The organism is Paraburkholderia sp. UCT31, from assembly GCF_014397655.1.
Lineage (GTDB): Bacteria > Pseudomonadota > Gammaproteobacteria > Burkholderiales > Burkholderiaceae > Paraburkholderia > Paraburkholderia tuberum.
The window spans coordinates 1-83,188 of the sequence record NZ_VZQP01000037.1 but is presented as its reverse complement, the minus strand read 5'-3'; the positions used below and the strand labels follow the sequence as shown (position 1 = coordinate 83,188).

The following is an 83,188-nucleotide window of genomic DNA, read 5'->3' as shown; positions in this document are numbered from 1 at the left end:
GCCCCCTCCCGCGCCCCCGCCAATGCAGTTCAGCCCATGCGCACCAGCACCGCCGCCAAATCCGCCATATCGGTTAGGGGTTGCGTTCGTCGAGGTTCCCCCGACGGAGCCGGCGTTAAAGCCCAAGGCGACGGTGAAGTTACTCGAGGGAACCGGAAGTCCGCCATTGGACAAGAAGCCCGCGCCGGGCTCGCCGTAGCCTGTAGTCGCGCCGTTTCCGTTTATCCCGCCCGTACCCGCCTGGGTGTTTTCACTCTTCCCCGGAGGAGATACCCCTCCCGTTGTTGTCGTAACGCCGGCCCCGCCGTTTCCGTAGGCTAGGGACGCGCCGACGTAGTTGGACCCGCCACCGCCTCCCGCGACGACCAGCGGTACGCTGCCGGCTTTCAACACCACGAATGAGCCACCTCCGCCGCCGCCGTCCGTCTGGTACACCCCGTAGAGGGCTTGAGCAGCGATACCGGGCTGCCCGACCACGATTTGCAGGACATCGCCCTGCTGCAGGCCAACTGTGCCGCGCATGATAGCGCCGCCACCGCCGCTGTAGCCGTAGATTGACGCGGACCCACCGCCAGCGCCTGCGGCTGTGATGGTGTAACTTCCTGTCGCTGGTACCGTCCACTCCTGGTAGCCCTGATAGCCACGCATGGCCAGAGACGCCATGATGTTGGGCTGTGAGATGTAGGCGGCCTGACAGGCGGCCAACGTAGGTCCAGTTCTTCCGGTGGTGCCGCAAGTTGTAAAGTTCAGCGTACCGATAGGCGTCACGACCGAGGCTGTCGTAGAAGTGAGTCCGGAGACGGGCACGCGGAAGGTGTACGAAAAAGCCAACAAGGGCAGCCCGAGAAGGGCGACGGCGAGGGCTAATTTTCTGGCCCGGAGCAGGGCAATCGGTTTTTGCATTGAAGAGTCGGCGTATCGTGTTGCCACGTGTAGCGAATAGCGCGACCATCCCGGGAGTTATGGCGGGGAGAGGGCTGACAGTGAAGGCGTCAAGAAACTTCAGGCACGGACTGGCCCACCATCGCCAGTCCGAAGGCCGTGAACCCGTAGATGTTGCGCGTCGTACGGCGAACAAGTCCAAGTTCAGTGAGGCGCCGCATCATCGGTTTCGCGACGTCGTAAGCCTCCCCGTCCTTGGAGGTCTCCCAGAAGCGCTGCAAGGCCGCCATCTCATCGTCCGCGACATGTACGAGTAAGAGCGCCCGTTCCGGCGCTGCCGGAACCGGAGTCGCTTCTGCCTCGGCTAAGGCTGCTTTGGCGATGCGGACCGCGCCCTTGCAACCAGCGGCCAGCAGCTGAGCCGTCGGGATTGCCGGTTCAGCGGCAAACCCTTTTATGTGGTCCTCAATGGCAGCAATTTTTCGCAGAGCGATGACGCTGGACGGGGCGGCCTTGCCACAGGCCGGCGGCGACCCTTCCGTACGCGCGGCGCATACCGGTTCATCGGGGATTCCCAAGTCGCGCGCTAGAGCCTGCGTCGCGAGACCTTCGATAAGCCGAGCGAGCTCGGCACAGTCGCGGCCAGAGAAAAAGGGCTGGCCTTTGTCCAGATACTCGTGCGCGCGCCGCAGTTCGCCTAGCCATTCAGCGACCAGCCCCGGAATGTCGTCGTCCGACCCGACGCTTAATTCGCCGTAGTTCAACGTGCCGGTAGGAACAACGCTAAGCTGGGACAGCACACGAGCTGCGGCACTGAACCCTTCGTAGCCGTAAGCCTTGCGTATCTGCAGGAGGTCGTAGACCGATATTGCAGTCGAGCCTTCCACTTCGGCAACGGTAGCACCGCGTCGAATGAGAAGTTCTTCGGCCTGAGCGTCAATGATGTCGCACATTTCGCCCAACGTCCGGACGTTGAAAGTAGCGCGAAAGTCGCTGTCGGCGGAAGACGATTCGGGATGGCTGGACCGAAATTCCTGAAGGGCGGCGCGCAGTTTGGTCGTGTTAATCATTTACGCCCGCCTGTGGCGTCGGTTTGCATGACTGTCTCAACGCGCGGCCTGGTCTCCTGCCCGTGTTTGGCTCCTTCACGTCCGTGCGATGCGGACAAATGTCGCAGTAGCCGCCGGCACCGCATTTGCCCCCGTCGTCCGCGCACACGCTGCTCGTCAGTGCGAGTTCATTCGAGTCCGGGGACGAGGCGGCGGGCGCTGCTGACCGTAGCGCGGCGTTCCCCGCATTGGCGGACGGGTCTGATAGGCCAGTGGAACCGGTCGCACTGCCAGCCTCAGCCATGCGGGTGTAGATGGCACCCAACGCTGCGACGTACGGCTCGCCCCGGCCAAAGAGCAGGCTCTGAAGGGCCGCGAAGAACCCGAGAATCTCGTGGTGCGTGGTGAATACCTTCGTCGGCAGATGATAGGTGTACTTCTGCGTGTAATCGAAGGAGACTTCTGCACCAGTGTTAAAGAACCTCAGCAGCTTGGCGAGAATGGTCCGCGACTTGTCCGCGCAGCAGGCGGACCCTTCGAACTTCTCGATGAGCCGTCTGAAATGGCTCTCGACGAAAGTAGAGTGCTTGAACAGGAACTGCGCTTCACGGGACAGAGGCAGTTCCCGCTCGAGCAGACCGTCAACCATGTTGGACAACGGATAAAGGAGCGCGAAGTAGAATCCGTCGAGGTCACCTTCTGACACCTTGCCGACGGCGTCCTTAACGACGGGCGTCGCCGCCACAGTATCGAACAGCTGCTCGTTGTCTGCGTGAATCCCGGCCAGCAGGCCTTCCAGCACGTTCTTGATGCCATCTTGCGAGGCCATATCAAATCCCATTACTAAATCGTTGTGTGGTCACTGGGCACAACCAGTACGCAGTGCGGGCCCCCGCCGACGAGCTGGACCGGCTGAGCTTCGTAGCCGAGTATTGCAGCGAGCGCCCGACAAGGGAGTTTCGGTTCGTAGGCCGGCTCGGCTTCGGAGGAAAGTTTCGGTTCCCGGCATTCCGCGTCGACTACTACCCGGAAGACAAGACCCCGGAGCGGGACGCGGCAACCTTGCTCGCCAATACCGCGTTGGAGCCTCTTCGTCGCGAGTACGAGGCACCTACAGCGTAGACCGAGCGAGAGCGAGGGAGAGCACACGGCTGAAAATTCCTTTCTGTCCCGGCGCTTCAAAGGAGGAAGGTTCCTCGCTGCGCGGCGGAATCAAGCTTTGCGGCGTCGAAACGAATACCGGGATAGCCTGGCGGGGATTCGGCTTGCCGGCGAGCGACACTTCCGCGCTCGCGAAGTTATCCTGCAGCCCCTTGAGTGCGTCTGGGTCAATCCATCCCAGCGGCCGGCCCCGGTTCGACTGCCCCTCCAGGTAGGCCGCTGCCCACGTGCGCTGTGCGGTGCGCCTGTCCGACTCGAGGAGGGTGCTCATCCGCACCTGGCGTTCGAACCACACTTCGAAGAGGTGCACGGAGAGCGAGTTATCAGGGCCGTTGTTCATCGAGCCCTTCCTTGGTTGTCGTGGAGGCCGCCGACGGGCGGTCGGCGAGCAGCACCCCGTAGTAGAGCAGCGCGTGGATTTGCTCAATCGGCACGCAGGTCTGCGCGCCTTCTTCCTCGATAAAATCGATTGACCGCGAGTGGCGCTGTGCCACCCGCGCCGCTTCGACCACCTTGGGCCAACTGGCACCGCGAACGAAATCGAGGGCATCTTCCAGGCTCAGAATGTACCGTGACGCCTGGGCCATCTCGTCGTAAGGCGTGCCCTCGCAGTACTCTTGAGCGACCAGGTCGTTCAGTACCACGGCTATCGGCAGTCTGACGCCCGGATGAAGCGGGCTGTTGATGTACTCGAGGGTCTGCGGCCCGGACGGCGTGCGCCGTTGCAGCTGCTCGGAGTAGAGCGCACGCCACCGGTGTGGAGCGTTCTCGGGGTGGGCCTTGTCTGCAACGCGCAGGTCATTGGCCAAACCGCCGTAATCGGGCGGAGCGAGGCGCGAAACGTTCAGCCACGTGACGGGCTCCCCTGTGCGCGACACGACCTCCCACGCGCACGCGCGCGACCCATATCCGGGCAGGGGCATGGCTTGCGCCAGCAGCAAATAGACACGCTCTACCGGCTCCAGTACCTCGAGCTTTCTCAAGCTAATCAGTGCGATATCGCGCGAGTGTGCTTTCGCGATACGCGTGGCTTCGGCAATCGCGTGCCAATCAGCGCCGACCGGGGGCGGAACCGCGTCGGCCGGGCGCTGGACGCAAATACATGCCTTAGCGGCACTGAGGACAAAATTGAGTTCTCCGGGCGGTATGTCGTCCTGCGAGGCCTTTGCCGGGAGGGCACCGACCGCCGCCATTGCCGCATCGATTGCCTCGCGGAACGTCGAACCCGAGTAACCATCACCGTAACGGTCGGTCGACAGCCATACCGTGTACTCGCCGCCAGTCGCGCGGTCAGAGTCGCATTGATGTTCCTCGTAGAAGGACATGCGCAAGGCGTCCTGGCACTTCTCAGAAGCCACGCTGCTGTCACACGGCGCCTCGCTTCGTGTGCCTTTACAAACGTCAATTTCGCTATTCATTTTTGGTTCGCCTTTTCGCATTTCTTGCACGTGACTTTGCTCTGCGGCGTCGCCGCAAGGCGTTCCCAGCCCGCGCGACCCATCTCCGTTCTCGCCTTGGGTTCGTGTCCGCATAGGGAACGACCGTTTTTGACGAGGTGAATCAGGAAGCCTCCGCGCGCACGCGCCAGATACGGCTCAGCCGACGCGCCACTCTGGCTGCGTCGGACGGCCGCGTCGAACAGCCGGGAATCGCCCGCGTAACAGGCGGCGTGCCAAAACTCTCCGCGACCTTCGGCGCCGGTATAGCGCAAGTCGCCCGGAAAGATTGTGTTCTTACACTCGGTACAGGTGAGCATCGCGAAGAACCAAAGAAGTTGTCCGGCAGCCACCAAGGGCCGGTCCGAAATATTATACGGCAATCGTTTACAAAAAGAACGCTCGCTATGCCCGTAAAGTTGTAAAGCCTGACAACATCGTCTTTCCGCTTTGTTCGCATCGACCGTGGTCGTGCATCGCATGCGATGCATCGGGCGTGGGAATGTCGACCGGGCCCGGCGCCGTCAAAACGGGGGCGCGTCTAATTGTTGCGTTATTGTGCCAGGTGTGTTGCGCATGGCATTTGGGCATTGACAGGGGAATTGAGATAAGATGGCCTATCGCTGCAGCCTCACGAAATCTGGCGCGGACGGTTGCAAATCGTTACTGTGTCGTCATGTTCGCCCTGATACCTTTACAAACCGGCTACGCTGCCGCTACTGGAGAGTTGTTTGAAAATCGAACAAATCCGCAAAGATGCCTTTGCGATGCCTGTCCACAATCCTTCCTATCCCCGCCCGCCGTTCCGCTTCCTCAACCGCGAATACCTCATCATCTCCTACGAGACGGAAATCGACGCGCTTCGCGCTGTCGTCCCGGAGCCGCTGACGGTTGCAAGCCCGCTGGTCCATTACGAATTCATCCGCATGCCGGACAGCTCTGGCTTCGGCGATTACACCGAAAGCGGCCAGGTTATTTCGGTGAAGGACGCCGAAGGCAAGGCGGGCAGCTATACGCACGCAATGTACCTCGACGACGAGGGTCCCATTGCTGGCGGCCGCGAGATTTGGGGCTTCCCAAAGAAGCGCGCGAGTCCGAAGCTGCGCATCGACGGCAACGACACGCTGCTCGGAACGCTCGACTACGGCACGCAGCGAATTGCCACCGGCACGATGGGCTATAAGTATCAGCCGCTTGACCTCGAGGTCGAGCGCAAGAAGCTGACGGATACGCCGAACTACCTGTTGAAGGTCATTCCGCACGTCGACGGCTCGGCTCGTGTCTGTGAGCTGGTGCGCTTCTTCCTCCGTGACGTCACCGTGCTCGGCGCATGGGGCGGCCCGGCGGCACTCGAACTGCATCCCCACGCGCTGGCTCCCGTCGCTGACTTGCCTATCCGGAAAATCGTCGGCGCGCGACACGTCATTGCGAACCTGACGCTGGATATCGGCGAGGTTGCATTCGACTATCTGGCGCCGGCGCAGAGTTTGAAGCTCGCTTCGAATCAGTAACATCCTCTAACAGAACAAGGAGAACGCATGTCAGTAAAAGGTAAAGTCGCACTCATCACGGGCGCAGCAAGCGGTATCGGCGAACAGTGCGCGCGCAAGCTCGCGGCGTTGGGCGCGGCGGTGGTCATCGCCGACCTGAACCCCAAGGCCGCTGAGGCCGTGGCCGAAAGCATTCGCAAGGACGGCGGCAAGGCGCTGGCGGTGTCGATGGACGTGACGAGCGAGGACGCGGTCAACGCCGGTATCCAACAGGCCGTCGACCAGCTCGGCAGCATCGACGTGCTGGTGTCGAACGCGGGCATCCAGATTGTCAGCCCGATTGAAGACTATGCGTTCTCGGACTGGAAGAAGATGCTGGCCATCCACCTGGACGGCGCTTTCCTGACGACGAAGGCGGCGGTCAAGCACATGTACGCGGCAGGCAAGGGCGGCTCCATCATCTACATGGGTTCGGTCCACTCGCACGAAGCGTCGAAGCTGAAGTCCGCCTACGTGACGGCCAAGCACGGCCTGTTGGGCCTCGCGCGCGTAGTCGCCAAGGAAGGCGGCCCGCGCGGTGTTCGCGCTAACGTCGTGTGCCCGGGCTTCGTGCGCACGCCGCTCGTCGACAAGCAGATTCCGGAACAGGCGAAAGCGCTTGGCATCTCGGAAGCGGACGTCATCAAGAACGTGATGCTGAAGGAAACGGTCGACGGCGAATTTACGACGGTTGAAGACGTCGCGAACACAGTCGCTTTCCTCGCCGGCTTCGAATCGTCCGCCCTGACGGGTCAGTCCATCATCGTCAGCCACGGCTGGTCGATGCAATAAGGAGCGACCCAGTGCGTCAACATCAAGAAAAACCGAGCACCGAACGCAAGCCTTTCAAGCTTCCCGCCTACGACGAAGTGGCTCTTGTGCTGCAGGGTGGCGGCGCGCTGGGTTCCTATCAGGCTGGCGTCTACGAAGGTCTCGAGGAAGCAGGCATCCATCCGAACTGGATTTCCGGCATTTCCATCGGCGCCCTCAACACGGCCATCATTGCGGGCAACCCGCCCGAGAAGCGCGCCGAGGCCTTGCGCGGTTTCTGGAAGACTATCTGCCAGCCTGCCGACATGCTCGGGTCTCTCGGGGCATGGGCACCTCTAGCGATGGGGCTTACCGACCTGTCGCGGAAATGGTCGAGTCTCTGGGCCGCTGGCCGCGCGCTGACCGAGGGTCAGCAAGGCTTTTTCACGCCGCGCTTCCCGGTGCCGGTTCCCGGCATGGGCAAGCGGTTGCCGCAGGAGGTGAGCTTTTACGACACCCGCGCTCTTCGCGCAACGCTCCTGCAGTTTGCGGATTTCGACCGCATCAACGACGGAGACATCCGGGTCTCGGTTGGCGCAGTCAACGTGCGCACCGGCAACCTCGTGTACTTCGATAACACGAAGATGCGTCTCGAGCCGGAGCACTTCATGGCCTCGGGCGCGCTGCCCCCGGGCTTCCCTGCTGTCGAGATTGACGGCGAATTCTACTGGGACGGCGGGCTGGTCTCGAACACGCCGCTGACGGAAGTTGTCAGTGACCCACAGCACAAAGACACGCTGGTGTTCCAGGTGGACCTATGGAGTTCGAGCGGCGTGTTGCCTGGCGACCTGCTTGACGTTTCTGAGCGGGCAAAAGACATCCAGTACTCGAGCCGCACACGCGCCATCACTGCGATGCTTGGCTCGAACCAGCGTCACGCGCAGCTCATCAAGGAGCTACTGAAGCATCTGCCGGAGGGGTTGCACAATCCCCTTATCCAGGAGGCTCGGGAAGTGGCGGATGGCAGTGCGGTCAATGTCGTGCACCTCATTTACAAAAACAAGGCGTACGAGGGGCATTACAAGGACTACGAGTTCAGCATCGACACGATGGAAGAACACTGGCAGACCGGACTCGACGACATCCGCGCCTCGTTCGGGCACCCGGACTGGTTCGAAATTCCGAGTCACGAGTCGGGCTTTGTAACGCACGACGTACACCGCGCGGGCGACGGGGCCGAGAAGACCCGGCTCACGCCGGCGCTCAAGCCTTTGCATCACCCCCGCAAGCGGACCAAAGTGGCGACAAAGCCAGCACATCTCCCGGCGGTAGCTTCGCAAGACGCGCCGCCTAAGGGGACCGTGCAGGAGACAAAGCGGGAAACGACGGCCAGCTAGCCGTCACGAAACCGGCTAGGGCTACAAAGCATAAAACCTCGTTTGGTCAGGAGACCAAACGAGGTTTTTGTTAAATCAGATTGCTGTGTCCCCCGGGTGTGATGCTCACGTCGGCAGGAATGCTTCACCGCTTGCGGCTAGCTGCAGGCCTCTTTTGAGATTTTCGCACAAACCTTCGAAGCCGTAAGCGACGTGGGTGGCCTTCCTGTGGTGGTACGGGTTGACCTCACCGAAGGTCTTGCCATCGAGCTTTGCCTCCGACTCATAATGCATGTGCCACGGCATCACGTGGACGTCAGGCTGCACGGAGCCGCCATCGAGTTCGACGGTAATTTGCAATCCTCGAGCCGCTGCAACCCTCAGGTGGATTGCTCTTGGACCGGGGTAGTCGCCGCCTTCCTCACGGGTGAAAGTCGCGCCGCACTCTACGATGAGTTGCTCGAGACGTTTCGCCATTTGCTTTCGGTCGGCAGCCGACCGCTCAGACAGTTCCTTTTTGCTCACTTGTGTTTCGCTCCACGTTGGGTTCTGGACAATAAATTTTGCCTACCCGACATATAGCGAAAGCAGGACAGCAGGACAGCAGGACAGCAGGGAAGCGAGGGGCGACTAGAATTCGTCTCGCGGGAACGGTGCGCCGCCTTGGTGGGTCTCGAACCAGGCAAAGGCGTCTTCAGCGCTCAAAAACGTGACCATTTCGCGGACTGCCTTAAGCGTGCGGACCTGTTCTTTGATGTCATCAGGGAGCGTCCCGTACGCATTGAGGACAGCTTTTCCCGCATAGACGTGCTCGTAGGGCTCGCCTTCACGGAACAACGTAACCTTGAAGAATCCTCGCGGAACCGGCTCGTTAATTAGGCTGTCGTCTGCGACCAGCACCTCGACCGAGGTGTCCGGGTCGGAGGCGACGACCCATAAAGTTGAACCGTCGACAAGGTCCGTTCCGATGAGCTCCGCCGCCCGTGCGTAGCCGTCCTGCACGCTGGACACGGTCTTCTTCAGCGGGTCAATCAGAAACGAGACGTCCATGTCACCTCCATTTGCCGGGCGAGTGAGGATGCGAGATGGCCGCCGGGACTTGTGTTTACGCTAGCACATCCTCGGATGCCGCATCTGCCGCCACCGGCGCCGGCCGGCCAGCTCGCTGCAAAAGCAGACGCGCCGCGCGCCGCCAGTACGTGGGGTCTCCGATTATCTCGGCGATAGGCCGGCCATGCGCTTCGACCCGCCGAAAAATCTCGTCAATCTGGGAGTTGGTCAGCGTCCCCCACAGATTCCCATCGGCAGCCAGCCTGTCGGCGACCTCGCGTATGCCCGCGAGACATTTGTGGACCGCGCCATAGGCCGTGAGTCCAGAATATCCGCTGGCGCCGTTACCGTAACCGCGCCCGCCACCGCCAGCACCGCCAGCACCGCCAGCACCGCCAGCGTTACCAATTCCGCCTGAGGCACCCCTTCCGCCGGCGGCACCCCCGCTACCATTGCCGCCATGGCCGCCAGCGCCGCCAGCGCCGCCAGCGATACTCCTGACGCCACCGCCTCCTTGATTGAAACCCGGGCCGGCCGCTCCTCCGCCATCGCACAACTCATCGCGAACGACAGCCCGGCATGCCTCTTCGCATAGCGCTAACAGGGCTTCGGGTTGATACCGTATGGAAGGAGCTGAAAACAACGGCACTCCCAGGCATCTCTGTTCCAGGGTCGCGTCCGCTGCCTCGATGAAGTCGATGTCCTCGTCGTGTTCGTCGGGGTAGCCGGGCAACTGCGTCACGTATGGCGTGACGACAACGAAGTAGTCCGGTGCGGCCGGCGCGCCAACACTTTCCCGCGCCGCCGCCCACACGCGGCGGTATTCCGCGAGGGTCAGAGGGTCCGAGATGCCTTCGCGGTGTGCCCACGCGTCGAAATCGGCGATGACGGTGTTTTGCGCGCTCATACGCGTTTTCCTTTGTTCAGAGACATACGCCGCTCAGGGGCGGGGGTGCCAGACCGGTCGAGGGGCGGACGAACACCGAGCAGACGACGAAAGTCAGCGGCCAGGGTTTGAAGTGTCGTGAGCGTGGCAATCGCGGTGCCGTGGGCCAGCGCACGTTCGCAACGTTGGCGCATCTGCTCCGCCTCGTTACGCCACTCAGCATTGGAACGAATCCCCATCGACCCGGCCAATTGCCGTCCCCGCGCCAAAGCCTGCCCGGCAGTTGAGGGCGCTTCGCTGTCGTCGGCATCGTCACCGCCGGCGGCATGGCGTTCGGCAGCGGGATGCTGCGCGACTTCAGGCTGGGCGGCGCGAAATGAATCGGACGCTGCCAGCGCCCGCGTCAGCTTCTGCCGGGCGCTCGATGGAAAAGGTGTTTCGTCGAGCTGTGTCGATAGCAGGTCTTGCAGCACTGTCCGGAGAAAATCCGCCTCAGCTTGAGGTGAGCACCCCGGAATCTTGGGGATTGTCTGCGCAGCTGCGACAGCGCTTTGGAACTCGCGGCGAAACGCCTCTGTGCCTTCTTCGGTTGCGGGCGCGACTTTCGGGATGAAATAGGGCGTAGGGCGCTTCACTTGGCGGCCTTGGCGGTTGTTTCACTCTTCCGAGCCGCCGTATCCAGCGCGGCAGTAATCGCTTCAGCAATGACCGCACGCAATACCACTTCCTGGTTCATGCGCAGGCCTTGGCTTGCAGCATAGCGTGAAGCAGCCGGATAGCCGATGCTATCGATTTCCGTCGCGCTTAACGTCGGAGAGGCGCTGACCGATGCCGTATCGGCGCGCTCAACGGCGGTAAGGGCAGTAAGGGCGTCGTCTAGCGCTCGTGCTGCCTGCCCGGCGACTGTCGAATCTTCGGCGCCGGCGGAAGACGCGTTGCAGAGGGCGTGCGCGGCTTCAACGACGCGAAGCAACGCGGGCAGAGCGTTGACTGCCGCAATGGCCAACCAGCTGTCGCGCTTGTAGCTGAAACTTGCCCACGTTTTCTCCGGGGCGAGCGGCGGCTCAAATGGCGCGGACTCGCTGGCCGTCGTAATCTGGCCCATCGCGGTGAGCGCTCTGGCCCACTCACCGGGCTTGTGTTCAGCATCTTCAATGGCACGTCGGAGATTTTCGAGCATGAAAAAATGGTCTCTAGAGAAAGGTTGAATCTGACGGTCGTTATCTCGCTAGTCCAGGTTGCCGTCGTCAAATGTTTCGCGCTCGAGCTTCTCCAGCGCGGCATCCATGTCCGCGCCAGTCGGGGTGAATCGCTCGAGCACTTGCCGCTCGACCACTCGATACTCGACGGTTCCGTGGTTTACGAATGACGGGTCGAACGGGTGGCCGAGGCCGAGCTGGGCTGCGAGAAAGCCGTATCCGCCAGATAGCTGCTCGTCCGCCGCCTTCACGCGAGCGTAAAACGCCACCAGGAAGTCACAGTGTTTCTGAGCTTCGTGCGCGTCGCCATATGCGGCGACCTCCCAGCGCTCGGTGCACGCGCGGTTGTCGAACGAGCTTTCAGACGAGCCTTCGACGACAAAGACCGTCGTGCTTTCGGGTCGGCGCTCGTTCCAGGCTTCGATGGCACCGTCGGCCCAATCCTTCACATCTCGGTAGCCCGTCCGCACCTCGGGACCTCGACCGCAACAGACGAGAGCGCCCCATTTGTGCCCATCCACCAACTGGAAGGACTCTCGCTTTGTGACGTCCGGCACAACGTGGCACCACGGGCATTTCCGCGCAGCGACCTTCGGAGCGAGTGGGGTGACAGGATTCTCAGCCATTTGCGGACGGCTCCTCGACACAGCGAACCACGTTCTTGCCGTTCTCCGGTTGGTCCCGCGCCACGCGCGCCGCGCGCACAAGCCCTTTGCCAATTTCACGCCCGAGCTCGTTGAGTCCGGCGAAGAGTGCCGCTCCGATTACCACAGCAGACCAAAATCCCATCTCGATACCCTGTATAAAACGCAACTAACCGTCGGCCCGCCCAGCGTCCACGTTCGGACGCCGGTGCCCGATTTACGCCAAACTCAAGTACGGCAGGACCTGCCCTAGGGCCGGATACTGATGAAGATGAAGCTCCGACAGGTCGCCACCGTGAGCCTCGTGCAGGTCCCGAAAATCCGCGTCAACGGCAAACGTGTCACGCAGCCGCCGCGCGAACCAACCGTGCCGGCGGTCGTCTACTGGGAAAGGATTCTCGTGCTGCCCGCTCGCGAATGCGTAAGAGACCCGCTTTTCCACATCCGCTTTTGCGGCACGATAGCGATGAGTCGAGGGAGACATAAAAGATTGTTCCTTTATCGGCGAGCGGCACTGCCTGATACAGCTGCTTCACCGACCGATTTGTAAATTTAAAGACTGTCAGTTCGCCGGCGGTATGCGCTTGGTAATCGTTTGCACGCAATTTTCATATGCCTCATACGCCGCATCGCTCAGCCCGCCGATTCCCGCGATAACTGGTTTCGGCCCTGATGGAGTATCGATAATACCCATGCCGCATACCGCCATGGCGCGGCGCTCGGGCGAATCGAGCGTCGCGTGCGACTGAACGTTGATGGTGCACGCAGCCGTGAGTAATGCGAGAAGGGTGACGAACAGGTAGCGCAGGGGAGTACCTCAACAATAGGGTTTCGCTGATAGCGGACACTTGTTTATTTGGCCGGCCCCCGCGTTTTTCCGAGGAGCAGCGGGGTTCAGGTGGCCGCTGTTGCGACCTCTCGCTGTCGTTGAATCTCGCGCTCCAATCGGGCTACCTTGCGTTTGTAGCCCTTTTGCATCTGCGCGCACTGCATCTCGAGGCCTCTGATTCGCTCCCGCTGCAACTCGATGACCGCATCAGCATTGCCGAGCGCGGAGGAATGGACCGAATGCAGGCCCGTTTTCACGGAGAAGAACGTGTTGCGAAGGCACGTCTGCTCGGCCGAGGCCGTCTGGCTCCGGTGCATCCAGTCCCACAACTCTTCCTTTGACATCTTCTCGACGCCCGAAGGCATCGGCGCCAGCACGCGCTTTTCCTCGCTCACGACGGCACCTTTTCGGCGGGGTGAGCGGGCAACAGGTGTTCCCTGATTACGCGCGCGGCCCAGCGGGCACCTTGTTCCCATGCCTCGCCCACGGGAGCGCCCGGTTGGGGCCGCGTGCTGCAGAAGCTGATGCGCGACTCAATGAAGTCGGAGGCGAGCACCGTAATCATGCGTTGGACGACCGGCGGCACTCCCGGTTCGCCGTCGACGTTCTCAGTCCCGTCGTCCACCTCCTCGCAAACCTGGTCGAGCATCCGGAGCGCATCGAGCAGTTCGTCGCGGGAAGCGGTAATGCCTGGATTGCCGCCAGCGGCCTCCCACGCGTGTTGGACCGCGACCACCTCCGGCTTTGCGTCGACATAGGCATAGACGCCGGCGTCCCGCAGCGCCTGGATTTCCTGAATCGCGGCACCGATTGCTTCGAGCGCAGGACCCGGTCGCTCGCGGTGAAAAGCAAAGTACAGCTTGTCGAGCACGACAGCTGCGGGGTCGGCGGCGCGCTCGGCGTCCGCCGGCTCGATGATATGGTCAACTCCGAGCACTTCTGTGCTTGGCGCCTGCTCGACGAAAGCCGTATCTAACAGGTGCATAGCTACTTCCGGTATCCGCGTACCGGCGTGCATGCGCTGGGCTGCCTCGTGAAGGTTTTCGTCGGCCATGAATTTAATTTGAAAAGTAGGGTGGAGCGAAAAGGTCGATTCGCGATTTTACATGCGCAGCCACGCCTTTACAATAAAGAAAAAGCAGGTAGTCGCCGTCCGCCCGGTCGTTTACAATTGAAACCGACTGAGACGCCGCCTGGCGTCACTGTTGGACCCCCGGCCATAACTCAATCTTCTTAAGGTGCCTCGCATGCCAAAAAACCAATCTGTCGGCATCCCGCTTACCCCGCGCCAGCTGAACATGGTGGACGAGTTGCTGACGGCCGGGCTTACGAGCATGGCTGCAAATCTGCGCGGCGCGACGGACGAGCGAGAAATCGCTTTTTACGAGAAGCAGTCGGCGGCCTATACGGAATTCCGTGAAATGCTCCGTAGCGTGGCAGAGAAGGGGAGTGCTGGGCCAGCTCAAAAAGTCCGGGTTTCGGTCGAGCAGTACCTTACCGTCAGCGCGGCAGTGGGAGCGCGCAACCGGGCCCAGGTGCTTGCAATTCACGAACTGCCTACGGGCATGGAGCGCGCCCGACGTCTCGTTGCCTTCGACGAATGGGCGCAGCTAGCGGAGGCCGTTGCCAGAGTCGACCCGCGCAGACTGGATACCTCCCAGGACGCTGCACCGGAGGACGAAGAAGAGGACGAGGACGCGGACGAGGACCAGCAAGGGTGAGGTCGACCGGTTGCACGTCGCCCGCGAGTGGCCTCCCGGGTCTCTCGCCGCGAAGGTCGCTCAGGGGCGCGGGTTACCGGCGCGCGAGGTGACCTCAGTCAGGCGCTCAAAGGCCGGAAGGCCGTTGTTAGTCCTTCGAAGCGGGGAGGAAGCCTGGACTCCGACAGAATTGTTTTTGGCCGGAGCTTTCCCGCGTGACAGTTATCGAAAAAAACACTTTAGAGGGATATGCATGTCTGAAATCAAACCGTCGCTCGCCGCTACCGCAGAGCTGTCAGACGAGCAGGTGGGTCTGGTCAGCAGTATGTTTGGGCCACAGCAGTTCGTCGACTACGACAAGTTCGCGCAGTTGTGCTTCGCCGACCGGTTGCCGAGGATTAAGGCTGAGCTGCTCGAGTGCAATGAGACGCTCGCCGAAGAAATCGACGCGTTGCAGACACAAGACGACGTGCGGGCATTCGCCAATCGGAAAGACGTGGAACTGACTCAGAATGCGGTAACCGCTGCGGTTCAGGGCGGCCGGCCATATCGAATCGACCGCGTGCAGGCGTTGTCGGGGAGCCTGACGCTGAACTGGTCAGCCATTGGTCATGGTTTTGGCCAGCTCGTATTCTATGTGGGCGAGGACGGAAAACTGCATGCCGATTCAGAGTGCATGGGCCGGCATTACTTGCGGTCTGTTCTGTTGCGCATGGCGGATGAGCTGGTTATCGACTAAGTTGTGGCGCCTCCGGGTGCGACTGAGCGCACGCTTTGCGGCTGCACCCAGAGGAATTCCCACCCGGTCGGCCTCAAGCGGGTATTGCGGCCTATTAGCTGTTCTCGCGCCGTGACCTGCGGGCGAAGACAATCCTCCGGCAACGGTCGCGCGGAGGATTGAAAAATCATCGGTAGGGTACTCGATGCTGCGTGACCTGCGCTACGACGCCCAACTTCTTTTCTGCCCATTCCCGTTTATCGCGTTGAGGAATCTGCAGCCGGACCGAAGCACCGGTTGCTAATACGAACTCACGCAACGTCTCGAGCGCCCCTGTGAAGATAAGCAGGCCAAGTCCGTTCAACGCCCCGTGAATCCCTACGCGGGTGTTGGCATTCGCGGTCTCCGCCAGTTTCGCCAGGAAGAGTGCAAAGGCAAACACCTTCTGTTCGCTGGAACTCGCCGCATAGAGAGGAACACCCCGCCGGTCATAGATTCGTCCGATATTGATGCCATCAGCGTCCCAGAAGATACGGTGCTCAGGACCCAGCACGCGAAGCACAATCGAATCGACGCGTCTACGCAGCGCCGCGCACGACGTGCTTGTGAGCAAAGCCGCGTCAGGCTCCGCCTCTGAGCTGCGTAACGTTAACAGGTCGGTCACCGGCGGCGCGTCTTCGGCGAGGTCCACCAGTTCTGCCACTGTATCGAAGGTCGGCCGGCCCAACTCGGCTTGCTCCTCGGCACAAATCGGGAACGGATTTGCAAGCATGCCCAATGCCTGGTCGAGCGTAAGCACCATCTTGCGCGCACAACGCTCATCCTGCTCCACGAAGCTCCTGCGCCCGATTTCGAGTTCGTGCTTCAGATACGATTCGGACCCAATCACAAAGAGGGAGAGTTCTTTGCGTGGTTGCTGGCCCTCATGCTCCGAAAAGAGCTCGTACTCGTACTCGCGGAATTCCCTCTTGAAGTCTCGTTTTGTCGAACGCAATCTTTCCAGCTCGTATTCATCCAGTCCGTCTTCGTTTTTCGGGTGCTGTTCCAACGAGAACAGGAAGGTAGCCGACGCGAAGTACGCGAAGCCATAAGACTTATCGCCAACCGACAGCTCGAGACGCAGGCAATCCTTGACTCGGGTTGTCGGGTGCCCCTGTTTTTGAAGAGCGGTTTGTATCTCGGCGAGCGCCGCATCGTTTGCGCTCTGATAGTCCGTAACGGATATTTCCATGTTTTGTTCGTCCATATTGTGGGCCTATCCCGGTATAGCCCCGGCCGGCTCGATGTGCCCGCGCATTTGCCCTTAATATTCGATTGAGCGAGCGAGGCGAACCGGAAGCGTAAGAAAGCGTGCTCAAAAGAAAAGGCCCGCGCAGTTGCGCAGGCCTCTTGAATTACTTCGGTGTTTTCAGAACTCGCTCAAGCTCCTCGGGTGTGACGCCGACGAGTGCCATCCGGCGGCACACCTCTATGTAGCGCGGATGCACGCCCATGGACTCGTACCCTCTATTCTGGATGGCGTGAAACGCGGTGTAAGCCCAGTCGAAGAATTCGACGTCCAGCTTTCCTTCCACTTTGCGAATACAGGCAGCACGCGGTTCTTCGTTCTTCGTGTCGGTCAGGCAGTAGAAAATGCCCACCACTTCACCGGCAGCGTTCTGGAAGAATGCGTAGTACCGTTGCAACGCGAGAAGCCACGGAGTGTCCGCCGGTGCCTCAAGCATGCATTCGGACAACACACTGCGGCCCGTCACGGGAAAACCCTTCGCTTCAAGAGCGCGGCACTTATCCGCCAGCGCCAACGCATCACGCCTGCTCTCTTCGACGCTGTCGTGGGAGTAGTGCTCGATGGAAACGCCTTTCCAGTACACGTAGCCCTCGTGGTCCTTCGTCATGTGCTCGATGCCGTGAAACCAGCGCACACGTGTGAAGTACTCGCCGGACACAACGTCAGCGTACAGCTTTTCGAACGCGGCGACGCCGGCTTCGTTGAGCTGTTCATTCACCGCGAGCTGGACCAGAGACAGGTCGTTCGGGGTGAGGTTGTCGCCGTCATCGCTCAGTTCAAGGATTTCGATGGACTTGTCTGCAAAATCGGTCATGTTGTTTTCCTCAAAAAATGGTTGGTCCTCCTTGGTCTAGCTACCGCCGGTGCCTACACGTTTCAAGGTCTAGCAGAGAACCTGCCGCTCACCGCCATTCTGGCGACGGTGAAGTCCTGCTTGTAGTGCACCTAGGCTAACGCCATTCATGCCAACCCCTGTAATTCGGGCAAGGCCGGCAATGTGAGCACCGGGGAATCTTGCCCGGAAACAGAGGAAACCATGCAACAAGATATCGAAAACGCCAAGACTCAAGCCCGCAAGCTTCGTGAGTATCTCATCTCGAAGGGAGTGGAACTGGGTCACAGCGAAGCACTCGAGGCTGTCTCCGCGATGGACGGCGCAGCTGACTGGAATACACGCGCCGCCGCGCTCGTTGCAGCACCGCAGAAGGACGAGCTGTTTTGTCCTTACTGTGGCGTACGTGGAAAGGTCCGCGACGTCGGCTGCGCGTTCGTCGAGCAAGGCTCCTCGATTGGTGACGGGTACCTGTTCGAGGGAAACGCTGACCACTTCCGCTGTACTGGCTGTGGCGGGCAGTTCTTGCGATGGCAACCGGACGAGCTGGCCACCAAGTGCAGCGACCTCCTGGTCTTCGTCTACGAAGAGCCGGAGCACGAAGGGGTGTGGCACGCGTTCAGTGTCGAGTTCGGGGAAGTCGCCGCTGCACTGGGCGCACGAACGCTGAAGCAACTCGAGGTGGCGCTGCGCCAGGTCAGCGATTTGGAGCTGTTCCGTCTTCGGGATGTCGTCGACTCTGACTACATCAACGACTTGGGATTTGAGGCTGCGAGCTCCGACGAAGCACAGCGCAAAGTCGAAGCTGCCGGTGTAAAAGGCATCACGCGACTTCTAAAGCTGTAACTGCGTTGACATAATTTGATTTGCCGGCTCCCCTTGATTCAAGTGGGAGCCGTCTTTTTACAAAAACGTGGCTGCCATCTGACAAGAGCATCCCCGCGAATAACTGGAAAGTAAGGCCCATGGCAAAGAACTTGATAACAACCGGGTCGGCATGCACCCTCGAGCACCGCAGCATCGAAGGGTCGGGCGCGCCGGCCGACAAGCTCACCCGCGAGGACGCGAAGCGCTTGCCGCTGTCGATTCTTTACGGCAGCACCGGCGTTGACCGTTTTGGTCGATTCGCTGACACGGCTCAGTCTTCGACGTCGCGTTCGATGAATTGCCTTCGCGCATCTCTCGCCGCGTGCGCGGCGCTGTTCATGCTGTCCGCCAACGCGTTCGGGCAGGTCCCTGATTTCAAGGGCGCTCCATGCCTGAACGGGGTTTGCCTCGGTGCCACTCTCGCGGACACGTCGACAAAGACTGCATGGACCTTTCCTCCCCACGAGTCGCTGACGCAGGGGCCAGACGCTTACCGCATGCTGCCTGCGGTTCTAGAGCCCCAGAAAAGTGAGATTGCGGCGGCAGGAGTCGCGCAGCCAACGGACGGCGACGGACTTTTGGTCGATAAAGGCGCTTTTCCTTCGCTGCGTCGCGCGCGCTTTTGTGGCTTGCAGCGCTTTACCCTTGGGTTTGCCTTAGGCGCCGGAGGGCAGGGTGCGGCGACGTTTGCTCCGATGGCGGACGCGTCGGGTTATGTGACGCTGCGCGTTGAGGCAGTCACTGCCCGTTGGCCGAGGAACCTGCCGGCCCCTGAACGAACCAGCAGACAGCAAGGGTTCGCCAGCCAGTTTGGCCGCTATGCCGACGGGCGGGACGCAGGCTACCTGGCGACGCTCGATAACGGTTACGCGTTGGGGATATCGCTGCAACTACGGAGCCGCGCCGCCGCCGAGCAATCCGCGAATGCCGTCTTCGCGAGGTCGAAAGAATGTGGGGCGGCGCGCGACAAAGTCTTCGTCGAGCTCCGATAGCCTCCGCTGGCCGGCTCCGCACCTGTCAAAGGTGCGGAAAATGCCTAAAACACCCGCGCTATATGGAGGTAATCCTTGGAGTTAAATTATAATCTGCGACTTAATAAGCGACGGGGGATAGAATGAACTTGAAAGACTTCAAAGACCAAATTCAACCGGCAACCGATTGGTTCTTCGACCCAACCAACGAGGAGACCGAAACCGGCGTTGACGGGCAAGACATTCGTGTCACGACGGGCTACCAGACGGGGGATAATACGCCCTCGAAGGTGCACAGCGACTGGTTCAAGACGCTGAAAGCTGACCTGGAAGCGGGCAAGATTAGCCTCGGAACGGTGTGTACAGACTCTAAGGGGTTTGCCAAGTTGCGCGCTGCCGCAGAGAAGGGACTTGTTGAACAATTTCAACAGCGCAAAAAGCCGACGGCTAAGCTGATTTCGCTCCATTCCACACGTCGGCTTGTAAATCTTTCGCTTAAATCCCTGCGCACGTGGGATGTCGGAGGCCGTCCGCTCGCCGACGCCATTTATAAGTTCGGGCACTCTGCGCTTAATGAGCCGGTCGTCGACCTCGCTGAGAAATTGATTCCCGCAAATGGTGATAACGGATTTGTGTACAACATCAGCGGTAATGACACTGATGCGCAAGCCGCCCAGAAATATGACGCCGCCCAGCAAACAATCCGAACGTTTTGCGAAGCACACGGGACGACGCCGGTTATTTTTGACATCATCGCGCGGTCCGAGCATCTCAAGAAAGCCTAAGCGGCTGGCGCTTCGCCGGGTGCGCCCCGCCGGCGAGCGCCCCTTGTCACCCGCCTAGTGTTCGTCACGCGTCGAGTCCTGCGGACAGCGGCGGTCTCCCAGAGCGGCGGCCGCATCGAGCATTGTTTGCCACTGGTCTTGCGTCACGGCGTCAAACCACGTGTTGTGCTCTGCTCCTTGCAGCGCCACGAAGTGCGGATGCTGCAGGGTTGCCGCCAGTGCCTTAGCGTGATGTATGGGTATCAGCTGGTCGCGCTCCGCGCCAACGACGAATACCGGACCTGGATAGCTGCGCAGTGCCTCGGCTGAGTCGTAGTCGCGGTGGAGCAATAGCGAAACAGGTACGGCTGACAACTTCTCCTGAGCAACTGAACTCAGCGAGTCCCACGGCGTGAACAAGAGCAACCCAGACACGGCGGCTCCTTGCTGCCGCGTTACTTGAGCCGCGACGCCTGCACCGAGCGATTCGCCCGCGAGCACGAAAGGCCCTGTCCACTGCCGGCGAGCCGCGCCGAAAGCGTCTTGAGACGCTGCCATCAGGCTGGCCATCGATACCGGCCCGGCCCGCATCCCGAACCCCGGATATTCCACCAACACGGCTCGATAACCGTGATGGACAATCTCCGCTCCTACAGCAATGCGGCCTTCCGCGTCTCCGGCGTTCCCGTGGAAAAACAGTACCGTCCCGCGCACTGGACCGGCTTTCGGCTCCAGCACGTAGCCGACGGTATCGGACCCGGTTGGCCGCCACTCGGAAATCTGAAACCGGGGGTCGTTGTCGGCCGGTCGTGACGGGGCGTGAGACGGATGCAACAGCAGGCGTTCCTGTGCGAGATACAGGCCCGCGAGTGAGACGCAATATATGAGGAGAATGCCTCGCCCGAAGCGGACGAGCGACTGGCGAAGGCTAGCGGAAGGGTTGGTCATGGTGAGAAGGAGGCGTGAGCCTAAGTATAGGGCTGGGCGTGGCGACCGACCGCCAGCGTTCAATGTCCCCAGCCATGGCGGGGAGCAAAAGAGAAGGGCGGAAGCCTTTCGGTATCCCGCCCTGTTGCCCCGAGCCGCGATTGTCTTCTTAAAGGCACCCGCCGAGTCGTCACGTTAGTGGAGGACGGCTCCCAGTAGCGCCGCCGGCACCGCGCCGAGAATCACGAACAGAACCGTCGTCGTGAGAATCTTTGCCCAATAGTGCGCAATTGGCTCGCCAATCGCTTCCTCGACGAGCAATGCACCGCGCAGGAAAAGGCGGGTATTGTGGAAGGCGAGTCGGCATACAACAGGCATAAGTGCGAGCACCGCGATAACTGCGATAGTCCATGACTTCAGGGCGAATGCCATGACGATGGAAACGGCCATCCAGAGCCCGAACACCACGAGGAGACCCAGGACGGCACTCATGTCTTTTGTCTGCGCGACAAGCCTCACGTCGGCAGACTTTCGGTAGCTGAAATAGAACCAGACGTAGGGCACGAGGCTGGCAAGCGCATACGCGAAGAACAGGGAGTGATTACCAGACATCGCGTTAAGGCTGACTTTACTACGCAAAAGGCCCCCCGCCAAAAGCGTGAAACATACTGAGGACAACGCAAGGTCCGTCAAAGCGACCCCTGCCTCACCCGTGCGTACGGCTTTCCTGCGAACGAGCGAATAGACGAAGAGGCCCGAGTTTAGAAAGCCGATAACGCCAAGCACCGCCATCACACCCAGCGATTTGAGGGAGGGAGAAGGGTATTCCGGCGTGCGCAAGGAGACCCAGGCCTTACGGGAGCCGTACATCGCAGCACAGAAAACAGGAATAGAGGAGAGGGCGACGAACGCCGCGATTTTCAGGATTTCGACAAGAGCTGACATCAGATAGTCCGAAGGGGTGGGGAGGCAGCGACGCGACAGCGGGTCGCCCACCTCGTACCTTCGGTGTAGCCACAACAGGGGAACGCGCCGCCGGCGCACCGCCTGTGACAACCGGTCTCAGCGTGCTTTGTTCAAGGCGGTGGAAAGGCAGGACTGGTACAATTGCTGTTCACAGTGATTTTGTTGTTCCATCTTTGCCGCATGCCTTCAAAGAACGTTGTCGACATGTATTTCCGGTTCCTGAATCTGGCGCAGGCCGTTCAGGGGTTGCCCTCGATTCCAAAACTGGACGCGGCCGAGACGCGCCTGCTAGAGGCGCTCACTGCAGCGTGGCATGCAGGCTCCGCGTTCACGGTGACCGAAGCGATGGGACTGTCTGCCGCCGGGGCACCGGCGACAATCCACAGAAAGCTTACGCGGCTGAAACAGCAGGGACTCGTCACGCTTCAGGAAGCGAGCAGTGACCAGCGCATCAAAACTGTGGTCCCGACGCCGAAGGCTGTCGACTATTTTGAAAAAATGGCCGACTGCCTCGCAAGCGCTACGAAGAGGTGACCGCTTCGCCGGCCCCGCTCAGGCTTATGGACGCGCGAAGGCTGACGAGAGGCCACGCGCGTCAAGTGCCCGAGTAATCATGCCGATGGTCGAGAAATCGACGGGATAACCTATCAGTGCCCGGCGCACCGTCGTCACACTCACGGGGTGCGCTCCGTACTGTCAGGCTTCCCAAAGGTGTCTCGATGAGCCTGAGTCGGCTCTAAGTAACCGGTATCTTCAGCGAGTTCTTCGCGGGCGTTGTCAAGACATGGAATGTCAGTGCGTACAGCACTTGCGCCCGGCAACTCAACGACCATCCCCTCCTCATTGGCCACCAGGGCTATTCCGAAAATCGCGTGGCATTTGGATACCGCGCCGCGTCATTTCGCTTTCTCGATGGTCGGATACGTCGCTTCTAGCTTCGCTTGGTCAGCCACGTAACCAGCCAGCTGACTCCGAATCTCCGCAAGTTCTCTTTCAGCCTTTGCGAGATAGTCGCTGGTGTGTTCGATGGCGCGTGCAGCGCTGCGTTTGGCCCATGCAACAACCTTATCTTTGTCGGCAGAGAAGCTGTACCGGTACATCATGCAGCCATCGTGAGTGACATTTGGCCAGCCAGGCTCCTCGCATTGCTTTTCGATGATGTCACCGTTTTCGTAGGTGTAAACAGCAAGCGAGGTCGTAAACGTATCCGGCGTTTCGATGAGCTTTACGATATCGTCCGGCTTGGCTTCCAGCAGACCCGGGTAGTTGTCCCGTAAGAAATTGCGGAAAGTCGGGTTTTCGTGTACCTCGCCCGTCCTTGGGTTGATGGTCACAATATTGTGGACATACGAAGAGCCAATACAGATTCCATCGCTTGTAACCTGAACATAGTGTTTGATGCCAAACATCTCTTTCAAGACTTTCCAGCCCATTCCAATCTCCTTGCGGCAGTACAGCATTGCTGCGGTTATCAGTTCATTTCCCACGACAACCGGATGGCCCGTTTTTTTGAACCAGCGGTTTTCGCGGCGGCCCTGTAGACCCCAACGGACCCTATGCCCGATTTGGATACGGCAGTCCCAGCCGCCGCGTCGCTCCTTTCGCGGCAAACCAGCGTGCCTCTTTTACATGTTCCGGCCGTAGCTCCCAAAACGTCGCCTGAATGCAGCTGTGGTCGGGCCGAAACTCAAGCATTGCCGGCATGAGCGCCGGATTGAAAATCGCGTCCCAGCTTTGGGTCAACTCACGATGGAGGTCCGCGTCAGGCAGCGGGTGATGCCTGATAGACGAGAGTCCTCTAGCCGCACATTTGACATCAAACGCGTCCTGGTCTGGCTCTCGCCCCAGGTAAGAATAGTTGAGCGGGAAGTGCCACGCGTCGAAGCAAGAGAGCAGAACCTCGGAGTCCGGGACCTCGAGTGTCAGGAGAACCTGCGGCCTGCCCGCTGCCCACTCGCGCATCGACGCAAACCGAAGGTCCGGTTTTCTTTTCTGCGGCCCCCACCACGTATGCCACGCCCAGACCGGGTAGGTGACGCCCTTCGGCCGGGGCGAGCAGCGCCCGTCCATCTGCTCCACTAGCCAGTCGTAGGCGAACCGCTCCCGACCGATATAATCGGCCTCAAAAGGGAGGGCGCGATAGGACTTGCCCGCACAGAGCAGGTCATAGACGGGCTCAGGCTGGATTGAGTGAAGCAACATTGCATTCCTTGATGGTTACAGCGCAGCCACGCATTTTACAATAAACACACTGCGGCAAAAGAATGAAAATTTATTGTAAAATGTAAAGCCATCGAACGAGCCCGAACATGACACTGAACACGCCGCGACCGCTGCTGGACAAATCAAAACTGCAAGTTAGCGCGCGGCTTTGCCATGCGCGGCTGGGTCGCGTCTTTTTCACGGACGAGTGCCTGATGCTCGAAAAGCTGCGGGGACGGCGGGATACCCTTTTTGTGGAATTCGACGGGGACGTTCGGGAAGTCACTCTCGAACTCGTCCACGAAGCCCCCTCGAGTCAGTAATAGCAGAGCAAGAAATGATGCTTACCCCTTTCGGCGCTGCCTCGCGGGCGGCGCGTATCCATAAAAACCTGCTCCTCGGCCAGATGGCGACCGCGCTTGGCCTGACGGCCGCGCAACTGACCGCCGGCGCGCAAGCCTGACCGAATCCCTCTCAAACCGCTGCGTCCAACACAGGTTCTCAACCGCTCGACATGCCCCAACACACCGCTGACTCCGACATTCGTTCTGTCCTCGAAGATACTTACGCACTGCTGCGCCGCGTCGGCGACCTGTACACGCTTGGATACAACGTCGCCTTGTCCGACAAGGACAAACCGGATGCCTCTGACATGACCCGCGAGGAATATCAGGCAGCTGCCACGCATCTGTCGGCCCGCGTAGCCTTGATTCAAGGGCGTTGCCTTGCGCTACTTCGTCCTGACGACGTCGGCGCCAGCGCAGTGCCCATTTTCGTCCCGGTCGACGAACGGCTGCCGACCGAGCCGATGGATGTTCGGGTCAAACGGCATGCCACGAACGTGCTCAACCCCATGCACCCGGGGTTCGGTATGGACGTGTGGGAGGAAGACACGCGCTACGAGGTCACCGAGAGCGGGCACAGCTTCTTTACGTGCGACGTGATGTCCACGGGTCTGGTCACCCACTGGGCGGCCGTACCGACCACGCCGGCTGCATGTGATGCTGGCGCCCCGGTCACGCCGCCCGACGACACCTATGACGCACTTCGGACTTCTTTGCGCTACGCGATTGGCGGCACATGGGGACACGACGAGAATACAGTCGTAGGAGGCAAGGGGCTTCTTGTCTCGGTGTCGGGCGGCATGAGCTACGACGACGTGGTGAATACCGCGCAATACATCGCCCAAGCCTGTCCAGAAGTCATCTCGGGGCTGCTAAACGACCGCGATGCACTGGCGGAGGACCTTCAGGCGGCGAACCTTCGAGCCAACGCCTGCAGCCACATGCACCGGGCGGCCGAAGAGGATGCTCGCCAATTGCGGGAACAACTCGGAGCGGTGCATAAAGTTCACCCGCGCCCTTTACAAAAAGACGAACGGAACTCGGTATGAGCCAGTCGATGTCCCCGGAGCCGGGCTTCGCGCCTGTCACACTTCCACTGCTGGATACCTGTCCTTACTGCGCGGCGAAAGCGTGCTTCGGTGTCCGCGAGCACAACATGCACGACGTGAAAGTGGTTTGCACGGGTTGCGGGGCAGAAGGACCGCTTTGCGACGTGGACGACGGCCGCCCTGACGAATATGGTCGTAATTTTGTCGCGGCTGCTGCGGCCTGGAACCGGCGCGCGCCTCTATCAGCGGCCGCGCTGTCCAAACTCGGCGACGCGCTGATGCTCGCGGCTGTCGACTGCGAACACGTCATTGAAGACCACGCGGTTCAGCTCTTTCGTACAGGCAAGAGCCGCAACGCTCTCGCCGAGCTGAGGCTTCGCCTTGTAGCCAAGATTGAGGAATTCACCGGTGCTCAGACCGGGCCGGCGAAAGAGGGCGCAGGTGACGGGTCACACCAGACTGCGAATTGCGGCAATTCGTCGGAGCAGAATCGTCAGGCCGACGCCCCCGAAGCACCTCAGCATGCAGCGTCAGGCTTGTCCTCCGATGACGTCCGCGCACTCACGCACGGTCTCATGCAAGGACTTCGCGAGCTCGAGGCTGCCGCGCTTGCCGGCGGTGGCGCGCCGGGAGACCTCTCACTCATTGGATATCGCCTGCGACGGGAAAATTTCGCGGACACCGTTCTGTTTCTGGGCCATGCGGGCATTGACCATTACCGCGCCGCCGGGCACTCCCTCTCCCCGGTGTTCTCGAATAACCCCTAACCCCTAACCCCTCCCGAAAGTCCGTGACCAACCTTGACCTGTTTGACGCTGGCGGCGCGCCGCCGGCGACTTCCCCCGCCCAGCGCGCCTGGGCGTGCGCAACCATCGACGCGATGGCCGCATCTGGCGACCGCATCACAGTCGTGAAGAACCTGAAAAAACGGCCAGACGATTTCGAGAAACTCGTGGACGCGGTCGTCCTCGTGGCGCAGCGCAAAGCGCTGGCGTATGGCCAACAGATGACCGCAGTGCAGGCGTGCGAAGCCTTGTCCGGATGGCTTACGCGCGACGCGGATTTGGCACTTGCAACGGGCGTCGTGACCGCGTGCCGCCTGCCGGTATCCGAGCTTCCCCCGCTGCCGGCCGGGTTGTGACATATAAACCCGTGTTGCCTGGTCGCTGTACTAAGGGTAATCACCTATCTCGGAGTAGTGCATGTATTTTCTCGCCGCCTTCCTCGTCAACCTTGCGCAGGGCAAGGCATATCATCGCGAAGACGCCTCGCGCCCACCCTCGACCAGAAAACGGTCACGGTTTCCTTGGCTCTAGTCGGACTGGCACGGGCTAAGCTTCACACGTCACACACGCGTTTTCGTTCTAAGTGTGGCCTGACGCACAGACTGAATGATTTTCGGCTTTTGTAAAGGCCAGCGGCGCTCTCGTCAATTTCGTGATTGCGTTCGCCCCGCAGAGGTTGCAAACTGATTGGCAGATGCAAGCATCACCGAAAAGATGATTCGACGCGGAGCGCCAAAGAGTGAGCCGGCTTCAGGACTTTGGTAAGACAACAGCGGAATGGCGTGCGCGGGTGAACTGGATGTTCTGCGTGTCGCCAGTCGCGTGGGTCGCAGCTCCAGTACTTTCAGCTTCCGACGTCCGTCAAGGAGCAGTGACGACGCTCTGCCCCGCGCTAGTTGCAGTCACGCTGGGAGCGTGGCCGGAGGGCTTACCTGAAGTGGAACATCCCGCGATAGAAAGACAGATGGAGGTTGGCATTCTCGCAGGCTGTGACGAGCTCACCCAGAAGGTGAGAGAAGCGTCCGTGAAGGACGTGTTCGCGTCCATGCTCAGCCTGCCGTGCTGCTGGGAGCCGCCCAAAGCTGATAAAGAGCCAGCGTGGTCGCCGCACCAGTTGCGGGCATACCGTTGGACGGCCGCGCTGTTGGTGCGTTCAGTGCGAGACGCATTGAAGTCTTCGCGCGAGTCGTATTCCCCTGCGGATTCAATGCCACTTAACCGCGCTCTCCAGAACACGACCTACGCGGGATTGCTAAACGCGCCCAGCATAGGCTGGTCCTTGAGCGAGTTGCCGCGCGCATACATCGAACAGTCGGTGCGCGACGGCAACCTGCTGCCGTTGCCTTCGGTCACGGGCTGAGTAGCGGGAGACGGTCAGCGGGAGGCTAGTCGTTTTTTTGGTCGTCCGTCGAGAGTAGCCGGCTCAAGAGTTCCGCCGCCAAATCCGGCGTCAGTTTGCCGTCGTCGTCGAGTTGCTCGATGCGAGTCATGAGCGCACGCACATGCGCATGCGGGCTGCGGTGGGGATTTTCCAGCAGGCTGAGCCGCTTCTCAACAGCCTGTACCACTAGTTCCACGAGTCGGCCGGCGGAGGCGAGCTCCACTTCTGTTGGCGGCATCTCGCGGTCGAACCAACCTGAGGACAGGCCCAGTTCGTCTTCTATCTGGCGCGCTGTGTGGTCCGAGAGCCGGTGTGACGCCTGGCCGATTTCGAACCCGCTCAAACCAAACGCCGCTCCAAGGAGATTGCTGCGCGGGAGCCGCTCGGGAAACAGCGCCCGGAAACGCTCACAGCGCCGATGCTGTCTTGCCGCGTGAAGTCCCACAAAGTCATACTTGCCTTTGCCTTCTAACGGAACGAGCCTCTCTGGAACGGGGTCGAGGTCCGCTCGTACCCGGTCCATCCACCCCTCTTCAACGTCGAGGCTCACTTCGATTTTGCGAGCATCAGTCGTGCGGAACGGCCGGTGGCGCTCCCGATAGGCGTGCATGTTCGCGGTCGACACACCCAAGGTCTTGCAGGTGAGTCCAACTCCCCCGCCGAGGAAAGCCAGGATGAGATTGTAGTTGGCGAGTCGCACGGGGTGCAGCAGGCATTCTTCTTCAGTCGGCGGGATGTGCATACTTCTACGCGGCTCCGGTACAAAGTCGGATTATGCCGTACCGCCACTCGCGCTGCTGTTCCTGCCTGGCTAGAGGGACGGCTTTGGCCGCTCGGCCTCGATGACCTTGCTGACATACTTGTCCAGCAGCTCGGCCGAATAATCCGCGTCCGACAGAATGACATACTTGCCGTTGGTGCCCGTGCCTAATTCGATGCGCAACGCGCCGTCCCGCTCACAGACGTCGTCTGTGGAAAGGAAACGGTCTCCATAGCGGTCCACCCAGGCGAGTCCCACCTTGTACTTTGGATTACCGTCGACCGAGCACGAGATATTCAGTCGCGTTATCTGATGGCTGGTAAAGAACGAGGGACCGCTGGACTCCGCGAAGTGCTGCGTCAGAGTCGCGTTCGTCGGCAGAGGGGAGCCAGTGCAAGCCGTCAGCGCAATGGAGGAAATAATAAAGGCTGCGATTTTGAGCGGATTCTTCATGACGAAAACGTGGACGCGCGCACCGAGTTTGTGATGTTAGGGATTATAATGTAAAGCCGTCCGCGCTTTACAACTATCACCGGCCCGAAACGATGACAAGAAAGTCTGTGGACACTTCTCAGCGTAAGAACTCGGCACTGCTGAGGCGCGGAACCGGTTCATGCTCCCGCTGAGCAGCCGGCAGAAAGGCGTCCGATGACTTGACAATAAAAAGCGTGTGCTATACATTCATGTTCGCTGTTATCGCAACCCCTATTTCCTTGGTGAGAAAAGTGCCTGTAGCTTCCCGTCAAATCGCCTGACGCCGACGACTACCTTCCTGGTATCGCGGTAGCCTGCTCGTCTGAAACATCCGACTCCTTTGAGTTCGCGGATGTAGACATACTTTGCAGGCGCGGTTCCGGGGAGCGCGCTTTACACCAAATCCTACGCCTCCTCCCTCCGTAATCCCGCGTCGTCGGCCTTTCCCAATTTCGTTGGAGAAGAACCATGACGCTGGATTTTCGCGCGCTTGCGCAATCGTTCGACCTTTTCAAGTATCCTCGCACGCCGCACCTCGAAGGCTCTCGCCTGCAGGACGGCGACGAGGGATATGAGCATGTTCCGTACAGCACTCTGGCCGGCCGCTACATCGTCGTCGAGGAAAAGCTCGACGGGGCCAACAGTGGGCTGAGCTTCAGTTCGGGTGCCGAGTTGCTTCTGCAGTCGCGTGGCCACTATCTGGTGGGCGGCGGCCGTGAACGGCAATTCAACATCCTTAAAGCATGGGCGCGAGCTCATGAGGACTGGTTGCTCGCCCGACTCGAAGACCGGTATGTCATGTACGCCGAGAACATGCAAAAGAAGCATTCGGTCTTCTATGACAACCTGCCGCACTTCATAGCCGAGTTCGATGTGCTTGACAAGGCAACGGGCGACTTCCTGTCGACGGCGGCGCGGGCGCAATTGCTGGCCGGCGGTCCCGTCCTCTCGGTTCCCGTGTTGTACGCCGGTATTGCGCCGGCGAAGCTCAGCCAGTTGGTCGCGTTGCTGAAGCGGTCGCTCGCCAAGACGGAGCAATGGCGGAAGCGATTCGAGCAGACGGTTGCGCGAGAGCAACTGAACCTCGAGACAGCCTGGAAGCAGTGCGATGAGTCCGACCGGGCAGAGGGCCTGTACATCAAGGTGGAAGAGGGCGGCAAAACGGTAGGACGGTACAAGTGGGTGCGCTCGGACTTCGTGCAGGCAATCATCGATTCCGAAAAGCACCACTCAGAGCAGCCGTACATCCCGAATCTGTTGGCCCCGGGCGTGGACATCTACGCGCCCCAGCTGACGCACACGTGGGAGACCGGCAATGCGGAATAGCGCCTCGAAGCTTCCTCCCGGGGATGTATTACTCGGCCGTGAGGAGTTCAAGGCAGTGGTGTTCAAGCGCGCCGCCGGCACCTGCGTATTTTGTTCGCAGCGAGCCGTCGACGCGCACCACATCATCGAGCGAAAGCTCTTCCCGGACGGCGGCCACTACAGCGGCAACGGTGCCGCTGTTTGTGAGCGCGACCACTGGAAGTGCGAAACAACCGAGCTGAGCGTCGAAGAAGTTCGCCGCGCGGCTTGCATTCAAACCATCGTTTTACCGCCGGCCTTCGATAGCGCACGCCGCTACGACAAGTGGGGAAACGAGATGCGGCAGGACGGCATGCTTATAGCGGGCCCGCTCGTAGACGACGTCGGGATGCGACGCGCTCTGGAGCAGGGTGGGAAGCTCGGCCGGCTGCTGCGCAAGGAGTGGCTATGAACTGGATTGACATAGAGAAATTGGTGCCGACCGACGGGCAGGCGCCCGACTTTCAGACTTGTCTGGAAGCCTTTCCTCAACTCGAGTTCGCAAAAACGACGCCCCAAGAATTTTCGCATCATCAGGAAGGGGATGTCTGGACCCACACCAAAATGGTCGTGGAGGCGCTCTTGGCCCTTCAGGCCTATCAGGTCTTGGAGAGGGAAGAACAGGTCACGGTTTTCCTCGCCGCGCTGTTGCATGACATCGCGAAGTGCAGTACGACCGTTGTTGACCCCGTCACGGGGCGCATCGGGCAGCCTGGCCATTCACGCAAGGGTGCTGTCGACGCGCGCATCGCGCTGTGGGATGCCGGCGCGCCGTTCGACGTGCGGGAAGCCATCTGCAGGCTGGTGTCCGTACATCAGGTGCCATTCCACGCATTCGAGCAGCGCGCAAATCGCGGCCCGGACGACCAGCACAAGACGAAGACGCCGGAGTTCCGCGTGCGCCAGTTGTCGTGGCAGGTCGACCTGCGACTGCTCGCGACGCTGGCGGAAGCTGACATGCGCGGCCGGATATGCGATGACAAGCAGAAGGTGCTCGACAACATTGAGCTGTTCCGCGAACTGGCGCGGGAGGAAGGCTGCTATGGCCAGCCCCGCTCCTTTGCGGACGCACACACGCGCGTGAGCTACTTCCGGGGCGCTGACGTACACCCCGACTACCCGTTGTTCCAGGAAACGGGGTCGAAGGTCATCCTCATGTCCGGGTTGCCTGCGTCGGGCAAGAACACGTGGGTCGCGAAGCATCATCCGGGGCTGCCCGTCGTGTCGTTCGACGACGCCCGCGAAGAACTCGGCCTGCGTCACGGCAAGAATGAGGGGATGGTAGCGCATCACGCGGTCGACAAGGCGAAGGACCTGCTTCGCGCGGACGCGCCGTTCGTCTGGAATGCGACGAACACTGGTTCGCAGCTGAGGGAAAAGGCACTGAGCCTGCTTTATGCCTATCACGCCGAGGTCGAGGTGGTGTATCTCGAGCGGCCACGGACGGAGCTTTTCTCGCGCAACACGCGGCGCGACACATCGCTCACGAACAAGGGCATCGAGTCGATGCTGCTGAAGTGGGAGCCGCCGCTGCCGACTGAAGCCCATGCCATCACTTATCTCGCGTGAAACGCATGCGGCGAACAAAATGAACCGGGCTCTATACGCTACAAGCGGCCAAACACCCGCGTAAGGAAAGCACTATTCGAGACTTGCTGGACTTCGGTCCGGCAAATTAATCAATTCCCGAGGAGATTTCACAGTCCCCTACGGGACTGCTCTGACGGTAACAATCGAGGAAAAAAGATGCCATTTGTCCCGAACGTACTTCAGGAAGGCCCGCGCCCAGTCCATGCGTGGCTTTTGAAGCCCGAGAACCAGACCAGATACGGCGAGTTCTGCGGCCCGTGCCCCTGCCCAAACGTCCATCTCCAGGTCCATGACGACAGTTCTGTCACGTGCTCTGGCAAGTGTGTGGACCTGGAAGGCAATTCCCTGGGGTTGTTGAGCCTTGCAAACATTCGCCAGCTTCTCAGCGAACGCGTTGTCCAGAAGTTCAACTACTCGATGTACCCGACCGTGGCAATGGACCCGTATGAGGAGGGGCTGATTTACGTCCGCCGCGAGGGATGTCCGGAGTACACGTTCAACGAGGATGGCGCGGCCGAGGCGGTCCTGGTCGGCAACACCCTGACCATGCCCGATGCGCAAGGATTCAAATGCACTTTTTATCTCGAGCCATCGACCCAAGGGTAAAGGGTTAACCACCTGAAGTCTTGTGATGTGATTTTAGAAAGCCCCGCGCGTTCCATCCTGGAAGCCGGGGCTTTTTCACGCCCATCTGCGCAACCAAGCGGTTTTATCTGAGGCGCGAGGTCGAGGGGGTGTATCTCGAGCGACCACGCGCGGAGCTTTTCTCGCGAAACACGCGGCGCGACACGTCGCTCACGAACAAGGGTATCGAATCGATGCTGCTGAAGTGGGAGCCGCCGCTGCCGACTGAATCCCTTCCCCTCACGTATCTCGCGTGAACCGCAATTCGCCGCCGTGGCGTGGCAGGCGAGATGCGGCGCTTAACTTTCATCGAACCCGGCTAAAAAACCGTGGCTATTATAAGAATAGGAAAATGCTGCCAAATTCAGGAGTAACACGATGACCGCGAATGCTGAAGACTTCGACCACAACGCAATCGACATCCCGGGCGTTACCGGTCCGAGCGACCCGGCCGAGTACGACAAGTGGTTCCGCGCGAAGGTACAGGAATCTCTCGACGACCCGCGCCCTCCGATTCCTCATGCGCAAGTGATGGCGGACATGGATGCCATCATCGAAGACGCTGTCGCTCGCCGACAGGCACGTACTGGGGAGGCCGGTGCCGCCTCGGAGTAGAGTTTGGCCGTTGCAGCCAGTGGAAACCGGCTCGGTTGTGCTATAGAAGATTGTTCCCGTTTTAGGGATTTTTTAGTCTCGTTCCGCTTTGGCGTCGAACGAGCCAGACGACAAGGGTGATGACAAACCTGTCGACTTGCATACAAGGGCACCCCTCGGGGTGCCCTTTGTCTTGTAGGTCGACGTTCCCACATACATTCGCGGGACATTCAGTCTCTACGTATGCCTCCTTTAGTCGTGCTGACCAGTGGAAACGATACTGTCACCCGGCGGCGCAATAAACTCCAAATTGACTGACTCGCACCGCTTGATGAAGTCCTCTTTGCTCGACGCGCAAACGTACCCGATGCCACGGGCACCGACTTGCCAGCTTTCATCAATCTCCCAGAGGGAATAGATGGTTTTGGCCACATCCCGGAACCCCTGGTAGTCAACGATGCAGAGCACACTATGAGTCTTGGCTAGCTCAGCCAGCCTCGCGTAATCTCGAGAACTGTTGTAGTTCGCGATTTCATGGACATTCACGATTGCTCAAACTCCGATAGACGGCCGGCGGTGAATCGCGCCCCGCCGAGCGATGCTCTGGCGAGTGGCGGCACACGGCCGCCCGGCTCACCAGACTTCAGCTTAGAGGGCGCGGTGCGCGAGCGGAGACTGATTCGGCTTCGACAGCGCAGCCACGAGGGCGTGCTCAGCAGCGGTCCCCATGAGACCGTTGTAGTAGAGCGTTTCGCCAATCGCTAGCGAATCGCGCTGAATTTCGCGGTAAATCGTCAGAGCATCGTTCAACTTCCCGAAGACGAGGTAGTGAGCCTCATCGTCAACGAGCTGTGCGGTGTCGTGATGCCCGTGAGCATGGAGCAGCGCCACGAGGGCTTGCTGCGACTTGTGGTTGCGCCCGTCGACCTTCGGATAGAGCACGTGGATAAGCGCCTTGCCTTGGGAAGCGAGGGTCTTCGAATGTTCCGCGACGATATCGCCGTGAGTGAGTCCGTTCACGTGCACAGCATCTGCGGGGGTACGTGCGGGAGAAAGCAGCAGATTCATGAAAATTTTTCCTTCGTGGAATGGGATGACAGCCTTTACAACAACCATTCTACCTGTGTTTGTAAAGGGTACGCAACGCACGCGTTGCTTCGAGGAAGCTGTCGACGCGCCAGAGGACGACGGCCGTTTGTTGTGCTCCCCTGCAGGGACCCTGCGGACGACATGTTCGACCTGGCGCGCACTCCTTCAATACTTTACAATTATAGCCAGTGTCCGCACGACCGGATGGCCCGTCTGGGCAGCATCCCGAACCATACAACTTCTCATGCAAAAACTTCTCGCACCCGGCTCTACTCGCCAAATGGTCGCTGCCCGCGTCAAAAGCCTGAGGCTTTTACGTGGCATGGTATCTCAACGCATCCTGGCCGAGGTCGTCGGCTGTGCCAAAAGCTACATCAGCGAAATCGAAACCGCGCGCGCGAATGTCGGACTCGATACTCTCGACGACCTGAGCGCCGCCCTCAGAGTCGATGTCGTTTCGTTCTTCTCGGAAACCATTATTGAGTACAACGGCCTCGGGCTACTTGCACGCCAGCGCGTGACGAGGAATCTGGAGAGGCTCAGGGTGGCGGCGAACCTTGAATACACGGATGTCGCCGCCCAAGGCGGACTTCGCGTGGAGTACGTGGAGAAAATCGAAAACGAGGGAAGAAACCTGTCCCTGGACCGGCTGGAAGCGCTCGCGGTCGGCCTCGGCGAAACGCCCGACGCACTGCTGAAAAAGGCGCGGGTGCAAGAGCCGTTCGCAGTGCGGGCGGCTCGCGCAAAGCAGAACCGCTTGACCATCACGCCCCCTGTTTGGCGCCTCGCTTGATAACGCGGGCGCCTAGTGCGGGGACGCGAATCGCGACGCTGGAGCACAGCGCTATACATCCTGTAAGAGATTTTCATATCAGGGCAAATTAGCCAAACAGGAGCAACAAAATGCCACAACTGTCCAGTGCAACGGCGTACAAACTTCGCTGCTACGAGAACGCAACCGAACGGCAGCGGCGCACGCACATGCCCGCTTACGAATGCTCCAGCGGAGACCTCAACAATCTCAAGAAGACGGCGACAGAAGTTATCCGCGAACTCGGCGACGGTGCAGAGGCAGTCATCCGCCACATCGAGACCGGTCCGGTGCTGAGCGTGCGCTGGGATGAGGCCAGCCAAAACGCGGTGCCCCTGGCACTCTGACTTGCCTTGCCGTAACACCGGGCAGGGCCGTGAGCTCAAGCGTTGCGTCGTTTTACCCAACTGGGTAAAAGGATTTGACCCAATGCGTCTTTGATTCGTCCCGCCCAACGCCTGCTGGTGTTGGGCGCTTTCTTTTCGATGACGAAAAAGAAAACCCACGGACTGGAAGGTCCGTGGGTCGCTGAATCAGTCGGAGGTCAGTCCGACTCTTTGGGGGTTATGCCTTGTACGTTACCGGAATGTCCTGCAACCGCAAGCGCGGTTTTTCCGCGTTCAGAGCAATCTCAACGTCAACAAAGTGCTCGCGGCGCGTTGGCTTCTCCTGGCCGTCATACAGTCGAACTTCAACATGAGTCCTGTAGCAGCGGCTAAAACCTATCACCACATCCAACGCCGTGTCACGCCGCAGGCAAGCCTGCACTCGCGCCATAATCGGACCGCCGAAAGTCTGCTCATCAAACCCGCCGTAATCCACGAAGAACGCAGTCAGCCACCGCTGTGCTTCGATGAAGTCCGCTTTGCCGTTGACAACCTCCAACGGCGACACCGGAAAGTCAGTTTTCAGCCGACGTACTCGATGGTTCGTGTAAGTCTTGGTGCCTCCATGGCTCTGCGTATCCGGCGACCACAGCTCGTCGGTTTTCGCGAAGAATGCGCTGGCATCAGCCGCGTCCTTCAGATACACCCCGACTTCAACATCACGGTCAGCAAGCTGGGTCCACCAACGTGCCACCGGTGTCCGGCCATCCTTCATCTCCAGCAGTACCGGATATACCGACAGGATATGCGCGTACTGCGCTTCCTGGTCCCGAACACACTTAGCGGGCTTGATGGTGTACTCGAACCCCTGAAGCCTCACAAGCTCGAGCGGCGGCAGCTTTTCCACCAGCAGCTCCAGATGCTCGGGCGTGTCAAAGCGCAACGTGCCGTGCGCACAGTACCCGAACGTCGAGATGTCCGCCGGCGCCGGGATGTCATCCGGCAGCGCAGCGAGCATCGAGCTGATATTGGCAGCACGGTCGGTCGCGACGGTGACTTCTTTCTGCGCTTTTTCCAGCAACTGATTGATTGCGATTTTGGAATCGAACATGTTCTCTGTGTCCTTCCTGATTAAGTTGGCCTGACCCCTTCCGATAGGGAGGGGTTTGAACGCACCGACAAGATTGTCGCGCGTCTCTCCGTATAGCGACCCGGAACGGAACCGCCAGCAGAGACGACGGGCCAAAGAAAGGCCGCTGGCGTTTCTGTCCTGAAGCGGACGTTTTCAGCCTTGTTCATCCGCAGCGCCGGCAGCCCGTCCGGGGCGAAATAGCGTTCGGCCGGCGAGGACTTCAGTTTGTAAAACCACTTAAATGCTTTACAATAACAATGAACCGTCACGTTATCCTGTTTTGTAAAACGCGGAGAAATTGCATGTCGAGCTCGATGGATGCAGGTTACTACGCCGACGAATACAGGAAAGCCCGGGACGAGGTTTGCCCGAAAGCGCCCGAAGCCGACGGGAAGCACGACTTCAAGCCTGTGCAGAGGCATTGGTTTCAGTGCGTCCATTGCAAGCAGGACCAGTACACCAAGTAGAACGTCAGGTCGAGGGGCCGTGGGTTAGCGCGGTCGCCCGCCATATCTCGCGCAGGAGAATTTGCATTGTTTGAGGATTTTGAAGAAGGAGTTCCGAGCTTCCGCAGGGAAAGGCCCAGCGTCGCCCGGTTTGCGGCAGGCGCACTTATCTGCACGCTTGTGCTCGCAGCCATCGTATCGGGCTGTCACTACCTGTTTGCCCCCTACGTCGCGCCCGGCATACAGGCCGGCGCGTCGCGCGTCCTCACCGAGGTGCTGCCAGCCGACGTCGATTCGCTTCGTGTGGAACGCATGCTGTCAGGCTACTCGCTCTGCGTCGCGCACCTCGCAGACGAACCGGACGGAGCCGACCTCCGGATACCGCTAGGTAGCGACGAGGGCAACGAACCCCGCTTCACAGCGCGGCGTACTGACAACAAATGGACACTTGTCGACGCGGACTTTGACAGCGTCGGCATCTCCGCAGACACCTTCCGTGAGCGGGTGCAGCGGTGTGCCAATGGCATCATTATCGAAAAGCTAGCGCGGAAGGCCGCCCAACGGGTGCCTGCGGACAACGCGGCATCATGGAAGGTGCAGTAGCGGCCCTCGCTCCAGTGGCAAGAATATCAACCGACAAAGGCTGTCATGGAACGTCACGAATTCGAAGCTCTTCAGCAGCGAAACGCCCCGCTGCGGGGCGCGATGCTCGCGAACAAGACGCCTCGTACCCTAATGTACGGTGCGCAGCTCAATGGTGCAGGCACGTTGCACGTCTATCTGGACGACGACGCCGTTATCCATCGTGCCGTATTCGACCACGATGGATTTCTCTTTGAGCATCAGCTCGAAGACGAGCTGGAGCCGTGTCAGTATGTCCCGACCAAGCGCGCCTACCCGGAGAAGAGCGACTGGGAGTTTTGCGCAAAGCTCAAATCGTTGAATGTCGAGGTGTGCTACACCTCGTTCGCCGACGGCGCGCAGCCCGGGCACCGGTATTTTGAGCGCGGCCACGCGGGAGCCGATGCTTCCCCAGCCACTTTCTATGGCCCCGTGGTCGAGGCGCTGCTCGTGGAGGACTCGGCAGAGGCTATGACGACCGTCGACTGGGACGTCGAGTTGTTGGAGATGCCGCTGGAACATCGAGGCGACGCGGCTGTCTTGCGGGCGCTCGAGGGATTCAAGAACGACACCTTGCAACCGCACCTGCGTCGTATGTATCGACTTCGCAAGTACAAAGGCGAGCACGAGAAGTGTGAGCGGTTTCTCGCTAACCTGCCCGAGGAAATCGAAAGAGTCGTCAATACCGCCGCCGGCATGGAGCGCGCCGACGGTGAACCGCACCCCTATCATATGCCGGACTCCGCGCGGGCGGCGCTTCTGAATACCTTTAGACAGTCCGTCTTCGAGGGGCGAGAGACCGCTGCCTGATTAGAGCGGCTCCATCGAAGCTTGAGAGCGAGGGTGGCGACGCCGGGACTTGGGCATGTCCGGCAGATACCTGTCCCTACACTTGCCAGTAGCCAGCGTCAGCTGGTCGACAACTCAAGAGGAACTCCTAATATGCTCGACGCAAAAACTGTTCTGGCCAAACTCGCGGCTGTTCAAGGCCACCTATCCATCGACGCAGGGATTGCAAGCCTGCCCGACGGCACAACCCTCGACCTGCGGCCGGCAAAGCCGCGCTTCACCGCCGAGGAAGGCCCGCGTGTCGTCAAACCGATGAACGCCGAACAAGGTTTGTACATCAATGTGTTGTCACACGACGGTCACGTTTCCAACCAGGAAATTCTCGAGTTCTGCCGACCGCTTGCGATGCAACACGGCTACAACCCAGATGGCCGAGGAATGGTCGGCATCGCAACCATCTATGGTCCCGTTGCTCGAACGTATGCCATCTGGTTCTATGACTTGATAAAAGCGAAGGCTTGATTGAAGACCCTCGTGGCTCGCGCCTCCGAGGGTCTTTTTCTGCCATCCTGGCAAGTTGCGGCCGCGCGGTATTTCCCCGTTCTCCCCGGCGAAATACGCGCTACGCGAAAACCCCTACACAAAGTAGGGGTGATGTTTAAAATATTGTGCTATACGATTTCACAACGTCATCCACTCTTTTGAAAAGAGTTGTTGACAAGCCGGAAAGCGCTGCTAGAATGAGTGCTCATCTGGACCTTTTAACAGACTTACCGACTACTTAAAGCAAACGGCAATCATCATGAAAACGCTGAACCACCACCTTAACGTCTCGCTGCGCAATTTGCGCAGTGCAGGCGGTTGCGCGTTTGCGCAACAGGGCGGTTATCAGCCGTCGCCGTTTAGCGCCTCCTGCTCGAAAAATCCTGGTTATCCGCTTACCGGTAGCCAAGGATGGATTAAGAGCACGCTCTCCTGACGAAAAGACTCGCGAAGTCCCGTCAGGTTAGCACCGGCGGGACAGCTTAAGAGTCGATTCCTTCAAAAATCTGCGGCCCAAGTGGCAGCGGAATCAGACAAAAAGCCCCCCACCGGTTGAACTAACCCAGTTCCGACCTGAGGCAGCGTTATGCCTCGCGGCCAAAGGCCCGTCGCAGTGGCGACACCGGTGCAAGCCGGAATCTTTAACAATTCGGTTGCAGGAAACCTGTGAAGAGGCTTGGTGCGTCTTTTGTAAAGTCGCAACTGCGGAACCACGTCGTGCCTAGAGGGTGCGGCGCCGTGGTGTGCCCCTCCTTGCCGCGCCGGCTTTTATGCCGGAAGCGGCGGGATGAACCACCAGATAAGACGAATCGCGGGTTTTCATTGGTTTCGGTCTGGCATTTCTAATGTCAAGCCTGTATGATGCAGGAGACCGGAACCCGAAGGGGTTTGCAAAAGCCCTTTCGCAGTAGCGTATCGACATTAACGTGTTTTCGCCCGAGGGCGTGGGCAGGTTGTCGGCGTTGGCGCGCTACTGCGAAACCAGGGGCGTCCCTAGAAAGGGCGCCTGGTGGCGATGCGGGGGTAGCTCAGCACGGTGGAGCGCGACCTTCCCAAGGTCGATGTCGCGAGTTCGAATCTCGTCCCCCGCTCCAGGTCAAAATCGGCTGCAAGATAGGGCAGAATACCGGAACCCGTACCCGGGACCATCTTTTTGAAATGAATGCCACGCGCGCCATTCATTTTGCACTTCTAGCGCGGGTGTAGCTCAATGGTAGAGCAGAAGCCTTCCAAGCTTATGACGAGGGTTCGATTCCCTTCACCCGCTCCAAATCAAACGGCCTAGACGGCCCTTGACCCGAAACCTGTGCAGGGCGGCTTCATGCCGTGTTATCAGGTCGCATGGCCAGCGTCACGGCTGCCTTGGAAGGTTGGGTGAGCGGCTGAAACCGTCTGCCTCGAAAGCAGAAAGGTCCTCTGGGCCTCCCGAGTTCGAATCTCGGACCTTCCTCCAAATTTTAACAAGAGTGTTCTGTGGGTCGGTGCCCGAGAGGCTGAAGGGGGCAGACTGTAAATCTGTTGTCACAACGTGGCCGCGTTAGTTCGAATCTAACCCGACCCACCAAACGCTTTTGTAGATAAGTAGTCCTACGTTTCTAATGGGGGAGTAGCCAAGCTGGTTAAGGCACTGGATTTTGATTCCAGCATTTCGAAGGTTCGAGTCCTTCCTCCTCTGCCATTTTTTGTTCGGTCGACGCGTCGCGGACGGCTCTTTCCTAAACCGAAGGTTCTTGCTTGGAGGTTCCTGTGACGCAGAGAAATCAACAAGGCGTACTGCTGCATCTGAAGACGCAGCGCAGTGCGCGGTCCTTGACGATGACAGAGACTCGTGTTCGCCAAGTCGAACAGTCGCTTAGGGCAAGGGGCGTGCGCGATGTGCGCCTGTGCTTTGACCCGACGGCGCAGGGACTGCCCGCTAGTGAGGTGCTTCCTAGCGTTTGTACAGTCCTCGAGCAGTACCTGGCAGGCAATTTTGTTCGGATGGGCAAGCTTGGCGATTCACCGAGCTTAGCCCCGGTTTAATCCTGATAGTCGGATAGCTCAGCTGGTCAGAGCACCCGCTTGATAAGCGGGAGGTCCTCGGTTCGACCCCGAGTCCGACTACCATACAACGGCTGGGACGATGCGCGGCTCTTGCAGGACTGCGCAACGGACCTTGGCGTGCGGAAGCAACGGCGTAAGGTCCATCGGCACGGGCTGCAATCCGTGATTCGGTCGCCCCGGGAAGGGGCAATCGACGCGATGACAGCCGCCAAGTTCCGACGAGGCGACGGCCCTCGTTAAAACCGTCGGCCCACGCGGGAATAGCTCAGTTGGTAGAGCGCAACCTTGCCAAGGTTGAGGTCGCGAGTTCGAGACTCGTTTCCCGCTCCATATTTTCCCGGGCTGCACGCAGCGTTTTCCCGCCGTGCTTCCTGTCAAGACGCACGATGCCGAAGTGGCGAAATTTGGGAGACGCGCCTTCAGAGTCAGGTGGACGCATGTCCTTGCGGATTCGAGGCCCGCCTTCGGCACCAACCGACGGAGATTCCGCCGTTCGAAGCAAGCAGCAGCAAAGTAGTATGCAGCACGTTTAGGTGTGGCCTTAGCTCAGCTGGTAGAGCCCGGGATTGTGATTCCCGTGGTCATGGGTTCAAATCCCATAGGCCACCCCTAAACGTAGCTGGGTAACATTGCGCTCGTGGTGGAATTGGTAGACACGCATGGTTGAGGTCCATGTGCTGATTAAAAAGCGTGACGGTTCGAGTCCGTCCGAGCGCACCAGTCCAGAACAGGTTCATTGCCTCGGTAGCTCAGTTTGGTAGAGCAGCGGATTGAAAATCCGTGTGTCACTGGTTCGATTCCAGTCCTTGGCACCAAGTTTTACGAAGCACTGCTTCGATTCCGGGCGAGCACGCAAGGTGTGAGCGGCGCACTGTTAATGCGCATAGAGCGGGGTTCGATTCCCTGGCCCGGAGCCATAACTTCTCCAGTAATCCTAATTTCGTAAACCACAAGCAAGGCGATATTCATGAAGAGCAAACGAAAACGCGGCGCGGCGCGAAAACCCAGCAAAGCACGAAAACACATCGGGGCGTAACTCAATCGGATAGCCGCAAGGCGAGAGTACCGGGCTTTTACCCCGGGAGTTATGGGTTCGAGTCCCATCGCCCCGACCAGTGTGTTCTACAAAGCGGCTGCGAGGTGGCTCCTTCGTACAACGCATTTTCGTAAAGTTTTTCTGGCCGACTACCAATTGGCCGGGTAGGAGCGTCGGGGACTCGCTTCCCCAACGCCAAGCCACCTTTTTCGCGTGGCCATCTGAAGGCAGTCCCGCAACATCCTTTCCGTGCAAGGCCCTTGAGGTCTACTCCGAGAGAGCGACACTTACGCGCTTACCGGCGCGTGCCGAGTGCAAAACGCGAGTACGTGGGAACGGGAGACTGCCCCCATATGGCAAATGCCCATCACCTTTGCGACAGTCCGAGCAGTCGCGGGTCCAACGGCCTGAGGAAAGTCGGGACTGCACAGAGCACGAGTCCGGGCAATGCGGGAGGCGAAAGCCGTCGAACCGCAACCCGGCCGGCAGCAACTCAAACAGGACGCGATGACGCTGCTCGCCGAGCGTCCGGGTTGAGGCATAGTCGAATGACCGCATAAAACAGAATCCCGCTTACGGGGCGGTCGCAATTACGCATCACGGTGTGTGGGGAAGCCCGGGAACCCGCCTGCTTCGGGAGCAGGAGAACGTCAGTTCAAATCTGACCACGCCGACCATAATTTGCATAAACCCTCAACTAACGCCGCATGGCGACAGTTGAGGTCACGCGGGGTAGTAACTTGTTTTGCCGGGAGAGTCCGTATGGCTGACGGTACGAATCAATAAGAGTTACGTTTGGCGCAGCCAGGCGTAGCCCGTGCAGTTCGAAGCTGCATCCCGGCTCCAGTCTTTTGAGAGTCCTCCGTGGGTAGTGGGCAGAGGCAGGCAGAGTAGCTAATTGCACCTGACCGTGATGTCAGGTATCTAAAAGGCTCAGTGGTTACCACCACTGCCCACAGAGCGCTTTCTTTAGGGGTTTCGCCAAGCGGTAAGGCACTGGACTTTGATTCCAGCATGCCCAGGTTCGAATTCTGGAACCCCTGCCATTTTTGCCTTTGTAGCTCAGCGGTAGAGCACTCCCATGGTAAGGGAGAGGTCACGAGTTCGAATCTCGTCTGAGGCTCCATTTCATACGGGTCAGGCGCTGAGCTCCACCGACAGACGGCCGCCGGAACCGGGGAAGATGCATGGAATAGCAGCAGCACATGAGACAGCGGGGAGGGACCACGCGCCCCACGCGGTAAAGGGCAGCATGAGAGATAATTTCGCAGGGGACTAGCTCAATTGGCAGAGCGTGGGTCTCCAAAACCCAAGGTTGGGGGTTCGATGCCCTCGTCCCTTGCCAAATTATTTCGCGGTTTCGCCAGATGCATATCTTGGTTTCAAAGGGTGCTGGAATCCTCTCGCACTCGCCGTTCTCCCGGGGCCGAGGCTGTGACTGGAAGCAGCGCTCGTAAAGCGAAACGAGTACCGGTAACACGGTACGTGGCTGGTAAGGTAGGCGGCGGCATGGTCGCGGATGCACCGGGCCGGCTCTAAGGGGTCGGCAGGGAAGCGCGCTTTCCAACAAAGCCTGCGCCGGAAGTAATGCTCCGGTAGCCGCGTAGGGCGGGTTCGAATCCCGTCGGCCCCTCCAGCATCAAGCAGTACTGAAACAACGCAAGACAACACAACACGGGCGCGTAACTCAGTTGGTAGAGTAGCCGGCTCTTAACCGGTAAGTCGTCAGTTCGAGCCTGACCGCGCCCACCACGCCTCCCAGCCTGCCCGACATGACCGACGGCGCTTGCTTTCCGGCCGCGTGGCCAGTAGTTCCTCGCGCTGCCATGCGCGCCGGCGTTTTTCGGCCGCCACGCCGAGTGGTTGCTGAATCCCATCAAGCAGAGCGTGCAGTAGGGAGGGAGTTTTTCAATCGGGGTGTAGCTCAGCCTGGTAGAGCGCTGCGTTCGGGACGCAGAGGCCGGCAGTTCGAATCTGCCCACCCCGACCATTACCTTAAGGAGCAAACGATGGAACAGTTCATCGCGGATGTGCTGCGCAAAAGCGCCGAGCATCTCGGATTGACCACTGGCTAAGATTGTCGGTGCGCAGCTAAGCGCATCCTTTGCCCAGATGGCTTATGCAAATTGGTACAGCTACGGGACTCAAAATCCCGGCTCTTGTCGGTTCGAGTCCGACTCTGGGTACCACCAAAGCGGTGCAGATTATGTCTTGCACTTTCCTGAGTAGCCGTATCGCACGGCAGCTTGAACCCCGATGGAGCAGTAAATGAACATCAAAGATATGGTCGCGAACGGCCGCAAGGTTCAGTTCGTGCGATTCGCGGACGCTGAACTCTGGTACGTCACAGAGGACGGTTTTGAATTTCCGGTTCCGATTGCGGACACTGGTGAGGCCGCCTTCCTCGCGCAGGACAAAGCGATGCTGTTTATGCGGTACATCCGCAAGCATCTCGCTCTGCTCAGCGAAGCGGGCACGGCGCAGTTTGTGCGGTACAAGGAAGGCGAGCTGTGGTATGTCATCGACGACGGCTTCGAATTTCCTGTCCCGGCCACGGCAGTCAAAGGAACAGTGCTCGCACGAGACAAAGCGCCGTTGTTCGCGCCGTACATCTCTGAGCATCGCAAAATGCTTGACGATGCCCGCGCGACTGCGTCTGCAGAACCGCCAAAGCTCAAAGGTGCTCAGTAGTTTCGATGGACGCGTGCCCGAGAGGCCTAAGGGGCGGGACTGCAAATCCCGTAAAAGCGCAAGCTGTCGTCGGTTCGAATCCGACCGCGTCCTCCATTTACCTGAACAGCTACTTAGCGGGCTAGCAGCGCCCGGTCAGCGGGACGAATATGGAAGAGTGCCAGAGAGGCCTAATGGAGCCGGTTGCTAACCGGATGGGTGTTGAAAGACGCTCCGGGGGTTCGAATCCCTCCTCTTCCGCCAATTTTTGCGAAGGCGCTGTACAATGGGTACTCTCGAAAAATACCTTTACAAATAAGCCGTGGGTATAACACATCAAAAAGGCGCGATAGGTGTCGCCAAGGTTGTCGAGGATTTGACGACTCGAAACGTACAGGCGTTCTTTCCCTTTTCTGGCGACCACCTTCCATACGACATGGTCGCTCTGCACGAGGGCCGCTTCTACAAGGTACAGATTAAGTACCGTGAGTCGCAGTCCGGTCGTTCGGCGATTCGAGTTCCGGCCGGAACCTACTGCATGCCACGCAGCAACGGGCTTCGTGGGCGAAAGTACATGGAAGGCGACTTCGACGTTGCTGCCATTTTCGCTCCCGAGCTGAATGCGGTCCTATATGTCCCGGCCGACATGATTGGCATCAACATCGCGCTCGAACGCCGGACTAGGAGCCCGCATTTCTGGTGGGAAGACTTCCGCACTTTTCCGCCCGTAGCGGTGTCGAAGCGGCCCAGCGGCGACCCGAGTAGGCCCAAGCCGATGCCGATGCCGAGGCTCAGACGAGCTCCCCGCCCCGCCAAAGTGCCGTACGCGCAGCCTACGAAAATCCAATGGCCCGGCAAAGACGAACTAGCAGGAATGCTCAAGCGTGATACGTTGCGAGACATAGCGAAACGCCTCGGGGTATCTGACAATTCAGTACGAAAACGCTGCCTCAACTATGGAATTCCCCTTTTGGGTCGAGGCTACTGGGCAAAAATTTCGGTCCAAACCAACTGAATTTTTCGCAAGGGAACGACGGTCCGCAACGCTTTGGGGACCGGTGTTGAAGGGCGGAACAACCGAAGGGTAAAACGAGCACCAACACCGTTGCAAATAATCTAGGCGTGCCCGGCGCAACCGGATTCGATTGATAAAGCGGCCACGGGTCCGACTCCGGTGCCGCCGGCAAATCGTCATTTAGGATACCTGCGCTACCAACTCCGCAGCGCTGTTTTCGGCGCCGCCGTCACACGTTGCTTCTTGTGAAGAGACTTTCTCAACCATTTCCTTATTGGAGACCAGAATGGAAAACCTCATTCTGGCCGTCGACCGCGCCTTCCAAGCCGACAAATGGATTGACGCGCAGGCGGCCATGAACCTCATCAGCCGGGGCGTCGTGCAGACCAGCTTCGGCGACACCGCGCTAGTGCTTCGCGGCGGCACCAACGCCATCACCGGCAAGCAGTCCGTGATGGAAGTCGGTTCCATCCTCGTCGTCGACACCAAGCAGTATCTGGTGAGCGACTTCGCATACGCCCCGTACGAGCGCGAACTGCTCTTCAAACGCGACCGGTGCATCTGCGCGTACTGCGTGCAGGAGTTCAAGCCGACGCAGCTGACGGTGGAGCACGTACGACCGCAGTGCCAAGGCGGTGAGACGGTCTGGACGAACCTGGTCTCGGCGTGCAAGGCTTGCAACCAGAAGAAGGGCGGGCGCACCCCTGAGCAGGCCCGTATGGAGCTTGCCTACCTGCCGTACAGCCCCGGCCGCTACGAATGGCTCATCATGAAGAACCGACGCATACTGGGCGACCAGATGGACTTCCTGATGCAGCGCGTGCCGAAGCATAGCCGCCTGCGCAGTTAGGTTCGCATGGTTCGGCGGGACACCGCTTGTCATGAAACCCCGGCAGCTCACGCTGACCGGGGTTTTGTCGTTTGTATCGGGCTACCGTGACGCTACTGTGTCAGCACAATCAGTCGCGATTCGAAGCTGTGGATAGCCGTTCGCCTGCGAGCAAACAGCCAACCAGCGGCAGCGCCTTCTCGCGAAGGTATCGCAATTCCGTTTCGGAGGCGAACTCCTCGGCTTCGCCGGCGTCAACCACGCCGGACGCCTCGCCTAACGCGCGGCACCGTCACCGTCTTTTGAGAACCCGGACTGGCAGCGCTTTGCGCACAACGAATTCCAGACCTTCTAACCGAAGCACCGCCGTGCGATAATCGTAAGTGCATTGCCGAGCGGCAGGTCTTGAATGGTAAAGCTTTTGTAAATGGCCTCGTTACTGGAACGCGTCCGTTGAGCATCAAGGCTCGTAAAGGGCTTTGAGAGAGGTTTTCCTGCAACTGAATTCACCATACCGAAGCGGGAACGCGGCCGGCTTCAGCGAGCCTTGGACTGTGTAGCCGTGGGCGCTGGCTATACTCGCTTTACCGTGAAGAATGAGGACATAACATGAAGCAAAAGAAACCCGTAGAAGGCCAGCAAACGCTCGGACAGGCGTTGAAAGCTATCGAGGCACTCCCCCGGACAATGCAGCCGCAATGCAAGGCCGACGCAAGCGTCCCGGACACGAACGCTGACCTGCTCATGACGGTGGAAGTAAAGCTTTCCTACATCGTGACCATTGCGCAGTCCATGAACGGCCGCAGGCCGATGCCGCTGCAGGGAGAATGGCTCAAGAAGGTCGCGGCCGGTCTGGTCGAAAACTGCATCGATGCAAATGACGGCAAGCTCGCCGTCGAGAATGTCGATGAGGTCACCATTCTCGAACTACGAGACGGGAGCGACAACCTGCTGTTCAGGCCGGTCACCCCAAACGCCGACTAAACCCGCGAAGAAGACGACGTACGCACCGCGCGTTCTGCGTCTTCGCAGCCAAAAAAACAGGAAACCCCTATGGTGGACAAACAGAAGTCGCAGGCAGCACTTAACGGATGGCGTGACGCTATCGCGGTGACACACCAGATGGCGGCGAGCGCAGCTCCGGTTCAAGTCTCCGACGAACCGAAGCGCTATCGCCTCGAGCTGAACGAGCAGCAACTGGAAGACGCCAAAAAAGCGTTCGAACTGTACGCGCGCGTTGGCCTCGGTCAACTCGACATGCTCGTCGACCTTGTCCGCATGGACGTGGTTGTGCGAGCGGGCATCCCGGAGAGCAACGACGAGCGGTATGAGCGCGTCGAAGTCCTTCAGGCGAAGGTTGATGACATGAAGCGACTGTTCACCGGCCATAGCCCGAACGCGTCATATGGCATTCACTCCGAGCACGTGCACGGGAGCGTCAAGCGGGTGTGGGACCTTTACAAGGTCGTCGCGCACACGCGTGCGTGGGAGCACCAGCCCGAGGGCGGCGATGGCGTGCATTTCCGCGCCGTGACGCCGACGGGTGATGCGCCGCCGGCGTCTTTGAGTCGTACATCGGAAGGCAGTGCGGCGTACGTCATCAGCATGAACGACAGCGTTGAACTGGTGCTGACAGCGGCAGAGGGACCCAGCGAGGAGGCGGAGAAGGCCGTTCACCAAAAGATGGCCCAGATGTCCGAGGCCTATTTCGAGAAGAACGGACAGGCGTTTGCCGACCGAGCGGAGTACGAAAGCCGATGCCAGTGGCACGTTCGAACAGTCGGCACCGCGACCCTTAGCTTGTAGGTCCATACGTTTGCTTGATTCCCAAATCCCGTCAAGGTCTGCCTTGGCGGGATTTTTTTTTCGACCGCCCTCCCGCAATAAGCCGGACGGCTCTAGCACCCGCGCCTAACCTGCATTCGTTTCCCGCAAGGGCAAGGTGGCACGCCAGAGCGTCTCGCCGGTTTCGTATAAAATCCAATTGCGGCTGCACAAAACAGCAAAACACAGCACAAGCAAAGGGAAGGAAGGGGCACAAGCTTATGGCGACGGACTCAGCGCTTCGCGCTACTCGCAGCACAAATCTGGCGTTACTCACGGACACGCCAGGAAACAAGGCAAAACTCGCCCGAATGGCGGGCCTTTCCGCGAGTCACATTACACTGATTCTGGCGCTTGAACGGCCGTTTAGCGACGAGCTGGCTTTCGGTCTCGAAACGAACCTTGGTCTGCGTCGTGGTTGGTTCAGTCGACCGCAAAGCGCTGCGACGCTGCCAAGCGCGGTTCTAAAGCGGATAACCGACGAAAAGCCGGCCGCGCCTTTCCCCAAGGAATGTCGGCTCCAACCGGGCAGACGTCCAAATTCGGGGCTGACTGACGCACGAACTCGCGAAGCGCAACGGTTGCAAGCTAACCTGACGCAGGCGAGCGCCCTCAGCGAGCGACTACAACGTCACATCAGAGCGGTGTCGGTGCAGGTCGGGGGCCTTGTAGTCGCGGCGCAATTGCCGCGCGCCTCAAGGACAGATTTTTCGAAGCTGGTCATAGCGCTCGAGAAATTTGAACACCACCTCAACAAGGCAAGGCTTCGGATAAACCACTCGCCGGCATAGGCGCCGTCTGGGCCGACCTTCCGGTCGGCTTGTGGCCTTCAGGGGATTCGGGCATAGGTTGAATTAGGAACCCGGTTTTGCGGGCCTCCGACGGATACCCGGTTTTACCGCTTCGCGCTCGGCGGGATGCCCTGGGCATGACCCGGCTGGACTGACACCCAGCGCACTGCCGGAAACTGCGCACGCAATCGACGCTCAAGCGCGTCAACGGCTGCGATAAGCAGGCTCGCGGAAGACCTCTCATGCATCTCGGCTTTTACAGTCACGGCGATTTCGCGGCCCCACTGCAGCGTTGTGACACGCACGACCTCCTTCACTTCGTCCTGGTGGGCGAGAAAGTCCGCGAGCGCCTTGCGCGTTTCCGCAGAAGCCGACTCGCCGATAATCAGGTCGCGTATCTCTCTAAGCAGAAGGCTCGAAATTCCCATCAGCAGGAGGCCAACGCATAGTGCACCGGCGGCATCGAACAGTGGATTGCCCGTAACGATTGTCAGCAACAGGGCAACCACGGCGATACCAAGCCCCACCAGAGCACCGATGTCCTCTCCTGTGACAATGAGGAGTTCGCTCGAGCGACTTTCCCTGAACCACTGGTACAGGGTCCGTTTGCCGCGCTCTTTCTTCAGTCCGCGCAGAGCACTCGATAGGGAATAGCCTTCCAGAAGAGCCGCGACCACAAGCACCGCGAGGGACAGACCGCCGTGTTCGAGCGCTGTTGGATTCAGGAAGTGTTGATAGGCGGTAAAGACGCTGAAAAGGCCGCCGCCAAAGAACAGGAAGATGGCTACCAGCGCGGCGTAGAAATAAATCGCCTTACCAGCGCCCATTGGATGTTTATCGGTGGCCGGCGCCTGCGAATGACGCATTCCCGTGAGCAGGAGCAGCTGGTTGGCGCAGTCGCAGAAACTGTGCAAGCTTTCGGCTAAGAGTGTGCCGCTCATGGTGAAGGCAGCAGCAGTGCATTTGGCGAGCGCTATGCCGAGATTTGCTGCGAGGGCGGTCTGTACCGCCCGTCTAGGGCCACCATCAAGTGATTGCGACATCGTGCGAGGAGGAGTGGAAGGACATAGTCTAGCGAATGGCGGTTCTGCACGCAAAACACGAAAGTGCATGCCCAGCCATCCCGTCAGCCAAATTCCACCTCGTCAGGTCGCCGCTTATCCTCGAACCACTCCGTCCCCTGAGGTAGGTAGGCGCGAACCCGCGCTTCAAGCGTTCCGACGCTGTCCTCAAGAGAGACGGGAACCTGCTCACCTTGATAGCTCAACTGAAAGGTCCGCTTCATCCACGGCGAACCACCTGCGAGGGCCGCTACGATGTTGTCGTTTTGAAAATGTTTCAACGCCCTGCGTACTGCTTCCTGCAAAGGCACGTCCGCCGGCACGAAGCAGGTGCCGGTCAACGAATCAGCCATTAATGTACCGTCCGAATTCTAAATCCATGCAGCTGCCGACGACTGGCGGGCCGGTTGGTGCAGATACCGGTGCTGAAACACGCCAGCGACCTTCATGCTTTGATTGCCGCCAGCGCCGCGCGTATCGCCGCTACTACCCGCACGCCACGAACGGGACGGCGCTTTACGGCCGTTTCCACAAAGACGAGGTCGCTGGCCGGGTAGGTAGTCGCATGGTAGGTGCCGCCCTGCGTGCGTAGGGTGGAGGGAAACTGCACCGTCCACTTTGTGCAGGCTTTCGACTCGGACACCTTCGTCATAGTCGGGAGCTTCAAGGCTGTCCTCGTTGACGGTTAATTTCGCAGACGCATTGTAACAACAAGTCCAACGAATTTCAGCGAGCTGCACAGAAACCGCGATTCTTCCGTTCTGGTTCACGCGGTCGAACTTGAACAGCTCGACGACCGCGTGCGCATAGCGTCTGGCACGCCTTTCCGGCATTAGACGGACTGTCGAACGCACAGTCTCATTGTGCAATGTACAAGTTTCGACGCGATGACGAAGGACGAACCCGAACGCGGAGTGTCACTGTTCGTGACAGCGGTTCTGGCTTCGGGATGTGCGTGGACAGTTCCACGCCAACCGGCTTAAACAGGCGTGCATCGGGGGCGCTGCCCTCCACGACAACGAGCGCTTGTGCTGCGCGCGGCCGCCGCCGCGCGTTTCGGCAGCGTCGCCGCACCGCTTCTCCCTTCCGAGCTCAAGGAGATTCTGATTGACGCCGACTGCGGACAGAGGGTCGGGAACTTCTCACCCTTTACAAAGCACTTCCGTTCGTTAGCGCTTGGCTACCTTGCGCGGGTACTTTACAATACCGCGCTTTACAGCCTAATTTGCAAAACCTCCGTGGCCGAGGCCGTCTCCCTTGGCGTTGTTACGTCCGGCGGGATGAAAGATTGGGAAGGAACCAGAGGACGACAAAGATGCTCATTGAACCGCGTGAAATCGCCCCCGACTTCAAGAAGAGGTGGGGAAAAGAGACGCTGGAAATCCTACGACGCGCGTCGGACCTCTGGCTGGGGCTTGCCATTGCGTTTGCCGGCCTCGACTTCGTGCTCTTCCCGATTTTCGGCTTCGGGATGGCGATTGTCGGTATGTTTCAGGCCTTTGTTGTGTTCCACCTTGCACAGGTGGTGGCTGACCGGCGAGCTGGCCTTGCCGACCTGCGGGCGGCTTGGCGCCATGCGGGGCCGCGTACCCTGGCTTGCGCAAAGGGAGTAAGCCGGATTGCCTGCGGCATTTCACTCGTCTCGGTAGCGATTCACCTCATCCAATTGCACGCAGCCGGTCGAACAATGCTGGGTGAGCTGGAACAATTCGATTTCGCAAGTTGGTCGTCCTGGCTTGTAGCAAGCCAGTCTCCGCTCGGCTGTGAAGGCTACGCAGCTGCGTGGTTGTATGCCTGCGGCGGCACTTTCTTTCTAGGCTTGGCCACTAATCACGGGCTGAGCGAGCGTCGCCTGATTCATAGCCTGTCCTTTCGGGCTTACCGCAAGAACCCGGCAGCAACTTCCTTCCTCGTCCAGGGGTCTCTGGTCGTTCTCATCATAGGCTATTTCGTCCCTCCGCTCGGACCCGTGGTGATGCTTGTGTACCCAATTTTCTGCTTCGTCGTTTATCGAGACTTTTTCGAGCACGGCAATGGCAACAAGCGCCTTGCAACGGTCGCCCGCGAAATCGCGGTAGCGCTGCCGCAAGCCACCTGAGGATAAATCGCCATATGTGGGCACGATACAAATCCCATTCCCGTGTGCGCGCCGCTTCAGGGGGGCCGCCCCCTCCGCATTCGCGCCCTGGCGCCGAGTGACATCAGACAGTCTTTGAATCGAGGAATCAACGAAATGACAGAAGCGCTCGTCGAATATATCAAGGAAGAGCACACGGAAGTCCGTCGACAACGGGTGGAAGCCGCTCCCCACGCCCGAACCGTATGGCTGCGCGTGGGTGTTCAACAGTTTTGCGTCACACCGCAATACGTCGAGACAGCCGACGAGGCTGAATTCATGCGGGATATGCTCGCAAGCGCACTCGGCCACCTTGTGCAGGATGGGCTGCCTTATGTGCTACCCGCCGGCGAGCTGCGGCCAGAAGACGTCAGCCGCGCCGCCGAACTCGCGTCATTCTTTGAAAACTCCGAGCGTGTCGTCGTCAGTCGCAGCGACGGCGCACTGCTACGCAAGCTCATCCGACTGGCGAGCGCCGCCAGCGCGACCTAACAACACCGAACCCCAACCTAGCGGAGCTTGATGATGAAAATCACTGACATAAACGAACCGACGCCGCTTACGCTCGGTGAGATACAGGCGCTTGTCCGCAAGCAAAAACGCAAGCTTTGCATTGGGGCTGCCACGGGATTCTTTATCCCGGCCAGCGGCATCTGGGCAGCGCTTTGGAGGCTCGCTGTTTTGGGCGAAGTGCAGGGCTGGATAGCGCTGACAGCGGTGCTTATAGGCCTTTTGCTGACCGTGCTCTTCATGGCCACACTCGTCGAATACCGCGATACCAGCCGACATCTTCAAGGCTCCCATTGTGATGCAATGCTTGAACTCCTTAAAGTGACGACAGGGGGCGCAGCCTATCGAGACGCGGTGCTTGCGCAAGGTCGCCAGTTCCTCATCCACGACCTCGACCTATTCCGGAGATTGCACGACGAAGGCCGGCAACATGCTTATGCGAATGCCTGCCGTGCCCTGCACGGTCTGGATGCGGTTGCCAACTGACCGCCGAGAAGGGGCTTCGCTGCCGATTTGTAAAATGCAATTGTTGCTTTTGTAAAGCGGCCCTGTATAATTATTCGGCAGCCCCTTCGCTTATCGCGCAGCATGCTGGGCCGGGGGGTTGCGGCGCCATGGGGCGCTCATCACGTTAAGAAAAGTTGTCAAACATAATCGCATACCGCGAAAGAGGCCAATCCGTCATGATGAAGAAAGCACTGCTTGCTGCCGTTGCCTTGTCAACGCTCGCCCTCACTGGTTGTGGCGGCATGAACAGCTATCTCGCCGAACGCCGCGAGACGACCGAGATGTATCATATTTTCGACGCGCGCGGCGCTGCAAGTGTCGACACCGTCATCAAGGCGGCGACCGACGGCCTCACGCGCAACACCAATGCGGTGTCCACGGACCGCCCGCTGAACCTGCACGCATCGAAGACCTTGCCGAAAACGCCGGGCCGCTTCGACGTGGTCGACGTCGCTGACGCGTTCAAGGGCACCGGCATGGGCGCCATGCTCGCACTTTCACAGAATAACGCGGGCATGCGCGGCCTGAAGCAGGCGAAGTGCGACGGCGCGGTCTGGACAGCCAAGGCGGTTCGCGACATCACCGGCTCCAACCGCCTCGACCTGTATGTCTGCCTCTACCAGTATGCCGGCGGCTATCAGCTGGACATGTACGCCGACTTCATCAAGGCGGAAGGTGGCGTGATGGGCTTTACCCGCGATATCGCCTATGGCATTGCAGGTACGCCGGAGCAGTGGGTCAACAAGACCATTGTGGATACCGTTCGCTCCGTCGAGCAAGCCACTCATGCGAAGGTCACTCATGTGGAAGGTCAGCCGGCAATCGGCGACCTCCCGTGGACCGACAAGTACGAGTCCGCCTCCAAGTAACCTTGCATCGCGGGCCGGCTAGTCCGGCCCAGCCCGCATGCCGGGCGCTGACCTTTCCGCCGTCAAGACCCGCCTATACCGTATGCGAGAGGCAGTCGAAGGGCATCGGCCAGAAAACGTCGAGCAGCTGGGTATGCAGGCTTGCCGCGACCTCCACGGTATTCCATCGGTCGGCCTGCCCACATAGGATTTCCCTCGATGCTTCCAAACCCTAAAGCTCCGACTCCGCTTAGCGCGGAAGCTGTCCGCCGCAAGCGGAAGCTGGCATGGCTGGGGCGGGCCTCTCTCGCCGCAGCCTTTCTGGCCGCTGTGGCAGCTGCTGTCCTATTGCTCCGTTCAACTACCCCAGCAGGTGAGCTCGACAGCGCGGACGTCGCCCGAGTGCTCGGCGGCGCTCTGCTGCTCGGAATACTGCTGTTTTTTGTTGATGACGAGTTCATTGCCGAGAAGCTCTGGCAGTTCGACCCACTCGACGACATCGAGGCGAAGCAGATGCTAAAGCTTTGCACCGGCTCCTCTGCGGGCCGCGCCTTTCGCTTGACCGTCGTGGCCGAAGGGCGGGAGTTCGTGCGGCACGACCTGATTGCGCTTTCCAATTGGGACAAGGAAGGGCCGAGTCGCGAGTTGCATGGAGTCGCCGCCTGACGGTCGCTACTTTCTCTCTGCCCTTACGAATGGAGTCTATGTGAAGCTTGTTATTCTTGAAAGCCCGTTTGCTGGCGACGTGGAGCGCAATATCAAGTACGCTCGCGCAGCGGTGCGAGATTCCCTGCTCCGAGGAGAGGCGCCTATCGCGTCGCACTTACTGTACACACAGGATGGTGTGCTGAACGACGACATTCCCGAAGAACGTCAGCACGGCATCGATGCGGGCCTGGCCTGGCGGGAAGTCTCGCACGGTACCGTGGTCTACACCGATTTCGGATTTTCGCGCGGCATGGAATATGGCATGGCGCGCGCACGGGAGTCGGGTAAGACAGTGGAGCTGCGAACGCTGCCTCCGGAGGTGCTTGCCGAACTCTTCCCGGAAGTCATGGCGAACCTGGCCAGAATATCCCTTGAAAGAAAGGCTCAGCCACTCTTTCCTTCCTCGCAGGAGTTATCGAATGACCCATCATCGTGAACCCGCGACTAGCTGGACTCGACTGGCGCGCGCTGCTGATTCCCTCCCGGGACCAAACGCCGCTCTATAACGCGGTGACCGTTGTCACCTTTGGCGGGTGGGCTATTTTCATGTCGGCTATCCTGTGTGGCCTCGCGCTTCTGCTGCTCACCGGCGTCCAAACCAAGCCTCTCTGGCTTCGATATGCAGGCGGGATAGGCGCGGTCTCCTTCGCCGTTGGCGTGCTCGCCAATGTCGTTTGCTCATTCTGGTTCTACCGCACGTACTTTCCCGCGACGGATTGCCGTCACGCCGGCTAAAGACTCTGCGGCTAGCGCCCCGAGAAGACGCGCTGGCATAAAGAAAAACGCGAGGCAACATCGCCTCGCGTTCAAATCAAACTTCGTACACCCATATGCGCTGGCCGTGACCGGTCCAGCCAAACGACATCGTTGAACATCCGTCCTTCGGTTGCTCCACGCGGCCGGGGTACGGGGTCTCATTAAACTCACTCGCGAATTTTTGTGCAGCACCCATGTGCGACGCTGCCTGGATGGCCCGTTCTTCGCGCACTGTGTGATTTTCGCCCGTGTGTGCGACAACACGGAAATTTCGGATAAGCGAAAGCATAGATTCCTCAAGTTGGTGGCCTCAAGACCGTGTAGCCAACATACCGTCTTTTGCGGTCGACCGCACTGTGTGTGCGCGAACACTTCGAACAAAGTTACTAGTCCTCTCGCGGGATGACGAGGGAACGCCTCGTCAACAATCACGAGTAACGTCGGAGTGGCCCATGCCTCATCCCGTTTTGAAAGAGCTTCTCTCACACTCGGTCACGGACCCGGGTGCCGACGCCGAGCATCTCGTCGCCCATGTTCTCTCGCACCGGCGGTTCGAGCTCATTGCCGAAGTCGACGAACCGCGCCGCCGCTTCGACGCGACCTCGGTGTCCGAACTCATGAACGACCGGTTCCGGGCTACCGACGAATCCAGCGGACGGCAGATTCTATCGTCCGGCTACCGCCTGGCCGGCGCGCTCGTCGCGCAACGCACGCTCAGGGCGTGGCAAGCATGGGTCGCGGCGCCAGAAAGACTAGCTGAAACCAACAGGGACGACTACCTGTGGGCAGCGGCCAGCCCTGCGGATATGCACCAGCTCTCCGACTGGGGCGAGTGGGTAGCCCGCAAGACGCTCGATGCGGTGCGCGACCGGTCGGTGCTGTCACTCTTCGAGCGCGACTACGAGGAGGGCGTCGACTTTCTGGTCTTGAACTGGCGCGCCACACCGGAAGGCATGGTTCCACCGGGCCAGCGACGCACGGCGCCGAGTCCTTTCTGGTACGGCGGCGCTCCAGCAAGGCCGGCCGGCGGTGCGCGTGTCGAAATCGATGCGCTCGACGCAGAGCTGAGCCGCTACGACCGCGACAAGCCGCTTGCGTTCAGAGAAAAGGTCGGGCCGTATCTGTTGACAATGACGAGCCGGGATAAGCATCCGCAAGTGGGCGAGGAGTCACTCACGGAGGTCCTTGCAGTCTTCAACGACGCAAGCACCGACGAGTTGGTCGCAGGGCTACGCCTGACCCTGCTGCAGGTGCCCGACGTTGGTAGTCTCGCGGACCTGGCGTACGTGCTGGATGCTCACTCAAGCGAAATGCTCTCGCTTGCGCTCGCTTCGGGCGAAGCGCTGGGCGCAGACGAGGCCGTCGTCATGTTCTCGCAGTATCGAGTCGCGTACGTCAGTCTCTGGGAAGTCAGGAAACAGTTGCGCGGTAAAGGCGTCGGTGCCGCGCTACTTCGTGCTGCGCTTGTACGTCTTCCCTCGTCGAAGCACCAGACCGCTCTTTGCATCGCTCCCGAGCCGTATCAGGCACGCTCGGTCTGCTACGACAAGCTGCCTTGCTCGCTAAAGCGGCACCTGGATGCGCCGGCGGCGCGCCTGGCGAACTACCTCTATCGGATTGTCTCGAATCCGACGTTCCCCGCCGAGCAGGTCTTCATGGTGCCGATGGCAAAGCATTCTGGAGGAGGTCCGTTGGACGACGCGATACGGCTCGCGACGTGCACTGCCGCCCATTTTTCTTTTGGGTAGCGTAGGATTCCACGTTCGGCGGGGGAGGTCCGGCGGACAGGGCTCACAACCCCGTCATTTCGAATTCAGCCCGTCGGGCGAGTGTCCTACTTGAGGCAAACTTTCTGAAAGGCCACACGCCGTTGAGCACGGCGGCGCGGGCCGACGTGGTCGATATCAAGGAAACCTAAAGCAGACTATCTGCGCTACGCCTTTCTCATTTAATGAACTTTCCGGCGATTTCAAGGATGTGTGCCCAAGCATCACCAGAAATTCCCGCGAACGTCAGGAATATGCTACTAAGCGTCAACAGTGCCCGCTTGCTTTCTATTATTTTGTGTCTAGGTAAATTGTAAAGCAGCCGTTCCATAATTGGCCAAATAATTCTATGAAGCGTCAGTATTCCAGCAATTATTGCTATTAGAAACGTCCATGTGCCTGTTAAAAGGGCGGCGCCTATTGTTATCGCCAGAAGCAGAAACCTTGAAATAGCGTCGTGAAAACCAAAGCGGCCGGCCGCTGAAACTTCCAAATACAATGTCAAAATAGTAATAAACCATGCGCCTGTAAGGCCGATTGCAAGCGGCCATTCCGATTCCATTTCAATTGTCAAAGTAGCCATGCGACGCAATAGATATGCGGAGGCGAGGATAAACAGCACTACGGTTACGAGCCCAAGAATCAACGTTATCGATTGTGCGACTGGATGTGGCTGGTTGACACCTAGGGTATGCCTGGGCGAGCGAGGCGAAAAAACTATACTTCCTGCGAAATAGAAGACGCTAATAAGTGCAAGGTAGTAGATAATCGTTGTCAAAGACAAACGCGAAGTATATTCGCGAGCGTGAAGGGTGACGGTTGTGAAAATTGAGTATAGTCTGTACGTGAAATAGGTGCAGCATGCACCGAAAAGCAAAAACAGTAAAATTAAACTCGTCGGCAGATGTAAATATGCAATCAACGCTGGCGTCGAAGTTGATTCGGCAGCGGCTAAAACCGCGTTACCGAAGCCTAATGTTAAAAGTAAAACCTGGGCCAACCCAAATACATATACAAATAATTCGAATGCAACGCATATTGCATGGCGCGACCAGACATTTGAGCTGAACAATCTATCAAATACATCTCTGACTTTGGTCACTGCAAAGGTGGAAATTTCCGTCTGCTTGGAGATGACCGTGCCGTGCAACTTAGTAAAGTCCAGCCACCAGTTTTCGAGCTTATTTTGGATGGCCTTCTCTTCATCCTCATAGATGAACAACCCTGCATAAAGAAGCAGGGCACCGGTGGCACCGGATAAGATGCGAAGTGTGAGGTCTCCCCAGTTCACCGTGCCTCCGGTTGAGCCAGTAGGGTCAACATTTTTCGAAACTCATGATACGGCCTTCGTTCGCAAATTGCGCGTCCACTTCGCCTGACCAGCCACATCGCACCAGCGGGTCTAACCCGCCTGACGCGCCCGCAGCGCCGCGACTAGCAGAAATCCCGGCTGCTCGTGCGCAACGTGCCGAGCAGAGCGGAAAAGTCCACCAGGCGTTGAGCCACCAGGTGCCGCACGTCGCCCTCGCATTGCCAAACGCCATAGACCGCAAGAAGCGAGGCGCCAAGGGCTTCCTTGCGGAACCGCTCGAGTACAGACTCCCAGACAATTACATTGACCGAACCCGTCTCGTCCTCGAGCGTCATGAACATCACGCCGTTCGCCGTCCCCGGGCGCTGTCGTACCGTGACAAGTCCGCATCCGCGCGCAAGCCGTCCGTTAGGGAATTTGAAAAGGGTCTCGGCCGGCAGCAGCCGTTCCTTGAGAAGCTTCGGACGCAGAAGCGCGAGCGGGTGCCGGTGCAGCGTCAATCCCATCGACCGGTAATCGGCGACGATTTCCTCGGCTTCGCTCGGCGCGGCCAGAACGGGGCGCTCCTCCTCAGGCTGTGTCACGCGCAGTAGGTCCTTGTCAGGCACAGCTGCAGCGGCGGCCCACAATGCGTCGCGCCGATGACCAGAAAGCGAATTCAGCGCGTCGGCGCCGGCGAGAACCTGAAGGTCGTGTTTATCGAGCTGGGCACGCCGGGCGAGGTCGGCCACATCCACGAAAGTCCGAACGGCACGCGCGGTCTCAATGCGCTCGGCGCTGGCGGCGCGCATCCCGCTGATAACCGACAGGCCCAATCGGACGGCCGGCGACTGCGCGCCGCCCTCGAGCACTGAGTCCCAACCGCTCACTGTCACGTCGACAGGGAGCACGTCGACGCGATGGCGCTTCGCGTCCTGGATAAGCTGGGAGGGCGAATAGAAGCCCATCGGCTGACTGTTGAGCATCGCGCACAGGAAAGCCTGCGGCTCGTGGCACTTGAGCCAGCTGCTTGCATAGACGAGGAGGGCGAAGCTCGCCGCATGACTCTCCGGGAAGCCGTACTCGCCAAACCCCTGTATCTGGCTGAATATGGACTCGGCAAACTCACGGTCGTAGCCGCGCTCGAGCATGCCATCGACGATGCGCGAGTAGTAGTGCTCAAGGCCTCCCTTACGTTTCCACGCCGCCATTGCTCGGCGCAGCTGGTCGGCTTCACCGGCTGAAAACCCGGCAGCGAGCATCGCGACCTGCATCACCTGCTCCTGGAAAATCGGTACGCCGAGCGTGCGGGCGAGGGCCTTTTCCATGTCCGGGCTCGGGTAGCTGACAGGTTCCTTGCCCTGGCGCCGGCGCAGGTACGGATGCACCATCCCGCCCTGCACCGGGCCGGGTCGCACGATGGCTACCTCGATGACGAGGTCGTAGAACACCCGGGGCTGCAGGCGCGGCAGCATGCTCATCTGTGCGCGCGACTCAATTTGGAACACCCCGACTGTGTCCGCCTTACAAATCATCTCGTAAGTCTCGTCGTCCTCCGCCGGAATGTCCTGCAGCTCAAACAGCTGACCGCGCCGTTGTGAGACGAGTGCGAGCGCCCGGCGGATGGCCGACAGCATGCCGAGTGCAAGGATGTCGATTTTGAGGAGCCCAAGCGCCTCGAGGTCGTCCTTGTCCCACTGGATGACGCTTCGGTCCGGCATCGCCGCATTCTCGATGGGCACCATGCGCGACAGCTTTCCCCGGCTGATGACGAAACCGCCCGAGTGCTGGGACAGGTGGCGCGGAAAGCCCAGAAGCTGCGCGGCGAGTGCGGCCCATTGCTTGATGAGCGGAGCCTCCGGGTCCAGACCGGACTCCTTGAAGCGCTCGAGCAAGTCACTGCTGGAATCAAACCAGTGATGGGCTTTGGCGACCCGGTCGACGATATCGAGGTCGACGTTCAGTGCCTTGCCGGCCTCGCGTAAAGCGCTCTTCGGTCGATAGGTGGCCACCGCCGCAGCGAGGGCGGCGCGGTGCCGGCCGTACTTGCCATAGATGTACTGGATGACCTCTTCGCGACGCTGATGCTCAAAGTCGATATCAATATCCGGGGGCTCGCCGCGTTCCTTCGAAATGAAGCGCTCGAACAGCATGTTGCCGCGCGCGGGGTCCACCTCAGTGACTCCGAGGCAGAAACAAACAGCGGAATTCGCCGCCGACCCGCGTCCCTGACAGAGAATGTTCTGGCTTCGCGCGAAACGGACGATGTCGTAGACCGTCAGAAAGTACGGCTCATACTTCAATTCGCCAATAAGCTGCAGCTCGTGCTCCAGTTGCACCTGGACCGAGTGAGGGATGCCTTGTGCGAACCGGCGGCGCGCGCCGGCATAGGTCTCTTCCCGGAGATAGGCAGCGGCGGTGTAGCCGACGGGCACGAGTTCATCCGGGTACTCGTAGCGCAACTCGTCGAGCGAGAAGGTGCATTGCTCGGCGATTCTCACGGTCTCCTCGAGCGCGCGGCGCGGATAGATGTTCGCGAGGCGCAAGCGGGAGCGCAGATGTCCCTCCGCGTTTGGCGCGAGGTCGTACCCGCACTTCTCAATCGGCCGGCCAACTCGAATTGAGGTCAGGGTGTCCTGCAGCGGCTTGCGCGAGCGCACATGCATGCAAACCTGACCGGTCGCGACCACCGCAAGTCCCGCGCGCGCCGCCGAGCGCTCGACCGCGCCTCGGTGCAGGTCGTCCATCGCGCGTTGCAGAAGCGTGAGCTCGACCCAGCTTCGCCCCGGGAAGCTCCGCGCAACCCATGCCGCGTCTTTCGTGAGCTGTTCTTCGCGCGCGGGAAAATCCGGCACAAGGATGATGAGGCAGTCGGGCAGCCCTTTGAGGTGCTCATAGGGCGGCGCCGGCGCCTCGAGGTCGGCCGCCTTGAGCAGGTAGGCACCCTTGGCCGTTCTGGTGCGGGCAAGCGTGATGAGTTCGGACAGATTGCCGTAACCCTCGCGGTTTTGCGCGAGCGCAACGAAGGCAGGCCCGGGCCGACCATCATCGTCCGCTAGCCGGAAGAAGGAACCGATGATTAGAGGCAGGGCCGCCGCCTTCGCCGGCGCATGTGCGCGCACCACGCCAGCGAGCGAGCACTCGTCCGTGATGGCGAGTGCGCTGTACCCAAGTTGTACGGCGCGCTCTACCAGCTCCTCAGCGTGAGAAGCCCCATGCAGGAACGAGAAATTCGTTGCGCAGTGGAGTTCGGCGTAGGGCGGAAGAACCGAGCCGTACACCGGGTCGGCTTGCGTGTCGCGCGGCATCATCGAGATTTTGAACGTTGTTCGCCGACGGGGAGATGGAGCAAAATAGCCACTATGGACGTCCTGTTAGATGTGGTGATTGCATCACTTCGCGGCCTACGGCTAGCCAAACAGTCCATGCAGGAACCAGCGGGGGTCATCCTCATCCCGGCTTGAAACTCGTTCCCGGAAAATCCAGTAGTACGCGAAGTCCTCCCCCTGCGCGACAAAGTAATCGCGCGTCACCATCTCCCCGTCGTGCCAGCCGGCTTCAATGCGCTCGGGAGGCGAGACCGTCCGCAGCGGCGACCCGTAAAACGGTCGGTGCTGGCGCGTCAGAAGTTGGACCGGGTTCTCCAGCAGCCACGCGGGGCGAGGAAGGTCGCCGGGCGGCGGGATAAGCTTCTCGGCGTCGGCGAGCGGCACCCATCGGTTCGCAGTCTCCGGCCGATGGTCCGCCACAGGCGCAGGCCGGAGCACCTTGTCCGCGCCCAGTCTCGCAACCAGCAGTTCGAGAAGGCGGTTGTGGTCTTCCTTCGACCCTCCGGGCTGAGGAAAGAGTTCTTCGCTCGGCGGCGCGGCAGCCTGCACGTCTTTGGCCTCGAGTCGGATGGCGATGACAGGCGCTACCAGCGTGATACGGCCCAGTCGCTCCTTCAGGAGGCGCACCAGATGGCGGTCTTCCCACGTCGGCTCCGCCAACGCAACGTCCACGGCAGTCGGCGGCGCGGCTTCGCGTCCGCGTTCGTGCTCCAGATACAGGATGAAACGCGTCATGACCAACTGGCGCGCCACCAGCCACCCGGACAACTGTGAGATAAGCCGCTGGCCGGCGAACAGCACGGCTTCCGCGTGTTCCACGCGGTCGGGCAGCTCCAGCCGGGCATCGAAGACCGGGGGCGTTTGCAGCCATTCGAACAATTCGGGCGCTTCCCCCAAGGCGGCGTCCAGCGCGTCGAGTAGGCCGTCGCCGCAGCGGCGCTTGAGACCCGCTCGCGGCAGTTTCCGCAATTCTCCGATGCTGTTGCAGCCAATGCCCTCGAACCAGTCAGCGTACTTGCGCGCCGCCGGTAGCAGCGTCACCGGGAGTCGGTCCAGTGCCCGCTCCAGACTCCTCTGAGATATCACGCGGCCGCCGCCTATGCGCGCGAGCAGCCACGCGCCTTGACCGGTGGGTGCCGTGCTGAAAGAAAACGTAAAACCGAAACGAAGCAGCACCGTCTTCACGAGCTGACACACCCTCAGCGCGCCGCCAAAGAGACGCAGGCTGGCGGACACGTCCATCAGGATTGTCGTTTCATCGCTGATGACAACGAGAGGCGTGAACTGCATCAGTGCTAGGGCGACGTCCCTGGCTGCTTCTTCTTCTCTCGCCTCCGAGCGCTCGAACAGCAGCGTGTCAGGGGCGAGCGTCAGCACGCCACCACGCTTCATGCCGGGGCGTAAGCCCGTGTCGCGCGCGGAGGTGTCGCAGAGAATGACGCGGTCGCGCTCGAGCACGGCCGCACCAGCTTCAGTCGTGCGTGACCAGCTCGGCCGGAATACCTCAAGAGGCAGGCGCGGCAGGTGCACGCCAATCCATAGGCGCATGGCAGACCGTTCAGAAATTCGCAGCCAAAAAAACTGGCCGACACGCGCGCGAGGCTCCGCCGCAGACGTCCCGGGTCTTCATGCGGAACGACTGCCGGGAAGGAAGATGCGCTGATTCAGAATGCATGAAAGTCAAAAACTGTATGGATAAACAGTATCATAAGCCCAAAGACAAACGACTGCGCCCTGCGACTGCATCGACCGCCTTTGCCCGCGCGGCGAGGCCGCACTAGGCAAACTCTGGAGGGTGACCCAGCACGCTTCGCTAGGGCCAGCATCGGGGATTAACGGCTTGCCACCTTGAGGCCATTGGGCTCTCAAGCGCGAGCGGGGCGACCGTTCCAGCCAGGCGCTCAGCAGCGAGGGCGTCAACTGTACGCATGAGGGCGCTCAGGTCAGCCGGCTTTCGAAAAAACGCAGACCAGCAAGGGGGCCCGTGCCCGGGTTCGGGCATGGCGGACAACAGAATAATCGGCAGGTGCGCCAGCGCGGGGTTACATCTGACGTGCCTGCATAGCTCTGCACCGTCCATTTCGGGCATTTGCCAGTCGGTGATAATCAACCGGGGAATCCCACGTAGAAGTTTGTTCAACGCGTCCGCACCGTTTCTTGCCAGCACGACGTGGTGGCCCCTTCCTTCAAGAGACAACTGCAGAGACCAGAGACTTTCGGAGTCGTCATCGACGAGAAGAACGGTATGCATGACAGGAACACTGGTGAGCGGCCTTGGCGGTGTCGCAACAGCCATGCCCCGAACGTCCGACGGCCGCCGGTTACGGCGTCACCATGCGTCCGTCGCCGCAAGCCAATTGCCAGGGAACTCAGAAAGACTCCGCTGTCCCGTGGTGATGCCGTCGGGGCTTGTGATTCGAAGCAGAAGCGGCGTTAAGCGCAGCTTTTTATTGGCGGCCGGCGCGTTTCGCTCTATTCGTGGGTGGCAAACTCCAGCGGGGCAACAGGCGTAGATGTCCCGGGAGCACGCCAATCCATAGGCGCATTCTTGTCCAGCAAAGAAGGCGAGGGGAGGACGGACAGAACAAGCGGCTCGTGCCGCAGCGGCCCGCGTCGTTTCACAAAGTCAATGGACAGGCCGTCCGCTACAGGGCGCAGAGCTAACCGCAAGGGCGACGGAGACGCGTCCTGAGCGGCTGGAAGCGGTCGAATCATGAAAAAAAGCGTTTCCGAGGACTGGGCCGCCAGATGCAACCGCCGCAGCGACTCGGCCCGCATGTGGTTTTGCCAGAAAACCAGCGTGCTGCACGTGCCAGCGCGCAGGATTTGCTCGGCAGCCCACAGCGCGTCGGCGGTCCGCTCAGGCCGCATGACGAGGCAACGCTCGAGAGGAATGCCCCAGTTCGCCAGTGCCAGTGAATTGGGCAGGTGCGGCGGCTGAACCAGGGCAACCGGGCCTTTGCCGGACGCGCGGAGGACTGGTTCAAGCAGCCGCAACTCGCCGATGCCTTGCTGCTGTACCAGCAGGTCAACAAGAGCGCCCACCGGCCACCCACCACCCGGGAGTTCGCCCGAGAGCGCTGGATACCCCGTTTCGACGCACCGGCCGTCGCCGCGCGCGAGCTGCGACGCCCGCCAAAGCGACGGGTGTATCGATTCGGGATTGGCGACAGCAGCTAGCATTGGAAGGAAAAAGCTGTATGTATAAACAGTATTCTAATCCCTTTTCGAGGCGCGGTCTTGGTCGAGAACGACTTCGTCGGGACCTCAACGCTGCAGCACATACTGAACCCGGAACTCCTAAGCGCCACATCGCCTTTTCTGCTTGCTAGAATCGCCGAACCGCGACTCCCCGATGGCCCGCCAATGCTAGTCGACTTGCGAAGATGCTGGAATATAGGGGTCACATTCTTGCTCTTCGCGCTACCTTTCCTGCTTGGCTTGTATGAATCTGCGTTTCGCGGCGTGGCGGGCGAAGAATCCCAGAGGTTTCTAGCGCCGTCGCTAGTATCGGCGGGGCTGGGATTGCTGCTGCCGTGCCTGTCAATTGGCCCAAAGCCGCCGCCCGGCCGGACAACTGGAAGCTCCCCTGACGCACGGGCGCGCCGGGACTACAATTGGAACGCGGCGGTTCTCATCATCGCTGTGATGCTGGGCTTGGTTGGGTCGCTGCTGTGGACTGCTTCGCTGGAATACTCAATGAAGGGAACTTTCCCGCTTTGGTGGCCCGAGTGGGGATTCGGTGGCTGGCTTGGGAGCCGGCTCGGCGTCGCGGGAACCGAAGTCGTGGCCTACTATCTCTTGACCATAGTGGCGGCACTTGCCAAGCTAGCGAGACCCGCATGAGCCTATTTTCCTTCGCCGGGGATAATCCGGCGCTCGTCATACTACCGGCCATAGGCCTGGTGCTCGCTGCGGCCGTTGTTCGGCTGAAGAGCCGCTACGTTAACGAAGGCATACTGTTTCGGTCACGGCGAGAGGGCGCAAGGGATGAGGTCGGATTAAACGAAGGCCCTGACAATCGCGTTTTCCTCCACCGCTACGCTGACCCCGACTTGACTGCTGCAGGCCCACGCGCAGGAAAAGCCGCACTAGAAGCGCTGTTTTTGCAGTGTTTTGCAGTAGACCGTGAATTCGCTGAATGGGACCGCATTGCTACGCAGAGCTCTGAGCCGAAGGACTTGGCGGCGGAAGAACTAAGCAAAGGGCTGTCGACGCTAATGGCTCAGTACGACGCGGTGAAAGGGTTTATGGACGAGGCCTTGATGACTCAACGCATTGTGGCCACGGGGCTGTGGCGAAATCATCCTGACGCGTCAACGGCGGAGTGGGTCCGAGCCTTCTACCAGAAGCAGGCCGACGTGGAAGCCCTCACCCGGGCACTGCGTCAACATGCGCGAACAGTGCCACAAGCGCAAGACCCTGGCGAGACTCGCAAAGCCCGGGATGTTTTGCGCTCTCTAAGGGACTTGCTCCAGGACATTGTGCGGGGCGATATGGCGTCGGCACAGCCCTCTCGCTAGGGGGCTTTCTCGACGTCAACCGAGCTGGAGACAGGGTTCCTGTCTCGCTCCATCCAAACGTAGCGCTTGCGCGAGGCTTGGGTGGGAGTAGTTCATAAGACAACGGTTAAATACCCTTCGGCAGGAAATTGGTCATACGTCCGTCGGCCGCGCCGCCACGGGAAAACTCCACCTGCGCGCTGAACGTGCGCTTCTTCTTCGACAGGCCTTTCGCCGTAATGGGCACCTGTGCGAACCAGAAACCTGAGTGCGTCTCCAGTATAAACGCCGCGACGTCGAGCCGGTGCGGGGATGCACTCACCGACCCGTAACGTTCGACGATTTCCCGATATTGAGACATTTTCGACGGCGGAAGTCCCCATGCATCCTGGACGAGGAGAACGAAATCTGCGTTGCTCATCTCCGCCACCTGTCGCACATGGGCAGCGGCCGCGTCCTTCGCTTGCTCAGAACGCGTGTCAAACTGGATGGGGATAACCTCAGGAATCGACGAGTTACCGACGAATGCGAAGCTAACAAGATGCCCGTCCTCCTCGAGATTGGCGCGTGCCTGCCGTACGATGTTGACGACGAAGGGTTGCAGGTGCGCAGGAATCGGCTCGTAGGCCATAGACGAAAGGACGAAGACTTAAACCGCCTATGGTACCAAGGCGATGAGGCTGTGAGCAGCCTGTCACCCTAACTCACGGATTGCAGGAATCCAACTTTGCGCAATACCGTTCCAGCGCAGACGCCGGCAATCAACGAGCTCGGGCAGCGGGATTTCATCGAGCAGATTAATACCCGGGCCATCCCCATCCTCGTCGCCATCGCCAAACGCATACGCCCACGGGGCTTTTGCTTCAAGTGTTGTTGGACGCCCGGCCCGAGGTCAGTATGGCGCGCGTTGGTCCTGGTGGCACCTCGACATCCAGCCACGGCTCGGAAAGCTTCTTTGAGCCCCGATAGACCGAAATCTTGCCGGTCGATGCGCCGCGATAACTTATTTCTTCCATGTTGTCCTCGTCCTTTGCATGAAAAGCTACGGGAGACCCCCAAATTATTCCTCCCCAGCGCATGCTTTTTTGTAAAGTCATATGCGCGTTTACAGTCGGACGCCGGGCGGAGAACGAATACCCCGCTTAGCTACACGCCTTTAGGCCTAGACTTTACGGGAAACTCGGGCATGAAGAAGCTTTTCGCTGTCGCACTGGTGGTGCTTAGGAATTTTTTAGACGGTGGACACCGGCGATTCGTTTTTCCAGTCCGCTCTCAGATGAAATCTGGGCAGAGGCACTTTGGGATGCATCCTTTGGCCGATAGTGAGCCGCGTTTTCCTTTGCAGAAAGTAATGCAAAGGGGCCGTTGACCAGATAAAATAGCGGACGTGTGCGGCGACGGGCATCGTCCTCCACAGTATGGCGGCGACATCCTTTACGCGGCGAACGTCAAATAAGGTGAACATGCAATTACAAATGTCACAGCAGGAACGCGAAGACCTGATAATCGGGCTGCAGATGCGTATCGCCGTCATCGAGACGGGCGACCCTGTCCTGCGCGCAAACGACGCCATCAACAGCGGCAAACACAAGATGGTCAAGGCCCTATCTCAGGAACAACGTACGCTCATTGCACGGCACGAGACACTGGTGACCAAGCTGCTCCAGTGCCGCTAGGCCATAGGCTGCCGCGCGTGGATGACTCGAAGAATAAGGAAAGACCGATGAATGTCGTTATGGACAACCGCCCGTCTGCGGAACTCTCTGACTCCGAGGTCCAGGCATTCCTGTTGCGCCTGCTGCGGGCGGGATTCACTGGGACCGGCCGGGCATTCATGGCTGAGGCGGCGCGCATGTTTCCCGATATGCCGCAGGACCGGCTTAAGGCATGCACAGTGCAGTTAACGCGAAAACTTCTCCAGAACACATAGCTTCGGTCCCGGCCTTATACACCCGTTTATCTGTACGCAAGGACACGTTGACCCGTCGGGATGAGGCAACGATAAATTTTGCGCACCCCTTCTTTAAGGACATCACAGTGGCTCGTAAGTCAGAGGCAGCGCGCGCTGTCGCAAAAATCAACGCACTCCGCAGTGACGAGAACATTCTGGCTATGTTTGTCGTCCGCGAGCGAATCGATGCGCTCACCGCAGGTTTATTGGTCGGCGGATTGCTTGTCGCTGCTGCAGCCTTCCTAGCCGCCGCAGTAAGCGGGAACACAATCTGCTCAAATCCTGCGGCCAGGGTTGGTATCGCGGCGAGTGTCGCATTGTTAGCGACCTATTTCCTGCGTCGCTGCATCCTTCTCGACTCAGGCCTGTTCGCGCCGCTTTCCGGCCGCGACGAGTGCTCAGAAGCGCTGGAGTTTGTACGCAACTACGAGGTGGCGCGCGCAATTCGCAATGACGTGCTGGTTCGCGGTCGCCAACTGTATGTCGCCGACTTCGAAGTGATGAAGGAGGCGCGTGCCAAACAGATTGCCGTCGAGTTTCAAGCCGCCGCAGCGGCGCGCCTCCGGGCCGACTGTGCCAAGCTTCATGAGGTGAGTTGAGCGCTAAGCTCATCGCCTGCCGAACGCAACACACTTCCTCCGAATGGCGCCCGGTAAAGCTCCTTCACTTTTGCGTAAAGGCGGGCTAATATAGGGGTTCAAACCCACTTTGACTCATGGCCGCCCGTAAAAAGCCCGACCCCACCCTTTCGACACGCACGCTCCGCATGCGTATGAAGGACCGGCACGCACCAGAGCTGCGGGAGTCGGCTTTTCACGTCAACCAGGTCTGGAACTTTTCAAACGAACTCAGTTTCAAGGTGTGGGAGCGCGAGCGCCGGTTTATAAGCTCCAATGAAATCGACGGGTACACGAAGGGCGCGACCAAAGAAGGACTGCCGCTGCACTCGCAGACCGTGCAGGCCGTCAGCCAGGAGCTGGTCGCGCGCCGCATCCAGCACAAGAAAGTGAAGCTGCGCTGGCGAGTGTCGAAAGGCTCGCGTCGCTCGCTCGGCTGGATTCCGTTCAAGGCGAGCGCCCTCCGCTATCGGAACGGCCAGGTGTTCCTGTCGGGTTTCGACAAGCCGCTTTCGCTGTGGGACAGCTACAACCTCTCCAAGTACGAACTCGGCTCGGGCAACATCAGCGAAGACGCGCGCGGGCGCTGGTACCTGAACGTCACGGTCAAGCTCAAAAAGACACCAAAGGCGTCTCTCGGTGCGGTCGAGAAGTCGGTCGGCATCGACCTGAACCTCAAGGAATTCGCCGCGCTCAGCGATGGTTACGTCGTCGAGCTCGAGAAGAACTATCGCAAGCTCGAGTCCGAGCTTGCGAAGGCGCAGCGCGCCCGCAAGAAAGCGCGCGTAAAGGCAATTCACGCGAAAATCAGGAATCGTCGGAAAGACCAGCTGCACAAGCTTTCCACTGCGCTCGTAGAAGAGTACGGCGCAATTTTCATCGGCAACGTGAACGCTTCAGCCCTTGCGAAGACGCGCATGGCGAAGTCCGTGCTGGACGCGGGCTGGAGCACGTTCCGAACCATGCTGCAATACAAAAGCGATGACGCGGGCGTGTGGTTCGATGAGGTCGATGAAGCGTTTTCAACCCAGACCTGTAGCTGCTGTAACACGCGCACAGGCCCGAAGGGCCTGGAAGGTCTGCGAATAAGGGAATGGGCGTGTTCGCACTGTGGCGCGTATCACCATCGCGACATCAATGCGGCAACAAACATTCTCGCGGCGGGACGTCGCCGTCTAGCAGTAGGAATCCCCGTCCTTTAGGGCGGGGAGGACGTCAACTCAAGCCTGCCGAGGCGCTGCTTTCGGTGCGTTGCACCGAGACTGCCTACGAAGGAGCGGGAGACTTCCAGGACCCCGATACGCCAATCGGCAATGACTTCGCATCGGGCACGCGGTTGCTGTTCCCGCTGCAGTCCGTCGGGGCAATAGCTATGTGATTCACTGACCGGCGCTCGCGCCGGTCTTGTTCTGGACGGAGGCGGCCTAACCCGCTCCCGAAGGCCCGTCGTCCATCCTGCATTCAGACGCGTGGTAAGCAAACTCGCCTGCCGGATTACCGGCATCATCGACCCGTTCAAGGGTCGGCCACTCCTGGCAGCCGGGCACCTCGCAGAGAATGCAAGGGTCCGGCTCGTTGCGGCCGGCGATTCGGTACACGGCGTCTTGTTCCGCGCCAAAACCACTCGTCCCATCAAGTTTAACGAGGTCGCCACGCTGGCGGCGCGGCTTCTTTTCGGCCGCTGCGTAGCGTTCGATGACCGGCGATACGAGCGCTCGCACCGCATCCGCCCCATGCTCCCGCATTGCGAACTGCAACGCGCTCTCCAGGAGATGCATTGAGGAATCCGATTGCCACTCGACAGACGAGTCTGTAGCAACGGCGACGCCTGCCACGAAGAACTGGGAATAGGGTACTTTACACATACACGCTTTTCGAAATTTGACGCCAAACGATACTGCCCGCGCGATACAATGTAAAGCCCATGGCACAAAGCTAGCAGAGGAGATATCGATGGACGACCGCGTCAGGGCAATCTTGAGCGACGACGATTTCTGGAAACGAGTGGGAGACCGGCTGGAGACCGCCACCCTCGAACAGAAAGCGGCACGCGAAGCCTTTACGGCGTCGCAGACATTCTCCTGGATGCTGGCTGCGTTTCACCGCACCCCTTCGGGCACGCAGTTCGACACCGAAGAATTTGGCTACTTCCCAGAGCGCGTTCGGCAGCGCCTCGGCTGGGAGGCCGCGAGCGATGCCGAGGTCCACAGCTTCATTGACCTGGTCGCGACCGCGCCGGCGCGCCCGGAAGTCGCAACGTCTGGATGCGAAGCGAGTCCGGATGCCGAGCAGTTCTTCAATTTCGGGTTGCGAGTTGTCACGATTTCAGGGCAAGGGACGTTGGCGCTGTTCGTGAACGACGTCGTTCCCGAGCTGCTCGATTTTTGATGTAAGCGCCCACCATTCACCGTTTCAACTCACCCATGTCAGTGTTTTCAAGAGCGCCATAATGCACGCAGCAGAAGCCCGAAGAATTGTCTCTGAGAAAATACTCAGCAACGAAAGCACGCAGGTACGGACTCAGCTGCTCGGCAGGGCCTTGACCCAAATCAAGAGTGCAGCCGAAAGGAGTTCGGATTACACGATTTTCCGACTCAACTCCGGTGAGAAGTCGAACCTGCCGTGGCTGGTCGAAACCCTAAGAACTAGCGCATACGGATACAAGGCGAAAAAGAGCCATCTACATGGTAACGTTATCCACATATCCTGGTGAGCAACTATCGACATGAAAGCGCTCTCCGTCCGCCAGCCTTGGGCGTGGTTGATAGCTCACGGACACAAAGATATCGAGAACCGTACGTGGCCGACGCGGCATCGGGGAGAATTCCTAGTCCACGCCGGGCGGCGATTCGACCGGGAAGGCTACGCATGGGTCCGCAGGACATTCCCGGACCTAACAATGCCTGTGCCAGCCGATTTCGAGCGCGGCGGTATTGTCGGACGCGCCTACCTCGCCGACAGCCTCGCGCCGCCCCCGTCGAATTCGTACGTCAAGGACTCGCCCTGGTATCGGGGCGAGCACGCCTTCGTCCTCGGCGCCGCGCGGCCGCTGCCTTTCTTCCCCTGCAAAGGCAAGCTCAATTTCTTCGAGATGGACTACCTCCTTCCTGATACAGCCCTAACGACCGGCTGAGCGCGAGCCGCACGCTTCCCCCAGTGCTGTCCTCTACGAGATGAGGCAACTCTCGCTATACCCAGTGAGAGGCCATGTCGGTCTCATCATTCAAAAAGAGGACAAATCAAATGCCAACAGTACGAGGCAATCTACTGGCGGACGCCGAGTTCAAGCAAGCACGAAACGGCGGTCGTCCGTACGCACGGTTCACACTGCTGGAACACACAGGTCGCGGCCAGTTTCGCACAACCACGGCCTATGAGGTCACTGCTTTCATCAAGGAAGAAAAGGTCGCACCGCTGAAGAAGGGCGCGTACGTGGAGACTTTCGGGACGCAGGACATCCGTAAGATTCTCGATGACGCGGGCAACATCACCGACTATCGCTTCCGTCTGACCGTCAACAGCGTTCGAGAAGTCGAACCGAAGACGACCGAAGGCCAGCCGGGCGGTGAAAATGTGCCTGACTACAACGCGCCGTTCGACGACAGCGCAACAGCGGCAGCAGCTCCTGCGTCGACGCCGGCCGCAACGCCTACATCGACACCGGCACCGACGGTCGCAACCACGCCCCTCGCCGAGTTCTACGTCATGCTGAACAACCATGACTGGTACCACGGCATGTCTGACGATGCCGCTGTGGGGCGCCGAGGCGAAGCCGAGTTCAACCGGCTGCAGAAGATTGCTCGCGAAACGCCGGAACACCAGGCTCTCCTCGATGGCTTCTTTCATCACCAGTTTAGCGGTGAGGAATGGGGCACCGAAAAGCTTCCCAAGCCGGCAATGCCTGCCTGATTTACCGCCGCCACCTAGTGTGGCGGTTTTTCTTTGCCTTCTCGAACCGTCTTCCCCCGCGTTCCGAACGCTATACGTCTTTGCATCAGGGCCGCTGGCAAGCCCGTCGCGTCCTCCCTAACCGGGATGGCAAATCCAGTACACCCCCTTCAGGACAAACCTTTGGCTCATCAAGGTCTTGCTCTCTGGCAATGGACGCACCTCGAACACATCACAGGACCTCAACGAAAAAGGACAGTCCCTATGAACACGAACCTCGTTATCACTGAAGAAGCAGCAAAGGCGAAAGCAACCGCGCTGCAAAACGCGTTGAAAGACCTCGGCATTGTCGGAGACCTCAGCCGCCCAAAAGCGTTGGAAGTCATCGCCCGGCTTGAGAACGAAAAGAACTGGTCGGTCCTCAATGCGAAGCAGAACGCAGCGAGGAAGGCCCAGCGGCAAGGAACCGGCGCGGGCCAACGTCCGAGTCACTATGACACTGGTCCTTCGGTATGTGGGGTGTGCAATGACACCCGCATCATCGAAGACGAAAGGAAAAATCTCTGGCCCTGTCCGCAGTGCCGCACGGAGGCGATTGACGGCCCCGGCGGGAGCAATCCCCCGGCAAGTCAGGTGGCCACAGTTGCTCGGGTGGAGGGCCGCATTAACCTCACCTTCGCCCAGCTCGTCTGGTTCTGGCACGAACTCCGCGACGTTCCTGTAACGGAAGACGGTCTACGGCTCGATGACGAGTTCCTGTTTTTCCGGAAGGGCGACGAACTCGAACGGGTCTGGATGTGGTTCGAAGCGATGCACCCCGACTTCGTGGTTGCTCACGCCATGCGCGGTGCGTACGCGGTGTCCGAAGTCAGCACGGAACTTGGCTTTTTGCTCTCGCGGTGCGTTCACCGCGTGAAGTTTGAGGTGCTCGACAAGTACTGCCGGCCGCAATCTTCGTTTTTTCAAGGGTATCTCAGTCGAGAAGAAGCACTCACGGCAGTTGCCTGTTATCACAGCATCAACTGGTATCAGGTCGAGTACATCGGCGCAGTCGAGCAGTCCAGCTCGCGCCCGGAAGACGCCGTCTGTCTGGACACGGTCGCTGAGTGGGTAGGCTGCCATTACCGCCGAAATTTCGCAGCGGAGTCGGCCGAGAAACAGAGGGAGTGGATTGAGCGGTTCATCGAGGCACATCTCAGGTAAGCTCATTTGATTATCATTTGCCGCCGGCCCTTTCAAGGTCCGGCGGTTTCCTTTGCGGTCGATAAAACTGTTGCGTGCCTTTACATTTATTTGTAAAATGCGTTATCTACTCGGCAAGCAGCCGGTCAGCTTTCTGGGTCCGTAGCCAAGCGGTTAAGGCAGGGGCCTTCAAACCCTCCATTCGTGGATTCGAATTCCACCGGACCCACCACTCCCGAACCGCCGGCGCCAAACGCGTCGGCGGTTTCGTTTCTGGCTTACTCGCGAAGAAATCACTAACCCTCGTGCCACGCATCGCATTGCTCGCCTGGAACTTTTTTGTCGCGTTAGCAAAGGTTTTGCTTGACGGGCTAAAACCTGATGATATACATTTTTACAAACCAACCAGACATCTGAGTCACTCATGCTGAACTACAAAGCACACAACCGCTGAGTTTACTTTTCACCTCGTGGTCCTCCTGTCGAGCCGCTGCCGCTTCTACGCCTGCACACTCGATAAATTTTCTTTGGAGAACCACGATGTCCGATGTTATTACGAACGCCCGCACCACCTTCTTCACGTCGCGCGAAGAGTATCTTGCATACCGCGCCCAGTGGAAGTCCCTTGCCCATTCCCGCAGCCTCACGGCCGCTGACATGGCAGAGCATTGCCTGCTGCTTGGCAAGTCGCTCTTCAAGAGCTTTTCCCCCAGCGATAAAGCTGTCCGTGGCGGACAGGCGCCTTACATCACCTTAATCGGCGTGTTGTCAGGGCTGGAACTCGAAGCGAAGCGATTCACCGGCGCCGGCACGACCGCGCGCACCCGCATGCTGGCTCACCTGCGCGATTTGCCCGCTCAGGAGAAGCCGTCACGGCTGGCTGCGGAGGGCGCGCGATGATTGAAAACAAACCGTACGTCTACGTGCTCGTGCGCAAGGACATCCCGCTGCAGCAGCAGCTGGTTCAGAGCAATCACGCTGCGTGGGAAGCCGGCCTTGTTTTTCCGTCCCCGGAGACCACGGCGAGCCTGATTGTTCTCGAGGTACCCAACCGCAACGAGCTGGAGGCGGCAGCCGCGCGGCTGAGCCGCTACGGTATCGACCACGTGATGTTCAATGAACCGGACTGGGAGATGGGCCACTCGGCTATCGCAACCTGCCCGCTGGCGAGCAAGAAGGAGCGGCACCTGATGCGCAAGTATCCCCTGTGGCAAGGAGTACAGGCATGAAACGGCTAGTACTCAAGCGCGTTCAGTGCGCCAGCCACTACGATGGCATACCGCTCGTCATTGTGAAATGGACGCCATCCTTTGCATACGTCGGTCTCTGCACGGATATCGGCCGGGGCTCCCAGCGCTACGACTCGTTCGTGGTGTACCGGCTGGAGCACACGCAGCTGCAACGCTTTCGGCGTGGTCTTATCGACGCCCGAACGATGCAGCTCACCGCGACGAGGTGCTACCGCGCCCGGCATTATTTTAATGGTGAGGTTCATTGTGCGGCAGCGCCCGGCCACCGCCGGCGCGGTCTGTGCGGGCCGGGGCTGTGGGACCCCCAAACCTTCGAGGCGCAGAACAGGGCTATGAAGGCTGAGCCCTTCAAGCCGCAAGCGGTTCGTGGAAGAAACTCGATGGCGAGCCGCGCTCGCCACTACAGCTAAGAGGAGAGATGCTATGACGACCTACCAGAATGAAAGAGCGTTCCCGACGTGAGTGCCCGACTACGCGGCGCTCGAGCGACCAATGCGCGAGTGCTTTCAATTCCACGACCTCGACGTGCTGGACCACGGTCATGCAGTTCGTGCAAAGTTCGACGCGCTCATAGCTGCGATGGAGAAGGGCGAGACACCGGAAGGAGACTGGTCGCTGCCGCAATGGCTGCTACCTAATGCCGAGCAACTCCTCGGCCGCCTCCTGGACCGGGAGACGCTCGCGCGATACCAGATATGGCACGACTGCGGTAAGCCGCACTGTCGAACTGTGGATGAAGCCGGCAAGCAGCATTTCCCCGACCACGCAGCAGCGTCGGCAAGAACGTGGCTTGCAGCAGGCGGCGACGAGCAGGCAGGCCGGCTCATCGCCAGCGACATGGACTTTCACCTACTCGGAGCCGAAGATGTGCCCGCGTTCGCGGCGAGGCCTGAGGCGGCCAGTCTCATGTTGACCGCCATCGCGGAGATTCACGCGAACGCCGAGATGTTCGGCGGTACCTGCAGCACGTCCTTCAAGATGAAACGCAAACATCTCGAACGACGGGGGAAGAAAGTGCTAGAAGCTTGGCAGCAGCCGCAGTCATAACGGACGCCATGAAAAACGGACCCGTCAAGGCGCGGGTCCGTTTCTGAATCACAGGTTACTTTGAACTTACATCCCAGTGGATGCTAGTGCGCTAGTCACCTTTAGAATTTCACCATGAGAAACCGCTTGTAGCATTTCGGAGCGGCCACGCTTGACGTAATCATCGACAGACATTTTTCGCCAATCTGGATGTGGTCTATTACTAGCTAACATCCACGAGTGATTAGGACTCTCACGTCGTAGCACGTACACGTCTATCGAGCAAGTCAGCCCAAGCCCAAAAAACTTTTGAGCGACGATTTTGACTTCTGACCCATCGTCTCTTTGGATGATTTGTGTGACTTTCCCCGCTGTGTCCATAGTTTGGCTTCTCCGTTTTCCTTGCAAATAGTTATGACCTACCTCGGAGTGTAAGCACGTCAGCCGCAAGCTACGCTGATGTCTGTGCTTTGCGGCCTGCCCTAAGGCGACGTCACCTTTCAACGGTCGAAGCCAGTTCAGCCTCCGGTTCCTTCTGCAACAGTTGCGCGCAGGAGGAGAGCGTCGACATAGTCTTCCGCTTCTTTCTTACGGCGTTCCTCCTCCTGACGCTGGAGCTCAGCAGCGGCTTGGACGAGTGCGAGAGCCCGCAAATCAGCGATGAGCGTGTCAGCCAGCGCACCTTCCAGCGGGAGCACTCGATGGAACTTGACTCCGGGCACCGCGATACCGCTTTCAGTCACACTCAGCTCAGTCGGGCGCGACGCGGACCAGTCAACATCAACGCCCATCTCGCGGGTGGTGAGTCCGTCGGAGCAAGCTGCGCAGGCCGCCTTGAACGTCTTGTTGAACTCCCAGGTCGCCCATTTCGCGTTGAAGTACGGGTAGGCCGGGCGCGCGTACTCGTTCAGAGCCAGAATCTGCTTGATTTTTTCGTCCATATTGTCCTCGTGGTTTTGATTGATTGAGGAGCGGGGCCTTCGCCACGCTCCATGCCATCACTTACGCCCGCGCCTGCATTTCTGCTCGCACACGCATGAGCGACTTACCCAGCTCGTTCAACCCGCGCCATTTTGCGGGGTCCGTGACGTCCGGATGGTCTTCGGCGAGACCAATACCCCAGACTCGGTCGTATGGCGACGCCTCGACCAGCATGCGTTCACCAGTATCGAGTAGCAGCTGAGCGAGCTTGGGGTCTTGGCAAAACTTCCCACGCAAAGCCCGGTCCATCACGTCCGCGCGCATCCCGACCCAAACTGCGTCGTCAAAGCCTTTGACCAAGCGGCCAAGCGCCTTCACTGCTTTGGGGTTGGGAGTTCGCAGAACCTCGGCCGCAACGTCGGCATCGCCGAACGCAAGGGCCTTCTGGTACATCATGTCTTGCTCGCTGTTCGCAAAACTGATTCCGCCACGAACGTACGAAGCAGGGTGCCAGTTGGAAAAGGGACCGCTCCAGAAAAATACAAAGGTGTCGGTGGTTCTCATGCTGTGTTTCCTCGTTGAGTTGAAAATTGGGCCTTCAGAAACGTGTAGCGAAGTAGGCGGCCGTGAAAAAACCATGAAAAGGGCTAAAGTCCACCGCTATACCCTCATGCATTCTTTCTTTGAACGAGGACTTCATGACGCAAGCACAACCGCTTTTCACCGCTGGCCCCGAAGGATTTGAACCGACCTCCGCGACACTCGACGCGTGGCTCACGCAGTTCGCTACTTTCCTGCGCAATCGCTGCCAACAGGACGCTCCGGCGCTGTGGCCGTACCGTTACGAAGGAAGTGAAAATCTCGCGCTGGACTACAGCGGCTTCTCGATGACGTTGATGCTCGGGGAGTCTACCGGCAGCCTGCCGACTATCGACGCGGTCGCGGCCGCAAACAGCGCTGACATCGGCGTGGCTGACATGACCGACGCTTTGGCCCTCGTCTCCGCTATCGAACAGCGTCGCCAGCAAACCAACCAACCGGTTATCGAACTGGTCACACCGGCTCTGTAACGGACGCGCCGCCCGGCGGTCAAGTCGTGCCAGCCGGGCTTGCATCTTAGCTTATTGTAAAGGCGCTGGAAAGCCGGGGGCGCCCCTTTATGCGAGGCGCTATCGCTAATTTGCGTTGTTTTGAAGATGCTTCCACACTCTGCGACTTAGCTACACGCAGACTCGGAAAATTAAGATGGAGGTGCCCTACAAATGTTTAGTCCAATTCGCCGGAAACAATCTTCGGCCCAGGGCGAACTTGAGAGGTTGAATCAGCAGTACGAGAAGCTAAAGGAGGAGCACGCACTCTTGGCAAAGGCGGTGGCCTTAATGGGATTCAATCCAACTGCCGTCGTGGAACAGCTTCGACCAGGCGGTGACCCGTTTTGGCAAACGTTACCTTTCCTGATGGCGACCGTTGTGTTCGACCTCGAGAAGGCTTCGAAGTTGGGGCTTTCGGAAAGAGGGATTGCGCACGGCATCGAGGCTTTCGACAGCATTCGACTTCCTGGACGGTTGGTTCGATGAGGACAAAGTCGTCAACGAGGCGATTCGTGCGCGAAGGGGACACCTATTGAAGACTCTCTTTGTTGGCGCTTCCCAGCGAGGCGCTTTCCCTTCTATCGCATGCGTTTAATCACCCTGGCGTCAAATTTCTGCTTTAACTTCGGAGTGATTCCATGAGTAGTCGCGCTCACATCCCAGTTTCGATAGCGGCGATTTCAGCGACTGCGCTGGAGGGGGTGCATGCATACCAAACTCACCACACCGTTCTAGCCGGAGTCTTCGCGGCACTCTCGACGCCGGTTGCACTTCTAGCGGCAGTCTGGACCCATGTTGCTGTGTTTCTGGCAATTATCGTTCCGTTCCTCTTTGCAATGAACTGGTGCATTGGCCGCCTTTGGCCCATCGGGTCTCGGGAGGCGGCCGGCAGCCTGATGGCGAAGAGTTGTCCACAAGAAGAACCAAGGACGCGCGACAGGAACAAGCTAACCATTGCATGGGGTCCAATGGGAGTCCTTATCGGAGGGGCGGCGTTGACAGGCTGTTGGGCTTATATGGACCCCCAGTCGGCCCCGGCACAGGTCTTCAATGTTATGTTGTCAAGGGAGCTCTTGCGTCTGACTGTAACAGCTGCTCTCGTGTGCGCTTTTGGACTGCTTGCTGGCACGATGATTGGAACCAAACACACCCCGATACGCGACGGCAACTGAGCTGGAGCCTTACACGGCGAAGTATGAGCTTGCCCGGCGAACCTGAAAGAACGCCTATGATTCCCAACCTCCGCAGAGCTTCGCGGAGGTTTTCCTTTTCCGGCCCGCGCTTCCTACACTGGCCATTCCCACAAACCGGATGGCCAGTATGACGCCTCCTGCATACCAGCAGACGCTGCTGAACGAACTCGCTGCACTTGCGGACAACGCAATGAAGGTTGCATACAACGGCAACATCGCAGGGCGAATTCGCTATTCATGGATTTTTTCCGACCAGTGCGCCCGCCGGGCTGTATGGTACCTCCACGAATGCGGTGCAGACCTGGATTTCGAAGACATCGGCAACACTCATGAGGAGCATGCCCAGGCGTTCGCCCTGTCACTCCGCCGCCGCGTCGACGAACTCCTCGCTACGTACGGGGCCGACGCGGTGCCTGGCAGAGGTCTGCCGCTACCGCCCAAAGACACCGTGTTGCTCACTTTGAGCGTATGCAGCGGGCTGTATGGCGCGCTTGGCGGCGCCTGTCGGGAGGTCGTCACTGTAGCGCTGCGCAACCTCGACGCAAGACTGGAGGAAGAAGGCCGCGCCGCCATCGTGGCCGAGTTCCAGGGCGCTCTAGACAGCTTCGAGGGGGCCGAGGTCGACCTGTGTATCGACTTTCCGCGACCGCTTTATGAAAAGGCGGGTGTACTCGCCAACGAATGCGACACGCCAGTGCTCAAGCTGATTGTGATGTGCGCCGCCTATGGGCAAGTCCAGCGGACGAGCGGCGGCGAGCAGTACAGTAGTTTTCTGAGAAATGGCCTAAGGACCAAGGGCAGCCAAAGCGGCGCATAGCGCGGCCCGAAGGGAGAGAGGGGTCCGTCGCCCCCGGAACTCATGTTGCCCGGGACTCGTTTTACGCTTCGGCAAGGGCAGTCGGACCGTTGCCTTTGCGTGCCGGCCGTACGATGTTGAACGACACCTCTTTTGCCGTCCCCTTGCAGTGGTGAGCAGCAGACGGGCGCCCCCGGTCAGTACTTTCATTCTAAAACCCGTCAAACCGTCGGCATGGGCTGTGCCGGTGTGCTAAACTGCAGGCCCAACAGGCGGCCAGAGTAGTATCCCTCGCTGTGGCTACAATAGACGCCCTCCGTCACCAAAGCGCCTCATCGCCTGAATTGCAAAGCATTTTACAAAACATTTTGCAAACACTTTACAGGATTGCGTGTGATGATGCCCTTTGAGAAAATACTCTTCATCTTTAGGGATGCTTCGACCGTTCGCCGGCCGCGTGCCGCCGGGCGGGGCATCCATCGCGTCTGCGCCGGAGCCAACTAATGCCAGGCTTGCTTGCGCACAAAGCGCTTCAGCGACTGCTGTGGCGCAATTCCTATGTCAACGTCGCGATGGCCGCTGCACTCACCGCAGGCGCGCTTTACACATCCGCGTTGCTCAGCCACACCTCATCATGGGTCCAGCAGACGTACGATGTAATGGATGAAGAGCATCAGCTCGAAATGACGTTGTTTGTGGCGGACAGGGCACTCGAGCGGCATGTTGCGCGCGGACCCGCAGATGCTCGCCGGGTGACTGCGGCCGATGAAGCGACGCAGGAGGCAAAACGCCATCTGTGGAACTTACGAGAGATGATGGCTGATAGCCCGGCTCAAGAGAAGCGACTCACGCGCATCGAACAGCTCGTTCGCGCAACGGAGGATGAGCGTGCGCAGCTGCACCGGAGTGCGGAGGGCGAAACTCCCGCCGCTCTCGCGCGGATGTTGAAGGAAAGCCGGTACCAACTGCGTGTGCTCGAAGAGGAAGGACTGCTGGCGGAAATAGCCGAAGACCAGCGCGTGCTGTTAGGGCAACGCCGTGAAGCGCAAAAGGAGGCCCTCAGAAGACTGTGGGCACTCGCGCTGGTGGCAGTCGCCCTCGGTATCGGTGCGCTTTTCTCAATCGGACGCAACGGCAAACGGCTGATTCAAGAAGCGGAGAAATATCAGCAGCTGCTGCGAGAACAAGCTTTCCGCGACCCGCTCACAAACCTGGCCAACCGCCGTCTTCTGGAAGAGCGGTTCGCGCTGTCCTGTGCGACGGCGCGCCGCAACGGCGAACAGCTTGCGGTCGTACTCGTCGACCTGGACGGGTTCAAACAGGTCAACGACACGTATGGGCACGAGGCCGGTGACACTATGCTGGTCGGAATCGCGCAGAATCTGACTCAGCGGCTGCGTTCGTCAGACACAATTGCTCGTCTGGGCGGTGATGAATTCGTTTTGCTGATGCGAACGCCGCCCGCAGCTGAAACGCTTGGCCGGCTGGTTCTTGAGACAATCCGCACACCGATAACTTACAAGAAGACGTCACTTGTCCCCGACGCCTCAATCGGCGTGGCGCTGTTTCCTGATGCGGGGGACGACCTTGAGACGCTTCTGCGATGTGCCGACGCGGCAATGTACGACGCGAAGGCGAACGGGAAGGGACAGGTAGCGGTCTATATGGACGGCGCGCAGACCGTCGCGCAAGAACACCTTCTGGAGACGCTGCTGCACGGCCAGGGGGCCGGCCACGCACCCGCCTAGCGGAGAACGTTGCCGCAGTATCCCGATTGGAAAGCCGCCGCACCGAGCGTTAAGCTGGCGGCCATGGTCCGGTCAATGAGTGAGCACCCGTCCGACCGGCCCGAGCCTGCTTCCGGTATCATCATGGACGCGATTATCACTTGCGGATTTCACAGATGTCAGTCGAAAGCTGGGGGCAGCAGGTAGAGACCGAGTGGCGAATGCTCAAAGCGGGAAGCACGGCGCTCGACGTGGAAAAGTTCTATCGTCACGCGGTGTCCGCGCACAAGGTCGGCGCCCTGACGCCGGAGTCGGTGGCTACCATCGCCAACCAGATGTTGATTTCGACATTGGACGGCGCACCATACCTCGGTCGCAAGCTGCTCGAGCAGGTAAGCGCAGCCAACCACCCAGCGACTCGCCTCGCATTGGCCATTTCGCTGGCCACGGGAACCGGCGGCCCGGCTAACCCCGAAGTCGCCCACGGCATGTTCCAGCAACTCATCGGTGACGAACAGGCTGGCGGCGCGCTCAAAGCACTTGCTGCAGCCGCGCTAGCCGATAGTTTCCGCCTTGGTCGTGGCGTCGACCAGGACATCGACTTTGCAAAGAGCCACTACGACCTCGCCATCGGACTCGGCCACATTCACTCCGCGCTCGCGCTCGGACTTTACTGGGAAGGGAAGTGGGGCGTTGCGGCGACTGGCGACGAGCTCCCGGACATTGCGCGGGCCATCCACTTCTACAAGCGCGGGCGCGACGCCTGCGAACGATGCGCCGCCCGGCTGGCGACTCTGGAGAGCGCGTCTACCGCCGCTTAGCCGCACACTCGGCGCAATAGCGAGTTAGTCCCCGCAGCGCGCCGCCGGACCGCGAGGCGCGCTGGGCCTTCGTCGAACAATGCGCGGAACGCTTCGCTCGATGCGGGCACGTCGCGCCCGCGCTCTCATCTCCTCAGCGAAACTAGGAAGGGCGCTCGGTCTAGCGCAACGATGCGCATTTGTAAAGCCGACATGGAAAGCGGACGAGAGTGCCGAGTGGCCCCGGCAGCCCTTGCGAGCGCACCGGTGGTACTCGCAGCCGCATCAAACGCAGTCGTCAAAATATTGCAGACAGACTTGCCGCCATAAGTCCTGGTCTGGATTACTGCGGTCGAGCCATGCTTTCACGGACCCGCAATTCATAATGCGCCGGGGCTGTGGAGCGGGGGCTGGGG

General features: G+C 59.6%; 97 protein-coding genes, 21 tRNA genes and 1 pseudogene. 79 read left to right on the top strand and 40 right to left on the bottom strand.

The annotated features are described in order from the left end of the window. The 6 genes from F6X40_RS27595 to F6X40_RS27570 all read right to left on the bottom strand — a co-directional run. The coding region (locus tag F6X40_RS27595; protein WP_222946181.1) for a hypothetical protein at positions 1-903 on the bottom strand (903 nt) is incomplete at its 3' end. Between the two features lie 89 nt (positions 904-992). Further along, complete coding sequence (locus F6X40_RS27590) at positions 993-1,952, bottom strand: hypothetical protein (RefSeq protein WP_187629987.1); 960 nt, start codon at positions 1,950-1,952, stop codon at positions 993-995. Beyond that, entirely contained in the window at positions 1,945-2,772 is an 828-nt protein-coding gene (locus tag F6X40_RS27585) for a hypothetical protein (RefSeq protein WP_187629986.1), read from the bottom strand. The genes F6X40_RS27590 and F6X40_RS27585 overlap by 8 nt, the downstream gene beginning before the upstream one ends. Positions 2,773-3,042: 270 nt before the next feature. Further along, positions 3,043-3,432 (bottom strand): hypothetical protein, encoded by a 390-nt coding sequence (locus tag F6X40_RS27580; protein WP_187629985.1) that lies wholly within the window; start codon positions 3,430-3,432, stop codon positions 3,043-3,045. Beyond that, the gene (locus F6X40_RS27575) at positions 3,416-4,417 is read right to left on the bottom strand and encodes a hypothetical protein (protein ID WP_187629984.1); all 1,002 of its coding nucleotides are present in this window, start codon (positions 4,415-4,417) and stop codon (positions 3,416-3,418) included. The genes F6X40_RS27580 and F6X40_RS27575 overlap by 17 nt, the downstream gene beginning before the upstream one ends. Positions 4,418-4,506: 89 nt before the next feature. Further along, positions 4,507-5,010 (bottom strand): hypothetical protein, encoded by a 504-nt coding sequence (locus F6X40_RS27570; protein WP_187629983.1) that lies wholly within the window; start codon positions 5,008-5,010, stop codon positions 4,507-4,509. 249 nt (positions 5,011-5,259) lie between these two features. On the opposite strand from F6X40_RS27570, the gene F6X40_RS27565 reads away from it, so the two are divergent. Genes F6X40_RS27565 through F6X40_RS27555 form a run of 3 tightly spaced genes read left to right on the top strand, consistent with a single transcriptional unit; the run spans position 5,260 to position 8,204 of the window. After that, the gene (locus F6X40_RS27565; RefSeq protein WP_187629982.1) at positions 5,260-6,039 is read left to right on the top strand and encodes an acetoacetate decarboxylase; all 780 of its coding nucleotides are present in this window, start codon (positions 5,260-5,262) and stop codon (positions 6,037-6,039) included. 27 nt (positions 6,040-6,066) lie between these two features. Next, complete coding sequence (locus F6X40_RS27560) at positions 6,067-6,849, top strand: 3-hydroxybutyrate dehydrogenase (RefSeq protein WP_187629981.1); 783 nt, start codon at positions 6,067-6,069, stop codon at positions 6,847-6,849. Between the two features lie 11 nt (positions 6,850-6,860). After that, on the top strand, positions 6,861-8,204 hold the full coding sequence (locus F6X40_RS27555; RefSeq protein ID WP_187629980.1) for a DUF3734 domain-containing protein: 1,344 nt from the start codon (positions 6,861-6,863) through the stop codon (positions 8,202-8,204). A gap of 105 nt (positions 8,205-8,309) precedes the next feature. On the opposite strand, the gene F6X40_RS27550 is transcribed toward F6X40_RS27555, so the two are convergent. The 9 genes from F6X40_RS27550 to F6X40_RS27510 all read right to left on the bottom strand — a co-directional run bounded on the left by F6X40_RS27550 (position 8,310) and on the right by F6X40_RS27510 (position 13,845). Beyond that, positions 8,310-8,708: a hypothetical protein gene (locus F6X40_RS27550; RefSeq protein ID WP_187629979.1), complete on the bottom strand. Its 399-nt coding sequence runs from the start codon at positions 8,706-8,708 to the stop codon at positions 8,310-8,312. 105 nt (positions 8,709-8,813) lie between these two features. Next, a complete protein-coding gene (locus F6X40_RS27545) occupies positions 8,814-9,233 on the bottom strand; it encodes a hypothetical protein (RefSeq protein WP_187629978.1) in 420 nt (139 codons plus the stop codon). A 55-nt stretch (positions 9,234-9,288) separates the two neighbouring features. Further along, positions 9,289-10,140, bottom strand: coding sequence for a hypothetical protein (locus tag F6X40_RS27540; protein ID WP_187629977.1), 852 nt, complete (start codon positions 10,138-10,140; stop codon positions 9,289-9,291). Continuing rightward, positions 10,137-10,754 (bottom strand): hypothetical protein, encoded by a 618-nt coding sequence (locus F6X40_RS27535; protein ID WP_187629976.1) that lies wholly within the window; start codon positions 10,752-10,754, stop codon positions 10,137-10,139. The genes F6X40_RS27540 and F6X40_RS27535 overlap by 4 nt, the downstream gene beginning before the upstream one ends. Then, positions 10,751-11,299, bottom strand: coding sequence for a hypothetical protein (locus tag F6X40_RS27530; RefSeq protein WP_187629975.1), 549 nt, complete (start codon positions 11,297-11,299; stop codon positions 10,751-10,753). Before F6X40_RS27530 ends, F6X40_RS27535 begins: the two co-directional genes overlap by 4 nt. Before the next feature lie 48 nt (positions 11,300-11,347). Further along, entirely contained in the window at positions 11,348-11,944 is a 597-nt protein-coding gene (locus F6X40_RS27525) for a hypothetical protein (RefSeq protein ID WP_187629974.1), read from the bottom strand. 235 nt (positions 11,945-12,179) lie between these two features. Continuing rightward, positions 12,180-12,446 carry a hypothetical protein gene (locus tag F6X40_RS27520; protein WP_187629973.1) on the bottom strand — a complete coding sequence of 89 codons (267 nt, stop codon included), beginning with the start codon at positions 12,444-12,446 and terminating at the stop codon, positions 12,180-12,182. 410 nt (positions 12,447-12,856) lie between these two features. Continuing rightward, a complete protein-coding gene (locus tag F6X40_RS27515) occupies positions 12,857-13,186 on the bottom strand; it encodes a hypothetical protein (RefSeq protein ID WP_187629972.1) in 330 nt (109 codons plus the stop codon). Next, positions 13,183-13,845: a hypothetical protein gene (locus tag F6X40_RS27510; RefSeq protein ID WP_187629971.1), complete on the bottom strand. Its 663-nt coding sequence runs from the start codon at positions 13,843-13,845 to the stop codon at positions 13,183-13,185. The genes F6X40_RS27515 and F6X40_RS27510 overlap by 4 nt, the downstream gene beginning before the upstream one ends. A 193-nt stretch (positions 13,846-14,038) precedes the next feature. Between F6X40_RS27510 and F6X40_RS27505 the strand changes: the two genes are divergently transcribed. Further along, complete coding sequence (locus tag F6X40_RS27505) at positions 14,039-14,512, top strand: hypothetical protein (RefSeq protein WP_187629970.1); 474 nt, start codon at positions 14,039-14,041, stop codon at positions 14,510-14,512. A 232-nt stretch (positions 14,513-14,744) separates the two neighbouring features. Continuing rightward, positions 14,745-15,230, top strand: coding sequence for a hypothetical protein (locus F6X40_RS27500; protein WP_187629969.1), 486 nt, complete (start codon positions 14,745-14,747; stop codon positions 15,228-15,230). A 166-nt stretch (positions 15,231-15,396) separates the two neighbouring features. On the opposite strand, the gene F6X40_RS27495 is transcribed toward F6X40_RS27500, so the two are convergent. Beyond that, positions 15,397-16,455 carry a hypothetical protein gene (locus F6X40_RS27495; protein WP_187629968.1) on the bottom strand — a complete coding sequence of 353 codons (1,059 nt, stop codon included), beginning with the start codon at positions 16,453-16,455 and terminating at the stop codon, positions 15,397-15,399. 148 nt (positions 16,456-16,603) lie between these two features. Next, a complete protein-coding gene (locus F6X40_RS27490) occupies positions 16,604-17,311 on the bottom strand; it encodes a hypothetical protein (protein ID WP_187629967.1) in 708 nt (235 codons plus the stop codon). Positions 17,312-17,533: 222 nt separating this feature from the next. Here F6X40_RS27490 and F6X40_RS27485 point away from each other — a divergent pair, with 222 nt between their 5' ends. The 3 genes from F6X40_RS27485 to F6X40_RS27475 all read left to right on the top strand — a co-directional run bounded on the left by F6X40_RS27485 (position 17,534) and on the right by F6X40_RS27475 (position 19,952). Then, positions 17,534-18,175 carry a glyoxalase superfamily protein gene (locus tag F6X40_RS27485; protein WP_187629966.1) on the top strand — a complete coding sequence of 214 codons (642 nt, stop codon included), beginning with the start codon at positions 17,534-17,536 and terminating at the stop codon, positions 18,173-18,175. A gap of 119 nt (positions 18,176-18,294) precedes the next feature. Beyond that, entirely contained in the window at positions 18,295-19,188 is an 894-nt protein-coding gene (locus tag F6X40_RS27480; protein ID WP_187629965.1) for a hypothetical protein, read from the top strand. Positions 19,189-19,310: 122 nt separating this feature from the next. Then, positions 19,311-19,952, top strand: a complete 642-nt coding sequence (locus tag F6X40_RS27475; RefSeq protein WP_187629964.1) for a hypothetical protein — start codon at positions 19,311-19,313, stop codon at positions 19,950-19,952. A 54-nt stretch (positions 19,953-20,006) separates the two neighbouring features. Here F6X40_RS27475 and F6X40_RS27470 read toward each other — a convergent pair whose 3' ends face one another. Beyond that, positions 20,007-20,879 (bottom strand): alpha/beta hydrolase, encoded by an 873-nt coding sequence (locus F6X40_RS27470; RefSeq protein WP_187629963.1) that lies wholly within the window; start codon positions 20,877-20,879, stop codon positions 20,007-20,009. Positions 20,880-21,053: 174 nt separating this feature from the next. Next, positions 21,054-21,803 (bottom strand): hypothetical protein, encoded by a 750-nt coding sequence (locus F6X40_RS27465; RefSeq protein ID WP_187629962.1) that lies wholly within the window; start codon positions 21,801-21,803, stop codon positions 21,054-21,056. A gap of 162 nt (positions 21,804-21,965) precedes the next feature. On the opposite strand from F6X40_RS27465, the gene F6X40_RS27460 reads away from it, so the two are divergent. After that, complete coding sequence (locus F6X40_RS27460) at positions 21,966-22,358, top strand: winged helix-turn-helix domain-containing protein (protein ID WP_187629961.1); 393 nt, start codon at positions 21,966-21,968, stop codon at positions 22,356-22,358. A 362-nt stretch (positions 22,359-22,720) separates the two neighbouring features. Here the strand turns inward: F6X40_RS27460 and F6X40_RS27455 are convergent, their stop codons facing one another. Beyond that, on the bottom strand, positions 22,721-23,257 hold the full coding sequence (locus tag F6X40_RS27455) for a hypothetical protein (RefSeq protein ID WP_187629960.1): 537 nt from the start codon (positions 23,255-23,257) through the stop codon (positions 22,721-22,723). A 121-nt stretch (positions 23,258-23,378) separates the two neighbouring features. Continuing rightward, positions 23,379-24,026: a DUF3841 domain-containing protein gene (locus F6X40_RS27450; RefSeq protein ID WP_187629959.1), complete on the bottom strand. Its 648-nt coding sequence runs from the start codon at positions 24,024-24,026 to the stop codon at positions 23,379-23,381. 107 nt (positions 24,027-24,133) lie between these two features. Between F6X40_RS27450 and F6X40_RS27445 the strand changes: the two genes are divergently transcribed. The 6 genes from F6X40_RS27445 (at position 24,134) to F6X40_RS27425 (ending at position 27,564) form a co-directional block, all read left to right on the top strand. Beyond that, a complete protein-coding gene (locus tag F6X40_RS27445) occupies positions 24,134-24,349 on the top strand; it encodes a hypothetical protein (RefSeq protein WP_187629958.1) in 216 nt (71 codons plus the stop codon). A gap of 14 nt (positions 24,350-24,363) precedes the next feature. Then, the gene (locus F6X40_RS42635; RefSeq protein WP_262421561.1) at positions 24,364-24,489 is read left to right on the top strand and encodes a hypothetical protein; all 126 of its coding nucleotides are present in this window, start codon (positions 24,364-24,366) and stop codon (positions 24,487-24,489) included. Positions 24,490-24,540: 51 nt separating this feature from the next. Continuing rightward, on the top strand, positions 24,541-25,419 hold the full coding sequence (locus F6X40_RS27440; RefSeq protein ID WP_187629957.1) for a hypothetical protein: 879 nt from the start codon (positions 24,541-24,543) through the stop codon (positions 25,417-25,419). Next, the gene (locus F6X40_RS27435; protein WP_187629956.1) at positions 25,416-26,186 is read left to right on the top strand and encodes a hypothetical protein; all 771 of its coding nucleotides are present in this window, start codon (positions 25,416-25,418) and stop codon (positions 26,184-26,186) included. Before F6X40_RS27440 ends, F6X40_RS27435 begins: the two co-directional genes overlap by 4 nt. A gap of 23 nt (positions 26,187-26,209) precedes the next feature. Beyond that, positions 26,210-26,560: a hypothetical protein gene (locus tag F6X40_RS27430; protein WP_187629955.1), complete on the top strand. Its 351-nt coding sequence runs from the start codon at positions 26,210-26,212 to the stop codon at positions 26,558-26,560. A 608-nt stretch (positions 26,561-27,168) separates the two neighbouring features. After that, the gene (locus tag F6X40_RS27425; protein WP_187629954.1) at positions 27,169-27,564 is read left to right on the top strand and encodes a hypothetical protein; all 396 of its coding nucleotides are present in this window, start codon (positions 27,169-27,171) and stop codon (positions 27,562-27,564) included. A 25-nt stretch (positions 27,565-27,589) separates the two neighbouring features. On the opposite strand, the gene F6X40_RS27420 is transcribed toward F6X40_RS27425, so the two are convergent. Together F6X40_RS27420 and F6X40_RS27415 are read right to left on the bottom strand one after the other, a co-directional pair. Beyond that, positions 27,590-28,327 carry a hypothetical protein gene (locus tag F6X40_RS27420; RefSeq protein WP_187629953.1) on the bottom strand — a complete coding sequence of 246 codons (738 nt, stop codon included), beginning with the start codon at positions 28,325-28,327 and terminating at the stop codon, positions 27,590-27,592. A 69-nt stretch (positions 28,328-28,396) separates the two neighbouring features. Beyond that, entirely contained in the window at positions 28,397-28,798 is a 402-nt protein-coding gene (locus F6X40_RS27415; RefSeq protein ID WP_187629952.1) for a hypothetical protein, read from the bottom strand. A 489-nt stretch (positions 28,799-29,287) separates the two neighbouring features. Here F6X40_RS27415 and F6X40_RS27410 point away from each other — a divergent pair, with 489 nt between their 5' ends. The 5 genes from F6X40_RS27410 (at position 29,288) to F6X40_RS27390 (ending at position 32,992) form a co-directional block, all read left to right on the top strand. Next, positions 29,288-30,145, top strand: coding sequence for an RNA ligase family protein (locus tag F6X40_RS27410; protein ID WP_187629951.1), 858 nt, complete (start codon positions 29,288-29,290; stop codon positions 30,143-30,145). Next, complete coding sequence (locus F6X40_RS27405; RefSeq protein WP_187629950.1) at positions 30,135-30,575, top strand: hypothetical protein; 441 nt, start codon at positions 30,135-30,137, stop codon at positions 30,573-30,575. Before F6X40_RS27410 ends, F6X40_RS27405 begins: the two co-directional genes overlap by 11 nt. Further along, positions 30,572-31,732, top strand: a complete 1,161-nt coding sequence (locus tag F6X40_RS27400; protein WP_187629949.1) for an AAA family ATPase — start codon at positions 30,572-30,574, stop codon at positions 31,730-31,732. The genes F6X40_RS27405 and F6X40_RS27400 overlap by 4 nt, the downstream gene beginning before the upstream one ends. Before the next feature lie 345 nt (positions 31,733-32,077). Further along, positions 32,078-32,359, top strand: a complete 282-nt coding sequence (locus tag F6X40_RS27395; RefSeq protein WP_187629948.1) for a hypothetical protein — start codon at positions 32,078-32,080, stop codon at positions 32,357-32,359. 396 nt (positions 32,360-32,755) lie between these two features. Further along, a complete protein-coding gene (locus tag F6X40_RS27390) occupies positions 32,756-32,992 on the top strand; it encodes a hypothetical protein (RefSeq protein ID WP_222946183.1) in 237 nt (78 codons plus the stop codon). Positions 32,993-33,223: 231 nt separating this feature from the next. Here the strand turns inward: F6X40_RS27390 and F6X40_RS27385 are convergent, their stop codons facing one another. Continuing rightward, on the bottom strand, positions 33,224-33,517 hold the full coding sequence (locus tag F6X40_RS27385; protein WP_187629947.1) for a hypothetical protein: 294 nt from the start codon (positions 33,515-33,517) through the stop codon (positions 33,224-33,226). A gap of 102 nt (positions 33,518-33,619) precedes the next feature. Further along, entirely contained in the window at positions 33,620-34,039 is a 420-nt protein-coding gene (locus F6X40_RS27380) for a hypothetical protein (protein WP_187629946.1), read from the bottom strand. 265 nt (positions 34,040-34,304) lie between these two features. On the opposite strand from F6X40_RS27380, the gene F6X40_RS27375 reads away from it, so the two are divergent. Together F6X40_RS27375 and F6X40_RS27370 are read left to right on the top strand one after the other, a co-directional pair. Then, positions 34,305-34,853 carry a helix-turn-helix domain-containing protein gene (locus tag F6X40_RS27375; protein WP_187629945.1) on the top strand — a complete coding sequence of 183 codons (549 nt, stop codon included), beginning with the start codon at positions 34,305-34,307 and terminating at the stop codon, positions 34,851-34,853. A 110-nt stretch (positions 34,854-34,963) separates the two neighbouring features. Continuing rightward, the gene (locus F6X40_RS27370) at positions 34,964-35,218 is read left to right on the top strand and encodes a hypothetical protein (protein WP_187629944.1); all 255 of its coding nucleotides are present in this window, start codon (positions 34,964-34,966) and stop codon (positions 35,216-35,218) included. 217 nt (positions 35,219-35,435) lie between these two features. On the opposite strand, the gene F6X40_RS27365 is transcribed toward F6X40_RS27370, so the two are convergent. Both F6X40_RS27365 and F6X40_RS27360 read right to left on the bottom strand, forming a co-directional pair. Then, positions 35,436-36,308, bottom strand: a complete 873-nt coding sequence (locus F6X40_RS27365) for a hypothetical protein (RefSeq protein ID WP_187629943.1) — start codon at positions 36,306-36,308, stop codon at positions 35,436-35,438. A 20-nt stretch (positions 36,309-36,328) separates the two neighbouring features. After that, positions 36,329-36,769, bottom strand: a complete 441-nt coding sequence (locus tag F6X40_RS27360) for a hypothetical protein (RefSeq protein ID WP_187629942.1) — start codon at positions 36,767-36,769, stop codon at positions 36,329-36,331. A gap of 93 nt (positions 36,770-36,862) precedes the next feature. Between F6X40_RS27360 and F6X40_RS27355 the strand changes: the two genes are divergently transcribed. The 30 genes from F6X40_RS27355 (at position 36,863) to F6X40_RS27210 (ending at position 48,127) form a co-directional block, all read left to right on the top strand. Next, positions 36,863-37,378, top strand: a complete 516-nt coding sequence (locus F6X40_RS27355; RefSeq protein WP_187629941.1) for a hypothetical protein — start codon at positions 36,863-36,865, stop codon at positions 37,376-37,378. 45 nt (positions 37,379-37,423) lie between these two features. Next, on the top strand, positions 37,424-38,206 hold the full coding sequence (locus F6X40_RS27350) for a hypothetical protein (RefSeq protein WP_187629940.1): 783 nt from the start codon (positions 37,424-37,426) through the stop codon (positions 38,204-38,206). Positions 38,207-38,338: 132 nt separating this feature from the next. Beyond that, on the top strand, positions 38,339-38,707 hold the full coding sequence (locus F6X40_RS27345; protein ID WP_187629939.1) for a hypothetical protein: 369 nt from the start codon (positions 38,339-38,341) through the stop codon (positions 38,705-38,707). Between the two features lie 280 nt (positions 38,708-38,987). Further along, positions 38,988-39,164 carry a hypothetical protein gene (locus tag F6X40_RS27340; protein WP_187629938.1) on the top strand — a complete coding sequence of 59 codons (177 nt, stop codon included), beginning with the start codon at positions 38,988-38,990 and terminating at the stop codon, positions 39,162-39,164. A gap of 581 nt (positions 39,165-39,745) precedes the next feature. Continuing rightward, positions 39,746-39,822 (top strand) — tRNA-Gly (locus F6X40_RS27335). Between the two features lie 102 nt (positions 39,823-39,924). Further along, positions 39,925-39,998: transfer RNA gene (locus tag F6X40_RS27330), tRNA-Gly, on the top strand. 94 nt (positions 39,999-40,092) lie between these two features. After that, positions 40,093-40,181, top strand: a tRNA-Ser gene (locus F6X40_RS27325). Between the two features lie 22 nt (positions 40,182-40,203). Beyond that, a tRNA-Tyr gene (locus tag F6X40_RS27320) sits at positions 40,204-40,292 on the top strand. Between the two features lie 36 nt (positions 40,293-40,328). Then, a tRNA-Gln gene (locus F6X40_RS27315) sits at positions 40,329-40,406 on the top strand. Positions 40,407-40,757: 351 nt separating this feature from the next. Next, a tRNA-Ile gene (locus F6X40_RS27310) sits at positions 40,758-40,834 on the top strand. A 191-nt stretch (positions 40,835-41,025) separates the two neighbouring features. Then, positions 41,026-41,101, top strand: a tRNA-Gly gene (locus F6X40_RS27305). 205 nt (positions 41,102-41,306) lie between these two features. Further along, positions 41,307-41,379, top strand: a tRNA-His gene (locus F6X40_RS27300). A 23-nt stretch (positions 41,380-41,402) separates the two neighbouring features. Then, positions 41,403-41,491: transfer RNA gene (locus F6X40_RS27295), tRNA-Leu, on the top strand. 18 nt (positions 41,492-41,509) lie between these two features. Beyond that, positions 41,510-41,586, top strand: a tRNA-Phe gene (locus F6X40_RS27290). Between the two features lie 24 nt (positions 41,587-41,610). Next, positions 41,611-41,688, top strand: a tRNA-Asn gene (locus F6X40_RS27285). 109 nt (positions 41,689-41,797) lie between these two features. Further along, positions 41,798-41,886: transfer RNA gene (locus tag F6X40_RS27280), tRNA-Lys, on the top strand. A 521-nt stretch (positions 41,887-42,407) separates the two neighbouring features. Continuing rightward, a tRNA-Pro gene (locus F6X40_RS27275) sits at positions 42,408-42,484 on the top strand. Positions 42,485-42,778: 294 nt separating this feature from the next. Continuing rightward, a tRNA-Gln gene (locus tag F6X40_RS27270) sits at positions 42,779-42,853 on the top strand. Positions 42,854-42,858: 5 nt separating this feature from the next. Continuing rightward, a tRNA-Thr gene (locus tag F6X40_RS27265) sits at positions 42,859-42,933 on the top strand. A gap of 143 nt (positions 42,934-43,076) precedes the next feature. Further along, positions 43,077-43,152: transfer RNA gene (locus F6X40_RS27260), tRNA-Trp, on the top strand. A 331-nt stretch (positions 43,153-43,483) separates the two neighbouring features. Then, positions 43,484-43,559: transfer RNA gene (locus F6X40_RS27255), tRNA-Lys, on the top strand. A gap of 161 nt (positions 43,560-43,720) precedes the next feature. Continuing rightward, a tRNA-Pro gene (locus tag F6X40_RS27250) sits at positions 43,721-43,797 on the top strand. Positions 43,798-43,913: 116 nt separating this feature from the next. Continuing rightward, positions 43,914-43,996: transfer RNA gene (locus F6X40_RS27245), tRNA-Leu, on the top strand. 79 nt (positions 43,997-44,075) lie between these two features. Beyond that, positions 44,076-44,498 carry a hypothetical protein gene (locus F6X40_RS27240; protein ID WP_187629937.1) on the top strand — a complete coding sequence of 141 codons (423 nt, stop codon included), beginning with the start codon at positions 44,076-44,078 and terminating at the stop codon, positions 44,496-44,498. Between the two features lie 7 nt (positions 44,499-44,505). Further along, positions 44,506-44,594 (top strand) — tRNA-Cys (locus F6X40_RS27235). A 55-nt stretch (positions 44,595-44,649) separates the two neighbouring features. After that, a tRNA-Ser gene (locus F6X40_RS27230) sits at positions 44,650-44,741 on the top strand. 58 nt (positions 44,742-44,799) lie between these two features. Continuing rightward, entirely contained in the window at positions 44,800-45,492 is a 693-nt protein-coding gene (locus F6X40_RS27225) for a group I intron-associated PD-(D/E)XK endonuclease (protein ID WP_187629936.1), read from the top strand. Positions 45,493-45,778: 286 nt separating this feature from the next. Continuing rightward, positions 45,779-46,342 carry an HNH endonuclease gene (locus tag F6X40_RS27220; RefSeq protein ID WP_187629935.1) on the top strand — a complete coding sequence of 188 codons (564 nt, stop codon included), beginning with the start codon at positions 45,779-45,781 and terminating at the stop codon, positions 46,340-46,342. 588 nt (positions 46,343-46,930) lie between these two features. Beyond that, the gene (locus F6X40_RS27215; RefSeq protein ID WP_187629934.1) at positions 46,931-47,305 is read left to right on the top strand and encodes a hypothetical protein; all 375 of its coding nucleotides are present in this window, start codon (positions 46,931-46,933) and stop codon (positions 47,303-47,305) included. A 69-nt stretch (positions 47,306-47,374) separates the two neighbouring features. Continuing rightward, positions 47,375-48,127 carry a hypothetical protein gene (locus F6X40_RS27210; protein WP_187629933.1) on the top strand — a complete coding sequence of 251 codons (753 nt, stop codon included), beginning with the start codon at positions 47,375-47,377 and terminating at the stop codon, positions 48,125-48,127. Positions 48,128-49,040: 913 nt separating this feature from the next. Here F6X40_RS27210 and F6X40_RS27205 read toward each other — a convergent pair. The 3 genes from F6X40_RS27205 to F6X40_RS27195 form a co-directional block, all read right to left on the bottom strand. Beyond that, positions 49,041-49,979, bottom strand: coding sequence for a cation diffusion facilitator family transporter (locus F6X40_RS27205; RefSeq protein ID WP_187629990.1), 939 nt, complete (start codon positions 49,977-49,979; stop codon positions 49,041-49,043). Positions 49,980-50,062: 83 nt separating this feature from the next. Continuing rightward, positions 50,063-50,350 (bottom strand): hypothetical protein, encoded by a 288-nt coding sequence (locus F6X40_RS27200; RefSeq protein WP_187629932.1) that lies wholly within the window; start codon positions 50,348-50,350, stop codon positions 50,063-50,065. Between the two features lie 92 nt (positions 50,351-50,442). Continuing rightward, positions 50,443-50,664, bottom strand: coding sequence for a hypothetical protein (locus tag F6X40_RS27195; protein WP_187629931.1), 222 nt, complete (start codon positions 50,662-50,664; stop codon positions 50,443-50,445). Positions 50,665-51,312: 648 nt separating this feature from the next. Between F6X40_RS27195 and F6X40_RS27190 the strand changes: the two genes are divergently transcribed. The 8 genes from F6X40_RS27190 to F6X40_RS27155 all read left to right on the top strand — a co-directional run bounded on the left by F6X40_RS27190 (position 51,313) and on the right by F6X40_RS27155 (position 57,190). Beyond that, positions 51,313-52,095 carry a hypothetical protein gene (locus F6X40_RS27190; RefSeq protein ID WP_187629930.1) on the top strand — a complete coding sequence of 261 codons (783 nt, stop codon included), beginning with the start codon at positions 51,313-51,315 and terminating at the stop codon, positions 52,093-52,095. A gap of 135 nt (positions 52,096-52,230) precedes the next feature. Then, entirely contained in the window at positions 52,231-52,605 is a 375-nt protein-coding gene (locus F6X40_RS27185) for a hypothetical protein (RefSeq protein WP_187629929.1), read from the top strand. 30 nt (positions 52,606-52,635) lie between these two features. Further along, positions 52,636-53,109 carry a hypothetical protein gene (locus tag F6X40_RS27180; protein ID WP_187629928.1) on the top strand — a complete coding sequence of 158 codons (474 nt, stop codon included), beginning with the start codon at positions 52,636-52,638 and terminating at the stop codon, positions 53,107-53,109. 197 nt (positions 53,110-53,306) lie between these two features. After that, positions 53,307-53,999 (top strand): hypothetical protein, encoded by a 693-nt coding sequence (locus F6X40_RS27175; protein WP_187629927.1) that lies wholly within the window; start codon positions 53,307-53,309, stop codon positions 53,997-53,999. Between the two features lie 198 nt (positions 54,000-54,197). After that, a complete protein-coding gene (locus tag F6X40_RS27170) occupies positions 54,198-54,644 on the top strand; it encodes a hypothetical protein (protein ID WP_187629926.1) in 447 nt (148 codons plus the stop codon). A 40-nt stretch (positions 54,645-54,684) separates the two neighbouring features. Then, positions 54,685-55,122 carry a hypothetical protein gene (locus tag F6X40_RS27165; protein WP_222946180.1) on the top strand — a complete coding sequence of 146 codons (438 nt, stop codon included), beginning with the start codon at positions 54,685-54,687 and terminating at the stop codon, positions 55,120-55,122. After that, positions 55,119-55,421: a hypothetical protein gene (locus tag F6X40_RS27160; protein ID WP_187629925.1), complete on the top strand. Its 303-nt coding sequence runs from the start codon at positions 55,119-55,121 to the stop codon at positions 55,419-55,421. The genes F6X40_RS27165 and F6X40_RS27160 overlap by 4 nt, the downstream gene beginning before the upstream one ends. A gap of 473 nt (positions 55,422-55,894) precedes the next feature. Continuing rightward, positions 55,895-57,190: an inositol monophosphatase gene (locus F6X40_RS27155; protein ID WP_187629924.1), complete on the top strand. Its 1,296-nt coding sequence runs from the start codon at positions 55,895-55,897 to the stop codon at positions 57,188-57,190. A 196-nt stretch (positions 57,191-57,386) separates the two neighbouring features. Here the strand turns inward: F6X40_RS27155 and F6X40_RS27150 are convergent, their stop codons facing one another. From F6X40_RS27150 to imuA, 5 genes are all read right to left on the bottom strand, one after another. Beyond that, positions 57,387-58,499: a hypothetical protein gene (locus F6X40_RS27150; protein ID WP_187629923.1), complete on the bottom strand. Its 1,113-nt coding sequence runs from the start codon at positions 58,497-58,499 to the stop codon at positions 57,387-57,389. Between the two features lie 143 nt (positions 58,500-58,642). Then, complete coding sequence (locus F6X40_RS27145) at positions 58,643-61,810, bottom strand: error-prone DNA polymerase (RefSeq protein WP_316251852.1); 3,168 nt, start codon at positions 61,808-61,810, stop codon at positions 58,643-58,645. Between the two features lie 99 nt (positions 61,811-61,909). Further along, a complete protein-coding gene (locus F6X40_RS27140) occupies positions 61,910-63,376 on the bottom strand; it encodes a Y-family DNA polymerase (protein WP_187629922.1) in 1,467 nt (488 codons plus the stop codon). Positions 63,377-63,641: 265 nt separating this feature from the next. Further along, complete coding sequence (locus F6X40_RS27135; protein WP_187629921.1) at positions 63,642-64,079, bottom strand: PleD family two-component system response regulator; 438 nt, start codon at positions 64,077-64,079, stop codon at positions 63,642-63,644. A gap of 221 nt (positions 64,080-64,300) precedes the next feature. Beyond that, the gene (imuA, locus tag F6X40_RS27130) at positions 64,301-65,011 is read right to left on the bottom strand and encodes a translesion DNA synthesis-associated protein ImuA (RefSeq protein WP_187629920.1); all 711 of its coding nucleotides are present in this window, start codon (positions 65,009-65,011) and stop codon (positions 64,301-64,303) included. Positions 65,012-65,068: 57 nt separating this feature from the next. Between imuA and F6X40_RS27125 the strand changes: the two genes are divergently transcribed. Beyond that, positions 65,069-65,674, top strand: a complete 606-nt coding sequence (locus F6X40_RS27125) for a hypothetical protein (RefSeq protein WP_187629919.1) — start codon at positions 65,069-65,071, stop codon at positions 65,672-65,674. Further along, positions 65,671-66,351, top strand: a complete 681-nt coding sequence (locus F6X40_RS27120) for a hypothetical protein (protein ID WP_187629918.1) — start codon at positions 65,671-65,673, stop codon at positions 66,349-66,351. The genes F6X40_RS27125 and F6X40_RS27120 overlap by 4 nt, the downstream gene beginning before the upstream one ends. A 106-nt stretch (positions 66,352-66,457) precedes the next feature. On the opposite strand, the gene F6X40_RS27115 is transcribed toward F6X40_RS27120, so the two are convergent. Beyond that, on the bottom strand, positions 66,458-66,961 hold the full coding sequence (locus F6X40_RS27115; protein ID WP_187629917.1) for a hypothetical protein: 504 nt from the start codon (positions 66,959-66,961) through the stop codon (positions 66,458-66,460). 232 nt (positions 66,962-67,193) lie between these two features. After that, positions 67,194-67,346, bottom strand: coding sequence for a hypothetical protein (locus F6X40_RS27110; RefSeq protein WP_187629916.1), 153 nt, complete (start codon positions 67,344-67,346; stop codon positions 67,194-67,196). A 447-nt stretch (positions 67,347-67,793) separates the two neighbouring features. Here F6X40_RS27110 and F6X40_RS27105 point away from each other — a divergent pair, with 447 nt between their 5' ends. From F6X40_RS27105 to F6X40_RS27095, 3 genes are all read left to right on the top strand, one after another. Then, complete coding sequence (locus tag F6X40_RS27105; protein ID WP_187629915.1) at positions 67,794-68,006, top strand: hypothetical protein; 213 nt, start codon at positions 67,794-67,796, stop codon at positions 68,004-68,006. 211 nt (positions 68,007-68,217) lie between these two features. Next, on the top strand, positions 68,218-68,880 hold the full coding sequence (locus tag F6X40_RS27100) for a hypothetical protein (RefSeq protein WP_187629914.1): 663 nt from the start codon (positions 68,218-68,220) through the stop codon (positions 68,878-68,880). Between the two features lie 167 nt (positions 68,881-69,047). Then, positions 69,048-70,100, top strand: a complete 1,053-nt coding sequence (locus tag F6X40_RS27095) for an RNA-guided endonuclease InsQ/TnpB family protein (protein WP_222946179.1) — start codon at positions 69,048-69,050, stop codon at positions 70,098-70,100. 222 nt (positions 70,101-70,322) lie between these two features. Here the strand turns inward: F6X40_RS27095 and F6X40_RS27090 are convergent, their stop codons facing one another. Continuing rightward, positions 70,323-70,676, bottom strand: coding sequence for a hypothetical protein (locus tag F6X40_RS27090; RefSeq protein WP_187629913.1), 354 nt, complete (start codon positions 70,674-70,676; stop codon positions 70,323-70,325). A 175-nt stretch (positions 70,677-70,851) separates the two neighbouring features. Between F6X40_RS27090 and F6X40_RS27085 the strand changes: the two genes are divergently transcribed. From F6X40_RS27085 to F6X40_RS27050, 9 genes and pseudogenes are all read left to right on the top strand, one after another. After that, on the top strand, positions 70,852-71,286 hold the full coding sequence (locus F6X40_RS27085) for a hypothetical protein (RefSeq protein ID WP_187629912.1): 435 nt from the start codon (positions 70,852-70,854) through the stop codon (positions 71,284-71,286). A gap of 337 nt (positions 71,287-71,623) precedes the next feature. Continuing rightward, a pseudogene (locus F6X40_RS42630) lies at positions 71,624-71,731 on the top strand (ASCH domain-containing protein); the annotation flags it as partial. Positions 71,732-71,797: 66 nt separating this feature from the next. Continuing rightward, entirely contained in the window at positions 71,798-72,031 is a 234-nt protein-coding gene (locus tag F6X40_RS42625) for a hypothetical protein (protein ID WP_262421562.1), read from the top strand. Between the two features lie 74 nt (positions 72,032-72,105). Then, positions 72,106-72,807, top strand: coding sequence for a hypothetical protein (locus F6X40_RS27075; protein WP_187629910.1), 702 nt, complete (start codon positions 72,106-72,108; stop codon positions 72,805-72,807). 243 nt (positions 72,808-73,050) lie between these two features. Next, positions 73,051-73,989, top strand: a complete 939-nt coding sequence (locus F6X40_RS27070; RefSeq protein ID WP_187629909.1) for a hypothetical protein — start codon at positions 73,051-73,053, stop codon at positions 73,987-73,989. Positions 73,990-74,508: 519 nt separating this feature from the next. Continuing rightward, positions 74,509-74,868, top strand: a complete 360-nt coding sequence (locus F6X40_RS27065) for a hypothetical protein (RefSeq protein ID WP_187629908.1) — start codon at positions 74,509-74,511, stop codon at positions 74,866-74,868. Next, positions 74,865-75,197 carry a hypothetical protein gene (locus tag F6X40_RS27060; RefSeq protein WP_187629907.1) on the top strand — a complete coding sequence of 111 codons (333 nt, stop codon included), beginning with the start codon at positions 74,865-74,867 and terminating at the stop codon, positions 75,195-75,197. The genes F6X40_RS27065 and F6X40_RS27060 overlap by 4 nt, the downstream gene beginning before the upstream one ends. Continuing rightward, positions 75,194-75,628: a hypothetical protein gene (locus F6X40_RS27055; protein WP_187629906.1), complete on the top strand. Its 435-nt coding sequence runs from the start codon at positions 75,194-75,196 to the stop codon at positions 75,626-75,628. The genes F6X40_RS27060 and F6X40_RS27055 overlap by 4 nt, the downstream gene beginning before the upstream one ends. A gap of 52 nt (positions 75,629-75,680) precedes the next feature. Further along, positions 75,681-76,265 carry a hypothetical protein gene (locus F6X40_RS27050; protein ID WP_222946178.1) on the top strand — a complete coding sequence of 195 codons (585 nt, stop codon included), beginning with the start codon at positions 75,681-75,683 and terminating at the stop codon, positions 76,263-76,265. Between the two features lie 497 nt (positions 76,266-76,762). Here the strand turns inward: F6X40_RS27050 and F6X40_RS27045 are convergent, their stop codons facing one another. Together F6X40_RS27045 and F6X40_RS27040 are read right to left on the bottom strand one after the other, a co-directional pair. Next, positions 76,763-77,185, bottom strand: a complete 423-nt coding sequence (locus F6X40_RS27045) for a hypothetical protein (protein ID WP_187629904.1) — start codon at positions 77,183-77,185, stop codon at positions 76,763-76,765. Positions 77,186-77,246: 61 nt separating this feature from the next. Next, positions 77,247-77,729, bottom strand: a complete 483-nt coding sequence (locus F6X40_RS27040; protein ID WP_187629903.1) for an NADAR family protein — start codon at positions 77,727-77,729, stop codon at positions 77,247-77,249. Between the two features lie 119 nt (positions 77,730-77,848). On the opposite strand from F6X40_RS27040, the gene F6X40_RS27035 reads away from it, so the two are divergent. From F6X40_RS27035 to F6X40_RS27015, 5 genes are all read left to right on the top strand, one after another. After that, positions 77,849-78,235, top strand: a complete 387-nt coding sequence (locus F6X40_RS27035) for a hypothetical protein (protein WP_187629902.1) — start codon at positions 77,849-77,851, stop codon at positions 78,233-78,235. Between the two features lie 192 nt (positions 78,236-78,427). Then, complete coding sequence (locus tag F6X40_RS27030) at positions 78,428-78,742, top strand: hypothetical protein (protein ID WP_187629901.1); 315 nt, start codon at positions 78,428-78,430, stop codon at positions 78,740-78,742. An 834-nt stretch (positions 78,743-79,576) separates the two neighbouring features. Further along, positions 79,577-80,266, top strand: a complete 690-nt coding sequence (locus tag F6X40_RS27025; protein ID WP_187629900.1) for a hypothetical protein — start codon at positions 79,577-79,579, stop codon at positions 80,264-80,266. A gap of 482 nt (positions 80,267-80,748) precedes the next feature. Further along, the gene (locus F6X40_RS27020; protein WP_187629899.1) at positions 80,749-81,993 is read left to right on the top strand and encodes a diguanylate cyclase domain-containing protein; all 1,245 of its coding nucleotides are present in this window, start codon (positions 80,749-80,751) and stop codon (positions 81,991-81,993) included. Positions 81,994-82,148: 155 nt separating this feature from the next. Continuing rightward, complete coding sequence (locus tag F6X40_RS27015; protein ID WP_187629898.1) at positions 82,149-82,793, top strand: sel1 repeat family protein; 645 nt, start codon at positions 82,149-82,151, stop codon at positions 82,791-82,793. Positions 82,794-83,188: the final 395 nt, after the last annotated feature.

Excerpts from the sequence above, each read along its gene's own strand:
- F6X40_RS27425 (WP_187629954.1), top strand. The coding sequence starts at position 27,169 with ATGGAGGTTGGCATTCTCGCAGGCTGTGACGAGCTCACCCAGAAGGTG.
- F6X40_RS27360 (WP_187629942.1), bottom strand. The coding sequence starts at position 36,769 with ATGGACGCACTGAAACCAATGCCTCTGCACAGGCTTGAAGTCGTGCTT.
- F6X40_RS27590 (WP_187629987.1), bottom strand. The coding sequence starts at position 1,952 with ATGATTAACACGACCAAACTGCGCGCCGCCCTTCAGGAATTTCGGTCC.
- F6X40_RS27055 (WP_187629906.1), top strand. The coding sequence starts at position 75,194 with ATGAAACGGCTAGTACTCAAGCGCGTTCAGTGCGCCAGCCACTACGAT.
- F6X40_RS27380 (WP_187629946.1), bottom strand. The coding sequence starts at position 34,039 with ATGAATCTGCTGCTTTCTCCCGCACGTACCCCCGCAGATGCTGTGCAC.
- F6X40_RS27205 (WP_187629990.1), bottom strand. The coding sequence starts at position 49,979 with ATGTCGCAATCACTTGATGGTGGCCCTAGACGGGCGGTACAGACCGCC.
- F6X40_RS27175 (WP_187629927.1), top strand. The coding sequence starts at position 53,307 with ATGATGAAGAAAGCACTGCTTGCTGCCGTTGCCTTGTCAACGCTCGCC.
- F6X40_RS27470 (WP_187629963.1), bottom strand. The coding sequence starts at position 20,879 with ATGACCAACCCTTCCGCTAGCCTTCGCCAGTCGCTCGTCCGCTTCGGG.
- F6X40_RS27085 (WP_187629912.1), top strand. The coding sequence starts at position 70,852 with ATGGACGACCGCGTCAGGGCAATCTTGAGCGACGACGATTTCTGGAAA.
- F6X40_RS27520 (WP_187629973.1), bottom strand. The coding sequence starts at position 12,446 with ATGTCTCCCTCGACTCATCGCTATCGTGCCGCAAAAGCGGATGTGGAA.
- F6X40_RS27585 (WP_187629986.1), bottom strand. The coding sequence starts at position 2,772 with ATGGGATTTGATATGGCCTCGCAAGATGGCATCAAGAACGTGCTGGAA.
- F6X40_RS27120 (WP_187629918.1), top strand. The coding sequence starts at position 65,671 with ATGAGCCTATTTTCCTTCGCCGGGGATAATCCGGCGCTCGTCATACTA.
- F6X40_RS27510 (WP_187629971.1), bottom strand. The coding sequence starts at position 13,845 with ATGGCCGACGAAAACCTTCACGAGGCAGCCCAGCGCATGCACGCCGGT.
- F6X40_RS27525 (WP_187629974.1), bottom strand. The coding sequence starts at position 11,944 with ATGGCTGAGAATCCTGTCACCCCACTCGCTCCGAAGGTCGCTGCGCGG.
- F6X40_RS27170 (WP_187629926.1), top strand. The coding sequence starts at position 54,198 with ATGCTTCCAAACCCTAAAGCTCCGACTCCGCTTAGCGCGGAAGCTGTC.
- F6X40_RS27115 (WP_187629917.1), bottom strand. The coding sequence starts at position 66,961 with ATGGCCTACGAGCCGATTCCTGCGCACCTGCAACCCTTCGTCGTCAAC.
- F6X40_RS27065 (WP_187629908.1), top strand. The coding sequence starts at position 74,509 with ATGTCCGATGTTATTACGAACGCCCGCACCACCTTCTTCACGTCGCGC.
- F6X40_RS27495 (WP_187629968.1), bottom strand. The coding sequence starts at position 16,455 with ATGGACGAACAAAACATGGAAATATCCGTTACGGACTATCAGAGCGCA.
- F6X40_RS27105 (WP_187629915.1), top strand. The coding sequence starts at position 67,794 with ATGCAATTACAAATGTCACAGCAGGAACGCGAAGACCTGATAATCGGG.
- F6X40_RS27340 (WP_187629938.1), top strand. The coding sequence starts at position 38,988 with ATGAAAACGCTGAACCACCACCTTAACGTCTCGCTGCGCAATTTGCGC.
- F6X40_RS27215 (WP_187629934.1), top strand. The coding sequence starts at position 46,931 with ATGAAGCAAAAGAAACCCGTAGAAGGCCAGCAAACGCTCGGACAGGCG.
- F6X40_RS42635 (WP_262421561.1), top strand. The coding sequence starts at position 24,364 with ATGATGCTTACCCCTTTCGGCGCTGCCTCGCGGGCGGCGCGTATCCAT.
- F6X40_RS27420 (WP_187629953.1), bottom strand. The coding sequence starts at position 28,327 with ATGCACATCCCGCCGACTGAAGAAGAATGCCTGCTGCACCCCGTGCGA.
- F6X40_RS27090 (WP_187629913.1), bottom strand. The coding sequence starts at position 70,676 with ATGCATCTCCTGGAGAGCGCGTTGCAGTTCGCAATGCGGGAGCATGGG.
- F6X40_RS27045 (WP_187629904.1), bottom strand. The coding sequence starts at position 77,185 with ATGGACGAAAAAATCAAGCAGATTCTGGCTCTGAACGAGTACGCGCGC.
- F6X40_RS27455 (WP_187629960.1), bottom strand. The coding sequence starts at position 23,257 with ATGGGCTGGAAAGTCTTGAAAGAGATGTTTGGCATCAAACACTATGTT.
- F6X40_RS27095 (WP_222946179.1), top strand. The coding sequence starts at position 69,048 with ATGCGTATGAAGGACCGGCACGCACCAGAGCTGCGGGAGTCGGCTTTT.
- F6X40_RS27540 (WP_187629977.1), bottom strand. The coding sequence starts at position 10,140 with ATGAGCGCGCAAAACACCGTCATCGCCGATTTCGACGCGTGGGCACAC.
- F6X40_RS27545 (WP_187629978.1), bottom strand. The coding sequence starts at position 9,233 with ATGGACGTCTCGTTTCTGATTGACCCGCTGAAGAAGACCGTGTCCAGC.
- F6X40_RS27075 (WP_187629910.1), top strand. The coding sequence starts at position 72,106 with ATGTCGGTCTCATCATTCAAAAAGAGGACAAATCAAATGCCAACAGTA.
- F6X40_RS27060 (WP_187629907.1), top strand. The coding sequence starts at position 74,865 with ATGATTGAAAACAAACCGTACGTCTACGTGCTCGTGCGCAAGGACATC.
- F6X40_RS27145 (WP_316251852.1), bottom strand. The coding sequence starts at position 61,810 with ATGATGCCGCGCGACACGCAAGCCGACCCGGTGTACGGCTCGGTTCTT.
- F6X40_RS27445 (WP_187629958.1), top strand. The coding sequence starts at position 24,134 with ATGACACTGAACACGCCGCGACCGCTGCTGGACAAATCAAAACTGCAA.
- F6X40_RS27365 (WP_187629943.1), bottom strand. The coding sequence starts at position 36,308 with ATGTTCGATTCCAAAATCGCAATCAATCAGTTGCTGGAAAAAGCGCAG.
- F6X40_RS27505 (WP_187629970.1), top strand. The coding sequence starts at position 14,039 with ATGCCAAAAAACCAATCTGTCGGCATCCCGCTTACCCCGCGCCAGCTG.
- F6X40_RS27500 (WP_187629969.1), top strand. The coding sequence starts at position 14,745 with ATGTCTGAAATCAAACCGTCGCTCGCCGCTACCGCAGAGCTGTCAGAC.
- F6X40_RS27580 (WP_187629985.1), bottom strand. The coding sequence starts at position 3,432 with ATGAACAACGGCCCTGATAACTCGCTCTCCGTGCACCTCTTCGAAGTG.
- F6X40_RS27440 (WP_187629957.1), top strand. The coding sequence starts at position 24,541 with ATGCCCCAACACACCGCTGACTCCGACATTCGTTCTGTCCTCGAAGAT.
- F6X40_RS27475 (WP_187629964.1), top strand. The coding sequence starts at position 19,311 with ATGAACTTGAAAGACTTCAAAGACCAAATTCAACCGGCAACCGATTGG.
- F6X40_RS27070 (WP_187629909.1), top strand. The coding sequence starts at position 73,051 with ATGAACACGAACCTCGTTATCACTGAAGAAGCAGCAAAGGCGAAAGCA.
- F6X40_RS27480 (WP_187629965.1), top strand. The coding sequence starts at position 18,295 with ATGGCAAAGAACTTGATAACAACCGGGTCGGCATGCACCCTCGAGCAC.
- F6X40_RS27030 (WP_187629901.1), top strand. The coding sequence starts at position 78,428 with ATGTTTAGTCCAATTCGCCGGAAACAATCTTCGGCCCAGGGCGAACTT.
- F6X40_RS27375 (WP_187629945.1), top strand. The coding sequence starts at position 34,305 with ATGCAAAAACTTCTCGCACCCGGCTCTACTCGCCAAATGGTCGCTGCC.
- F6X40_RS27465 (WP_187629962.1), bottom strand. The coding sequence starts at position 21,803 with ATGTCAGCTCTTGTCGAAATCCTGAAAATCGCGGCGTTCGTCGCCCTC.
- F6X40_RS27370 (WP_187629944.1), top strand. The coding sequence starts at position 34,964 with ATGCCACAACTGTCCAGTGCAACGGCGTACAAACTTCGCTGCTACGAG.
- F6X40_RS27485 (WP_187629966.1), top strand. The coding sequence starts at position 17,534 with ATGCAACAAGATATCGAAAACGCCAAGACTCAAGCCCGCAAGCTTCGT.
- F6X40_RS27220 (WP_187629935.1), top strand. The coding sequence starts at position 45,779 with ATGGAAAACCTCATTCTGGCCGTCGACCGCGCCTTCCAAGCCGACAAA.
- imuA (WP_187629920.1), bottom strand. The coding sequence starts at position 65,011 with ATGCTAGCTGCTGTCGCCAATCCCGAATCGATACACCCGTCGCTTTGG.
- F6X40_RS27530 (WP_187629975.1), bottom strand. The coding sequence starts at position 11,299 with ATGCTCGAAAATCTCCGACGTGCCATTGAAGATGCTGAACACAAGCCC.
- F6X40_RS27435 (WP_187629956.1), top strand. The coding sequence starts at position 25,416 with ATGAGCCAGTCGATGTCCCCGGAGCCGGGCTTCGCGCCTGTCACACTT.
- F6X40_RS27180 (WP_187629928.1), top strand. The coding sequence starts at position 52,636 with ATGATGAAAATCACTGACATAAACGAACCGACGCCGCTTACGCTCGGT.
- F6X40_RS27405 (WP_187629950.1), top strand. The coding sequence starts at position 30,135 with ATGCGGAATAGCGCCTCGAAGCTTCCTCCCGGGGATGTATTACTCGGC.
- F6X40_RS27040 (WP_187629903.1), bottom strand. The coding sequence starts at position 77,729 with ATGAGAACCACCGACACCTTTGTATTTTTCTGGAGCGGTCCCTTTTCC.
- F6X40_RS27100 (WP_187629914.1), top strand. The coding sequence starts at position 68,218 with ATGCACAGTGCAGTTAACGCGAAAACTTCTCCAGAACACATAGCTTCG.
- F6X40_RS27135 (WP_187629921.1), bottom strand. The coding sequence starts at position 64,079 with ATGCATACCGTTCTTCTCGTCGATGACGACTCCGAAAGTCTCTGGTCT.
- F6X40_RS27350 (WP_187629940.1), top strand. The coding sequence starts at position 37,424 with ATGGAACGTCACGAATTCGAAGCTCTTCAGCAGCGAAACGCCCCGCTG.
- F6X40_RS27155 (WP_187629924.1), top strand. The coding sequence starts at position 55,895 with ATGCCTCATCCCGTTTTGAAAGAGCTTCTCTCACACTCGGTCACGGAC.
- F6X40_RS27185 (WP_187629929.1), top strand. The coding sequence starts at position 52,231 with ATGACAGAAGCGCTCGTCGAATATATCAAGGAAGAGCACACGGAAGTC.
- F6X40_RS27015 (WP_187629898.1), top strand. The coding sequence starts at position 82,149 with ATGTCAGTCGAAAGCTGGGGGCAGCAGGTAGAGACCGAGTGGCGAATG.
- F6X40_RS27410 (WP_187629951.1), top strand. The coding sequence starts at position 29,288 with ATGACGCTGGATTTTCGCGCGCTTGCGCAATCGTTCGACCTTTTCAAG.
- F6X40_RS27400 (WP_187629949.1), top strand. The coding sequence starts at position 30,572 with ATGAACTGGATTGACATAGAGAAATTGGTGCCGACCGACGGGCAGGCG.
- F6X40_RS27560 (WP_187629981.1), top strand. The coding sequence starts at position 6,067 with ATGTCAGTAAAAGGTAAAGTCGCACTCATCACGGGCGCAGCAAGCGGT.
- F6X40_RS27450 (WP_187629959.1), bottom strand. The coding sequence starts at position 24,026 with ATGTTGCTTCACTCAATCCAGCCTGAGCCCGTCTATGACCTGCTCTGT.
- F6X40_RS27020 (WP_187629899.1), top strand. The coding sequence starts at position 80,749 with ATGCCAGGCTTGCTTGCGCACAAAGCGCTTCAGCGACTGCTGTGGCGC.
- F6X40_RS27490 (WP_187629967.1), bottom strand. The coding sequence starts at position 17,311 with ATGACCGATTTTGCAGACAAGTCCATCGAAATCCTTGAACTGAGCGAT.
- F6X40_RS27110 (WP_187629916.1), bottom strand. The coding sequence starts at position 67,346 with ATGGAAGAAATAAGTTATCGCGGCGCATCGACCGGCAAGATTTCGGTC.
- F6X40_RS27210 (WP_187629933.1), top strand. The coding sequence starts at position 47,375 with ATGGTGGACAAACAGAAGTCGCAGGCAGCACTTAACGGATGGCGTGAC.
- F6X40_RS27025 (WP_187629900.1), top strand. The coding sequence starts at position 79,577 with ATGACGCCTCCTGCATACCAGCAGACGCTGCTGAACGAACTCGCTGCA.
- F6X40_RS27575 (WP_187629984.1), bottom strand. The coding sequence starts at position 4,417 with ATGTCCTTCTACGAGGAACATCAATGCGACTCTGACCGCGCGACTGGC.
- F6X40_RS27140 (WP_187629922.1), bottom strand. The coding sequence starts at position 63,376 with ATGCGCCTATGGATTGGCGTGCACCTGCCGCGCCTGCCTCTTGAGGTA.
- F6X40_RS27190 (WP_187629930.1), top strand. The coding sequence starts at position 51,313 with ATGCTCATTGAACCGCGTGAAATCGCCCCCGACTTCAAGAAGAGGTGG.
- F6X40_RS27415 (WP_187629952.1), bottom strand. The coding sequence starts at position 28,798 with ATGAAGAATCCGCTCAAAATCGCAGCCTTTATTATTTCCTCCATTGCG.
- F6X40_RS27390 (WP_222946183.1), top strand. The coding sequence starts at position 32,756 with ATGACCGCGAATGCTGAAGACTTCGACCACAACGCAATCGACATCCCG.
- F6X40_RS42625 (WP_262421562.1), top strand. The coding sequence starts at position 71,798 with ATGCCTGTGCCAGCCGATTTCGAGCGCGGCGGTATTGTCGGACGCGCC.
- F6X40_RS27570 (WP_187629983.1), bottom strand. The coding sequence starts at position 5,010 with ATGCGATGCACGACCACGGTCGATGCGAACAAAGCGGAAAGACGATGT.
- F6X40_RS27240 (WP_187629937.1), top strand. The coding sequence starts at position 44,076 with ATGAACATCAAAGATATGGTCGCGAACGGCCGCAAGGTTCAGTTCGTG.
- F6X40_RS27345 (WP_187629939.1), top strand. The coding sequence starts at position 38,339 with ATGCTCGACGCAAAAACTGTTCTGGCCAAACTCGCGGCTGTTCAAGGC.
- F6X40_RS27200 (WP_187629932.1), bottom strand. The coding sequence starts at position 50,350 with ATGGCTGATTCGTTGACCGGCACCTGCTTCGTGCCGGCGGACGTGCCT.